This window comes from Nostoc sp. (genome assembly GCF_036917275.1).
Taxonomy (GTDB): Bacteria; Cyanobacteriota; Cyanobacteriia; order Cyanobacteriales; family Nostocaceae; genus Nostoc.
This window is the reverse complement of record NZ_JBALDF010000008.1, coordinates 1-115,343: the sequence shown is the minus strand read 5'-3', so window position 1 is coordinate 115,343 and position 115,343 is coordinate 1. Positions and strand designations below refer to the sequence as shown.

Genomic DNA, 115,343 nt, shown 5'->3' with positions numbered 1-115,343 from the left:
GAAATTAATCTTCTCCTCAAACTCTAGCTTTTTGACCAATGCGACAAATTCATCCGTTTCAGCAGGTGGTTGATAGTCAGATGGCACTGGAATGATGGTTCCATTGTCTATTCCTTGTGCCAGCAGCAACCAAACATCTAATCTGGAATTGGCACTTAGAGCATTATAGGCTTGGCTAATATTGTTAGCTGCACCTTTAATAATGTCGCGTTGTCCTTGCAATTGCTCTTCAGGAGACAAGTCCAGAAATAGGTCAAACACCGCTTTAGCAGGAACTTCTATCCTTTCAGGAGGTGCAGGCTGTAGCTGCTCTTTAATATCCAGGTAACCGAACCAAAGTAGGCCTAGCTGAGTATCTACATCAAAGCGTTTAAAAACTTCTAAAGCTGGTTTTGTTTTTTCATCAGCTGTGTAAGTCATAATAAACTCCAACTAAATTAACGACTATTCTGAATTTCCTGAGTTATTTACTGAAAAAACTTGCTTTCAGTACCTTCATATAACTTAACGAACGAATAAAGATGGATAATCCTACTTAGGGTATGAATAGGATTTATTACATAAGACAGATAGAGATAACTCAAATTGCTAGTTACAAAAATACCTGCTTCAATGTATAGAAAACAGGACTTACGCAAAATCATGAAAAAACGAACCGCATTCGCGCAGCGTCTTGTAGAGAAGGACACAAAGGACACAAAGGACACAAAGGAATAAGGTTTCAGAGAGTTATTGCGTAAGTTCTACAAAAGCAAAGAGAAAAGCTAATACTTTACAACAGGTTTTAAATATTTAAACCACATCTATCTAGGGATACAGCATTACTATGTCCGTAGGGCGTGGTCTATTTACCTGAAAATAGCTGTAAGTAACGTTTGTGACTGTGAGGGTTTTGGTTATATCCAGACATGACCCCAATTTGAGAAGCTACTCTTCAAATCAGCCAAACCTTAGTGATAATGCCTAGAATTTAAAAGTGAACGATCGCTTGAAGGGATTCCTGATTATAATGCGATCGCGCGTTTGGAAAAACAAACCTAGATATTAAAACTTAAACTACTGCTACGGTAAGTTTATATCACCCTAAAACTTGCAGCCATGTCCGCCACCAAAGATTTTGAATTCCCAAATGATGTAATATTTCCTCTAGGGGATTTATATAGTGACGAACCACCTTTGGAAAGTGAACTACATCTACGCCAAATAATTCTGCTATTACAATCTTTGGAATTGTGGTGGCAAAATCGCAATGACTTTTATGCTGCGGGTAATCTCACAATTTACTACAGTCAACGCCAGCGGAGATCAGAAGAATTCCGGGGGCCAGATTTTTTTGTAGTGCTGGGATGTGAACGCAAAGTTCGTAAAAGTTGGGTTGTTTGGGAAGAAGACGGGAAATATCCCAACATAATTGTAGAGTTTCTCTCGGATTCTACAGCGGCAACTGACAAGGGTTTGAAAAAACAAATTTTTCAAGATATCTTTCGCACACCAGAATATTTTTGGTTCGATCCCAATAATTTAGAATTTGCTGGCTTTATCTTGATTGGCGGTACTTATGAACCGATAGAACCTAATCCTCAAGGATGGCTGTGGAGTCAGCAGTTAAATTTGTACTTGGGTGTTTATGAATATAAATTGCGCTATTTCACTGCGGAAGGAAATCTAATTCCCACACCTGAAGAAGTCGCCCAACAAGAACGACAACGGGCTGAACAAGAACGACAACGGGCTGAACAAGAAAAACAACGCGCCCAACAAGAACGACAACGGGCTGAACGCCTAGCAGCCAAATTGCGAGAACTAAACATTGACCCAGAAAATTTATAATGCCAGCCCTACAAGCATAATTACAAATAGAATCATTTATTCTCGACAACCTGTAAACCTGTTTTAGCTACTGATTTAATATCAACATTCTGATTGTTTAGCAGCACTACTATAGTGGTATTTTGATTCGGGAGATATGCAAGCAATGTTACGAAGCCATAGGCTGTACCACTATGCCCAATTGCTTTTGCTAAAGGAGATGAGAACCGTTCTACACCCAACCCATAGCTATAGCCTTCGCCAGTATCTTTAAATTTCAACATTTCTTTGATCATCTTCGAGGAAAGTAAGGTTTTTTTGGCAAATAACGCTTTAGCGAACTTGGCTAAATCCTCTGCTGTTGAAACCAATCCACCATCTCCTAAACCATTGCCATCATTAACTTTGGCGTAACTATCTAGCTTACCATCCTTATTGCGATCGCCATAACCTGTAGCTACTTCTCCAATTGTCGGTTCGCGCAATTCCGTGAAGGTATGTTTCAATCCTAATGGTTTTAAAATCTGATTGCGGATTGCTCGTGCAAGAGTTCCCTTAGTTATATTTTCAACAATCAGTTCCAAAAGAATGTAGTTACAATCAGTATAAATAAATTTTTCTCCGGGATTTGCCTGCGGTTGTTTTTGGTACATATATTGAATAGCTTCTCTAGCTGTCCAAGGCTGTGAGCGACTTCTTTTCGCAGTAGCTTGAATAAACTTTTTTGTGTCTAGGTATTCAGCAACACCACTGGTGTGGTTAAGCAGTTGACGAACTGTAATTTTATCGCTGTTGATAATATGAGGAGTGATGTCTCTTGGTAGGTAGGTTGCGATCGCCCGATTTAATTGTATCTTCCCTTGCTCCACTAATTTCAGCACAACCACCGCCATAAAAGTTTTACTCATACTGGCAATGGCAAAACCATCTGTGGGTTTCATCCGGGTTTTAGTTGACAAGTTATTGACACCAGATGCTCCTAACCAATAACCTTTTGGTGTACTAATATACATTACTGCACCTGGGATTTTCTGTTCTACAACTATCTCATTTAAAAGTGTCTGTAGTTGAGAACTTTTTCCTACGGTGGAGGTAGACATCACTTGTTTAGCAAGAGATTTTCCAATCAGGCTCTGACTAACGTTAGTACCCACTAAGTATCCTGCAAAACCAAGGGAAATCACAAAGACTATTGCAAATAAAATTTTGCGGAAAGCCAAAAATTTTAGATTCATTTTACTTCCAAATAGAAACCTAGCTGATCTAGTTCAACGACACAAAGTAGTTGATGAGCATCACTCTGACATCTGATATACAAATAGCATTACTTTGTTTCCAGATTAGTATCAAAATTTCAATTCACCAACTCTCATAAATATGACGCCAACTAAAAGCAAAACTAAAGCCACTGTTTGGGTAATGGAAAAAGGTCAAGTACGGTCTCGTTTAGATCATCTCACTACTGAGGAACCTTTAGAAATTCGTCTTGCCCCTTTCCACAAGACAGTAGCTATAACCATGCGGACACCAGGGGCAGATTTTGAACTAGCTGCTGGTTTTCTCTACAGTGAAGGAGTCGTTAGCCGCAGGGAAGATATCCGACGAATTAGCTACTGCGTAGATGAATTGGTAGATGGTGAGCAGCGGCATAACATCGTAAATGTAGAATTGCGGGATGGATTGATTCCAGACTTACAACCTTTGGAGCGTCATTTCTACACTAGTAGCGCCTGTGGGGTGTGTGGTAAAGCTAGCCTTGAGGCTTTGCGTCTGCGCGGATGTCCGGTGATTCCTCCTGGCCCAACGGTAACACCTGAGATCATTTACAGCCTACCAGACAAGCTCCGGGCTGCTCAAGGTATCTTTACTGCTACAGGGGGTTTACACGCTGCGGCTACCTTCGATTTTCAAGGACAACTGTTAAATCTGCGGGAGGATGTTGGGCGACACAATGCTTTGGATAAATTGATCGGTACAGCTTTGCTCAGTGACGATTTGCCTTTAAATAATTGTATTGTCCTGGTCAGCGGCCGCTCTAGTTTTGAGATTTTACAAAAGTCTACAACTGCTGGAGTTCCCATTGTCTGTTCTGTTTCTGCTCCCAGTAGTTTGGCGGTGTCTGTCGCCAAGGAATTCGGGATTACCTTAATTGGATTCCTGCGCGGAGAACGGTTCAATATTTATACTGGTTTACAAAGAATAAACGCTGCACAGGAACACAGATTTAATAAAGAGCAAATTTCGTAGAATGTGTTACTCCAGAGAGGACGACTTCTCTATGAAGATGCACTTAATTATTAAACGAACCGCCAAGTACGCCAAGTACGCCAAGACAGAAGGAGTAATCATTAAGTGCAAGCTGACGGAGAATTGGTATAAGTGGTTTGCTTGCGAGATTTCCGATGAGTGGACTAAGTTGAGAGAATTGGGTTTTGGCTGATCACAGCCAAATTAAGCGATCGCTTTCCTTGAGTGAGAATGATATCAACTGTGATATCATTGCCCCAGCCAAATCAAGCGATCGCTATTTGTGGGAAGGGCTTTGAGAGCATCTCGCCAACTGTACTACTACAGCATTTTGCATCTAAATGAAGTACATCCTTACCCCCCTTAATCCCCCCGATGTATTGGGGGGAAATTCCTAATCTAGTTCCCTCCCCTTTCTAAGGGGAGGGTTAGGGAGGGGTATTTTTGTACTTGATTACAGCAGTTTTCATGTATTTGAACCACATCTGTCGTAGGGGCGCAAGGCGTTGCGCCCCTACCGCGTGGTCTATTTACCTGAAAATAGCTGTAACTTGCAATCTGCTGTAAACCTGAAGCTTTGTACAAAAGGCTATATAGATAGACAGATTATAATTTTCTCCTAAGCGGTAACGAAAGGAATTAGGGACATCCACAACAGATGCAGATTTGCTCAAATCAGCTAGCTGGAGGAAAGATAAAATAATCTCCTAGTCTAGGAAGTGAGAGTCTTCTCAATACGTTGGTCGGGGATAAACCATATGATCGCAACTAAAACGTACAATGCACAGGCAAACCATGAATTCACAAAGGCAAGTGGAATTGCCAAAGCATAGAACACCACCGATATTTTTCCCTTGAAGTCTCCACCGACTGCGATCGCTAGAGCGGAATCCCTACCGTGGTGCAAAATGAGGGTGCGGGTAAGGATGAAGTAAGCGATCGCAGCCAACAATAATACCGTACCATAAAGGGCAACTGGCATTGCGGCAAAGTTATTCTCGCCCATCCAGCCAGTGACGAAAGGGATTAGCGACAACCAAAACAGCAAATGCAGGTTAGCCCAAAGGATACGCCCATTAACGTGCCGGACTGCCTGTAATAGATGATGGTGATTGTTCCAGTAAATACCGATATAAATAAAACTCAGTACATAGCTCAGAAGTACTGGGATCAGCGGACGCAGCGCCGCTAAATCGAACCCATGCGGCACTTTGATTTCCAGCACCATAATGGTGATGATGATGGCAATCACCCCATCGCTGAATGCTTCTAACCTCCCTTTTCCCATGTCCGCACTCCTTTTCTGTTTACTTGAGAGTCAGTTGTGACACTCTGACTTTATCGTACCAAGTAGCGGCTTTGCGAACGTTCTACTACCCTATGGGAAGCAGGAGCACCCCAATTTTGCTTAATTTTCCCTCTCCCAAACATGGGCTACGGTATACACACAAGTATGATCGGCATAGGTTTCAATTCTAGTTGTTTCGTGGGGTGCGTTATGGAGACGCCGAAATAACAAATGAGTACGCCGAAATAACAAATGCGTACGCCGAAATAACAAATGCGTACCCCGAAATAACAAATGCGTACGCCGAAATAACAAATGCGTACCCCGAAATAACAAATGCGTACCCCGAAATAACAAATGCGTACCCCGAAATAACAAATGCGTACCCCGAAATAACAAATGAGTTCGCCGAAATAACAAATGCGTACGCCGAAATAACAAATGAGTTCGCCGAAATAACAAATGCGTACGCCGAAATAACAAATGCGTTGGCGAGCAAGAACCGCAGGCATCGCCATGACGACTTGTGTATACACCGTAGCCCAAACATGGGAGAAGGGGTTAGGGAATGAGGGATATCAAGGTTTTTGTATTAGAGCTTGTTTGAAAAGTGGTTAACTGTGATTTTAATTGCGTTGTTACCCCCCTTAGTCCCCCCGATATATTGGGGGGAAACAAGAAAAATCCGGTTCCCTCCCCAATACATACGGGGAGGGTTAGGGAGGGGTAGAAAAATATTTGATATATCATTATGGACTTTTCAAACATCCTCTTAGGATGCTCCCCAACAGGAAGCCATGTTTAGCGTTTACGTAGCCCTCGCAATCATCTATTACAAGTAATTTGCCGGACATGGGATCAGTTGGTAAAAAAAATCTAAATATTTCACTGCGAAAATACTCTATGGGGGCATTGCATTTTGATACTGGGTAGAGCTTTAATAATAGGCTGACCCTTGAATTTTAGAAGGCTTGAGTGTAATGAAGACCCTCTCTGGATTGCTATTGGCACTCAGCTTCATGGTAGTAGCTTGCAGTCCGCCTCAGAATACGGCGGTGTCTCCCAGCCCTGAAGTAACAACCACTCCAGTTCCAGCAGGAGAGCAAAAGACACAAAATAAGCTTTTAGTTGTAACGACAGTTGCTCCTTTAACAAATATTGTCAGCAACATTGCAGGCGATCGCCTAGAAGTTAAAGGTATTATTCCAGAAGGAACCGATTCTCACACCTTTGAGCCTCGTCCTAGCGATGCCGATATTCTATCCAAAGCTAATTTGATCATCGCCAATGGGTTGCATTTAGAATCCCCAACCGAAAAACTAGCGATCGCCTCCAAGCTCAAAGAAACTAAAATCTTTGAACTAGGCAGTAAAACTATTACCCAAGACCAATGGCTTTTCGACTTCAGCTTTCCGAAAGAAAAAGGTGATCCCAATCCTCATCTGTGGGTAAACCCTAAGTATGCTGAGGCTTATGCCAAACTAGCCGCCGAACAATTAACCACTCTAGACCCTGCTGGCAAAGATTACTACGCTACCAATCTGAAAAATTATTTACAACGCCTAGATGCCCTAGACAAAGCAACACGGGAAATCGTCGCCAGTATTCCCGCTAAAAACCGTAAACTTTTGACCTACCACGATTCTTGGGCCTATTGGGCTAGAGAGTATGGTTTTCAAGTGATTGGTGCAATCCAACCTTCAGATTTCAAAGAACCTTCCGCTAAAGATGTAGCAAAGCTTATTGACCAAGTTCGGAAAGTAGGTGTCCCAGCAATTTTTGGTTCTGAGGTCTACCCCAGCAAGGTAGAAGAACAAATTGCCCGCGAAGCAAATGTAAAAACCGCTAACACCGCCGATGATGAGTTACCAGGTAAGGGGTCAGCCAATGCAATTGAAAATACTAATCCTGAGCATACCTATATTGGCATGATGGCTAACAATATGCGGATTATCGCCTCTAGCTTAGGGGGAAATTCTGATTTAGTGAAAAACTTAAATACTGCAAATGTCGTCGGTCCAACAGCAACTAAGTAGCATAGATAAAATAAGTGCATGGAACCGATACTTGAAGTTAGAAATTTGACTTGTGGCTACCAAACCCAGCCAGTTTTTACGGGTGTTAATTTGACACTTTACCCCGGTCAACTGACCGGCTTAGTGGGGCCTTCTGGCAGTGGTAAAAGCACTTTAATTAGAGCGATATTAGGGTTGGTGATTCCTTGGACTGGAGAGATTTGGTTTCGAGGAAAGCGCTTAAAGCCTGGATTAGCACCGCCTTTGGTAGGCTATGTGCCGCAAGTGGAAACAGTAGATTGGACTTTTCCAGTCACGGCTCTGGAAGTGGTAATGATGGGGCGTTACCAAAAACAGAAAATGCTGCCTTGGTCTTCAAAACGCGATCGCCTTGTTGCCAGCGAACTCCTAGAACGCGTTGGCGTTGCCCATGTTGCCCATCAACCTATTGGTAATCTATCCGGTGGTCAACAGCAAAGGGTTTTCATTGCCCGTGCTTTAGTAGGAGAGCCGGAAATCGTTCTTTTAGATGAACCTACCAGTAGTTCAGACTTGCACGTTCAACACGAACTTTTGCACCTATTAGCTGATTTGAATCAGCAAGGTTTGACAATTATCCTCTCCACCCATGACCTCAACTCAGTAGCCACTCATTTGCCTTGGGTAGTTTGTTTCAACCACGGTTTAATCTGCCAAGGTCAACCGATCGATGTCTTCACTCCCGCCAACCTTGAGCAGACTTTTGGTGGAGAAATGGTAGTTTTCTACCAACAAGACCGAATTTTAATCGCTAGTGGCGGTACTTCTCTACGCCATCAAATGCAAGATAATTTGCCCGACGCACTACGGCGATCTGACTCGAAGTCTGCTTAAGATAAATACTTAACGTTGCTGATTGACAAGCTCACACTCCTGGAGCAAAAGAAAAAAGACTAATTCATTCTCAAATTCAGCAATTCTAAATACTTTATATGGATTTTTTACTCACACCTTTTCATTATGAATTTTTTAGCCGTGCGATTTTAGTAGGCATGATGGCGGGGCTATTATGCGGCATTATGGGAGTTTATATTACAACTCGCAGGATGAGTTACATTGCCCACGGCTTATCTCATGCAATTTTAGGTGGAGCTGTGCTGAGTTATGTACTGGGCTTGAATTTTTACATTGGCTCTGGTATTTGGGGTTTTGCAGCTGCCTTGTTGATTCAATATCTGACTGGACGCAAAGTCTACTCAGATGCAGCAATTGGGATTGTGACAACTGCTAGCTTTGCTTTGGGAGTAGCTGTGATCAGCAGCTATCGGAAGTTTAGCCAAAACTTTGAAGCCGCTTTGTTTGGCAATGTATTGGGGGTTTCCCCTAATGATTTGTGGGTGGTGACTGGTGTGACGATCATCTTACTCAGTCTTGTTTTCTTGTTTTATCGCCCATTGCTGTTTTGGTGTTTTGACCGAGAAGTTGCTCAAGTTCACGGTGTACCCGTTTTTGCAATGGATACTCTATTTGCTTTGATGCTAGCAACTTTACTGGTGGCAACATTGAATGTGTTGGGGGTGACACTGATTATTTCAGCAGTGGTAATTCCAGCATCAATTGCCCGATTAGTGAGCGATCGCTTTGGTTATCTGATGATTATTTCTGGCATTCTAGGAGCAGCAATTTCCTTTGTGGGGATTTACCTCAGTTACTACCTCGATATCGCCTCTGGAGCCAGTGTAGTGCTGCTTTCAACCGCCATATTTGCCTGTGTGTTGCTCAGTATGAGTCTGCAAGCCCGACACAAACGCCGTTTCTCTGCTTTTTTTACAAAACACGAACGGTAAGATTTTTAAGAGGACTGAAGGGATGATCGGAACTTTTCAAGACAAAAAACACAGAGGAACAGAAGTAGAGAAATTAGCTAATTTTGCACTGCGAAGGTAGTAATTCAATCTTGGAGTTATCACAGATTAACTGCGACTAAAAAATATAGCAGCTAGGACAATTAAACCTAAAAGTGCTAAAGGAACCCAGAGATTAGGGATATCTGACAAACTCATACCATTTTGGATTTTAGATTTTAGATTTAAATCCTTAAGCCGATGCCACGTTTAGCGAATTCTTCAACAGTTTTTTGTGAAAATTCATGAGTAGCGATCGCTTGCAACATTGCCAATGGTAAAGTCAAATGATCCGCTCCAGCTTGCAATGAAGCGGCTGCTTCTTCGGGAGATTTGATACTAGCTGCCAAGATTTCAGTATCACTGCCTTGGAGTACCCTAGCCATATCTCGGATTAAGGCAATACCATCACCTAACAACCGCGTAGCGCGATTTACATAAGCTATGGCAATTTTAGCACCTGCTTCCCGTGCTACTGCTGCCTGTGCTGCACTGTAAATCGCTGTCACTGAACAGGTAATTTCTGGTGATAGACTCGCCACCACTTCAAAACCTAACGGTGTTGCAGGAATCTTTAAAATTGTTTGCGAACCAATAATCTCGAAAGCTTTTCTACCTTCAGCTAACATTCCAGCTTTATCAGATGCCACAAGTTGATAGTATAAAGGGCCATTCGTCAAGGAAACCAATTTTTTGAGTGTAGTTTCTGGTGGGATATCGCTTTGAGCCAACAACGTGGGATTTGTTGTAATGCCTTTCACCCATCCCCAAAGCTTAACAACTTCAGCTTCAGATGCGATCGCCGAGTCTAGATAAATTGCCATAATTTCTCCCGATCAATTCCCCGATATTATTATGCAATAGCTGCACGTGATTAGTCCCAAGTTACAACAGTTTTTAATTGGATAGAACACAGGTGGAAGCATCCCAGTTTTTTGCCAAGAGGGAAAAAATCAGTCAGGATTAAAGAGAAGGGGCAACTTGGTATGAGATATCGTCCTGGCACGCCCGCTACTGGAAGTAACTAGCTACTCCTCAATCCATTACAAAAAATTCACAATCCCCAGACGCAAGACTTCTCGCGTAAAGTCACAGGAATACCCGATAGTTGCATCAGCAAGGAACTTGCCAGCTAAACACTCTTTTGTCACCCCATAGCCCCCAAGAATTTCAACTGCTGTTTGTGCGTTTTTAATTGCAACATCCACTGCAAAAGTCTTGGCGGCTGGTGCTTTGACTGTGGCGGCAAGTTGAGGATAAGTTTCTGCTGTACGGGCAGCATCCCATACTACCAGTCGTGCAGCCTGGGTGTTAATCATCATATCTGCTAATTTTAAAGCCACTGCCTGATGTTCGATAATCGGACGACCCCAACTAACTCTTTGCTTGGCATAATTCAAAGCATACTCATAAGCAGCACGAGCCAAACCAACATAAGAAGCTGCCAGTCCAATAGCTACTTCTGGAACCAACATCAGTAGTTTTCCTGCTTCCCCTTCTTGTCCAATCAGATTTTGTGGAGGGACTAGGACGTTATCCAGGCAAATCTCAGCATGATGGGAGGCTTTCCAACCAATCATCTGTGTCTTTTTGCCAAACTTAATCCCAGGTGTATCTGTTGGAACGTAAAAGATAGACAAACTTTCGCGCAATGGTTTATCTATGGCTGTACGGGCAATGATGAAGTAGGCATCCGCAATTCCAGCATTTGTGACTAACGAGGATTTTGTTCCATTGAGAATGTATCCATTGCCCTCACGTGCTGCAAAGGTCTTCATCCCAATATTGGGATCTGGGAGCGGGCAGAACAAATCAGAGGTGGCGACATTAGATTCACTCTCTGCGGCACTGAATAGATGTGGTTTTCCTGATTTGACAAAAGATAATATTCGTTCTTGCTGTTCTTGGGTTGCAACTCTGCTGACAAACAGTGACATCGCTGCGGTGAGATTAAAGTAACTACAAGCAATGCTGACATCAACAGCGCCTATTTCTTCTAACACTACAGCTAAGTCTATACACTTTCCACCCACACCTCCTAGCTCTTTTGGAACCATCAAGGATGTGAATCCCAATTCAGCCCCCTTATAGAACACCTGTTTGCAGAAATCCCAAGGTTCCATCTCTAGATTGTTAGACTCTTCAATTATTTGAACAATAGGCCCAATTTTGTTTTGAGCAAAGTCACGCGCAAGTGACTGCAACATCTGCTGTTCTTGAGTGAGGCTAAAGTCAATCATTTTTTATTTTTTGTTTATTCTTACAGCGCAAATATACAGCTTTCTTTGATGTCCGAAAACCTTATAGTTAGTATCAAAATGTCGCTTTTATAACCGTATTTTCATTTCTAGCCTTTGTATATAAATAGAAAAATTCTTTGTCTATAGTAGTTTTAGAATATCCACACTCTTTCAACAAGTAAGCACAAAAGAAAGAAAAGTCAAAAATAGCTATAAAAAAGTCAATTGAGTTTCCAATTTTAGGTGGAGTTTTGGCGGGTAGGGTCGCCCGATGGCTGCAAAAACCAGATATTTAATACTACTCACAATTTCACTGAGGTGGCGGCGTCATATTCCAATACGGAATCATCGGTATATGGACGGACATGAGATAACTTGTCATGCATCGCCACATACAGATATTTTGACCCAGCTTTCAGGGATAATTCTTCTTATACAGCAGCCTACACGGAGAACTTAATATGACATCTCCAGAAACGGTTACATGGCTACAAGAACGGACGAGTTTAGGAATTCTCTCGCCTGAAGTGTTAAATGCGATCGCTCAAGTAATTGAAGAACAAGTAGTGAGTGCCGAAACTGACTTAGTTAGCGAAGGCACTCCTTCAGAAGCCCTTTATATTCTTGTCGAAGGTCAACTTGAAAGCAATAGTACCAATGAAACCAACCCAGCTTTAGCTTGTGGATTCCTCCCTGGAGCAGTGATTGAACTCCAAGAATTGCTGTTGGATGAATTAAGTCCATTCACAATTACTACGGTAACTGAATGTCACTTGTGGGTTGTACCTGCTGCTAAATTTCGGGAATTAGTCACCCAATACCCCGACATTGCTCTGGCTTTTTCCCGCCAATTGGCTCAAGAATTAGCTCAGGTGACATCTGCACTTGGCTATGAACAAGAACGATCAGTAGCTTTGCGACCATATTTAGTCACCAAAGCACAACGCGGAATTATCGGTACAAGTCGCTATGCTGTGCGGTTGCGGGAGCAAATTCGAGGAGCGGCTGCTGACCGCAAATCAGTGGATATTTTCGGAGAACCGGGGTTAGAAAAAGACAATATAGCAGCTCTAATCCACTTTGGTTCTCCAAAACGGCGAGAACCAATTATTAAAGTAAATTGTGGTATTCTCCAAACGAGCGGTGCAGATTTATTCGGTCGCGCAGGCGGTAAACCAGGACTGTTGGAATGGTTGGGAGAAGGGACTCTAGTTCTCAACAACATCCAAGAATTGCCCGAAGAATTATTACCTCCCGTGACGCAGTTGCTCAAAACTGGCACATATACCCCCGTGGCTCGTTCGGGAGAAGCAGCACCTGAACCTCGCCCCAGTACAGCCAGAATTCTGATTGTTTCAGAAAAAACTCAGCCGACAATTGAACGTTGTGTTGGTCACATTATTAAAGTACCACCGCTCCGGGTGCGGAAAACCGATGTTCAGGCACAGGTTGAATATTATACTAGTCTATACATTCGAGCTAGAGGCGTTCCGAAACCGCATATTACCCCAGAAGCTTTGCGTCGCCTCCAGTCCTATGATTTTCCTGGCAACCTCAAAGAATTGAAAAATCTGGTAGAAAGGGCGATCGTGCAAGCGGAGGGGGCGAATGAATTAACAGAAGAAATTTTCTGGCCAGCCGAAACTAAGAAAAAACGATTTCGGGTGAATCTGTTAAATGCCTATCCGCGTTTACGGCGGTTTTTACGTAGTCCCTGGTGGCCCGATCGCATTAACTATGGTTTCACTGCAACGGCTTTTGCGATTATTATTGCAGTGTTATTTATTGGCCCGCAAACCCGCGATCGCAATTTCGTATTAAATTTCTTTTGGGCTTGGTGGTGGCCTTTCTTCTTATTTCTCTTTCCCTTTTTGGGACGGATCTGGTGTTCTGTTTGTCCTTTCATGATTTACGGGGAAATTACCCAAAAGTTATCTCTCTGGCTGTGGCCTCGAAAACTCAAGCGTTGGCCCAGACAGGAAGCTGAGAAATGGGGTGGATGGTTCATGTTTGGTTTGTTCTCCCTAATTTTCTTATGGGAAGAACTCTGGCATTTAGAAAATACCGCCTACCTTAGCGCTTGTTTGCTGCTGTTAATTACCGCTGGGGCAATGATTTTCTCTGCTCTTTTTGAGCGGCGGTTTTGGTGTCGGTATCTCTGTCCCATCGGCGGGATGAATGGTTTATTTGCCAAACTTTCAATGACGGAACTCCGGGCACAGCAAGGTATTTGTTCTGCCAGTTGCACCACTTATCAGTGCTATAAAGGCGGGCCACAAAAGGGCGAAGGGATGGAAACCAATGGATGTCCCTTATACTCGCACCCAGCCCAGTTAGAAGATAACAGAGATTGCGTCCTGTGCATGACTTGCCTGAAAGCCTGTCCCCATCGTTCCGTTGAGTTCAACTTGCGTCCCCCTGGAATTGAACTGTGGACAACTCATGTACCCCGCACCTATGAAGTAGCATTATTGTTTTTGTTGTTGGGTGGGATATATCTGCATCGCCTGCCAGAATTGCAATCTTGGTTGGGGTTACAACTGGATTTAACTCAGTTTTGGCAGCACTTCGGATTATCGCTGCTAGTGTTAATTATCCCAGCGATTTTTACCTTTGCGGCCTACAAACTGATACAAATGTCTTACTGGTTAGCGAACTATATCGAAGCGGCAAAATCTAAAATCCAAAATCCAAAATCCAAAATCCAAAATTGGATGAAGCCTCGATCATTTGTAGAGCTTGCCTATGGCTACCTACCATTAGTCTTGGGGGGAAACTTGGCTCACTATTTGCGTTTGGGCTTAGGAGAAGGTGGGCGGATTTTACCCGTGACCTTTGCTACTCTTGGTTTGAGTGGTGAACAATTGCCAATATTGGTTGCTCACCCGGCTGTGATTGCCTTTTTGCAAGGTGCAACGATAATTTTCTCAGTGTTGATGACTATGTTATTAACACAAAAGATTGCCAAGCAACCAGTGCGATCGCTCATGTTGCAACACCTAGCCGCGATCGCTTTGGGAGTTAGTATGTGGGCGATTATTGTGTTTTGAGTTTCACATCTATTCCACCAGGCGGTTTATAATCGCCTGGGCTAGGTGCAAAATGTGAGTTAAAAACATTCTTGCCTACGAAGGTGATAGAAAATACTCATATGATTTTTCGCTCATAGTGTAAGGATTACAGATAATGCAAGTTCTAAAAAGATCCATCAAACCACAAACCTATATATCGTTCCTCCACATCTACCAGACGACTTGGGGGACTGCTGGTGATATTTGTTTAATCCGTGAATCTGTAGCTAATGAAAGTACAGCGAAGTTTGTCGGGCACAAAATCGAATTAGTAGTGCCAAAACAGTTAGAGCGCGATCGCATTGCCAACTGTCCGATAATCAAAGTTGCAGGTAATGTCGGCGACGGACATCCTAAAGAGCATCCCTTGGAATGGGAGGCTTATGAAGGTGTAAATTCAGAAATAGCTGAAGCGGCTCTCAAACCTTGGGGCTTCAAGTTAATTGAACTATAATATGGCAAACTGACAAGCTCAACTCGCTTTCGTTCTTCTGAAACTATTTTTTCCCTTAGCGCCATCAGACATTGGCTCAAATGGAAAAATTCATTTAATAGACATAGGAGTGAAATTAATTATGCGTTGCCCGAAATCCTTGGTAGGCATAATTCATAAATTGTATCTACGTCATTTTCACTCCTACGTCTAATGTACTAAACCAAGTTTCTAAATCCGCGATCGCTTGAAAATCCAACAATGCTTCACCGAGATTTTCTAATTGTTCTAAAGAGAGAGTTTCAATTCGGTCTAGCACCTCTTGGGGTAATTCTCCCACCCGTCGAGTAAGCTGACGGAGAATCAGCAATTGCCCTTCTGCTTTTCGTCCTTCTTCCCGTCCGCGTTGTTCGCCGCGTTGTTCACCTTCAGCGAGAATTTCTTGATAAATCACTGACTCGCGCATCATACCCTCCCGAAATAATTGTCGAATCAAGTCTTGATTGTATTTTAATCCCGCTAAGATTTGGGTGTAAGCAGAAATTTCTGGTCGTTGTCTTGGCTCAAGTTGATTAACTTTGACCACAACTTGTTGCAACAATGCTTGGGGTTGCGTGGTTGCTGCCAGGGGTGCTAATGGTAATAAAGCTGGGTTATTGAGGAATAGTTCGGGATTTTCTTCCCATAAGCGAATCACGCGATATTCATGACGGGTAGTTTCGACACAGAAGACAGTTTCAATTACTGTTTCTGCTGCGGGAGGAAGTAATAATACGACAACTTGTGTTATTGGCAGACGATACAGAGGCAGCCAAACCCTACGTCAAAGATATCGCTGAAATCCTCAAGAATCAAACTGTCGATCCCTCTGTTCGTTCCAGTGCAGCTTATGCATTGGGAAATCTGGGGGAGGCAGCCAAACCCTACGTCAAAGATATCGCTGAAATCCTCAAGAATCAAACCGTCGATCCCTTTGTTCGTTCCAGTGCAGCACAGGCATTGGGAAATCTGGGGGAGGCAGCCAAACCCTACGTCAAAGATATCGCTGAAATCCTCAAGAATCAAACCGTCGATCCCTCTGTTCGTTCCAGTGCAGCACAGGCATTGGGAAATCTGAGGGAAGCTGCCAAACCCTACGTCAAAGACATTTTCGACTTCCTCAAAGATAAAACCGTTGACTCAGGTGCTCGTTTCGGTGCAACAGAGGCGTTAGTAAATCTAGGGGAAGCTGCCAAACCCTTTTCGCGGTGTCTACTTTTTGCTAGTAAACTTACTGCCTTTAGATGCTGCCAAAGAACTGAAAGAAAAATTAGTTCAATACGCCGCCGATACCAAAGACCATACTGTGAGTGATACCTTCGTGCAACTGTTGCGCCCAAGGGTGTAATTCGTAATATTTTGGTTACGCTCAATACAAGTTTGTAATTCGTAATTAAGAAAGAAACTTCTAGGCTAAGGGTAAATTGTTTATTTAATAAAAATCTGACTTTTCACGTCATTCGCGGTGTCTAGATCCCCGACTTCTTCAAGAAGTCGGGGATTTAACTTTTCACGAATGATTTAGGACTGCTATATAGAAAAGCTTACGCTAAACCTAATCCCTGAGCAAGCTTTCTTACTAGGGAATGGAAGCGAGGTTTTCTAGATAAGAGTAAAAAGTCAGATATTGGAATCAGCGGAAAAAGAGATTGTGTCTGTCCTACCGCCAATTAGAATCAATGCTCAGTTCACCTGGAACCAAGCTTAATAAATGAAGGTGGAGGGATTAACCACGACCCCAGTCACGATCGTGTTGATAGCGGTTGTTATTATCACGATTGTTTCGAATGTTATTATAGCGCTCATAGCGGCGGTAATTTTCGCGCTCATAGCGGCGATTATTGTCACGCTCATGGCGGCGATAATTTTCGCGCTCATGGCGGCGGTAATTTTCGCGCTCATAGCGATCATTATTGTCACGCTCATGGCGGCGATAATTTTCGCGCTCATAGCGATCGTTATTGTCACGAATGTTGAGAAGATCGTTCTCACGTTCATAATCATCATTTCTGTGGTGACGACTCTGACGTTCGTAGTAACCATCATCGTTGTGTTGATAGCCGTAGTTATCTAACCCAGCAAGATAATCCACTCGTGTATTAGCATCAGCTTTTGGAGAAATACCCAAAGCTGATGCAGATGCTATCAAGCCTGCGAGCAAAATAGAGGTAAAGCGGTTCATGATGTCAGTCAAAAATTGTTGATAGTAATTTATGCAAGTCCAGTCTGTTCAAATCCAGTCTGTTTAGGAAGAGCAGATTCCATAAGTGTTTGAATCGATCCTATCAATTTTGAATAACTCAAAAAGTTTTCTTGGGTGCGGTGATTGAGAAAGGTTTTGTTGTCTGTGATACTTTCTGACTTTCCAGATGCAGTGAAAAGTTAAAATTAAAATGAGTCTTTGAACTGGATAAATCCACCTCTGAACTCCGTCAACGAGTCTTTGAACTGGATGAATCCACCTTTGAACTCCGTCAACGAGTCTTTGATACTCGTGAATGAGTCTTTGAACTCCGTTGACGAGTCTTTGATACTCGTGAATGAGTCTTTGAACTTCCGTTAACGAGTCTTTGAACTCCATTAATGAGCCTTGGGGAGACAGCTACGCTTTGGTAGGGTGGGGTTCTTGGGGTTTAATAAGTAATCAAGCAGACATGATTTAAGAGGTTTGATTATGGAAAACCGTCCCTCTCCGACTTCCAAAGGCACAGACTTGAAATTAGTTCAAGCCAGGGAGAGGTTTGTGGAACTGACGTCAGATTACAGCAGTTTTCATGTATTTGAACCACATCTGTCGTAAGGGCACAGCATTGCTGTGCCCCTACCACGTGGTCTATTAGACCTCTTGCAAAAATCCTTGAATCACCCCTCCCCAACCCTCCCCGGATGTATTGGGGAGGGCGCAAGATTTCAAGTTTTCCCCCTTATAAAGGGGGGATTAAGAGAGGTCTATTTACCTGAAAAAGCTGTAAATATATTACAAAACGCACACCAATTGTGATTAGTGTGCGTCTGCGGTTAGATTTTAGAAATTCTCGAACTTAGCGATCGCATCCTTCATCTTATCTATCACCTCATCTACAGGGATGACTCCCAATTCCCCAGAAGCACGGGTACGGATACTCAAGGTGTTAGTTTCCACTTCCTTAGCCCCCACCACTGCCATCACGGGTATTTTTTCTTTCTCTGCATTGCGAATTTGTTTACCCAAGCGATCGCCACTAGTATCAACTTCTGCACGGATGCCCAATGCACGCATCTTCGCCACCACATCTTTAGCAAAGTCTACCTGTATATCACCCACTGGCAGTAATCTAGCTTGCACTGGCGCTAACCACAAAGGAAAATCACCTGCATATTCTTCAATTAAAATCCCAATCAACCGTTCCAGTGAACCAAAAGGCGCACGGTGAATCATCACTGGACGTTTGCGAACCCCATCTTCAGCAACGTATTCCAACTCAAAGCGTTCGGGCAAATTGTAATCTACCTGCACAGTTCCTAATTGCCACTCTCGATCTAGGGCATCACTAAAGATAAAGTCAAGTTTTGGCCCATAAAAAGCCGCTTCTCCAATCCCTTCAAAGTGTTCCATCCCCAAAGTTTCAACTGCACGGCGAATTGCACCTTCGGCTTTGTCCCAAACTTCATCTGAACCGATGTACTTATCACTAGCAGGATCGCGGAAACTCAATCTAGCTTTAAAGTTTTTCAGTTGCAGACTATTGAACACTGACAAAATCAAATCTACCACATTGAGGAATTCGCTATCTAGCTGTTCTGGGGTAACAAACAAGTGAGAATCATCCACAGTAAAACCGCGCACCCGCGTTAAACCGCCTAATTCCCCTGATTGTTCGTAGCGGTAAACAGTACCAAATTCCGCCAGTCGCATCGGTAGTTCCCGATAAGAGCGTAACTCACTCTTATATATTTGGATATGGAAAGGGCAGTTCATCGGCTTCATAACGAAGCCCTGTTCCTGTGCGGCAGCTTCCTGATCATCTGCCATTAAGGGGAACATATCTTCTTTATATTTCTGCCAATGTCCAGAGGTTTTAAATAAATCTACTCTGGCAATGTGAGGTGTTACTACAGATAAATAACCCCGTTTTACCTGTTCTTGCTTGAGGAAGTCTTCTAAAGTACTCCGCAACAGAGTGCCTTTGGGTGTCCACAAAGGTAAACCCGGTCCTACTAAATCAGAAAATATAAATAATCCCAGTTCTTTCCCAAGTTTCCGGTGATCTCGCCGCAGCGCTTCTTCTTTGCGCCGCTTATATTCAGTGAGTTGTTCTGGACTTTCCCAAGCGGTGGCGTAGATGCGTTGCAGTTGGGCTTTAGTTTCATCCCCACGCCAATAAGCACCAGCAACGCTTTCTAGTTCAATTGCTTTCGGGTTTAATTCACTGGTATTTTCCAGATGAGGCCCCGCACATAAATCCCACCATTCATTCCCCAGATGGTAAATCGTGATTGGTTCTTCTTTAATATCTCCCAGGATTTCTAGCTTGTAAGGTTCCTTTATTTCCTGAATCCGGCGTTCGGCTTCTTCGCGGCTGACTTCTTCCCGACTAACTGCCAATTTGCGATTGATAATCTTCACCATCTCTTTCTTGATGGTTTTGAGATCATTTTCGCTAAATGGTTCTGGATTGTCGAAGTCATAGTAAAAACCGTTTTCAATCCAAGGGCCGATTGTAACTTGTGCCTTGGGAAACAGCTTTTGTACTGCCATTGCCATTACATGGGAAGCAGTGTGGCGAATCTTTTTTAAGTTGTCCGATTCGCTGGTACGCGGTAAATAAATTTTTTCAACTTGTTCTGACTGATTTGATGAATTTGGCGACATTGGCTGCTGAACCATTGGCGAAGTGATTACAAAAGGTGATTTATCTGAATCTGTAAGCTTATTCAACTATAACGACTTTGATTTTTGCCAGTTCGGCTTTCTCTTCCAACTACTGAATTAATTTCTGATCGGGGATGAAGATAAATTTTTGAGCGGTTAGCTGAGTGTCAAACTCAAAATTACAGGCGGTCGCTAAATTATCTGATGAATTGTAACTCGGTGTCAGCTATACCTATAAATGCCTCTCCAAAGGAAGTGTACAAACCCAATATCAAGACTATATAATAAATTATGTGTTCTTTGTTACATCTTTTCACATCTTTTGAATTATGAGAGAAATAATAAAAGTGTTAAGAAACATAAAGAACGTTAATATTAGTAAGCAAGTTGGAAATATAGTTCTCATTTATGTCAAACTCAAATGTACCAGGGCCTGAGTTGCTGAAAACGGTTTTAGAACCTCTGCTAGAAGATTTTCAGCATTGGTTCACGCGATCGCGGCATTTACTCGAAACTGAGCAACTATCATTTATGAGTGACCAAGAGCAATCTGACTTGCTCTTGCGGGTTAAACAAGCGCAAGACGAATTAAATACGGCGAAGATGCTATTTACTGCAACTGATAAACAAGTCGGGATTGATATGGCAACGATAATGCCTTGGCATCAACTAGTAACAGAATGCTGGAATGTGGCAATGCGCTTCCGTCAAGAGCGTGAAGTCTAAGCAGTAGATGCGAGCATTTGCTAAATTTTGGCAGACTATTTAGCGATGTCTAACGACAAAATGCTAGATCAGTCGTTAAAGAGATAGTACAAAAATCTTAACAATTTCTTAACATTATTTTTATTAACAAAATAATGTATCCTATGTTACCGTAAGTTGAATAACGGTTGACAAATAGCTCCATATAAATGTAAGCGCACGTAAAAGAGCGCGTTAAATACTTGTCCTAACTGTGAGTCACAGTATCGGCGAAGTAAAGCCTTACAAAATAAAGTTTTAAAAATTGTTGTCTTGGAGGAAAATCTAATGTTACACCTGCTTTACATTTTGGCTTTTACAATCCTTGCATTTATAGCTGTTGGCAACTTAATTCGTAACCTGATCATGTTCAGTTTTGATCGCGATCGAACTTACCCGCCGAATTCCTCAGCAATGAATAATCAAGGCAACTATGGTTATTATTCATCAAAAAAACAGTTTGTACCCCATCCAGAGTTATTAGATAGCGCGGGCAACTTAATTAAAGAGCCACTTTTGGTAATGCGTTCGATTAACGTTGAAGATGCGCGTCAACATCTCGATGCACTTTACGAAGCATCCCCAGGACATAAGAGAGAAAATTCAGAGGAAGCTTAAGAGGTTGTTTGAAAAGTCATAAAGTATACTTTAAAACCCCGCTTCTATTCCTCTCCTCTATAGGAAAAAAGGCTTTGAAACCCCCATTCCCTTGTAGAGAAGGCTTGAACGGGGGTTAAATTTCTGAGGTTTTGATGTTAATAACAATACTTTTCAAACATCCTTTAAGAGTTAGGAATTAGCAGTTTGGGTGTAAATAATTGTTGTTTTTACATCCTGAACCCAAATTTAAGCAGAAATTTATAACCATCTTTGAATTTGAGGCGATCGCATCGGTAAGCTGCGGAGTTAACATTGTGTTGTTCGCTTGACACAGGTTTAAGTTGCTATGAGTGACAAAGAAGCCGTTATTGAGTTAGTGAAACATTTACCCCACAATGTAACCCGACGATAAATTATTCATAAAATTGAGTTTATTGCAGCTATACGGGAAGGGTTTGACCAAATTGACCAAGGGCAAAGCATTCCAATTGAGTAGGTTGAGCAGATAATCGATGCATGAGCTACCAAGTAATTCTCTCGCCAAAAGCACTTTGAAATTTAGAAACTATCATCCATTACATCGCTTAGGACAATCTGAAGCAGCCAGGAAAATTGGTTAGGGGGATATTTAGAGAAAACGAAAGAACTAAGCCAGTTTGCATTTCAGGGTAAAAGGTTTCAGAATTTGATGAACTTAACATTTGCCAGTTAATCCTAAAGCCCTATTGCATTATTTATCGAATCTGAGGAAGACAAGAAACAGGTAAGTATTATAAGGTTCTAGCACGTACCAAGATTCAGCCTTGAATTGTAATTGTAAGCTTTTACAAAAAATAGTATTGACAACGTAAATACATCTTGCCTAGACTATGGGGTATGGATGTGTTTTTCGTGCTTAATGGTGTCACCTTCGTTTGGAACGAGGAGAAAGCTCAGATTAATCCCAGCAATCATGACGGCATAATATTTCAACAAGCCGTATAAGCTTTCTTCGATCCGTTTCTAATGGTGGTTGATGCCAGCCGTAATGATGAGCAGCGGGATGCTGTGATTGGTTTAGATAGACGATGGAATCTTCTGTACGTCGTCTACATTGAGCGTGAAAACGACATGATTAGGCTCATCTCGGCTCGGAAAGCGACGCGCAAGGAACGTGAATACTATGAAAGCTGAAGTTTTAAAAAAGCGACTCGATAAAAGTCGTCCAATGACGACAATTACAATTCGCATTCCCGAAGATGTGATTGAGGATTTGAAGCGAGTAGCACCATTATTAGGGTTTTCTGGTTACCAGCCATTAATTCGTGCTTACATCGGACAAGGACTCCGAGCTGATCTTGAGCGACTTGAGGGTGATACTGTTTCAACATTAATTGCGAGCTTGAAACGGCATGGTGTGAGTGATGAGATAATTTGTGAAGCACTCAGCGAAGCGACTGGGCGAGACAGCAACAGTTAGTGACGGCAGCAAGAGAAAAGCTAAATCCAGCTGAGTAGCGGTAATTATCTGATTGTGTTCGAGATTACTAGCATAGAATAACCTGTGATTTATTATTTAGAAGTGCATTGATCAGATTTGAGTTCATAGTAGATGGACCACCAGTATCACAACAAGCTCGTAAACGCGGTAAGGGCAATCGGCTTCAAGATTGGAAAAAGACAGTGCGACAAGAGGCTGAAAAATATTGGTCTTCGGAACAAAAAACAGCTACTGGGTTGGTTATGCTCCAGATAACCTATTTCTATGATTCTGTTCAAATAGATATAGACAATATAGTGAAGCCTATTCAAGATGCAATTATCGGATTAGCCTACGTTGATGATGAGCAAGTAAGCGACCTCCTAGTTAGAAAGAGGAATTTGTCAGGTAACTTTAGAATAGAAGACATGACCTCGACATTGGCGGAAGGCTTGGCTCGTGGCAATGAGTTCTTACATATTGTCGTAATTGATGCTCCTAATCAGGAGGTACTTACTTGATGGCAACTTCAACCGCAAACTTAGAAAGAGAGCGATTACTTAAACTAGCAGAGGAGTATCGTGAAAAGGGTTACGAAGTTTTTTTTCATCCAAATATAGAAGACTTGCCTGAATTTCTTAATAACTATCGCCCCGACATGATAGTACGTAAAGGAGAAGAAAATGTAGTTATTGAAGTCAAGTCACGCTCCTCACTTAACTCTTCTTCTAATCAATACTTAGGTAATTTAGCTAAAGCGGTAGAAAAATATCCTGGGTGGAGATTTGAATTAGTAATGACCAACCCAGAGGATATAATGTATTCTCTGAAAGCAGAGGGTTCTCTTCAAGAACATGAAATAGAATCACAGTTGCAAGTAGCAAGGCAACTTACAACGCAACATCCAAAATCAGCTATCCTATATTCCTGGTCTTTGGTAGAAGCAACTTTGAGACTTATTGCCCAAAAGGAAGAGCTAAGTTTACAAAGATTTGATCCACTGTACTTAGTGAAGCAATTAGCAATTGAAGGTATAATTTCAAAATCTAAGTATCAGTTACTAATGAATGCACTCCTATTACGTAATTCTATTGCTCATGGCTTCAAAACTACAGAACTTACGCAAAATTCTGTATATGAATTGATCGAGCTTACAGAGCAGTTCTTAAGAACTCTACACACTGGCAATGAAGCAGATTAACACTACGTTGGTTGGAGTGGATGGTATGACAGACATACTGCTGAATTTCAGGTGATGCTTAAAGCGATGTCTACGACGGGCTACGCCTACGCACTAAGCATAAAATAGGGAGTGGTGAATTACCCACTCCCTACTCTTTCTAAGCTTCAATAACTACCCGAAGATTGCCCCGTTTTCTGGCAACGCGACAAGCAGTCGTAGTCCCAGAACGCTCGAATTCTAAATCCAGGATGGTGGGGCCGACTCGCAAATTATGAAAGGACAGGCGATTAATCGATTCTGGTAAAGCAGGGTCGATTATTCGCAAGCAGTTATTTTGAGCGTCAGGCACCAAGTTGACCATCATTTGCAGCAGTTGGAAGATACTACCAGTAGCCCAAGCTTGGGGAGTACAGGCAACTGGATACTGCACAGGGGCATTATCACCGTTCCGTTCGTAGCCGCAGAAAAGTTCTGGAGGACGTTGGTAAGGCTGCCGACTAGTCATGTCGAATAAACCTTGGAAAAGTTCTAGAGCTTGATCGATAAGACCCAGCGATCGCAATCCCATTGCAATCAGAGCGTTATCATGGGGCCAAACTGAACCAATGTGATAGCCCATTGGATTGTAAGCAGGTGACAAACTACTCAGGGTACGAATGCCCCAACCATTAAACATATCTGGTGCCCGCAAGCGTTCTGCTACACTATAGGCTTTTTCGGGTGTGAAGAGACCTAAATGTAGACAATGGCCAGGATTTGAGGTAATACTGTCTACTGGCTTGCCATCTCCATCCAAAGCTAAAGCGCAGAAATCTTGGTCTTCCACCCAAAAATCTTGATTAAAACGAACCTTAAGACTTCTAGCTTCTTCTTGCCAACGATCTGCCAAATCAAGCCGCTTCTTCATCCTAGCTATTTCTGCTAGGCGCATTTTTGCAGCATAGACATAAGCTTGCACCTCACAAAGGGCAATTGGCCCATTGGCTAATTCTCCCTTGTGGTCTACAATACAGTCGCCAGAATCTTTCCAACCTTGGTTAACAAGACCGCGTTTGGATTTACGGAAGTAACTGAGGTAGCTGGTTTGTTTGGTATTGCGATCGATCCACTCCATTGCTGCTAGAGCATTTGGCCAAAGTTGCTCTAAGAGTTCTTGATCGTGAGTCCAAGCATAATGTTCGGCATACAGCATCAGCCATAGCGGAGTGGCATCAACTGTACCGTAATAAGGTGTATGGGGAATTTCTTGACAACGAGCCATTTCTCCCAAACGCAACTCGTGCAAAATCTTACCCGGTTCTTCTTCGCGCCATTCGTCGTCGATTTGACCTTGATATGTCGCCAGTAGGATCAGGGTTTCCTTGGCGATTTGCGAGTTTAACATTAGGGCTTGGGAAGCTGTAATCAGCGAATCCCGTCCAAATAGTGTAGAAAACCACGGCACTCCAGCAGAAACAGTCTTATGCTTACCAAAAGACTGGCGCAACAAATACATATCTTGTTCAGCCCGCTCAATCACTCGATTGAAGGTATTCTTATCTGAGCTAATGCGTGTAATTTGCTGTACCCAGTTTTGCTTCTCCATAAACTCAGCAGCTTTCGCCTGTCCTAAGGTGAAGGCAGCGCTTACAGTTGAACTGGACTGGTTGTTTTTCAACATATTCACTCGGTAGCCCAGCTTTTGAGTTTCGTGAGAAGCCAACTCTAGCTGCCAAACCGCAGTGTAACCCTTGAAATAGTTTGGTTGCCGCTGCTGAAATAGAATACGGGATTCCATCACCGACCCATCCAGACCTTGATAGGCGAGTGTTAAAGATTCTTCTCTAAAAGATGGTGGCTCTTTGGGTATAGGCAAAACGCCATCGACGGGAGAAAATGTTCCTTCTTCAGCCGTCGGTTCCGCTAGACGTAAAAGCCTACCTCGTTTTTCTCTGTCATAGCCCCGGACTTCAAATAAATCAAGAAAATCTGCATCAAAGCTGATGCTTAGTTCAAAACTGACGGTAGTTGTACTGTAGTTAGATATCTCTATTTCTTCAAATAGTGCCCCATTCAGCACGATTTCCCGGCGAATTCCTACAGTGTCGGCTTTGAGGCGTTCATCGATTCTAGGGTTGGTACACAAAACTGAGAGTGAAAACCCTTTCTCAGCAGTACTACTGAGGAGTATAGGCGATCGCCCTTCAATTTGCAACTCCAAGCGATTGAGAAATCTTGTATCACAACAAAACAGTCCCATGCTGGGATTGCCATCGTTGAGGGAACAGCCAGAAATGTTCCCGATAGTATCTGTTACAAAAAATAAATCATCATCTTTTACCGTCAGTGTCGGTTGTGGCCTTTGACTCACAACACAAGGCCACTCCGGGATTGGTAATTGTTCGGCAGGAATAAAAGTTTTTCCATCCAGGAAAATTTTTTCCGGGGTCAATAGCGTATCCGGTGTCATTAGTCAAAGTTCCGTGTACAGGTCTAGATTTTTGTGGTCTTCCGAGTAGAGGTCGCTGACACTCACAACTTCCGAAAAAATCCGCTCTCTAAAACTCGTTTGAGCTATTCTAGCCAAAGTAATCCTTACATACTGTTGACAAAATAGCAGCGCTCAAATCCATATAAGCAAATCTTGAGAAATTTCTATTTTATAAGTCTAAAGTCAAGAGTGAAAACTGAGGATTTTGAGATAATTCATTAGTCATTCAACTTTCTCAAGACACAAGACATATAGTATACTCAGCAAAAAGGCGAAATTTACAGTTTTTATTAGATGTAGAGAGCATTCGTTCCCTACCATTATACAATTTTGTCTTATATCTCTTTGGTATTTGATTAAACAAATTTATGATAAATAATTAATTGATTAAATTTAATCACTAATTATCGATTAAATTATGGGAATGTAGCAGTAATGATTTTTGGGTAAGAAAATTTCTTTAGTGAGCATAAATACAATGTAGGTAAAGTCGCATGGACTATCAATCAATGAGCAGTGGTTAGTAGTAATTAATTATTTGGTACTTAGTGCTGAAAGATTTTACCTGTACAAGCATATGCAAAGCTAGTCGAAAATGTATATTGGGCGTAGTAGCCGATGATTTTAAATATCTTTTTAACCTGATCCTACTGCCTGAAGGCGTGGGATTTCAGGGTCATTGGATGATTGGGCATTGGAAAAAACCATGCCCTATGCTCCAAGTCGAGCGGTTGATTCCACCCCTTGAAGAGATGGACTAGAAGCCGACTTTCTGTAAATGAAACTGTACGCGCCCCTGCTAGTTAGTAACAAAGTGTTGCGTTTACCTTGGTGAAAAGTGCTTTTTAGCGTTCTTTACATATTGCAACTAGTCTATTTAACTTGAAAGCCCCTTGTAATTTGTACAATGCAGCTGTGACGTGGATCTTGTTGAGATTGGGCGTTAAACGATAATTCATGAGCATTTCAACTTCTGTGCTGAGTGATCTGCTAAAGTCCCTACCCTACTTGCGGTCCCAGCTATATTTCAAGGCTTCATTAACGGCGCTCTCCCACGCGATGGAAGATCAAGTTTTGGCTGGGACTTTAGCCCAACCCCTTGTAATTGCTAGTTTCCAGCGAGAGCGATTCTACCGCCAAGAAGCTCATCGCTATCAGCGACTAGCCTTACGAAGTAATCAAGTATACGTATTATCTGCTCCAGAAACTGATTTTACCAATTTTACCGATAGTTCAGAACACTACGAAAGGGTAGCTTTTGAGCCAAATGATGGCTTAAGTCAAGAGTGGCATTTGATAGTGATTGCCGACAATTACGCGACTTGTCTGGTTTGCCGGGAAAGCCTTGGTTCTATTGCCAAAAACAAGCAACTACCGGAACTAAGCCCGAATCTGGATATAGACGCAGCGCGAAGATTTGAGGGGATTTGGACATCGGAAAGGGGAGTTAGCCTCAAAGCAGCCGAATTGCTCTTAGACAGGATTTTGGTTTACAGACCAGAATTGGCAAGTAAAATTGAGGAGGGATGCCAAAGGTTTGGGATCAAAGAGCCGCGAAGCTACTCTGGAGCAGAACAGATCAACGAATATGCTTGTGATATCGATACTGATCCCTTTGTGCAGCGCTTACTAACTTATTTGCAAGCTAGTCAGTACAAATTGCACAAAGCCTACCGTTCAATTGCTGCTCAAGCACGTAAAGAACGATTAGTCAATACGATTAGCACTGCCATTCGGCGATCGCTCGATCCTCACGAAGTTCTCCAGGTGGCGGCACAAGAATTAGGACAACACTTAGAAGCTTGTCGCTGTCTAATTTACCGCGCTCAAGCCACAGATAGCCAAGCCATAATGGAACACGAGTTTTTGACTCCTGGTGTTTTATCTGTTCGTGGGCAAACCTGGGAGTTACAGAAAAATTCTCTCTTTCAGGACATAGTAGAACTTGGCGAAGGTGTTTGTGTAAGCGATACGCTGATTGACCCTCGTGTTACCGACTCACCGGGACTTTCCTTGATTGCCAAAAAGTTTGCCATTCGTTCTTGGCTGATGGAACCAGTATTTTATCAGGGGCGATTATTGGGCATCGTGGAGTTGCACTACTGCCGAATGCCACCGCACGAGTGCCAACCTGGGGAATTAGATTTGGTAAAAGCGATCGCAACCCAAGTGGGAGCAGCTCTCATCCAAGCGGAAGCTTACGCCAACCTAGAAGAACTTAACCAGCAGCTAGAAGCCCTAGACCGCACCCGCAGCAACCTCATAGCCATTACTGGACATGAACTGCGTACCCCCCTATCCACAATTCAAGTGTGCCTGGAAAGTCTCGCTAGTGAGCCGGATATGCCCTTGGAATTGCAGCAGGTCATGCTCAACACTGCTCTTTCCGACTCGGAACGGATGCGAAAACTGGTACAAGATTTCCTCACACTTTCCAACTTAGAAAGCGGTCGGGTGGAATGGCATCCAGAATCCCTCAGTTTACAAGAGTGTGTAGACTTATCACTTAGCCGCAATCGCACGCGTTCCTCAACGGAAAAGCCGCCCAAAATCAAAACTCAAATTGCCCAAAACTTACCTTTGGTTAGAGCTGATGGTGATTGGCTAGTAGAGGTACTGGCTAAACTCATAGACAATGCTTATAAATTTACACCACCCCAAGGAGAAATCACTATTAAAGCAGTTCAGAATAGCCATCAAATGGTCGAGGTGACTGTAGCTGACACTGGACGCGGTATTGAACCGAATCGTTTAGAAGTCGTTTTTGACCGCTTCTATCAAGAAGAGGGAGCGCTACGCCGCACCACTGGCGGAACTGGACTTGGTTTAGCAATTTGCCGTCAAATTGTTAATGGCTGGGCTGGGGAAATTTGGGCAGAGTCAACTGGGAAAGACCAGGGTAGTCAGTTTCACTTCACCATACCGATTGTTCAGAGTAGCCATGAGGAAAAGCGGGCTAAAGTCAAGAGTAAATAGTATTGGGCATGGGTCATTGATTTTTGACTAATCACAAATGACTAAAAGACTAAAAACTGTTACAGTCTATGACGCGATCGCAATATGATCCTGGTTGCGGTGTTAGGATTCCCTAAAAACGTTGAGAGAATACTTTATGGCAGAGACACTCTCTGGACAAACCCCGCTATTCGGTGGCAGCACCGGTGGCTTGCTCAGTAAAGCAGCAGTGGAAGAAAAGTACGCTATCACTTGGACTAGCCCGAAAGAGCAAGTTTTTGAATTGCCTACAGGTGGTGCTGCTATTATGCGGAAAGGTGAAAACCTGCTGTATATAGCTCGTAAAGAATATGGCATCTTTTTGGGCGGTCAACAACTCCGGAAACTCAAAATTACAGATTATAAAGTTTACCGGATTTTACCCAACGGAGAAACCACTTTACTTCACCCAGCTGATGGTGTCTTCCCTGAGAAGGTGAACGCAGGTCGTGACAAGGTACGTTATGTAGACCGCCGTATCGGACAAAACCCCAGTCCCGCTAAACTTAAGTTCAGCGGTGTTTATACCTACGATGCTCCATAACTAGCTGTTAGTAGCTAATGGGTAATTAGTAATGGGTAATTGGTAAGAAAAATAATTACCCATTACCCATTACCAATTACCAATTACCTTTGAAAAATAATCATGTTTCCAGATTTCTCCCAGTTTTGCACCTTAGCGCAACAAGGCAACTTTGTCCCGGTATATCAAGAATGGGTGGCAGACCTAGATACGCCCGTATCTGCTTGGTATAAAGTCTGTGCAGGTCAGCCCTATAGCTTTTTGTTGGAATCGATAGAAGGCGGAGAAAAACTAGGACGTTATAGTTTAGTGGGCTGTGATCCGGTTTGGGTTTTGCAAGCAAGGGGCGATCGCACGACACAGACAAACCGCGATGGTTCGCAGGTCGTTTTTGCAGGCGACCCTTTTACAGCTTTAGCCGAATGTTTAGCACCTTATAACCCAGTTAAGTTACCACAGCTACCGCCAGGAATTGGCGGGTTATTTGGGTTTTGGGGCTATGAATTAATTCGCTGGATTGAGCCGCGCGTGCCAATTTATCCACCAGATGAGCGAAATATCCCTGATGGGTTGTGGATGCAGGTAGACCACCTATTGATTTTTGACCAGGTAAAGCGGAAAATTTGGGCGATCGCTTATGCTGATTTACGTGACCCCAAAGTAGATTTAAAAGCAGCATATCAACAAGCTAGCGATCGCGTCACCCAAATGCTCGAAAAGCTATCTTTACCTTTATCGCCGCAAAAAACCAGATTGGAATGGAAACCGCCTGGAAGTAGGGGAGTAGAGGAGCAAGGGAGCAGGGGAGCAGAGGAATACACCAGCAACTTCACCCGCCCAGATTTTTGTGCTAGTGTCCAAAAAGCAAAAGAACATATTAAAGCAGGCGATATCTTCCAAGTAGTAATTTCCCAGCGATTATCAACACCATACATAGGCGACCCCTTTGCCCTTTATCGCTCCCTACGTCAGATAAATCCTTCGCCTTACATGGCTTACTTTAACTTTCAAGATTGGCAAATCATCGGTTCTAGTCCCGAAGTGATGGTGAAAGCTGAAACTGATCCACATGGTGGAGTGATAGCAACGGTACGTCCGATTGCAGGAACGCGTCCACGAGGTAAAACCATCAATGAAGATGCAGCCTTCGCTAAGGATTTACTCGAAGATCCTAAAGAAATTGCCGAACATGTAATGCTTGTTGATTTAGGGCGGAATGATTTGGGGCGTGTTTGTGAAAGTGGTAGCGTCAAAGTTGACGAATTAATGGTAGTTGAGCGCTACTCCCATGTGATGCACATTGTTAGCAATGTTGTGGGTAAATTAGCACTTGATAAAACAGCATGGGATTTACTGAAAGCTTCCTTCCCAGCAGGTACGGTAAGCGGCGCACCCAAGATTAGGGCGATGGAAATTATCCACGAGTTAGAGTCTAGTCGTCGCGGTGTTTATTCCGGTGTGTATGGATATTACGATTTTGAAGGACAATTAAATACTGCGATCGCAATTCGCACAATGGTAGTGCATGATAATACGGTGAGTGTACAAGCCGGTGCAGGTTTGGTGGCTGATTCTGAGCCAGAGAAAGAATACGAAGAGACGCTGAATAAAGCTAGAGGTCTATTAGAGGCGATTCGTTGTTTGCGTTGAACTGGGGACTAGTACACTGTGGCGTCAGTTTGCCTACCTTTAACCAGTTGCTCAAGCTCGAATGATACTAGGATAAATGATCGCTATTTCAAAAATTAAGCGAGCTAATAAGAGTTAGCCCACAAAAATATAGAATAATCCCATAGATAGGTGTGCTGAACTGCATATTATTACTTTGCTAGATAGTTAGACCGCAGCAATGTTTTGATTTCAAGGAAATGAACTTTCAATTGTTGCACAACGACTCAAAGAGACTGATCACAACGTTTTTGGTTTGACTAGAAGTGAAGCATCTGCACAAAAGCTCAAAGCGCTTGAGATGGAGCCAGTTTTAAGAAGTTTACAAGACAGAGAAAAACTGAAGATAGCCGCACGCTCTTGTGATGGAGTCATTCATACCGCATACACTGGTTTATCCTCCTTGTCTTTCGGTCATCCCCTCAAACATGAGCGGTCTAACTCTTATCTATGCAAATATTCTTTGTTAGGACTTACGCAATAACTCTCTGAAACCTTACCTTATTCCTTTGTGTCCTTTGCGTCCTTTGCGGTTCGTTCCTCATATAGTTTGGCGCATCTTCATACAGAATTGGTATAAGCGTTTATATTCAGAGCGACAGTGGTTACTATAGTGACAACTGGTAAGCTACTTTCTTCCAGTCCAAGATTACCTATTTTTTATGACAAACACTATTTCAATTACCGATTCCCTGGTTCCTAATCCTGTACCGAAACCAGCAATCATTCGATTAAAAAACATTTTCAAGATTTATGGTAGTGGCGAAACAGAAGTACGAGCGTTGAATGATGTCAACCTAATTGTGGAACAGGGCGAATATTGTGCAATCATGGGACCTTCAGGTTCTGGTAAATCCACAGCCATGAATATTATCGGTTGTTTAGACCGTCCCACAGGCGGACATTATTACTTAGATAACCTTGATGTAGCTCAAATGGACGATCGCTCATTGGCACACATCCGTAATAAAAAACTGGGGTTTGTGTTCCAACAATTCCACCTATTGTCCCAATTAACAGCATTAGAAAATGTGATGTTGCCGATGGTGTATGCTAATGTCAACCCAAAAGAAAGAAGCGATCGCGCAACAGTTGCACTGACAAGAGTCGGTTTGGCAAATCGCCTCAACAACAAACCAACTCAGCTATCTGGTGGACAACAACAACGAGTAGCGATCGCCCGAGCGATCGTTAACCGTCCTGTGGTACTCTTAGCCGATGAACCTACTGGCGCCCTTGATACGCGCACAACCCAAGAAGTATTGGACATCTTTGGCGAACTCAACGCCAGTGGAATCACTGTTGTCATGGTAACCCATGAGCCAGAAGTTGCCCGTCAAACTCAGCGCATCGTTTGGTTCCGTGATGGTGAAGTAGTACACTCCAATCTCACACCATCTGACTTGAATCAGCTTGCTGTGTCATAAATTTTTAATTTGTTGACTGCAACATTTCTCAAATTCTGTGCTGCAATGGTGAAGCCTATTTGATTTTTAAGAATTGAAAACCACAGATCCCCGACTTCTCTAATAAGTCGCGGATCTTGTTTTTCCCGGTTATGGATATGGATTTAGTCTAATTACAAACTTGATGTTTTGCCAGTTTCTGCTTGCGTTGCGATCGGCTTAACATCCGTGTAACCCACTTCACCAGCTATTGTCCGAAACACCGACATTTGTTCTTCAAATTCTAATCCTTCAATTTGGGAAACCAAATCATTAATTTCTTTAGCTGGCTGGTAGGTGCTTGGCAAATCAACTACCGTATCCCCCATAGCTACCGCCCAAGCATACCAAACTAACAGTTGGTTGTTTTCTTTGATCGCCCCATAAGCACGAGAATATTCTGTATCTTTGCGGTTAACTATATCCCGCATGATATCTAGTTGTTGCTCATCTGATAACTCAAAATAGTCTCCTAGCAGAAGTGGTGCTAAGTCTGGTTCGGCAGCAGCAGGAGCAGCTGGGGTGATCGAGTCACCCATTTTTTTATAAACCAAATAGAACCAGGCTAATTTTGCATCAGTATCTAAGGCATTAAACGCATCCACCAAGTTTTGAGTTTCATTGCTTTGGGCTTGAGAAATATTTTTATCGTAACTTGCAGTCATAAATTTGTTTCCAAAGAAATTTTACCCGCCGAACTAAGGCTTACCAAAGTTTGAGCATCAAATTCTACTACCGATAGAAAGATTTAAAATAATTTAAAATTGCAGTTTTAATCTACCTTTTAATAGAGGTAAAAGTCTCCCGCAAGAAGCAATGAAGCAACACATTACTTTGCTACAATCGCTACAGTAATAAAAAATTTACCTAAGGTTTTAATTATGCCTGATGAAGAAGTGAAGCCCAATTTGAATGAAGCTTCCACCCAGGATGCACAATTAGCTGCCGAAAGTATAGCTAGTGGTGAAGAAAAAGCGCCAACGGTGGATTTTGATAAGGATTATGCAACTGCACAACAATTCAGCGTTAGTGATGTAGATCGTACAGGTGAAGGTGCAGCAGCAGCCGAAGCAGCCACTGCACCTCAATATCAAACCTCTAAACCCCAACAGACAACAACTCAAGCGCAGTCAACTGGTAATCCTGATGATTTTCTAGAGTTAGCCAAGGAAGTTGGGAATTATAATAATGAGAGTGTAAGTAATGTCAGTGATGATCTATTACAACAAGCTTTGGAAAAGGGTGAACGGAAAAATTAAGTTTTCCTGATATCTTGCTATTTTGTCAGGTGGGCAATGTCACAAATATTAAAATTTAAGTTTTCGGCATTGGTAGATATTGCCCTCTTTACTGTTTTGGTCAATCGCCAATAGTTAAGATTTTTACTATCGACTTTTGATTATTAATTAATTAGCGACTATTCATGACTTCAAGTAGTTCGCTAGGTCTTTGAATTAAATAATCTGGATTTTGCTTGGCTAGTATTTCCGGTGAGTTAAAACCCCAAGTCACTGCAATTACTTGGATATTTGCTTTTCTTGATGCTTCTATATCTCTGGTTTCATCTCCGACATAAATAACTTCTTCAGGTTTTAGTTGATTTTGCCTCAATACATTATTGATTATGGTTGTTTTGCCAAAAATTGTAATTCCTGAGTAGATAAAATCAAAGAGGTGATTTAAATCATTAATTGTCAGGAATTGCGTAACATTATCTTTAGAATTAGAAGTGATAATGCCCAGTTTATATCCTTGATTTTGGAGTTCCATTAATGCTTCTTTAATTCCCGGAATGGGCTTTAATTCTGGGATTTTGTTTTTTAATTCCCCTTTAACTTTTTTGACCAGAAAAGGAATTTTAAATAGAGAAACTCCTGAGTACTTAATAATTTCCCTAGATGTTAAGTTTTTAAGGAGGGCTAATTGCTCTGGACTTATGTGTCTATAACCAAAGTCTATAGCTAGACGATTAGCAATACTAACAAGGGCATCTACTGTATCAGCAATAGTGCCATCAAAATCAAAAATAATTACTTTCGGGGTCATTCTTTCGCCTGGATGCGTCAAGATTAGCTAGGGCGTTGCGTCGTAACATTTCTGGCTTAATCCGCCGCAAGGCAGATGCTGGAAATCGTTTATCCCACTCCTGATCTGAGATTTGGGCTAATTCTAGCAGTTGGGGAGCAATATTCACTGGATTTGGCTGAAAGTCTTCAATATCAGTTGTGTTGGCAAAACGTTGATTCCAAGGACAAACATCTTGACAAATATCACAACCAGCAACCCAGCCTTGCAAATGAGGTGTGAGTGTCTGTGGCAATTCCTCTGCCCGATTTTCAATCGTATGATAAGCAATGCAGCGATTAGCATCCACGACAAAAGGCTGAGTAATTGCACCCGTAGGACAAGCCTGAAGACAACGAGTACAGCTACCGCAGTGTTCTGTATGCGGGCGATCGCTCTCTAATTCCAAACTTGTCAACACTTCTCCCAAAAATACCCAAGAGCCAAATTCCGGTGTAATCACATTACCATTTTTGGCAATCCAACCAATTCCGGCAAGTTGAGCCAACACTTTCTCTTGCACCGGGCCAGTGTCTGCATAATAACGAGTTCGTACACCTTGATCAAGTGATTCTAGCCATGTAGATAGTTGCTTGAGTTTTTTATGCATTACCTTGTGATAATCCCTTCCCCAACCATAACGGGAAATTTTGGCGTATTCCTCGCCTTGGGGACGTTGATGTGCTGTATAGTAATTCAGCGCCACACACACTAGCGATCGCGCTTCTGGCATGACTAAGCGGATATCCTGACGTTTTGGGTTAGCCATCCATTCCATATCGGCGTGATAACCCAGTTCAATCCATGCTTGTAACCTCTGCGCTTCTGTGGCATCTACCCTATCGACAGCAGCAATTCCAACTTTGTGAAAGCCCAACTCGCTGGCTCTCTCTTTTACTACACTACTGCTTGTTACGGAATACTGATTCATTTTTTTATTTGGATTTTGCCTCATTAAAGGCATATAAATCATACATTACGTAGTCAATACCTTTTATTAAGATTTGTTGCTTTTTCTACATATAAATTTTATTATATCCTGGTAACTAATTATTCAGAAGATGCTATTTGAGATTGGTCTGAGCAAAACTTCTATCGTGAGAAAGATTTGTATATGTATGGCAATCTATCTCAATAGCGGCTTTCTTTTTACCGATTTTTGTATTTAAATTAATATTTAGCTAGGATATACAGGTAATTTTATGACTTCTGCTGAATCTATATCGCCAGCGCATTTGAAAGAAAAATTCCAGATTGAGGGAATTACAGAAGCAAGTGTACTGCGTTATTTTGAAACCTTAAATGCAGGAGAATTTGAGGAAACTGCTGCCTTATTTGCGGTAGATGGTGTGATGCGTCCACCATTTGAATCTGATATTGTGGGGACAGATGCGATCGCAGCCTACTTAAAACAAGAAGGCCAAAACATTAAAGCTTATCCCAACGCAGGAATAGCTGAGACTTTAGAAAATGGTGATATCCAAGTTCAGATAACAGGCAAAGCACAAACCTCATGGTGTAGTGTGAATGTCTTGTGGCTATTTATCCTCAATCAACAACGGCAAATTTTCTATACTAGAATCAAACTTTTAGCTTCTCCCCAAGAGTTACTTTCTTTACGTCGTTAAAATTAGTAAATAAGTATAATTACTTAGAAACGTGTGCTTATACCCAAAACAAAATCTCGCCATTGAAAATTCGTATATCAGATTACTAGAAAAATAGTAAGTTTTGTCAATTAAACTAATTCAGGTAAAGTAGCTTCTAACTTGAGACAGTTGGCACCATTAATCTGCAACTGATAATCTACCTTATCCATGAGACGATTCATAATTAGCCAACCATAACCACCTTCTTGTTTTTCCATAGGATTTGGAGCGTAGTAGTTAGACATATCAAAGCCTTCGCCGTAGTCCCAAATTTCTAAGGCAAGATCCCGATCTTTGACTTCCAAACGCAATAAAATCGGTAAATTTGGTTTGTCCTTGTGAGCATGACGGACTGCATTTGAGTAGGCTTCCACCAAAGCCAGTCTCAAACGACTTGATTGCCGCGACCAATCCACAGAATCTCCTAACTGGATTTTCAAACATCCCAGCAACCAGTTTTCGACAATATTCAGAAAATTCAAGTCACTTGGTACATGAAGCTCACTTTTCATTACTTACAAAATCTCCAGCGAAAGTATAGTTTGATCGTCTTCTTGAACGTGGTTATCTGCCTGGATGCGAGCTAGTAAATGGTTAAGAGAAAGTGGTTGTTGCTCTTGTTGTAACAGTTGCCAAAGACCATCTTGATTGAGCATAGAACGATTAACTGACTCAACGCCAGACCCAGTTTCTACTGCTAAATAAAAATCATTTGATACCATTGCTTCTGTAATTCCATCGCTGGCTAGTAACAATGTGTCTCCAGCAGCGAGAACCAAGCGACCAGACTGTGCCTGCCACTTGGGCAAGATCCCTAAAGGAACGCTACGGACTTTCAGGTAATTGGGATTGTCGGCTAAAGCGCCTTGGCGTGACCATAACAGTGGGTAGATATGACCGGCATTAGTGTAGACAAGTTCCTTAGTGGTAGGGGTATAACAGGCTAACACAAGAGTGATGAAATAATTGTTGCTGATTAAATCTTCACTGAGAGCGTGGTTGAGGTTTTGCATAACCACATTCGGCTCGGCTGGTGCTTCTTGAGATAATTCCCGGCGCAAAACTGAAATAATACTAGCCATAAATAAAGCAGCTGGGACGCCTTTGCCAGAGACATCACCCACTGCTAACCACAAATCACCTTTGGGATGAACAAAAACTTCAAAAAAATCGCCTCCTACTTCTCGCGCCGGGTAACAGCAGGCTTGCACCTTCACACCTTTGATGTCGGGTAAACTTTGGCGTAGCAAGTTGTATTGAATTTTGCGAGCTACTTCCAACTCATTATGAATCTGCTGTTGCTTTTCTTGGAGACGCTGGTAGAGTTTTGCTTGAGAGAGGGCTAAGGCTGCTTGTTCGGCAACACCTGCAATCAGTTGGATGTCTTCGTCTTGCCAGAAGCGATCGCCTCCACATTGGTGCAGGGCCAGCACAGCCAACAAATGCTGCTGGTAGCTAAGTGGCACAACCAGGTGGTGACAGGGGTTGCCGTCGTATATTTCTTGAGCAAGTTGATAATGACGGGTTTCCAGTACTTTTTCAATTAAAGGACTGGGATCGAAGAAGGAATCTGATCCACGCGATTGAGGATCGCGGTATAAGAACTGGTCTTGTGTCAGGCGATCGCCCTCTACTGGTCTGAGCAAGCAACTGGTAGCTTCAAATCTTTGTCCAATAGTTGCTACAATTTTTTGCAGCATACTGTCGTAGTCTAAAGATTCCCGAATTGCCGTTGTTACCGCATTAAATAAAGATTCTCGCCGTAGGGACCGACGCAACTCTTGCGTGCGCTTCTTAACTAGGCGATATGTATCAGCGGCTTGCTCAACTAATGCCCTGAGTTTATCTGGATTCCAGGGTTTGGTAATGTACTTGAAGACCTGACCAGAATTGATCGCATCCACTAAATCTTCGACATCAGTAAAACCAGTTAATAAAATCCGAATCGTGTCCGGAAAGTGCTCTACAGTGCGACTAAAAAATTCCGTACCACTTATTTCTGGCATTCTTTGGTCAGAAATAATCACCGCCATTTCGCCAAATTGATCCAAGATTTCCAGAGCACCAAAGGCATGATTGGCTTTATATACTTGATAATCTCGCCTAAAAGTGCGGTAAAGTAAATCTAAGTTATCTGGCTCATCATCTACCACCATGAGCTTAAGTTTGTCTAACCCGATCTCAGCCATATTTGACTTTAGTTTTCACATATTTGAATAGCGAGATAGTGTGATGTTTATCCCACCTGATAAATAACAGAAAATCAGAGAAGCCATTCACTTTGAAATAACTTTCTCAAAGTTGTGAGTTTCTCTTGATCATCCTCAATTGGTCTACACCAAAATTAACTTTATCCAACTAACCCAGAACGCAAGGCGCGGACTGCTGCTTGGGTACGGTCATCGGCACATAGCTTATTCAAAATATTGCGAACGTGAGTTTTAACAGTCCCAACAGTGATATAAAGTCTTTCCGCAATTACTGCATTACTACAACCTTCGACAATCAACTGTAACACTTCTAACTCCCTTTCTGTCAGGCTGTAAGGTTGAATTCCTTCCAGATTCTCGACATCATCAGCGTTAGAGGCAATAGTTTTGATATCCACAAAAGCTGATTCCAACTTTTGAGGATTTTGTTGCGCTTGTTGTAATACAATTCGAGCGATCGCTGGATCGATCCAGGCGTTGCCATTGTAAGTTACTCGTATTGCTTCCAGCAAATTATCGAATTTGATATCTTTCATACAATAAGAGTCTGCACCAGCAGCAAAAGCTGCCAACACAGCTTCTTTGTTATCCCGCAGCGTCAAAATTAACACCTTGGTCACTAGCTGCTGCCCATTAGCAGTAGATTTTACCTCCCGTGTCAGCTCAATGCCATCCTTATCTGGTAAACCAATATCTACAATGGCAATATCTGGTTGTACCATTTTTAACATTTTTAGTCCCTCAGCAGCATTGGCAGCTTCACCTACAACTTCAATTTCATCCTTTTGCAGTAATGCTGTCCGAATACCCACACGAGTTAGATCATGATCTTCAATCAGAGCGATACGAATTTTACTCATAGCCAACTTCAGCCCGTTACATTACCTTAACCGTAAAGTCGAGTTTCGTGACATACTCCCACACTAACTGCTAGCAGTATAGTGGGGGCTTCTGTTCCCGGAACCAGAGTTGAGAGTTGAGCGTTTTATACTGAGTGAATATTACACCTTAACAATAAAATTTGGACTGATTCAGCCCAACTACAAGCGCCCAAAACTAATTAGTTTAATTATGCTTTCTATTGTTGCAGGGCAAGGGGGAATCTCTCCTGCCTAAGTTCTAATATAAAAAATTTGATAAACTTAACATTCAAGGAAATCTGGTGTGAGAATTACTCAAGAATAGGCTATGTCTAACGGCAATCAAGTATTTTCAGTGTTGGGAATACCAGTTCATGTAATGGCTAACTATCCAGGCTGGTTGTTAGAATGCCTGCACGCAGGCAGAGGAACTCATGTAGTAACGCTCAATGCAGAAATGATTATGCAGGCAGAGCGAAATCATTTCTTAGCTCAGGTGATTAAAAATGCTGAATTAGTGATTCCAGATGGAGCCGGGGTTGTTCTGTATTTGCGGTGGCTGTTATGGCAAAAAGTGCAGCGTTTTCCAGGGATTGAACTAGCAGAAAAACTTTTGCAAGAACTTGGACAACAGAAAACAGGGGCAAAGGTATTTTTCTATGGAGCAGCGCCTGGAGTCGCCTCAATTGCGGCAGATTTTTGGCAGCAGCAAATTCCAGATTTGAGTATAATAGGCACTCACTCAGGCTACCATTCCCCAGAAGAAGAAGCACAATTGCAACAAACTCTTGCTCAATTGCAGCCACAAGTTATTTTTGTCGGTTTGGGAGTGCCACGTCAAGAGTTATGGATTGCCGAAAACCGCCATTTGTGTCCTCAAGCAATTTGGATTGGCGTCGGTGGCAGTTTTGATATTTGGTCAGGAACTAAAACTCGCGCTCCCGCCTGGTTAGGAAATAATAATTTGGAATGGTTATATCGGCTTTATCAAGAACCTTGGCGCTGGCGGCGGATGTTGGCTTTGCCAGCGTTTGCTGTGAAAGCGTTTGTTTATCGTTTGACAGCAAGGGGTGCAATTAGTTGAGAGTGGTGAGTGTTATTACTTAGTTAATATTAAAGTCTTTAAAAAATTTTAAATTTTCTTTGTTGAATTTTAAATTCCCAGGCGAAACCTGGGAATCCTTATTTTGAGAGGAATGTCACATCTAAGCCGACGAACTGTTTGGTTGTGGGTATGAGGAAAATTTAACAATGCCAGTATTAACAACTCAAGTTAAAACACACAAATCCGTTCATAGAGAGGACAGTGAAACTCAACAGCACGGTAGTAATACTACTGCAAAGGTACAATTGCAATCTGTAACCAAGACTTATACTAACGGCACTCACGCCTTGTTGAATGCGAACCTTGAGGTAAAAAAGGGAGAATTTCTGTTTATCACCGGACCAAGTGGTTCAGGTAAATCAACGCTCTTGAAACTGCTGTATGGCGAGGAGTTGCCCACACAGGGAGAAGTAATTGTTGACAAATGTAATGTAGCAGGTTTACGGGGCGATCGCTTGTCATTATTGCGGCGACGGATTGGCATTGTGTTTCAAGACTACAAATTGATTAGCCAACGAACAGTAGCGGAAAATGTAACTTTTGTGCTGCAAGCTCAAGGGTATACCCGGAAAGAAATTCAACGACGCCTAGAACCAACTTTGAAACTGGTGGGTTTGCTGAGTAAAGCTGACTGCTTTCCAGATCAACTGTCTGGGGGAGAGCAACAGCGAGTGAGTATTGCCAGAGCGATCGTTGGGACACCACCGCTGCTGTTGGCGGATGAGCCTACTGGAAATCTCGATCCAGATAATTCCTGGCAAGTGATCCAGATTCTCCAGAAGTTAAATTCCTTTGGGGCTACAGTAATTGTTACTACCCACGATGAACAGTTGGTGCGGCGATGCAATCATCGGGTAGTGCAAGTTCACAATGGACGGCTGTCTCGAAAATAAGCATTGGGTATGGGGCAAATAACTAATAAACGTGGTGCTTGACTTTTGCTGATACGGGTACGAAAGTTGTTGCTGTTTTGGGTGCTAGGACTTGTAGGCGATGGTCTCCGACCAACCGGAGGCGATCGCAGGCTTGTAAACTCTTAAAAGCTGCCTCTCGGATCACAACTTCCTCCTCTCGACTGAGTAGGAGTTGTAAGCATTCGACAACATCTTGCTGCACTGAAGAATCAACTCGCTTACGGCTGATGATTTTAGTTAGTTGACGTAGGGCAATCAACCGCTTCAATGGATCTTTTTCTGTTAAATTCACCAACAACTGATCGAGGTGGTCTTCTTCTCGATTTTCATAGAAGTTGACAATTTGCCATACCAATAAAATTAAAGTTAACAGGGTTCCCACGCCTTGCACAATAGCACCAGCAGCAATCCAGGGGCTGTGAGAGTCAACCCAAATTGCAGCTGCCATGTAAGTGCTGACAGTAGCAATACCACCACTGACGACTGCTAAGGCTAACCGACGATTTGAACTGTTTAAGAACTTACGGATCTTAGACCAGTGCAATTGCCAGTCCCAATCCTGCATTGAGTAAACCAATACCATTATCCCAACGCCGATTAAGAGAGCCAATAGCAGTTTCCAGTTCCACAACAACATGGCAACAACAATTGTCAGAAACCCAAGAAAGCCTCCAGGCCCAGAGAAGCGCTTAAATGTTTGCTGCTTTGTAGCTCCTTTTGTCTTGAACTTTGTCAGCGACCAGTTCCAGATGGGGATCTGGTTGATCAATTGCTGCCAAGAAGACGAAGCCTGTGCCACAGTGTTTACCTACTTGATTACAAAATTACCTATTGTATAAGTTTTACTAGGGATGAAGAAAGGGTGAAGCCCCAAACCACAAGATGCCCGGTTTTCATGGACGGATAGTAGACTAGTACAGGACGGCGGAAATCAAGATAACATTTTAAATGCCTTAGAGCAAGGGCGTAAGGCTTTTTAAATTTTGAATGCGTGAATTTAAAGACAAAAACGAAAGTTCTCAAGGGTGAATTGACCATCAAAAGCACAGAAGGTAACGCTGTAGATGTTATTCACAGTTATGGATAATCAGGTATTGGGAGAAATTGCCGAGTCTAAATTGGCAAGATTAGCGCTTGGTAGTGCAGTTTGATCGAGGAGTTGGCGATCGCGATCGTCGGCGGAAAGCACTAGCCGTTGCGAACTAGTGACAGCGTTAACCGAGTTGAGGGAGGGTCTATTCTGTTATTTATGCTAATAATCACTACATTCAACAAAAAATACTTATGTTTCAACCAATAGGATTTGAACAACGCTCCATAAATACCTCACTAGGTAGAATGGTATATTATACTGGCGCTGGGTCACCTTGGCAGGACAATGTAACTGCCAAAGATGATCGGGAAACTTTGGTGTTCCTACACGGCTTTGGTGGTGGATCTTCTGCTTATGAGTGGTCGAAAGTTTATCCGGCTTTTGCCGCCCAATATCGAGTCATTGCGCCAGATTTGATCGGTTGGGGTAGGTCTGAGCATCCAGCACGGAGTTATAAAATTGAAGATTATTTGACCACTATTCGGGAGTTTTTTGAGCAGACTTGTACTGAACCAGTAACAGCGATCGCTTCTTCGTTGACCGCAGGATTTACAATTCGAGTAGCAGCAGCTCATCCAGATTTATTCAAGTCTTTAATTCTCACTACCCCCTCAGGACTTTCCGACTTTGGCGAAAACTACTCCAATAGTTTTTTTGCCCAGTTAGTCAGCGTTCCCCTTGTTGACCGTTTACTTTACAGCACTGGAATCGCCACCAGTGGGGGTATTCGCAGCTTCTTAGAGCAACGGCAATTTGCTCAGTCTAATCGAGTGTACCAAGAAATTGTAGATGCTTATTTACAATCTGCCCAACAGCCTAATGCTGAGTATGCAGCACTGTCCTTTGTCCGTGGCGATTTATGCTTTGATTTATCCCTTTACATTCAACAGTTAATCACTCCCACCGCCATTATTTGGGGACAAAGGTCAGAATTTACAGGCCCCTCAATTGGTCGCCGCCTTGCCGAAATTAATCCCCAAGCGATCCGATTTTTTCAACAGTTGGAAGATGTGGGTTTAACACCGCAGTTGGAATTACCAGCAGTAACAATTGGGTTAATTCGCAAATTTTTGCCTTTACTTAATTAATAGTTTGTTCAGTAATAAAAGCCCCATCTAATTTGCTACCTTTTAGGTTGTTTACTGATATAATCTCAACCATAATTGTGTAGCTACACTTTGGATTGTCGAGGCTTAATAAATTAAGGGCGTTATTGAATCATATTCTGATTTCGTAACGCCCTTAATTTTGGTTTAAATTTACTTACGTCATACTTATATCTACGGCAAAATATCTGACAATAAATATAAATAATTCAGTTACTATTAGTACTAATAAACCAAGTCGTGGGTTATTAATTATCGGGTTATTCTAATTAGGCGATCGCACACAATAAAATTTCGGTTATCTACAATGCAACCACGCCTGGAGGATAATCAAGTACTTAGTTAATCAGATATATTTTGGATTAAAAAAATACTACTTAAAAAGGCTTCTTAATTTTGTTGTTTAATTGGCCATCTGCGATCGCTATAGCCAAGCCAGTGCGTTGAGTAGCCAACACTGAACACGAGTGCGTCTACCTTATCTGATGACTGGCGTCCAGCTTTACCTACTTAAAGCAACTGGCGGATAAATTCTATTCGCCAGGGCTGGGCATATTTTTACACTCATTGAGATGCTACCAGGTAAAGTTCAAGACGAATGGTTTCATTATAGTATTCAAAATCACTACACTATCCAACCTGACTTGATAAATTGCTAATTACACAAATAAATAAAATAAGGCATAGCAAACTTATACTAGCAGGTAGATTATCTGATGACTATACCAGAGTCAATTAAAAAATTTATCACATGGATACAAGGCTTTGACCATCGGATTTTACAAAATGAAGATGATGTAAAAGAAAAGTTAATTTTGCCCATGTTTCACTATCTCTGCTATCCAGAGAAATGTCATCGTGAATACCCTTTAAAAATATCTAAGTCAGGAAAGTATGGCAAAAGTCCAGAAATTGCTCATATTTATTATACAACAGATAATATTGAGCAACAAAATACAGATACCTCACTGATTTTTATTGAAGCAATAGAACCGTATACAAATAAATTCCATGACGCTATTGAGCAAGCCAAATTTTATAGTATTCATTTTAATTCACTATTTTTTATAGTTACTAATGGATATCAAATAAAGGTTTTTAAACGCCTCCATTACCATAAAGAAGAGTCTATATTTGATTTAGATATAGATACATTTAAAAATATTGATATTGCCTCAAACTTTTATAATCAACTCAATTTTGATTTGGTTAAAAATATCGATAAAAATACACCCGGTATTTTAACTTATACTAAATATAACTTAATAGAAAGATTTATCAGACGCTATCCAGATTTACAGGATGTTTTAGAACAATGTGATTTTGAGCCTTCCACTAGGAGAGAAGGCTATCGCTTAATTGTTGTGAAAACGAAAGTAGCGATCGCATGTAATTTACCCAAAGCGTTTGCAGAGGGTAATTGTGAAATAGAGTTCAGCAGCATCATTTTAAGAGGTCTAAAAATTTACTTAAATCATCAAGATATTTTAGGTCAATTAATGACTGGATTGCACACCCAGCCAGATTGGGGATGTCGTCGGTTTTTTAAACAGTTAGATAAAAATACTTTTGAGGTATATTTAGGTCAAACAACTCTAATCTTATCAGAGTTAGAAACAGTAGATTTGTGTTTGTGTATTGATGGAGTTTGCCAACAATATAAAAATTTAATAATTGAATTTGAAAATACTTTAGAAACATGGAATTTTGAATTCGTAAAATTTTCCGAAAGTCGCGGTTTTATCCTTTTTTCTGTAAAACAAGAATTATGGGATTTAATGCAGCAGTTTGCTAATGAATTTGATTATACTAAAGGTAAGTCAGAATGGCATTTATTCCATAGAGAATATATATCAATTCGAGTCAGTCGAGGAATTCGCAATCATACATTTATCTTACCCCAAATTGATAATAATTTATATTTATTTCCTAATAATCAGATTAACATAATCTATGAACTAAATGATGTTAATTTGCAATCTTTTGAGACAGATAAATTAACCTTATTGCAGCAAGATATTGGAGTACTAGGAACCTGGACAGCTAGATATAGTAAACAGTGGTTATTAGAGAAATATATTCCAAAGGTTATTAATTATTATTCAGGAAAGTCTCAACTATCTGAAGCGGAATTGTTAGCTAAAATAACGAATTACACAAGTGACCGTACGTTAATTAGAGAAATTGATAATCTCAGAGATTTAGTACCTTATCTTCGCGACATCCAATCTTGGCTACATATATATGTAGAAAATATTCCTGCTTCGTTCTTGAAACCATATTACCAAGCCTATACAAATTTGGTGCGTAATACTGATTCGTCTATAATAGGTATAGACTATATTATCGGGAATTTGCATAAAATTGAGTGGAAAAATCCGCAAGAAGAAATTCCTCACAATTCCAGAGATGGGAAAAACTTAACTTTTAAACATGCTATGGATTGCTTAGATCAGCAAGTAGCAAGAATAAATAATTGTAAATACGAGAATAGTTTCAAGGCAGATTTAATAACTCGGACATTTATTTGGATTATACAAAATGGTAAAATCTCTTTCTCGCAAGCTCAATTAAATGCTGCTAAACAGGCTTTGCTACCACTTTGGGAACAAAGTCGCTTTGAAATGCGCCATGTGTATCCTAATCGATAAAGCTACATAATCTGCTGTAAATCCAACACAAATCCAGGTAGGACATTTTCTCCTGATAAACTAATAGGATTGTCTAATATCTCTACATCTTTACCTGGACGATAAATTTCTACTCGCTTGTTTTTCCGGTCAATTAACCAGCCTAATTGAGCGCCATTTTCGATATATTCCTGCATTTTATCCTGTAATTCTTTCAAGGAATCAGTACGAGAACGCAACTCTACTACAAAATCAGGGCAAATCGGGGCAAATTTTTCTTGTTGTTCTGGGGTTAAAGCATTCCAACGCTCAATTTTTACCCAAGAAGCATCGGGAGAACGTTCTGCACCATTAGGTAGGGTGAAGCCAGTTGAAGAATCAAAACCTTTGCCTAATTTAGTCTGTTTATTCCAAATTCCTAACTCAACAACCATATCAAAGTTACGATTGCCAGTATCACTACCTGTAGGTGGCATAATTAATAATTCCCCTGATGCAGTACGCTCAAATCGATAATCGCGGTTTTGCTGACACATCTGGAAAAATTGATCATCAGTTAAGTCTATTTTCAATTTGAGTGTAGAAGGTAAAGTGATTGTCGTGGCGTTCATAAGCTATTGTGAGCATCTTACTTCTAGTTTAGTGGTGTGTGAGGTGCGATCGCTGCTAGGAGATGATGGCGATCGCACATTACACAAATTGCAACAAAACGTAACGGATGAACATACATAGGTGTAGTATAAGTGATACGAATTGTGGCTTCATTGGTTTAACAGTGGTGCAAGGGCAAACAGAACTTTCCAAGACAGATTTGAGATTGAACAGTTTCAAATTTGAAATTACTGATATGAGTCAGCAAACAGGTGAATTGAGAAAGCAATATGCCTTTTTGCTTGCCCAAAACACCAACATGAGTGCGCGATCTACCGAAATTAGAAAGCAATCAGGCATTTTGAGAAAGCAATATACCTTTTTGCTTGCTGAATCTATCGAAATCAGAAAGCAATCAGGCATTTTAAGAAAGGAATATACCTTTTTGCTTGCTGAATCTACCGAAATCAGAAAGCAATCAGGCATTTTAAGAAAGCAATATGCCTTTTCGCTTGCTGAATCTACCGAAATCAGAAAGCAATCAGGCATTTTGAGAAAGCATTTGAACTAAATGCTTTCTCATTTAAGTATTTTGCTTATTGAATTCGATTTTATTTATTTTTTCGATGAAGTAACTAGTTATGGTGATCGGTTTGACGACAAGTCCAGAGTTTCGGAGTCTTCCGCTTTGCGTCTACGTCAAGCATTATGCTTCAATACTGCAAGCTAGCATCCTAAGTATTGTGGCTTCTTTGGTGCAATAGTGGCGATCGCCAAAAATGTGGCAATTAAAAGCAAGCTACGGGTTGGCAACGAACCCACAGATTAAAAAGATACGGGTAACGACATAAGGCTGAAGCCTGGGTAGAAAATTAAGTGCAACCTCACTTATAGTCCGTCTGCTGGCATTTGACCTGACAATGTGGTAAAAGTCACCCATTTAGGTGAAGACATACAGACATATAATACCTATTATGAAGTAAGATTAAGCAACATGAAGCTAATTATGCGTCTAGTTGTTAGTTTACTAATTAAAGATTTAATCCAAAAATTTTAACAACTCCGCATTCCTGCACTTGTCCTTTAATATACAGGCTACTCCCATAAAGCAAGATTTATAGGCTTCTAGATATGGCTACGCACATACAAATTCCTGATTTTGGCAAACTTAAGTATCCATTCCGCTGGCTGATGGGGCTGATAGCAGGGAGTGCCTTGGTTGTTGGTATCACAACCTACACCCTGGTAAATCAAGGGACAAAAGAAGACATTGCTCAATTAACTGTCCCAGTGGCAGCGAAAAACGTCACCTTGAGGATTACAGCTAGTGGTAAAATCGTGCCAGTTCAGAGCGTAAATATTAGTCCGAAGAACCCTGGAGTGCTATCGCAATTATATGTACAACAAGGCGATCGCATTCAACAAGGGCAAATTCTCGCTCGGATGGATAGTGCCAGCATTGAGGCTCAAAGAAGCCAGTACCGTGCTAATTTAGCCCAAAGTCAAGCACAACTAGCCGAAGCCGTTGCTGGTAGTCGTCCTCAAGAAATCGCTCAAGCAAAGGCGCGGTTAGCACAAGCTCAAGCCCAGCTAGCCGCAGCTAGGGCTGGTAATCGTCCCCAAGAAATTGCTCAATCTCAATCCCAAGTGGATGCGGCTCAAGCAAAGGCGAATTACACCAGTGGACAGGTAAAGCGTTATCAATACTTATACGAGCAGGGAGCAGAGAATAAACAATTACTCGATCAAGCCATCAGTGAAGACAAAAGTGCTAAAGCCAGTCTAGAAGAAGCTAAAAAACGATTCTCGTTAGTCCAAACTGGCACTCGCACTGAGGAAATCGACCAACGCCAAGCAGCTGTTACTGAAGCACGGGCTGCATTGGTACTGTTGCAAGATGGCACCCGTCCTGAGGAAGTTGTCCAGCGCCAAGCAGCTGTTGCGGCTGCTGAGGCTCAATTGAAGGGTGTGCAAGTGCAGTTAGAAGATACAATTATTCGCGCTCCTCTTTCGGGAATTGTGACGCAAAAGTATTCCGATCCAGGCGCGTTTGTCACACCCACAACTTCTGCTTCTGCTAGTGCGTCGGCAACTTCTAGTTCAATTGTCGCCGTAGCACGCGGTTTAGAAGTATTAGCTCAAGTTCCCGAAGCCGATCTTGGCAGAATTAAACAGGGACAGCAGGTGGAAATTGTCGCCGATGCTTATCCCGATCAAGTTTTTAAAGGTCATGTGCGCCTGATTGCTCCAGAAGCAGTGATAGAACAAGGTGTGACATCCTTCCAGGTGCGGGTTACTCTCGATACTGGCACAGATAAACTGCGTTCTGGCTTAAATGTCGATCTGACTTTTGTAGGCGATCGCGTTAATAATGCCTTGGTGTTACCAACGGTGTCAATCGTCACCGAAAAGGGTAAAACTGGCGTACTTGTACCAGATGCAAAAAATAAACCCCAGTTCCGCGAAATTACAGTTGGGGCACAAATCCAAGACCAAACTCAGATTTTAGAGGGAGTTAAAGAAGGCGATCGCATTTTTGTCAACCCACCCAAAGACTACAAAATCGAAAAGGCTAAGGAACAAAATAATAAATAATTCCCTTAGCAAGAATATATTGTTTCAACAGGTTAACGCATAGAAAACCTCTAATTACAAGATTTTTGAAACTTTAATTACGAATTAGGAACTTGTATTGAGCGCAGCCGAAATATTACGAATTACAAATTAGTATGAACCCCTTAGAAAGTCTTAAGATGGCGGGTAAAACCCTGCTGTCAAATAAGCTGCGTAGTGCCCTCACCATGCTGGGTATAGTTATTGGCAACGCCTCAGTGATTGCCATGATTGGCATTGGCGAAGGTGGGCAAAAGTACGTGAATAAACAGCTGGAGTCATTAGGGCCAAATGTGCTGTTTATCCTCCCGGGTAATCGAGAAACTCAGCGGATCTCCTTTGAAGTGCCAAAAACTCTCGTGTTGCAAGATGCCGAAGCGATCGCCTCTCAAGTACCAACTGTAGTAGGAGTTTCTCCCGAATTAAATACAAGACAAGTAATTACATACCGCAACAGAAACACTGATGTCAACATTATTGGCACAACTCCCAGTTTTCTGTCGGTGCGGGATTTTGAAACTGCTAAAGGTAGGTTTTTTAGCGAGGTAGACATCAAGCGAAGTAACCAAGTCGTTGTGCTAGGTGGAGACTTGGCAGAAAAACTATTCGGTAATAGTAACGCTATCGGTCAGCAATTGCGAGTTGGAAATACCAGCTTTCAAGTGATTGGGACGTTAATAGCCAAAGGTTCCAGCGTCGGAGCAGATTATGATAATGCTGCGGTAATACCGATTACAACCTCAGCAAACCGACTTGTGGGAAAGAATTCTCCTTATGGTATTGCTTTAGATTATCTCGTGGCTGCCGCTCGTGATTCAGAGAGTGTGGATGCAGCAGAATTTCAAATTACTAATTTGCTGCGCCTCCGGCACAAAATTAATGGTGAAGATGACTTTACTCTTCGCTCTCAAAAAGATGCTTTGCAAACTGTCGGTCAAATCACAGGTGCATTGACAATTATGTTAGCAGCGATCGCAAGTATATCGCTGTTTGTCGGCGGCATTGGCATCATGAATATTATGCTTGTCTCCGTCACCGAACGCACCCAAGAAATCGGATTGAGAAAAGCGATCGGCGCAACTGAGCAAGATATTTTGCTACAGTTTATCATTGAGGCAGTAATAGTTTCAGCAGCTGGCGGTTTAGTTGGGACTGCGGTTGGTGTCGGTGGCATTCTATTAGTGGCAGCCTTAACTCCCTTAGAAGCCGCACTTTCTCCAACAGCGATTATTATGGCAGTTGGTGTTTCTGGTGGTATTGGTTTATTCTTTGGCGTTGTTCCTGCACGTCGCGCTGCTAAACTCGACCCGATTGTGGCGTTAAGAAGTGCTTAGTGATGGGGATTAGACATCTCCAATTAAGGATGCGTTATCTGAAACCCTTGTAGAGACGTTACATGTAACGTCTCTATAAAAGTTTTTACTCCTATGTCTAAGGCGATCGCATTCCCCGATAACTAGCAACTTGGGTTACTAGTGTAAAATTAGTACATCGGAGCCAAAATTTTCCACCACAACTTCCTGTACTAGATTCCTAATCATGGAAACAAATTTCTCAAGGTCAAATGGTTTAAGTAAATATTCATCAAACTCTACATCTGGAATTTGGTCATGAGTACCTGTGGTAGATGTTGAAGTCACAATGATTGGGATACGGTTGCCATTGTCTGCTTTCATAGCATTCAATCTATTTAGCAATGTATAAATACTTTCACCTAAAAATCTAATTTCAGTGACAATGATGTTGGGCGTGAACCAATTCAGGATTTCTAAGGCTTCTTTTACCGAACCAGCGGTAATCACAGTTGCACTCAGGTCTGTGAGTAAAAACGTGTACAAATCTCTACTATCGCGATCGTTGTCTACAACGAGTACTTGTACACCTTTGAGTATCCCAACTCTCAAGCAAAAGCCATTGATTGAATTCATAACAAGACCTGCAATTAGGGATTCAAGTGCAAAGTGGGCTGAAAAATCTTTAGTCTTAAGTGTCAGCAGCAGGGTAGGCTCAGAGAAAACTACCAAAAGAAGGATTTTTGCAAGAAATTAAATGAAAAGTTCTCTTCTTCTAATATCACAAAGCGTTGTTTTATTTTCTCATTTATTTGATTGATTACGACACAAAACGTAATAATAGACCAATTTAGCAACCCAAAACCTAGTCTGAGTAAAATTTACTGAAATTGGTACTCCAATTCAGTCAGGGAGATGTCACAGACGATGGGTGGCGTGAAAATGTGATTTGGCTACTTTTACCGCAACGGGCAGTGCGGCACGCAATCGCCTTTTACTGATTATCTGTGTGTAACAAAATTCAAGTTTGATATCAAACACCCCTCAGTAAGAAAATCCATTGCCTTAAAACCTAGTGACATCTGCGGTTGTGCTGTCTTGTCGGGATGTTTAAGAGACAATGCTGAGATTGGCTGTTGTGAGGTTGTAGTCTAAATGCCTTTATTTGTACCAATATTTAGTGTATTTTTGCTCTTGTCCAACTGTTTATAAAGCGCCTCAATTTGCTTATAAGCTTTTTCAAGAGTTACTTTTCCAGCTATTTATAGGACTTACGCACACTCTACGAATTCTCGGCGCTCTTGGCACGGCAGTTGCTTCAAGTCGGCAGAGCCGCCCAACGCACTGCCTCGTCTTGGCGGTTCGATAAATTAAGCGAAGTTGGCAATTTTTGCGTAATATAGAATCGGAGCGTTGCATTTGTTGTTGTTGATAGCATATATCTCGTAACGTATAGCCCTCAAAAACTGTCATTGCAGAGGACATTGCTTCCTGCCAAATTTGCTGGATGAGAATATTCCCTATAGTTTGAGAGGCATCTATACACTGTTGTTGACTATTAACTCCTTCCAGACAATTCAGAATCTCCAACAGTGTGATTTGTTCTGGTGGGTTGCTCAGTAAATAACCCCCCTCGACTCCCCGCCGACTATAGACTAAACCAGAACGCCGTAGGAGCATCAAAATTTGCTCTAAATAATGCTCTGGTATTTGCTGAACAAATGCAATCTGTTCAATTGGCAATAATTTTCCCTGTTCGTGCTGTTTAGCTAGTTCTAGCAAAGCCAGCAAGGTATATCTAAATTTAGAAGAAATTTCCATCATTTTAGAGCAAACATTAGCTGCTCAAATACTGCAACCTGATATCCAAAAATTTTTGACAGTCTAGTTTTATCGAACTTCAAATAAAAAATCAAGTCTTTTCAGTCCTATTTCTATTTTCGTTCTGATCTTTGCTCAATCTCGCTCAGAAACTTAAGCTGTATATTAACTTCTCTCCCGCATTTCATCCTTACCCTCACCTGCTCGAAGCTATAAGAATATATTTCGGTAATTAATAGCAAGCCCAAATCTCTGTGGAGTACTAGAGAGCCAGAAAGGTGGTGGTTGAGAGCGGCCAATATGTCCATATATACTACCTGAAGTACAGGAAATAAGTACTTGATTTCAGCACTATCAGTTGGTATCGTTTGATTTCCCGAATGAGTTGATTAACTACGACACAAAACGTAGTCAAGACCATTTTTGCAACCTAACCCAATTTGAGGAATTAACCAACTAAATTATTGCCATTCCCTGTCTTCAAGTTCCTTGCTCGGCAACAATAAGGTGACTTCAATTTCCTGTCTGATAGCAGGCGTCACTTCACAATTGCTATGCAAGCAATCGAGTAGTAACTGATTGGCATCGTAGTAGTGTTGTAGCACTTGCTGTTGTTCATGGCTAAACTGCCACTGGTTGTTAATGTTGCGATAATTAATGATCGTTAAGTTTAACTTTTTAGACCAGGTTGAATAGTTCGTCTGCCACCATAGCTCAAACCGTTTTTGATTTTGATGAGAATTTGGAAATTGGTTAGAGAGTTGTTGCAGGGATTTATAGAGTCCAACATCCAAAACAATGCCCAGAATGCTCGATAAAGCATCTCCACAGGCGTGGATGTGGGCAAAGTCCTGGCTCCCATCAATTGCACAATCTACCAGCAGGTCATCTAATGCCGCATCCAGAAACATCCCTTGGTCGAGGCTGCTAGCTAGGGCAAAGTGAGGAGCTATGTGAGGAGTCCGACTCAAGGCAAGGTAAAATGCTCGAATTGTTGCATTTTTTTGTTCAGTGGCAATACTGCGGGATTTTTGGCTAGCCCACGTCAAAAACTCTTGTAAATAAGAGTCTTGGGCAACCAGTGTATCAATCTGTTTTTTCATCAACTGTACCAGAGAGTCTGCACTCCGAAGCATGGTAGCGGTTAACAAGAAGATTTCGCGCCAGTGTGGGTCGGTGATATGACTGACCAGACCTTCCAGAGCTTGCTCAAATGCCTGTAGGTTATGGCTGGCAACGATTTTTCTGGCTGTGAAATATTCTTGAAACGCCAGATAGGAGAAGGAAAAAATTCCCCGCGCCCGTTCTACCAGTAGCCCATGTTGAGCCTCGATCGCTTTCAGTACCGCTTCGCTTTCTATTTGCAGTTCCTCTGCATCCATTCGCACGTTGGTCAAATTCTGAATATACTCACTAATGTATTGCTCAACGAGGCGTTGCTCAAAAAAGTACTGACCTTTCTCAAATGTCGCTGCTGCAATCTGACTTAACAACTTGAGCTTTTGTGGTAATAAAAACCCTCGGTAAACATCATCCCGTTCAATACCTCTAACTTCATCCCATTTGCCCAATAGAAGATCCAGCCCTTGTTTATAAAATTCAGTCCGCTTAGTCGGAAATTTTTCTTGACCGTGGAACACCAAACAGGCAAGATGCAGAAATAGGGGTGTGATGACGAGTTGGCGAAATTGCCAGTTTTCAGGTAAGTTCAGCTTCTGAATAAACTCAATAGACTGCACCTGACCATCTTGAATATTCGTCTTGCTAAAGGCCACAAACCATTTTTCAGCAAAGGCTCGGATTTGTTCTGAGGTAAATGGCGCAATCTCAACATCAGTAAAGCCTCGGAGTCTAAGTCTTTGAGTTGCTGTTCGACAGCTTGCCACAAACTGATTTTTGTGATACCTATCTGAAAACCTCCGAATTTCGCTTAAGATAGGATTGCTCTGTTGGTTAAGAACTTCATCCATGCCATCAAGCAACAGTAAGACTCTGCCTGTATTAAGCAAGGTTTCTATGACTGACGGATCTGAAATTCTAGATGTGAGAAACTCCTGGTGGATGTATTTTAATAGGCTGAAGTTGGTGACTTTAGACTCTTCAGCAAAATTTCTCAGTGTGATGAAGATTGGAACTTGATTCGCCGCAAATGCACCTTGGTTACACTGAATAGCGAGATGTTGCAAAAAAGTAGTTTTACCTACCCCAGGTTTGCCTAACACCCTGAGCTTGTGGTAGGTTTCCACTGCCCGTATACCAGGTATTTGTTTTCGGTCAATCTCACCTAAGCCAAAGCGATCAAATTCTTCTGAATTAAACTTTTGTAGTTCCGATATATCTAACCACTGAAGGCTTTCAATTTCCTCCAAAATATTCACATCAATATATATGTCATCGATCGCAACAGGATGGCTGATATCCAATAACTGCAAAATACCACACTGATCTTGAATTTTGTCAAAGCGTTGCGATCGCACTTGTTGCACTAATATATCAATATCTAGGACAGGAGACTGGGTGTATTCTTCTAGTTCCAAGAATTCTGCCGGAGGATTAGTAGCAATCTCCCGCCAATTCAGTTCTAATACCAAACAAATTTCAATAAAAGTATGACGCTCAACCGGACGACCACTAAAAAACCGCCAAATTGGTTGTCTAGTCTTGAGGTTGATTTCCGCTGCTAGATTGTCTTGTGTCCACCACTTGCGAGCAAATGCTTTTTTAGCCTCTTGAATCCCGGTGAGTGATGCTTGGAGCGATCGCTTGACCATAGGACAACACCTTGAACGTCAAATCATGAACTTTAACTTTTATTAATATCTGCAACTTTATAGTTTTTTTGTATTAACACAATTTTACTCGCTTAAAGTTATACACAACACTGGAGTCTACTCTAAAAACTTTCAACTTTTGTGACAAAATTAAACATTATATACATTTCAATCTTTTGCCAATATATGAACTCAAACACTTATCTGTAATACCTAAGTAGATATTGAATGGTTACTTAACAGCTATTTGCTTGCTCATAAATTATAGTTGCATTAAATAAGCTTCTAGGTTACTGTAGTTTATTGTTGAGTGTTAGATGAGTAAGTTTGCTAATAGACACAGATGCGATCGCAAGCAAGTTTAACTAACGCTCTCCTAAGAAATACAAATGTTTCTTTACATCGATCACGAACGATTTTTATTTGATGAAAATAATACAAAAGGGCTAAAGTAGCTAGCATCATCAGATCAATCTCTAGCTGTTCCGGTTGCATTTTCTAAACTGGCATTTGCTGATTACAGTGGCTACAACGCCAATAAAGTCTTTTTAAACGCATATAGCGGAGTAAAGTGTTAGAACAGCAAAGGCAAGTATGCCTCTTGAGCATAACTGGATTGATTTCTGTAGATATAAAACCTTGACTGCAACCAATACTCAGATTAGTTAGATTCCTTAATAAAGATTCCATCTGAAAATCTTGAATTTTTAAAGCAATTTAACTGATGTTGTATTGACTCCTCAGAGGTTGTTTGAAAAGTGGTTAACTGTGATTTTAATCGAATTATTACCCCCCTTAATCCCCCCTTATAAAGGGGGGAAATAAGAAAATCCGGTTCCCTCCCCAATATATCGGTGAGGGTTAGGGTAGGGTAAAAAATATTTGATACATCAATCATGACTTTTAAAACATCCTCTCAGACCCATTTGCACAATAATCATATCGCTGTCTAAAGTATTTACTAACATATACTTAGACAAACGTAAGGTAGTGACTAGACCTCTTGCAAAAGTTAAAAAATCAGGAATGTCATTCTGAGCGGAACGCAGTCAAGAGAAAAATTTTAGTATTCTGTTTCACTCCGCTCAACATGACAATTTAAGCATTTATTTAAGAGGTCTACTATAAATAGTTTCAAGTCCACATACCTTATTAGCTATCTATACGTTTGTTGACCCAGGAATCAATAATGATGTAGATGACACCGTTATCATCAGCAGCATCGGGTTTTGAGGCTGTGAGTCATAATCAACATTGACATTATAGAAAGGGTCAGTTTTTAAACTTGAACCTTCAATCGACTTTATGGGCATCACCTTGCCAGAAACAATGTGATACGTCAGGAGTTGCTGGAGCTTATCAATATTCTTAAGCAATGTTTCTACAGTATCTGCTGGAAGCTTTGCAAAAGCTTCATTTGTGGATGCAGAGGCGATAAACGAGTCAACACCTTTGAGAGTATCTATCAGATTGGCAGCCTTGATTGCATCAACTAGGGTGCTAAAAGAACCAGCAGTAACGGCGGTATCAGTAGTATTAGCCATTTATTTGACTTGGTTTTATGATAGGTAATGATTTTTAGGATGACATCCTAGTGTTAGAAATCATGTTTGAGCAAGCGGTTGAGTAGTGTATAAGTTGTATAATCTGAGCTAAAAAATTGAAATAATTAAAATACAGCAGAATTTAGTAGGACTTACGCAAAAATCGCCCAAAAGCTTAATTTGTCGAACCGCCAAGACGAGGCAGTGCGTTGGGCGGCTCTGCCGACTTGAAGCAACTGCCGTGCCAAGAACGCCAAGAGTTCGTAGAGTGTGCGTAAGTCCTATTTAGGAGTCAATCAATTTTGGACTTTCCTGCGGAACGCTACGCGTAGCTTGCTTCCACGTTCGCGGAGCGTCTCGTAGAGAAGTGGTAGGGCTACGCTCAGTCGAACGATTTTGGATTGACTACTTCGGCTTTTTTCGGCTTCGGTTCCATCAAGGCAAGTCGCTCAGTGACTGACTCAGGCAAGATTGGGTATGGGGCAAGCCGAATAATAAAATTGAGAATTTTGGATTTGTTCCGCCCGCGTTAGCGTCTCTAAGAGTTATCCGGGGCGGGGCATGAACCAAAAAATCTTTTATTTAAAATTGTAAGTCCTGAATTACTACAGGCAGAGATCGTTGAAGCAGGAATCACGCGACTTTGAGTCGTGTGAGGTTCAATAAGTTATTTCACTTTTTCAAAACTAAATGGAAGGAATTTAAATATCCTGTAATAGTTTTAGCTAATGTCTTCTGCTGTTTTTTTGTAGTTATTGCCATTACTTGATATAGTCTTCCTTCGGCAACATACATTCTACTTTTAGTGATTTTCCCTCCAGAATTGATGTACTCAATTTCTTTGCCAGGATGATTATTGGAACTACGAATATTTCGTTGACTAATTAAATTACTTTTCGTAGTCTTTAAAGCCATATCCCGTGCATTATTAAGTAGAGCTTGGGGGTCAGCCATTTGACCGTAACTATAAGGAAAATCATTGTAAGCAACTAGATATGCTACTTGCTGTTTTGGTGGTTGAGCGACAAATATTTCTAAGGTAATTTCCCCCATGTAAGTTTTTTGCGATTGAGTATTTCTGTTGGGGCTTCCCGGCATCAGAATAGAAAAGCGCCCATCTGGAGCGGTGAATAACTTCCATTGTGGCTGTGTGGGTTGAGAAACGGTTGGTTTGATAACAGCCGCCGGAGGTTTGAGTTGACGTGCTTCCACCAGAATAGATCCACCACAGACAAAGGTGGCGGCGATTAATGGCAACAGACTTTTAACTGTCATATTTTTTGCCTTTCGAGATGCTGATATTACTGATGATGCTAGCTGTTATAACCCAGCAGCACGTAAAGCAGCACCAATTAGTCCCACTTGCGGGTTGAGGATAATATACACGGGTATTTCTTCAAGGAGACGGCGCATCCTGCCTTTTTGGGTGAAATTTAATAAGAAACTGCTGTCTTGGATTAAGGGCAGGATTTTGGGTGCAATTCCACCAGCGACGTATAAGCCACCGTAAGGTAAGAGTTTAAGGGCAAGATTTCCGGCTTCTGCACCATAAGCCTCTATAAATAATTGCAAAGTTTGTTCACAGAGGCGATCGCGTTTTTCTAGTGCAGCTGTACCAATGACAGCACCAGCATCAATTTTCTCTTCTTGTCCTGCTTGTTGTTCCCAAGTTCTGACGATTTGGGCGATGTCTGGTGATTCGTGGGCAACTTTGCGATCGCGCAAAAATTGGTAAATTGAGACAATTCCCATTCCCGAAACTACGCGTTCTACAGAAATGCGTTGGATATCATGTTTATTCAGCAGGTATTTTAACAATTGAAACTCGATCTCGTTTCGGGGAGCAAAATCAGTGTGTCCACCTTCTGAGGAGAAGACTTGATAGTTGTTTCCCTGCCTAATTAAAAATCCTTGTCCTAAGCCGGTACCAGCACCAATAATGGCAATCGGGGCTTCGGGTTGAGATTTGCCAACCTGCAATGTCAGCAAGTCTTGTTTTTGTAAACCTAAAATGCCATAGCCAACGGCGGCAAAGTCGTTAATCAAAGAAATTTGTGGGATACCCAATTCTTGTTCTAGACGTTCGGTATCCAAAAACCAGGCTAAATTGGTCAGCTTGGCAGTATTTTTGACAATGGGACCTGCGATCGCAAAACAAGCCTTTTGTGGTATAGCTGTATTAGCGTTAACCAAAAACTTCTGCACTATCGGTACTAAATCGGGAAAATCGCCACTGTGGAAGCTTTCCTGATAAATAGGATCTGAACTTGGTGAGTCTGATGTTTCAACCAATCGCAGAATAGTTTTCGTACCGCCGATGTCTCCTGCTAGTAACAAAGTCATAGAATTTATTCGTGAATTAATTACTTTTTTTGTAGGATATAGCCAATCTCGCAGAAGCCATGAACGCAAATCCCGATCAGAGATTTAAGCAAATCGAATAACTTCTTCTATGTGGGTTAAGTGGGAAGTATCTCCCTTTAGTTCTAATAACCATTCTGGATCTTCGCGTACCACTTTTACCAGGGAACATAAAGAAGCTTTAACTTCTGTTATGGCAATTTCCCCTACTAGCCCCATTGCTCCCCCCAACACTGATGCACCATGTGCTACTAGCAGGATATTTTCTGGGAGGAATTCAGTAGCTAAACATCTAGCAGTTTGTCCAGAACGTTCTCGCACTTTTTCGCGAGTTTCAGGATAATTGGCGGCGATGCGCGAAGTATAGCTGGTGTCAATCCTGGGGAATAACTCTGCTAATGCTGGAGTTGAGAGTCTTTCGGGTTCTTCTGTCATCCAAACTGGATTTAGCCATTCACTCAAGCCTGTTTCCAATTTGATCGATAAGTTAAGCACTTCTGCAACTGCGTTTGCCGTTTGTACGGTTCGCAGGAAAGGAGAAGCGAAAATATGGGAAATATTTTCTCTTCTAAATCGTTTAGCTAACTGTTGTGCCTGCACCATACCATCATCAGACAAAGGTGGATCGTAGCGTCGTTCGGCGGTGAGAAACCAATCAGGGTTTACAAAGTCGAGGCGGTTAGCGTGTCTTGCTATCCAGACTATTTGACTCATGGGTTTAATTATTCCGGTGAATAGAATTCGCCGCTAAACAAATATAGATATCTGCAAGGAGGGCTATAAATATTAATATATGATAAAAATTGTAATATTTTTTAATAATAATAGTTATGAGGAAAAATTATCATTCCTATCAATGTAGCTTTTATTAAAGCTTTTTTAGGTAACTATTTAAAGCAATATCGACTATAGTAATCTACTGAAATATTTAAGATTGCAATAGTGATACTTCGGCTATAGCCTTTTTCGCCATTTTTCTAAAGCTACCTCAACTAATAAAGCGTCATAATATCGAGTTAGCTGCTGAACAATATATCTATCTTCAGCATTTTTCAATTCCAATACAACTAACTGTTTATTTTCCCTCAATGCTAAAACATCACAAATTTGACCTTTAATATAATATTGTCGCTTTAGCGGAATTAATCCGAAAAGTTCCTTTAAATTCGCCCAGACGAAATCTTCTAAATCAGCTTCAGTCGCAAATTTCCAACTATTACCCCTCTTTATTAAATTCACGAAATCCATTATCTGACTCTGACTTCAGTAAATTACTACCTTTAGTATTCCCAAAGCCAGATATGAATTTATACAATTGTTTATAACTTCAACCATCCAAATAGTTGCCCTACAGTTAACTGAAAGCCGCTAACTAAATCTGGAACTGGTAATATTTCTTGTTCTTCTTGTAAAAGTTCAGGTTGCTGCTTTGGTGGATAGACTAAAACAGAACGCTCATCTGGATCAATCAGCCAACCGAAGCGACTACCATGCTTTAGACAATGTAAAATATTTCCGGTTACTTTAGTCTGGCTCTGATCTGGCGAAAGAATCTCAATTGTCCAGTCTGGATGTGTTTTGAAGACATTCACCACATCTCCACGTTCATCTATGGGAATCCGTTCCCAAGCAAACACAGCTACATCTGGCACAATTGAACGTCCGCCAAAAGTACATCGCAATTCTGGGAATGCAAGGGCAACTCTTTGAGGTTTAGCTACAGAATTGATATTACTGACTAGTTCACCTTGAAGAATACTATGTTTTCCCTGTGGCATTGGCTTTTGAATAATTTGACTGTTGATGTATTCTGAGCTAGGCTTCGTTTCTGGTAGTTTCAAAAATTCTTCTAAAGTTAAGGATTTAATTGGTGATTTTACCATACGCTTGTACCTCCCTAGTTTTCATTTAATTAATCACCCTAAATAAGCTTTTTTAACTTGCTCATTACTAATTAATTCTGATGCTGCGCCTGTTAAAGTTATAGAACCAGCTTCTAGAACATAACCGCGATCGGCAATTTGGAGAGCAAGATTAGCGTTTTGTTCAACTAACAGAATAGTAACGCCTGTAGCCCGGAGATTTTCAATAATAGAGAAGATTTCCCGGACGATCGCAGGTGCTAAACCTAAGCTAGGCTCGTCTAAAAGTAAGAGTTGTGGTTTACTCATTACAGCCCGAGCGATCGCTAACATTTGTTGTTCACCACCGCTAAGGGTTCCTGCTAGTTGATCACGTCTTTGTGACAATCGCGGAAATAGCTCAAATTGATGCTGAATATCTGCTTTTATCTCTGTTTTATTAGAACGAATATAAGCACCCAAAAGTAAGTTATCAAACACTGTTTGCCGTGCTAATACTCTGCGTCCTTCTGGACAGTGAGCAATACCAAGTTGTACAACTTCATGAGTTTGTCGGCGGGTAATATTATGTCCATTATAGATAATCACACCACTCTTAGGATTAACTATTTTAGATATGGTGCGGAGTGTAGTAGTTTTACCAGCACCATTAGCACCAATTAGAGTCACTACCTCACCTTTTTTAATAATTAAATTAATTTTTTTAAGAGCTTGAATACCGCCATAATTAACATCAAGTTCTTGAACTTCTAGAATTGTATAATTAGGTTTAATATCGGCGTTCATTGGCGGTTTATATCCAGAAATGTTGATTCAAAACCTAACATACATCAATCATACATTTACTCAAACAGTGCGCCGCCGATAGGGAAGCGTTAGTGAGTCTTGTCTGCGACACCCTCTTGCGTTCGAGCGTCATAGCCTGTTGTAGTCGGGAGCATCTCACCTTTGCAAATATACCTGGCGATTAAAAATCGCAGCTACGTAAACTTTCGTCCGCCTACGCAAACTCCAAGAATTTGAAACCCACAGAGGTAGGTAAAGTCTCATATAGCCAAGCCAGTGTGCCTTTGCGGTTCTCCGACTTGTACCCCTACTCAAAAGCAAGCTTGGCGCAGCGTCTCCCTTAGAAGAAGCAACTGACGCGCGAATTCTATTTGCCAAGACAGGCGTGTTTTTCCACTCATTGAGATGCTTCCGTTATAGTCATTGCTTCAACTTAAAAAATAACGTCAGAATACTGCAATCATTGTGATATACCATTAATTACTGATAAGCATATCAAGTGTCTTGTGACAAAAGCAGCAGATATTGGTAGCAAGCGACTAATTAATTTAGCTCCTGATGCATGGGTACAGTGGGTGACACAGCGTCCTGAAGTTGTGGCGAAAGAAATTCTCGGCTCTGAGTTTCAGTGGATTAGCCACGAAACAGATGTGTTGGTGAAGGCATACAGCACTACCCACGGGGATTTTTTGGTACTTAACGAACTACAATTGCGTTACACAGCCCAGATGCCTCTACGGATGAGAGTCAATGCTGCCTTAGCACAACAGCGCTACCGACTACCAACTTACCCAGTACTGATCAACATTTTACCGCCTCCATCCACCTTAACTATTGTCAATAGCTACGAGCAGGAATTTTTGGGATTACGTGCCATCCAAGATTATCACGTGATTAATTTGTGGGAAATCGATGCTGAGATAGTATTTCAGCAACCACTACCATCCTTGTTACCCTTTGTGCCAATCCTGCGAGGAGGAGGAGAGATAGCAGTTGTGCAACGCGCACTACAGGCGCTACGAGCAGATGCAGAGTTGAACGAGTTAGAATCATTGCTGGCATTTTTTGCTAGCTTTGTTTTAGACACGCCTTTAGTGGAAGAAATCATGAGGTGGGATATGGCAGTATTGCGAGAATCGCCTTGGTATCATGAAATTGAGCAAAGAGGTATTCAAGAGGGTGCGCGACGGCAGCTAATCCGCGTATTGGAACAACGCTTTGGTGAAATTTCCCATGAGGCAGAAATAAGGCTTGAGGGCAAGAATGTCGATCAATTAGAAACTTTAATGGATAGCGCGATCGCTGTAAGTTCTTTAGACGAATTTGTGAGTATTTTGTCTATTTGAGCAAACAGCGATCGCCTTTAGATTTTTCACAATTATTATCTGTCTAAATTATTCAAATCTTCAAGGGAATTTGCTTCACCAATTACCGTTACCCGGATGGTGTTAGCATCCAAATTTGTTACTGTTATTTCAGTAACTCCCGCAAGTGGTTTTTGCTCGCTCCATGCGTTTTTCTGTCAAGTAACCGAATACGGTAAAATACGGTAGTACTAAACGAGTCGCTGAAAAGCACGTTGAAGGGTGTGTAAGCCTTTTGTGGCTACCCGAATTCAATAAACGACTGCCCGAATTCAATAAACGCCTGCCCGAATTCAATAAACGCCTGCCCGAATTCAATAAACGACTGCCCGAATTCAATAAACGACTGCCCGAATTCAATAAACGACTGCCCGAATTCAATAAACGACTGTCCGAATTCAATAGACCTCTTGCAAAAATCCTTGAATTACCCCTCCCCAACCCTCCCCTTATAAAGGGGAGGGGGCAAGATTTCAAGTTTTCCCTTTTTATAAGCGGGGATAAAGGGGGTCTATTCGACTTATGCAAGAGGTCTAATATAGGAACTTCGCAAATTTGGTTTTATTAAACACGAAAGCGATCGCTTTGCCAACGCCTGCCGTAGGATGCCCAAAGGGCTGTAGGGCGATCGCAATCAGGCGGGCGCTTAAGCTGCCATCGCGTTTTGTTTGAAATTTGCCTGTTCACTGGTTGTTTGCGTCTTGTCAGCACTAGCACTAATGACGACTGATATCAAAGGAGGTGCTATCACAACAAGAGCAGTCTCTGCTTACTCCTGCTGTTCTTGAGTTGACTCTACAATGTCTCGATTTGTGGCAAAGCCGTTGAGGATTAATCCGCGAATAATTGATACCTCTTTGTCTAAGTTACGCGCATAATCTTCATATTTCATGTATGCTTTGTGCAAATTGTAACTTTTCATTTGTTGAGCCATTTGACGCGAAAATGTTACCTTTTCCTCTAAAGCTCGAACAGCCGACCACAAAGCATTTTCAATATTCTCAGTTTGTTCACTCAATAAGACATTGGCAGTAAAAGAATGCCCGGTATGGCAGCGAAATCGCAGCGGCTTCGAGTCCTTAATTTGCCAAATATTACCATGACATTGAGGACAAGTATAAGTCGTGCGAGTCCCAATCTCTTCTACATTCTCTAAAAACTCTTTAGTATTCATTTGCTGTAGAGCAATGTTTGACTCGATCTCCATTTCTTTTGGTATTGGATAAGCTTTTTCTTCTGCTACTGGTTCCTTAGTTAAACGGACTAGCAGGTTTGGGATTTCTGCTAATGTTAGGCAGTAATCGACCTCGACAAACTGTAATGCACTCTTTGCCATACTGGGGTATTGTGCCTCCTGTGGGTCTTGCACTATGGCAACTCCGCCCCGCTTTTTAACCGCTTGTAAACCGACTGTGCCATCATCCAGGTAGCCAGTGAGAATTACACCCACAACCCTGGGGCCATAAGTAATCGCGGCGGAACGAAATAACGCATCAATTGCGGGTCGAAATTTGTTCTCGTGAGGGCCACGCACCACCCGGAGATGTTCTTGGCTGACTAACAAATGATGATCTGGCGGAGCAATGTAAATGTGTCCTTTTTGAATTTTCTCACCATCCTTGGGGTGGGATGTGGAAAGAGAGCTTAGGCTTTCAAAAATCTCCGGCAGAAGACTGGGTTTGTCTGCTGCCAAGTGTTGAACGATCAACAAGACAGCATCAATGTCGGCAGGCAAAGCACTAATAATGGTACTCAGCGCTCTAAGTCCACCCGCTGAAGTTCCAATAACGATGATGTCGTGTCCAGGCATAAATTTCTTTGTTCACTGCTAGTCACACAAAAAAAATTTACCGCCGACAAATTTTCTTTGCTTGTGGATGGCATTGAGCCGTTAGTTATTCAATTAAGGTAGTAAACCTTAACTTACTGTTATGGTTTAAAATATGCAACTAGCAGAGGAATGAGTTTAATTAAATTTAACTACACCCAGCCGAACTAAGTATAAATAATTTTGTATACGTATTTATCAAACAGAATAGAGGCGTCAGTCGTCAGAATTCAGCAATGTTTTCTGTATGACTAGCGGATGAATAATCGGATTGAATCCCTGACTCATGAATTCTGACTTCTGAATTCTTCTTCAACCGTTCCTTTCTATGACTTCTAACTCACCTGCACCAGATAATTCAGATAAATTGAATACTTCTATTGCATCTGACCCAAGTCAACCCGATGCCCTTTTTCCTGTGGTCGGCATTGCTGCTTCAGCGGGTGGACTAGAAGCATTTACAGAGCTAATCAGCCACCTAACTACAGATACAGGTATGGCATTTGTGCTGATTCAGCATTTATCCCCGGACTACGAAAGCCTGCTGTCCGAAATTCTGGGTAGAGTGACGGAAATGGTTGTGTGTGAAGCGGAAGACCAGATGATCATCGAGCCAAACAAAATTTACGTCATTCCACCTAACGCTCAGATGACGCTAAACAATGGAATGCTGCATTTGGCTCCCCGCCAGAAAACTTTTGGAAAATATATGCCAGGAGATACGTTTTTCTATTCATTGGCAGCACAGCAGGGCAACAAAGCGATCGCTATCGTTCTATCGGGTACTGATGGAGACGGGGCGCAAGGACTCAAAGCTGTCAAGATTGCAGGAGGCGTCACCTTTGCTCAGTGCCAAAGCACGGCTAGATTTGAGAATATGCCGAATACTGCCGTTGCTACCGGAAACGTTGATTTTGTGCTGCCGCCTGAAGCCATTGCTGAAAAACTGGCAGAGCTTAGTCGTAGTCCCTTTTTGTTTCACCCAAAGCCGCTAACGGTGATCAAACAACCGCCTCAACCAGGTGATGCTTTGACCACCATTTTTTCGCTCCTGCGGACGACAACTGGCGTTGACTTTACCCTCTACAAACCGACAACACTGGATCGACGACTACAGCGACGGATGCTGTTGTACAAGTTACAAAACCTGGAAGACTATGCTCAGTACCTGCAAGCGCATCCTAATGAAGTGCAAGCGCTGTATGAAGAAATCCTGATCCACGTCACCAGTTTCTTCCGTGAGCCAGAAGCCTTTGAATATTTGAAAACCCACGTTTTTCCTAGCATTAGTCAAAAAAAATCAGCAGACAATCCGATTCGGATTTGGGTAGCGGGATGTTCAACGGGTGAAGAAGTTTATACGATTGCTATTTGCCTATTAGAGTTTTTTAGCGATCGCGCCAGCCTCCCTTTAATTCAGATATTTGCCACAGACATCAGCGAAGCTGCGATCAGCAAAGCTCGCTTAGGTTTTTATTTAGACGCTCAGTTACAAGGAATTTCACCGCAGCGCCGCAACCGCTTTTTTGTGCCATTGGCAAGCGGTGGCTATCAAGTTAGCAGCACTGTTCGCGAACTGTGCGTCTTTGCTCGGCATAATTTGGGGAGCGACCCGCCATTCTCGAATCTCGACTTGATTAGCTGTCGCAACGTGCTGATTTACTTATCAGATTCGTTGCAGGAATACATTATGTCCCTGTTTAACTACAGTCTCAACTTGAGTGGCTTTTTAATGTTGGGTAGTTCAGAAAGCGTCAAAAACTCTTCAGACCTGTTTAAGCCTGTCCACGAGACCTTCAAAATCTATGCAAGAAAATTGAGCTTGACCCGTCCTTTGTTTTCGTTCACGACCAGTTCTTACCGCACCATGAACGTTGAGCGGCAGCCAAGAACTAAAACCATCGCTGCTAATTTTGATTTAGCGCGAGAAGTCGAGCAAATAATCTCAAATCGCTACGCGCCTGTATCTGTCGTAATCGATGACCAAATGCAGATTTTGCAAGTGCGAGGAGACGCCGATCCCTACCTGAAGTTGGCTGCTGACACAACCAACTTAAATTTGCTGCTGATGGCAAGAGAAGGATTGACTGTTGCGCTGCAAACGGCAATTTATCAAGCCCAAACCCAAAACCTTTCAGTTCGACAAGAGCAAATTCGCATTGAAGCGGGTGAGCGCTCGACCCTGCTGAATCTGGAAGTGATTCCATTCAAACCCGCGACCGCTACGCCGAACCCTCTCTATTTCCTGCTGATTTTTGAAGCGGCTTTACCTGCGGTTCAACCAAGCTCCGCTACTGCTCAAAGCCAAGAATCAGAAAACGAAAGCTCAGACCGTGAAATTATTCAGCTACGGCAGGCGCTAGCAGCTGCGACGCAACGCGAATTCTCAGTTCAAGCGCATCTGCAAGTGGTGATTCAAGAACACAATTATCTCAACCAAAGCCTGCGAGTGGCAAACGAAGAAATTCTGTCGAGCAACGAGGAGTTGCAAAGCACAAATGAAGAACTCCAAACGGCTAAAGAAGAGATTCAAGCCACCAACGAAGAACTCTCTACGACCAACGACGAACTTCGCAACCGCAACTTGCGCCAAAACCGAGACAATAGCGATCTGAATAATTTTATTGACAGCATCAGTATTCCGATTCTCATACTGACCAATGATTTAATTATTTACCGCTTTACGCCCGCAGCCCAGCGACTCTTCAATTTTATCCTTGCCGATGTCGGGCGACCTTTTAGCGACCTCCGCACCAATTTTGACGTTCCCAACCTAGAATCGATGATATTAGAGGTGCTGGAGACACTTAATACCATTGAACAGGAGATTCAAACCCAAGCAGGCTATTGGTATACCCTCCGCATTCGCCCCTATCGCACGACAGAAAACCGGATTGATGGGGTGACAATGGTTTTCATGGATATTGACGCGCTTAAACGCCATACCGCCACTTTAGAGTTAGCTCGTCAGCAGGCAGAAACAGCTAACCGAGCCAAAGATGAATTCCTCTCGAACCTCTCACATGAACTCCGCAATCCCCTAAACATCATGCTGGGCTGGACACAAATGCTACGCACCCGCGGACTCGATCAAGCCAAGGTTACTAGTGCTTTAGAAATCATTGAGCGGAGTGCAAAAGCGCAATCTCAGTTAATTAATGATATTTTAGATACCTCTGGAATTGTCAACGGTAAGCTCAATCTCAGCACCCGTCCGCTCGATCTGCTTTTAGTAGTGGAAGCCGCGATCGAGACAGTGCAATTATCAGCCGAAGTAAAAAATATTCAAATCGTTTCAAACTTGAATTCTGAGATGATCGTCGGTGATGGCGATCGCTTACAGCAAGTCCTGTATAATCTTTTATCGAATGCGATCAAATTTACGCCCGAAGGTGGACAAGTCGAAATTAGCCTCGTGTCTGACAGAACTCACGCTCAAATTCAAGTCAGTGATACAGGACAAGGAATTTCGGCAGACTTGTTGCCGTATATTTTTGAGCGATTTCGTCAAGGAGATTCCAGCACCACGAAAGCGAAGCCAGGGCTGGGACTGGGGCTATCGATCGCGCAGTATTTGGTTGAACTGCATGGTGGCACGATTCAGGCAGACAGTCCAGGTTCAGGACAAGGAGCAACGTTCACCGTTAGGCTGCCAAAAAGGGGTCTACAAGGGGAGTTTACACTGTCGAGCGATTTAGAGCCGACTGCGTTAGAAGTCGCCCCAGATCGTTCGAGCGATCCTGTCCCCTCATTGTCGGGTTTGCAGATTTTAGCGGTTGACGATCAAGTCGATGCCCGTGACATAGTTAAATTTGTGCTGGAAGAGTACGGGGCCCAAGTGCTGACTGTGGCATCTGCAAGAGTTGCTTTAGCGGTTCTAAGTAAAAACCCCAGTCGGTACGATCTGCTAATTTGTGATCTGGGAATGCCAGAGTTAGATGGCTACTGGTTGATTCGGCAAGTGCGATCGCTCAGTGCAGAAGCCGGAGGGCAAATTCCAGCCATTGTGCTGACTGCCTATGTAAGTGAGTCAGAACAACAACTGAGCATTGAGGCTGGGTTTCAAATGCACGTTGCTAAACCTGTCGAGCCAGATCAATTAGCGTTGTTCGTTGCACACCTAGTAGGACGAGCTTAGATAATTGGCTCAATGATATAGCAAGGGACTGGGGACTGGGTGAAAAGCCTTTTTGTGTCTAAGTTTTATCATCTGTTAATGTCCTAACCACCTTGGCTGTTGCTATAGCAGGCGATCGCGTAGCGTCTCCAAAGGAGAATCGCACAACCCCATCACTAGCCGTTACCAAAATTGCGGATGAACAAAGCAGCTAAAAGCTTATTTAATAAATATTCTTTAGATGTAATACCACACTTCAAGTTACGATAAATCTCACTTCTTGAGAGCATCTACACCCCGATGGCAAAACCTGCCGATGTCAGTACCAAAAAATTAATCAGTCTTGCACCCGACAACTGGGTAAGATGGGTAACGCAAATTCCAAATCTCGTTGCTGGGGAAATTCTCACCAGTGAATTTCAGTGGATTAGCCGAGAAAGTGATGTATTAATCCGTGTCACAAGTCCCCAACACGGAGAATTTCTGGTTCTCAACGAATTGCAATTACGCTATCAATCCAAAATGCCACGTCGGATGCGTGCATACGCTGCACTTGCGGAAGAAAAATATAACTTACCAACATACCCCGTTCTCATCAACATTCTTAAAACTGGTAACAACCAAATACCCACAAGCTTTACATCAAATCTTGCAGGATTACGGGCAATACAAGATTATCGGGTAATTAACTTGTGGGAAGTCGATGTTAACATTGCTTTTGAACAACCTTTACCTTCCTTACTGCCGTTTGTACCTATTCTTAAAGGTGGTGAAAATGAATCTACTATTAGAGAAGCATTGCAAATTCTCCGTGCTGATGAACAACTGAATCAACTGGAAACAGTCTTAGCTTTTTTTGCTACGTTTGTTTTAGAGAGTGCCCTAATTCAAGAAATCATGAGGTGGGATATGACTGTATTACATGAGTCGCCTTGGTATCAGGAAATTTTACGCGAAGGAGAAGCACGCGGAGAAGCACGCGGGGAAGCACGCGGAGAAGCACGCGGAGAACTGCGAGGAATACTTTCTAGTATTGAAATTAATTTAGAGTTGAAATTCGGTGATAACGGGTTACAGTTAATGCCACAAATCAACCAAATTAATGATCTAGAGCGTTTGAAGACAATTTTACGGAACGTTGTAACTGCAAATAATATTGAGGAATTGCAACAGGTTTTGTAATTTGAGACAGATAGTCATTCATTGCCTAAATAAGCTTCAATTACAGCCGGATTATTTCTGACTACAGATGGTTCACCCAAAGCAATTAATTGACCGAAATCTAATACCGCAATGCGATCGCACAAACCCATAACCAAAGGTACATGGTGTTCAATCAGGATGATCGTCAAATTGAAGCGATCGCGCAGGCTGCGAATAAATGCACTGAGTTGCTGCTTTTCGTTGGGGTTCATCCCCGCCGCAGGTTCATCGAGAAGTAAGATTTGCGGTTTTAATGCTAAAGCACGGGCAATTTCTAGCCGACGCTGATCACCGTAGGCAAAGTTTTTAGCTTTTTCGTGGGCGCGATCGCTCAATCCCACCAAATCTAATAAATCTAAAGCTTTCTGCTTAGTTTTCAATTCTTCACTAGGCGCTGGTGGTAATCCCAAAACTCCTGTAATTATATTACTTTTAGTGTGTAAATGTCGGGCAATTATCACATTTTCTAATGCCGATAATTCCCCAAACAAGCGGATATTTTGGAAGGTACGGGCGATACCTAAAGCAGCAATTTTATGAGGACGCAGTTGGGAAATTTCTCCACCTTGATAAATTAATTGACCGCTAGAAGGTGGAATGAAGGCAGTAATCAAATTAAACAGTGTTGTTTTGCCAGCACCATTAGGGCCAATAAGTCCAAAAATCTCATATTTATTTACACTAAAAGATACATTATTAACTGCTATTAGACCACCAAAGCGGCGAGTCAATGCTCGTGCTTCTAAGACAATACTGCTGTTATCTGCTGGAATCCTATATGACATTTTTGCATATTATTATGAATAGTTCACTTTGGGATTTTGCGTCTTTGAAAAATATCTGGAGTAATTAGCCCTTGAGGGAAAAAGATTGTACCTATTACTATTAGTAAGCCAAAAATAATTAATCTCCCATCGCGCAAAAATTGTGCTAACCAATTAGGTAAACCACCAGTATCAGCTAGGCTTCGCAGAATCTCTGGTAAGGCTGTAAATACTATACCTCCGACTACCGGCCCTAAAAAAGTTCTCGAACCACCAATCAAAACAAAAGTTAAATATATAATACTGGCATCAAAAGTACCTTGACGAGCATTCCAGGTATTAAGAAAGTGGGCGCTAATTGCACCTACAACCCCTGCAAGTATAGCCCCTAGTGTAAACGCCAAAACTTTGTAATAAGTGGGATCAATTCCCATTGCACCCGCAGCTAATTCATCTTCACGGATAGCTATAAAAGCCCTTCCTACTCGGATGCGTTCTAAACGGTAAAGTAACACCATACTAATTAATAGTAAGGGCAAAACAATCCATAAATATTCAATTTGTGTTTGGAAAGGTTGAGGAATGCCAAAAATCCCGACAGCACCCCCTGTAATATCCAGATTGAGAGAGATTACACGCAGAACTTCTACAAAAGCAATAGTAGCGATCGCTAAATAAATTCCTCGTAATCTCAACGCTGGAATTCCTACTACTACACCCAATAAACCAGAAATTACCCCAGCGATTAACATCTCCAATAACAACAATGGAATGGGATATAAACTACTATTAGATGTCAAAATTTTTGTGGAGAGAATTGCTGCAATATATCCACCTAAAGCGTAAAATCCCGGACTAGCTAAAGATAATTGCCCTGTCATCAGCGGTAAGTAAAGCGATAACCCTAGTAGCGCCCCCAATACCATAGAGACAATTAGAGAACCGTAAGTAGCAAAAAAATCAGCCATTTTAAAACATTTTGATTAAGTTTAATCAAACTATCGTTTTTATCAACTATTAAGCTGTTAATATTTGCTCTGCTGTCAACGCAAGCTTAGGAAAAGTTCGTGACACAATCCGTTCTGAACCTCTAAACTGTGTGCATTGGTATTTTCCCTCAGCATCTAATAGAAAAACAAACACAGCCGGAACTTTTGGATTTCCCAAATATTCTCTTAGACCAATTGCCAAATAATCTACAATCCAATATTCTGTAATACCTAAACGTTGATATTCATCCAATTTATCAGTGTAGTCATCTTCCCAGTTAGTTGATGTTACCTCTATAGCTAACTGGATCGATTCTTCAAGTGCAGAATAAGCAGAACGATTTGAGCGCCATACATCTTTATCTATAACACTTACATCAAGCTTGCGCCCTTGCTCTATTCCATTGGCAGTTATAGTTTTAAAGACTACTGTGTTTTTTACCACGTAATTCAGATTTAGACGTTTAATTTCATCCTTGAAAGAGTCACCCATAAAGTCAGCAACATCATCATGATTTCTGGTTGCACGCACTTCTACAATTTCTCCATCCACAAGTTCATATAAACCTTCCTCTAGACACTGTTCTAAAAACTGATCAAAAGTTAATTTTTGTTTGGTGTATGTTTTCATAATGCTAGATCTCTTTAAACTTTCTGAATAAACCGCCGTCCCAGTAAACCTTGGGGTCTAACTAATAGCATGATAAACAAAATTCCAAAGGCTACTGCGTCTTTATATCCAGAGTATTCGGCAGGTACAAACGCCTCCACTAATCCAATTAACAAACCTCCCAACACTGCACCAGGAATACTACCCAAACCACCTAAGACAATTACTGCTAAACCCCGCAACCCAAAAGCAATGCCGAAATATGGCCCAGCAATACTAACACTAGAGGCGACTAAAGTTCCTGCTAATCCTGCTAAAAAACTGCTGATGAAGAATGTTAAGATGATAAAGCGATCGCTATTAATTCCTAACAAACTAGCTGTAGTTGCATCTTCTGCGATCGCCTGCATTGCCTTACCATATTTAGTTTGATTAATAAAATAGGTAAGAATTGCCACAATCACAACTGATACAGTAAAAATTACCACCTGAACACTGCGAATAGGAATTGGGTTTTCTGAACTACCAAAGTTAATAGCAGGCGGCAAATTTCCATAAGTATTTGCGGGGTATGTGTAACTTTCTGCGCCTACTAAATACTGGATTAAATTCACAATTACCACTGCTACTCCCAAGCTGGAAACAACAGTTAGTAAAGGGTCAGATCCCCGACGGCGCAAAGGTTGAAAAGCAACACGTTCCATCACTACCCCTACCAATCCCGCCAAGATACTTCCTAAAATCAAGGATATAGCAAATGGTAATTTTATCGGCAGGGCTGCATTAGCTAACAAGCCGTTAAATCCAAAGTTACCACCCATGAGTGCAAAAGTGAAGTATGCACCCAAGGTAAAAATTGCACCATGAGCTAAATTAATGATGCCCAAAATGGAATAAACTAAGGTATATCCTAAAGCAAAAATTGCATAGACACTGCCGATGGATAACCCATTTAATAATTGCTGCAAAAACAGATTGATATTCATGTAGCAACTATTTTAGAAATGTGAATTTACCCTGGCTTCCGTCTTTTGCCATCTTGATTTGGGCTACATAGAAATCTTTTTGCACAATTTCACCTATGGGAGTAAAACCAATTTCACCCAATGGTGTATTGTATTGTCCGACAAGTATCTGTTTGTTTAATTCTGTCCGCAATTCTGGTAGTTGTAATTTGTTGACTTTGCTCTTTTTATCTAAAGCTTGAAGTGCTTCGACATAAACCTGTACCGCTGTAAAAGCTTGGGCGCTAAATTGGGGTGGCTCTTTTTTGTATTCATCAGTATAGGCTTTGCGAAATGCCGCGTTAATTTCACCTGGATGTTCTGGACTGTAGGCTTGAGCAATCAACACACCATCACAAAGCGCCTTACAAACTGGCAATATATTCGATGTATTTAGACCATTTCCACCAACAATTAAGCCTTTATAACCCAGTTCGCGCAATTGTCGGACTAAATTACCACCATCAGCAGCCAAACCAGAAATGATGATCAAATCTGGTTTGAGATTAATTGCATTGGTAGCTTGGCTTTGAAAATCTGTATCACTGGTTTGGAACTTTTGTACTGTTGCCAATTCCAGCCCTTGATCCTTAACTGTTTGCTGAAAAATTTCCGTTTCTGACTTGCTATATGAATCATTTTGAGCATAAAAAACTGCGACTTTTTTAAGTTGGGGATTCTGCTTAAGTGCAGCTTTCACCGAATTAGGCGCGACAATGGAAACTGGTGCAGAAACACGGGCAACGTAATCACCAATTTCGGGAATGTTTTTAGCAGTATTTGATGGTCCAATAATTGGTACTTTTGCACGTTCGGCAATCGGATCAGCACTAAAAGCTTGCTGTGACAAAGTTGGGCCCACAATCCCAATAACTTTATCTTTGTTAATTAAAGTTTGAAAAGCGTTAATTGTCCCTGCTTCATCACCGCTAGTATCTTGAAACACTAATTTAATTGGAGTGCCATTAACACCACCTTTACTATTGAAATATTTCTCGGCAAGTTTAGCTCCAGCAACTTGCTCTTGACCAAGTAATGCCACATTGCTAGTTTGGGCAACGGCAATACCGATGGGAATTGCACTCGACAATGTACCCGTTGTCGCTGCCGTACTGGTTGCAGTGTTATTTGGGGTACTATTTGGACTATTATTTGGAGAATTTGTCACAGTGTTAGTGCCACTACCACAGCCAGTTAGTAGCAAAGCGCAAGTTGATAATAATGCTGTTGTCTGAGCGATCACGTTGTTCATCGTTAAATAATCATGTAGTTATTAGATATTCGGCAAAAGTTAATAGTAAATTTTATAATCTGCAAACAAAATGACGCAGATTTACACTTTTGCACGAATTCTATTAAATCATTCTTATTTGACCATGCAAAGCCAAATTTTCAAAGTGTTTGTCAATACAAATTATAATTAGCCGTGATTTTACCATGCTAGGTAAAACAAATTTTTACCTAAATTTTACCTAAAATTTACTTTGGTAGAGTTTAATTCAACCAGTGTTCATGCAACGGCTGATAATAGCAGTTCTATCGGACAAAGGTTCTGAGCTTTAACTGGATATATGTAAAGGTTTGTAACTAATTTTCATAGCTCTAGAACTGAGACTGAATCTAAAATAGGTGCGTAGTTTCATCGTACAATATCAGTCAAGCTGAAAGGAAAATTTAGGAATTACAACTTTGCAGCTGTCCAAATCTTTGCAACAAAACACGGAGCAGTATTTAAGGAGAAAGACATTAGATTTTTTGAAAAGGAAGTTTACAATTTTAGCAGGCACAACATCGGTAATTTTATCTTGCTTTGCCAGCCTCCCTTTGCCCTTCTTCGGTAATTTGAGATTGATTAAGTATTAGTCAGGTAAAACTTATTAAGTCCTTTTTTCACTACCAGCTAATCCCTTAGGTTCGTAGTGACGGCAAACGTTACATGGTCCGTCAGGATTGACAGCACAGCGGATATAGCCAGATCGGGCATTAAATTTGCAGCTGATGTCGCCAATCAGATAACCCACCCCTTCTAAATAATAGCGATCGCCTTCAACCGGTCTAATATTGTGCCGTCCCTGCACCATTGGAAAATTCATGGCTGCTTGCCTCATCCGTAAACGCGATCGCACAAAGTTTTTGCGGATCATCCACAGGGAAAACAGGGACGGTAAAAAACCAACGGCAATCACTAAAAGTGTCTTTAACACCTTTTTTTACCTCTTCTGTGCGCTGATTGATTATTCCTGATGTTGCACCTGGTTTTACGGAAGTGCAAATCATTAGGGCAGCTTTGCCTATTTGCCACCAACTGTGGCTGCAATTAGCAATGGCAGTAGGTATATAGCAATTTTGAAAAAGAAGTTCCTTCTGCCACTTCAATCAGCATAACTGTTAAATCTCATGGGTCAGATACAGTTGAATGTTGATAATTATTAAGATTTGTTGACTAATACCTTTTTAAGGAAGCGTTTTGTGTCAGCCTCAGCCCCACTCTTGTTTTTTCTGTGTCGCTGCAATGCTAATCTTTTTTTGGTTTGCTGACGAAGTTGCCGTGCTAGTAGCGTTGCTTCTCTTTCTGCTCGGAATAAATCAACTCTTCGCGTCGTCAGAATAAATGATTCGTCTGGCTTTCGTTTCACCCAAGGGACGCTAATTGACTGCCAAATAAAAATATTTTTGCATTTTAGAACTGGGTAACGTTTTTGAGTATTAAGTGTGTTGGCGATCGCTTTCAACTCTAATATCGCTGCTTCTAACTCTCCCGCCATCTGATTGATGCGTTCGACTTGTGCTAGAAAACGCTCCCGTTCACTGATGATTTTTTCATTTTGGGGTTGCAATGGCACTATAGCAGTAGTTATAGATGTAGGTTGCAACAGCGAAACTTTGAGCAAAATGGGCTTTTTGTCTGTGTCTTCGATTTTTTTCATACTACCTCAAGCAAGGCTAGCTGACTTTTAAGGCATTTTAGCAGTATTTTAGTATATTTGTACTACGTAATTTATCTAAAAGTTATTTAAAGAAGCCAGTATTACAGCTAAACTTTTTTTTAAAGCCAGGATTTTATTGTTGTGAAACAGCAAGAGGTAGAACGGAGAGGGCAAAAGCTGATAAACTTCGTCATGGAAAAATCAATTTAATAATTACTAAATCGGTTTTATTGAAAACAGTAATCTTGACGGGTGTAATCCACTAAAGAGCATTTAATCTGCATATATAAGGGCTACTGCTGACTAAAATTTAATTATTATAGAAAAAGGAATTACAGCTTATTCAGCCATTATTTGCCAGGAAAATTTAACTATTTTAAGCAAAGACGACCTTTTTTCTCTCGCTATAATCTCGATTTTTTGTTTATCAATAAAGAAAATTCTGAATTTATTGGAATTAGTCTTGTATACCTTAAGAAATAAAGCTTAGTTATTCCATTAGAAAGAAGCCAGTACAGCTCTTACTATCTAAAGTAAACTTAGGGATATTGAAAGAAATCTCTGAACAAGTGTTTAGTTGGATTTGTGTCTGCTTCTGGTTAAAAAAGACACTATTCATCACAAAGTAAAATTCAAAAAGAATAATCTTTCTTTTTACCTAGAGCGTATTAGCATTTTTTCGGAAAAATAGCCAAGTCTAGCTAAAACACGAGTGATGAAACAAAGGATTCGCCACAATACCCTTGATTTTCATTTAGGAATATTACTATGACCACACAGGAACAATTAGACCAATGGCATGAACTAGCACAACAGTTGCGTATCGACAGTATTCGCGCTACAACCGTTGCTGGTTCAGGTCATCCTACCTCGTCCATGTCAGCTGCTGATCTGATGGCGGTTTTACTCTCCAAATATCTCCGCTACGACTTTGATAATCCACATAATCCTAATAGCGATCACTTCCTTCTCTCTAAAGGACACGCTGCACCTCTACTTTATGCCATGTATAAAGCAGCGGGGGCAATTACTGATGAGGAGTTATTATCGCTACGGCAATTTGGCAGCCGTCTACAAGGACATCCCACGCCAGTTTTACCTTGGGTTGATGTGGCGACTGGCTCATTGGGACAAGGATTACCAATTGGTGTGGGGGTGGCTTTAGCAGGTAAATATCTAGATCAACTTCCATACCATGTCTGGGTATTGCTGGGTGATAGCGAAACAGCTGAGGGATCTGTATGGGAGGCTTTTGATCATGCCTCACACTCCAAACTAGACAATCTGATCGCCATTATCGATGTCAATCGACTAGGGCAACGCGGTGAGACTGAACTGGGTTGGAACACACAAGCCTATGCTGCGCGTGCTAGAGGCTTTGGCTGGCACGCAATTGAAATTGATGGTCACGACTTGACAGAGATTGACCAAGCCTTTACCACTGCTTTGAGCATCAACGATCGCCCCACGGTAATTATCGCCCGCACAAAGAAAGGCAAAGGTGTGGCTTCTGTAGAAGATATCGGTGGTTGGCATGGCAAAGCATTCAAACCTGACCAAGAGAAAGAGGCGATCGCAGAGTTAGGTGGTGAACGCCACATGATAATTCAAGTCAACAAACCCGAAGCACAAAGCCAACCTGCTACAACAGGCAATGCTCAACCCCTGCAACTTCCCACTTATGAAAAAGGTGCAAAGGTCGCAACACGTAAAGCATATGGTGACGCTTTAGTGGCATTGGGAGCCGCTCAACCAGATGTAGTTGTCCTTGATGGCGAGGTGAGTAATTCCACTTACGCCGAAGATTTTGCCAAAGCCTATCCTGAGCGCTACTTTGAGATGTACATTGCTGAACAACAACTGATCGCAGCAGCAGTGGGTTTGCAGGTGCGAAAATACAAACCCTTTGCTTCCAGCTTCGCAGCCTTCTTGAGTAGAGGTTACGATTTTATCCGGATGGCGGCTATCTCTCGTGCCAACATTAAATTAGTGGGTTCCCATGCTGGGATATCCATTGGTCAGGATGGCCCTTCACAGATGGCACTGGAGGACTTAGCAGCCTTCCGAGCGGTGTGGAGTAGTACTGTACTTTATCCCAGTGATGGCAATCAGACGGCTAAATTAGTGGGGCAAATGAGCGATCGCAATGGCATTGTCTACCTCCGTACCACCAGGGAAAGCACACCTGTTATCTATGGCTCTGATGAAGAATTCCCTATTGGTGGTAGCAAAGTAATCCGTAGCTCTGAGCGAGATCAAGCCACAGTGATTGCGGCTGGTATTACTTTACACGAAGCACTTAAGGCTAGCGATCGTTTACAAAACGAAGGGATCACGGTGCGGATCATAGATGCCTACTCCGTCAAACCCATTGATGTAGAAACACTTCATCAAGCTGCACGCGATACCAAGGGGAATTTAGTCGTGGTTGAAGACCACTGGATGGAAGGCGGACTAGGTGCGGCTGTGCTTGATGCCTTTGCTGGTACTAGTAGTATTCCTACTTACAATGGGCCTCAACTACGGCTAATTAAGTTGGCAGTGCTTGATATGCCAAGTTCCGGTACACCAGAAGAACTGCTCCATGCTGCCAAAATTGACGCCGATGCCATTGTTGAAGCGGTGAAATCGCAAGTCAGACAGCCAGTAGGGGTATAATACAATACGGTTAATTGAAGGATAATTGTAGGTTAGGTTGAACTAAGTGAAACCCAACAAATGCCCAAAAATGTTGGATTTCGTTCCTCAACCCAACCTACGCAATATATTTTTTGATTGATCTTGAGGCGAAATGGTAATGAAGCGGAAGATTTAAAAAATATTGGTAATCACAAGGTTTTTAAGGGAAGAACGTCTTAAGCCCCCTTTTAAAAGATTGACTTAAATCCACTGGTAGGATTAAATTTATCTGAATAACTGATTAATTTTATTTTGCAGTTTTTCGCGTAATTGTTGTGCCTGTCGATAAGCTACTGTTCGCTCTTTGTTTGAATAGTTGTACAATTCTGCTGGTTCCAAAGGCTGAATAAAGTAACGCAGACGAGTTCTCATTGCCCAAATTCCCATTGAAGGAAACAGAAGTAAGACAAACATCAAAGGCGAGAGAGGCAAGAATGGTAATTTGACTAGTCGTTGCAATTTCTCTAAATTAACAGCCCAAGGATGTAAAGATTCACTGCCGATGCAAACTACTGGGAGAATGGGAATCTGATAGCGATCGCTCAACTTAATAAAACTCACATCAAACTTTTCTAATTGATAGCGTCTTTTCCAACCTTTCAGAGGACCGCGAATACCTTCAGGTGCATATAAGAGAATTTTATCTTGGGCCATCGCTGCCTCAAAATAATCTAATTCGGCTCGCACACCACCCAAAACCTGTGACCATTTAGGTGGTAAGTACCAAATCACCCAAGGATGCTCAAATAATATTGGACTTGCTACGGGTTGTACCACCCATCCTCTAGCTTCACTTAATAAATAACCCAAAGTCAAAAAATCCCAAGGAAAACTCATCCCTGCGTGATTCATTGCCACAATCAATGGCCCTGTTTGCGGCAAGTTTTCGACTTGTTGCAATTCTCCCCGAAAATAGTATTTAACGATGGGGCTGAGAACTTCTTCACCAAAAGCTTGTTGATATTTGGGATCAAATTCACCAACTTCTTTTTGAGGTGAACGAAAACCAAGACGCAACCAACGACTTAGCAACGCTAGATAAAATCCGCCAGGAATTAAAAATAATCCATATTCCAGCCAATTCCAACCGGCTGAATCGGTGTGATAGTGTTGCCAATGGCGGTTGAATAAAATTAGCCAGCCTGGAGGATACCAAAGACAAAACCAATCAAACCAGCTAAATATATAGCCTTCACCTGGTGTATTTTCCAGTTGACTGTTGAGGAGGTTTTCGGAGTGTTGATTAATCAAAACAGTTAAAGTTCAGGCAAAAATTTTATTAAATGTACATTATAGCTTTATAATTTTGCCATTGGCAATCTTACTATATTTAAAATTAATTAGAGGTTTGGAAATATATTTCAGATTTGGTTACTAAAATTAACGATAATTTGGAAAAGTTTATATATGCAAACTATTAGAGAAAACTTATGTATCAAGGCTATCTATAGCAATCCTAAATAAAACGCGCAAAAACAAGATCCCCGACTTCGTAAAAGTTGTCGTGGATCTGCGGATTACAATTATCACAAATCAAATAGGATTGCTATATACCATTTTTAAATGATTCATAAACTTCTTTCCTTCTTCTTTTGGCGCTCTTGGAGACGCTGCGCGTACTCATAAGGGGATCTTGCTACAGGTAGTTTCTCGAAAAGTTGGCGGTTCGATAATTTTTACAACTAAAATAGGATTGCTATATATAAAATATTAAGTAGGGTACGAACCGTAACAATGTAATCCACTACCTATAATTTTTTGGCACTGTGTAATGTTTGAAACTCATCAAATCACTGAAAATAATACTATTTTATCTTCATACACCTGACAAAATTTAATGTTTATATAGATACTTTCTCCAGTTAACAGTAACCAATGAAGACTGAGAAATGATATCAGTATTTCGCCAAAAGATGAAATTGATAACGACTCATGACTGTTCAAATTCTTCCTCAAGTTCAAGACAAATGGCGAGACAACTGTCTTAATCTTCTTATTATGGAATTAGGAAAGCTATTAAAAATTTCAGATTTCATCCGTGAACTTCGGCAGCAACTCAATCTCTCCCAGGAAAAGTTTGCAGCTAAGTTGGGAGTTTCCCTGCGAACAGTCAATCGCTGGGAGAACGGATCTACAGTGCCTTCACAAATGGCACTAAAACTAATCGAAGAAATGTTACAGAAGATGGGCGAATCAGGCAAAAGATTACTGAACGAGTATCTCCTAATAGCACAGCGAGAGGACTCCTAAGATGATAGTGAAAGTACCAGAAAAGATTTTGATGATGCGCTCTTGGTTACTAAACTATAGTGTGATGATTCTGGCAGTCATAGCGGCGCTGCTGCTGACGCGACTGTTGGTGCCAGTCTTCGATCCGAGCGTATTTACATTATTTTATGCTGCTGTGGCAATCAGTGCCTGGTATGGCGGCATGGGACTTGGAGTAGTGGCGATCGCTGTATCTATTACAACTGTTGTTTATTTTTTGATCGAGCCAGTCTACTCCTTCGATTTCTTCAGCCTGAACGTCTTGGTACGATTAATCACATTCTCACTAGTATCCTTCTTAATTACTGCCCTCTCTTCAGAGTTACGAACTGCTAGACTTTCGGCAGAGACAAGTTTGAAATTGTTGCAAAATAGCGAAATGCGGTTTAGCCGACTAGCAGAATCCAACATCATTGGAGTCATCCTAACTGAGATAAAAAATGGCTCGATCATCGAAGCCAATGATGCTTTTCTGAAGATGGTAGGCTATACGCGAGAAGATTTGTCCGCTAACCAAATGAAATGGCGCGAGATCACCCCACCTGAGTATCTTCAATTGAGTGAGCGTACAGTAGAAGAACTTAGAACCACCGGAGTATGTAAGCCCTTTGAAAAGGAATACATCCGCAAAGATGGCGATCGCATTCCCGTTTTACTCGGTTCTGTACTTGTGGGAGATACTCAAGAAACAGTGATTGGCTTCGTTGTTGATTTGAGCGAACGCAAACAAGCAGAAGCGGCATTACAGCAAGCCAATCATCGGAATACACGCACTCTGGAAAACATGAGTGATGCATTTATTACTTTAGACCGGGACTGGCGAATCATCTACCAAAATGCCGAAGCAGAGCGAATTAACGGCAAACTCAGGACAGAGGTTATCGGTAAGTCGCACTGGGAGGAGTGGCCTGCATCAGTAGGCACTAATGTAGAACGTCAGTACCGATGGGCGATGGCAGAACAGATTCCCGTCCACTTCGAGCATCACTACTACTACCACTACCCGTCCAAGTATGACGTGTGGCTGGAGATTCACGTCTATCCTTGTGAGGATGGTCTTAACATTTTCTTCCGTGACATTAGCGATCGCAAGCAAGCACAGAAGGCAGTCCAAGCAAGTGATGAACGCCTCAAGAGTTTTGTCAAAGCGAATATAGTTGGCATTCTCTTTGGTGATGTGAATGGTGGCATCACTGAAGCCAATGACGAGTTCTTGCGAATTGTGGGCTATACCCAGGAAGATATCCAGGCTGGCAGACTATGCTGGACTGATATCACTCCCCCTGAGTACCAATATTTAGATGAACTGGCTATTGCCGAAGCAACAGCGAAGGGAACCTGTACTCCCTATGAGAAGGAATGCATTCGCAAGGATGGTTCGAGTGTCCCAGTTGTAGTTGGCTACTCCCTTTTAGGAAAATCTCGGCACAAATCAGTTGCATTCATTCTCGATATTAGTGATCTCAAACAAGTTAAAAAAGCGCTGAGTCAGAGTCAAGAGCAATTTCAAGCTTTTATGGACAATATTCCAGCCGCCGCATGGATAACGAATGCAGATGGGCGTGTACTTTACCTCAGTCCAACTTATCTGAGCACATTCGATTTAGCAACAAATAAGGCGATTAATAAAAATGTTTTTGACCTATACCCAGCCCAAATCGCTCAACCCCTGCTCGATAACATTAGAATGGTTGCCCAGACGAATCAGGTTGTTGAAACGATCGAGTCTGCCCCACGCACAGATGGCACCCTCGGCGAATTTTTAGTATATAAATTTCCCATTGCAGATGCATCTGGGCAACGCTTGGTAGGAGGGGTTGCAGTTGATATCACCGAACGTGAACGCGCCCTTCGTGAACGCCAGCTTGCTGAACTTGCCTTGCAAGAGCGCAGTGAACGACTGAAACTGCTTTCTGAAACAACCAGCGATTTGCTTTCAACTGAGCGCCCCTTGGATCTAATGAACAGCTTGTTCAGCAAACTCTCGGCGCAGATGGATTTGCATTTTTACTTCCACTATCTAATCGATACACATGAAAATAAGCAGAAATTTCGGTTAGTAGCTTGTAACGGCATTACTGATGAAGTATTTAAAACGATTGAATACCTGGAATTTAATCAAGGGATGTGCGGACTAGTGGCGCAAGAACGCCATCAAATTGTCGTCAATGATGTGCTGCACTCTAGCCATCCAAATGCCCAAATCCTTCATCCTTTTGGAATCACAGCCTATGCCGGTCAACCGTTAATTGCTCAGGGAAAGCTGCTTGGTGTCCTCTCCTTTGCCAGCCGCACCCGTACCCACTTCACTTCTGGGGAAATTGCCCTATTACAAGCAACCTCCGATCAGGTGGCGGTTGCTCTGGAACGCGCTCAGTTGATGGCTTCGTTACAGCAGCAAAAAGAGCAGTTAGTCCAAGCTAACCGGATAAAAGATGAATTTTTGGCGGTTCTTTCCCACGAACTTCGCACGCCGCTAAACCCGATTTTGGGATGGTCGAAGTTACTGCAAACTAAAAAGTATGATCAAGCAACCACCACTCGCGCCCTGGAAACAATTGAGCGCAATGCCAAGCTTCAAACTCAACTAATTGAAGATTTGCTGGATGTCTCTCGAATTTTGCAAGGTAAACTCAGCTTGAATATTGCTCCTGTGAATCTGGAAAGTGCGATCGCCGCAGCAATAGAAACTGTACGTTTAGCGGCTGAAGCCAAATCGATTCAGATTAACGCTGTCCTTGAACCAGACATCGGTCAAGTAACTGGTGATTCCGGTCGCTTGCAGCAAGTTATCTGGAATCTACTTTCCAATGCTATTAAGTTTACACCCCAAGGTGGACAGGTAGAAATCAGTTTACAGTCACTTGGTTCTCAGGCTCAACTTCGAGTTAGTGATACAGGTAAGGGAATTAGCCCAGATTTTTTACCTTATGTATTTGACTACTTCCGACAAGCTGATGGTGCAACTACCAGGAAATTCGGGGGACTGGGATTAGGATTAGCTATTGTTCGTCACATTGTAGAGCTACATGGCGGCACAGTTCAGGCAGAAAGCTTGGGTGAAGAACAGGGAGCAACCTTTACAGTCATGCTACCACTGCTCAAGATTTATCTAAATAGCCACGAGAGTGAGCAACAACCTGATGATTCGCCTGATCTAAATGGGGTAAAAGTTCTGCTTGTGGATGATGAGCGTGATACGCGAGAGTTAATTGCTTTCATTTTGGAGCAATCAGGCGCGGTAGTAATGCAGGCCGCATCGGCTGTGGAAGCATTACGAGTCATGCCTCAGTTCCAGCCAAATCTGCTATTAAGCGACATTGGAATGCCGGAAGTAGACGGCTATATGCTGATGCGTCAAATCAGAGCCATGTTACCAGAGATGGGAGGGACAATTCCAGCGATCGCTCTCACAGCTTACGCAGCTGAGGTTGATTATCAACAAGCAATTGCCGCCGGATTTGAGCAGCATATCACCAAACCAGTAGAGCCAGCTAAATTAATTCGAGCGATCGCAAACCTGATTTATAGTTGTAGCAATCTGCGTTAGATCCGTAACTTCTTTGAGAAGTCATTAAAATAAAGGTGCCAATTCCTTCCACTAAAGCCTCTCGCCAGCAATATGCCAGCAGCAAAATCTGTAAACTTGACTTTATGCTTCTTCCAGGCAGCTCAACACCTTTTAAGTCAAACTGCTGTAACTTAGGAACGTGGATTAAATAAAATGCAAAAGTTCATCCTCTATCTTGCTTCCCTCTCCTTTATAAGGAGAGGGATTGAGGGTGAGGTAAGTCGGGGACATAAATTGTATGTTATTTAATTCTTATTCCTTAATGCATTAGATCGCAAACAAGATAGTTTTTACCGTCCTGTTTCACCTATCTGATCTGCATCGTCTGCTACTCCATTGCGAAAGCGTACTTCTAACCCGTGTTCTGGGTCCCAGTCACACTCAGCTAGCAACTCAAAGGTAGGAATATGCCGGTCATACTCAACGTGGGGCGGCACATAGATATATGAGAAAGTGACCTCATCCCAGACCTGAATGGGATTAGCCAGCAGCGGCATTGACTCATCTCCAATCATCTCACGATATACATCATAATTTTGCAGCACCAGAGGAGCAGTGATGCGTAACACATCGGGTGGCAAGGCTAGAGCTTGCCGAATAGCTTCACGCTGAGGCGATGAAAGTTCCCCAATCTGCCCCTGTTCAAAATCTACACAAATCGGTACACGGCGATCGCCCAAAACAGCACATTGTGCTAAAGTCCAGTGGTTATCTTCCATTCTCATCTCTCCAAACTCAGCATCGTAGTAACTCGTTGGGGGTTTCATCATTTTCAGGTACTGCCTTTATTCATCAAAATTATGAAAAAATTTTGATTCGTAGATCGCATAATATTCAAATGCTAAGAAACTTTGCTTCAAGATAGGAGAAGCTAGTTCTTCTACAGATATTTCTTTTAAAGCAGCAGCTTTAATTAGAGATTATTGAGTTTCTTGACTGATGTAAATATTAGTACCAATCATTTTTAACTCTATCTACTTTTTTAGATGATATCAAACATCATCAACCAAAATTTTAGTCATGTAATGTTGGGTTTACTTTCTCGAATCAACTAACGAGATTGGCGATCGCCTCTGAAGCAGAGACTACGTTTTCAGGCTGATAGCGGATGCCAGCTTGCTTAAAGCGATGTAAAGCTTCACCCAAGCGATCGCAATCTGCAATTAAACTAATCCGTACATACCCTTCACCTGCAACCCCAAAGGCATTACCTGGGGTAAGAACAACACCAGTTTGCTGCAACACGTTCAGGGCAAAATCTGTGGAACCAACGCCAACGGGACACTTCATCCAAAGATACATCGTCGCCTTAGTTTTGGGAATATCCCAACCCAACTCTCCTAATCCTTGAATCAGGAAATCGCGACGGGTACGGTAGCGTTGTTGTACCTCGTGCAAATACACATCTGGCAGTTGTAAAGCTGTTTCGGCTGCTGTTTGTAATGCTGCAAAAATCCCGTAATCCAAATTAGTTTTCAGCGTCCGTAAACCTTGAATTACATGGCGATTACCCACCACAAATCCAACGCGCCAACCAGCCATATTGTAAGTTTTAGATAAGGTGTGAAATTCCACACCAATATCTTTTGCACCGGGAATTTCTAGCAAGCTAGTAGGTTGATAACCATCAAAAGCTAACTCGGCATAACACAAGTCATGCACCAGCAGAATTTCATATTTGCGGGCGAAAGCGACGATTTCTTCAAAAAATTCGCGGGGGGCTGTGGCAGCAGTAGGATTGCTGGGATAGTTGAAATAGAGAATTTTGGCTTGTTTAGCAACCTCGTCAGGAATCGCAGCTAAATCGATTAACCAGTCATTCTCTGGTTTGAGAATCAAACTGTGGATTTTCCCCCCTGCGATCGCCGGGCCCCGAAAATGGGCGGGATAAGCTGGGGAAGGAACTAAAACTAAATCGCCAGGATTAACGTAGGCGATCGCTAGATGGGTTAATCCTTCTTTAGAACCAAGTAGTGGTAAAGCTTCACTATCGGGATCGAGAACCACACCATAACGGCGATGATACCAGTTGGTGATCGCCCGGCGGAAACTAGCAGTCCCCTCAAAAGGAGGATAACCGTGATTGGCGGGATCTTTTAAAGCGGCGATCGCTGCTTCTACAACTGGTGCTGGCGTTGCACCATCGGGGTTTCCCATACCCAAATCAATTAAATCCAGCCCTTGTTCGCGTGCTTTAGCTTTTAGTTCATCTAAACGGGCAAATACATAAGGTGGCAGTTTTTGTATGCGTTCTGCTGGGACAATCCAATTTAAACTCATTCTTCAACCTCGTCACTGATTCCCTTGGGCGAAACTCGATTCATGTCTCTACTATCTATAGGTGCAGTGGTGGAAACCATTGCTGCCATCAACTGTTCTAGCGCGACTTTAAACGGTAGTCGATGGATGTCAGAATTAGGAACCAGAGCAATTTCAGCGGCTGTTTGCAACTCGCCTAATGTAATATTGCCCAATCCCAAATCGCTTAATTTTTGGGGTAGTCCAATTTCTGCATAGAACTTTAACAACTGTTGTCGTGCCGAAGCTGCTAGTTGATTGCCTTGTAGCATTTCTTCTAAACGCAGTTGCACCAAAATCCCAAAAGCAACTTTTTCGCCATGAATACTGCCATGTCCTGAAATATGAGTTAAACCATTATGCACGGCATGGGCAGCAACTGTGCGACACTGCGCCCCTCCAAGTCCCCCAACTACCCCGGCGAGTAAAACAGTGGCGTCTACAACTTCTCGCCAAACCTCACTACCTGGTTCTTTAATGGCGGCGGCTGACTTTTGCAAGAGAATATCTCGCAAAACTCGTGCTTGTTGCACCGCAGCAATAATTAAAGTGTCTTGCAAATGCCCACTGCTAACTGAGGCTTCATACCACTTAGCGATCGCATCACCAATTCCAGCTACTAAAGTCCGTTGTGGTGCAGTATTAATCAAGTCATAATCAAGTATCAGTAAATCGGGACAACGAGACAGCCCCACATCGTAGAGAAACGCCCCGTCTTTTGAATAAACATTTGACAAGGCACTCCAAGCTGCACAGGTAGCCGCTGATGTCGGAATTGTCACCACTGGCAACTGTAACTGCTGCGCGACTAATTTAGCTGTATCTAGGGCTTTACCGCCACCAACACCGATAATTACATCAGCTTTATGTTCTTTTGCCGTTTTCTGTAAAGATTTCAGGCTAGCTTCGCAGCAATCTGCACCATAAGAAGCTTGAGCAGTATGTAACTGTTGCGTTTCTAAAACTGGTTGCAAATTCTTTCGGCTAATGGCGAGAGTAGACTCACCTGCCACAATTAAGGGACGATTTCCCAAACAGGCGATCTCTGCTGCTGCTGCTTGCAACACCCCAGAACCACGGATTACTTTTGCTGGGGCAACTGTGAGCGTAAATAATGAACTAGAGGTTTGAGTAGACAAAGAACCTTGAGTAGAAAGTTGATTAGACATATAATCTAGTTTGCCAAAACCTTGATATTTCTTAATCTAATAGACTTACAGTCAAGTATGCTTGTTGCCACGCTGCTTTCAGAATGGCTACAAACAAAGCATCTGACTAAACTCAGTTTTAACCGATGTAATGAAAAATACAAAGTCTATCGTTAATTGGTTAAGCAATTTAACGACGTTGCTTGAATCTGTGATGTCCATTAGCCTAAAATTCCGAACTATCAAAGTTTTGAATAACCGTATAATTAATTAACATTACCACTCTCAGATTCTCAGGAAAAGTTATTGAGAACTGAATAATCTGTCGATGGTCATTCCAGCTATGGATAGGTGCGTGGCATACATCTATCTGTACGGCCCCACAGCCGATTCATTTGCCGCAAAGACTGTGAAAATCCCAACAATGGTAATGAGGATAATAACTGACAAATCACAACTCTCAGTACCCATTACTTACACGTTGATTGACCTTTTCTTACAGTGGAATCACGGAAGTGTGAATATCTTAATCTAAAAATAACTATTAATGTATCAGTAAATACAAAATAAATTTTGTTATTCTGATAATAGGTAAATTATCTTGTCCTCTAGGAGGATCAGGGCTGAAGAAAAAATTGTACAATTTCCCCCTGCCCCTGCTCCTCTTAAGCAGTAGGTTTTGGCAATTGGGCGAATTTGTCTGTGTAAATTTCGACTGTGACTGGGGAATTTTGATGCGAAACGAGCGATCGCTTCACCTCACCCAAGTAAACTGGTACAGAAGCCCCTTGTTCTGGGTGGATAATGGTACGGGCGCGAACTGTCAACTTGTCGTCTTCGCGTGTACCTGAGCGGCCATAAGAGAAGAGATTACTAGCTGCTTGACGTAAAGTTGCTTCTAATTGTGTGGGTGTAATTTGGGGTGATGTGGCAATCACCGCTTGTGTTGACCCATTGTCATAAACTAAAGTGTACCGGACTGCTCCGGGAATCACAGTCCGACTCAAGGGGACTATTGAGAGTGCAAATAAACCAGCTGTCAGCACCAGCATAAAGCCAGTCGTACCCACCAGGCGAAAGCGGATGCCCCATTTGAGAATAAAAGCCAAAACTGTTAAGGCAGCAAATATTAAGGTAGCTATGCCTGACCATTGGGTGTACTGAAGAAAGTTAGCTGTTGTGAGCATAAGGTTGGTTATTGGAGGCGTCTTTTTTTTGTTACCGACACACCCATTTTACCGAGAGCTTACACCAAAAAGGTTATTGCAATCCGGTTCAGTTAGAGAAAGTTAAGTAAGTAGGCGTGAATAATTAAAGGTTTATAGTAAGCGGCTTTAGCTTTTATAATAGGGCTGGAGCCGCTTACTATCACCCAATTTAATTAATTTTAGATTGCGTAATATTGTTTGATTTATTCTTGCGCGCTTACTTATTTGTTTCAGTGGTTGTTGGTCATTTGTTGTTCTCCGTCTGCCTCACTTCTCCAACCTTGGCAATCTTCAGAACAGTATTGGTTCACCAGAGACGATAGGGGAATTTTTAGATGTCTGCAACTTAGTTTGAACACTATCAATGATTGCCAGCCAATCAGCATCTCTGTTCCATTCAGAGCGAATCCTGGTTTTAATTTCAGTTCAGATATATACCCAGTTAGCCCTGTTTTGTGGACAGGAATAGTTTGATCATTATTGATATTGATATCGTAGTTATACCACAAGTAAGATTCCCCATTTAATTCCCCGCTACATGTAAATAAATAGGTTATGACGAGTTACAAAGACCTAGTTTAATTTCAGTAATCATGTTTTATTTTCCTTGATTAAAGATAAAATTTTTCAGATATTGCGTTAAATTAAATATTTTTTAAATAATAAAATAGTAAATATACAAAAGGGCATCTACAAGAGATGCCCGTCATGCAGGAAAACCGCAAAGGATTGTCCCTACACCTTCCCAACAATCAGCAACAGCGACTAATACCTAATTAGTCACTCTCACAGTCACAGACGTGAATATAGTAATCTTATTAATTTAAAACTCTAAACGTCCCCAGTGCATACACGGAAATTGATGGCAATTTTAAGTTACTGAGCACTATTTCATAACTGACTAATTTGAATGAGATGCAAACCTATCTTCTTTGTTATAACGATGTATTACTCCACAAATGGCAGCCAAAATTAACCATGAAAGCGCATTCAAACGAATATCGAAGAGGGTTACATCTACTGTATTAAATAAAACCCACGCAACAAAAGCCAGAAGATAACTGAAAAATATCAGTCTGTCTTCTGTATTTATATATTTTAACTTTCGCAATAATTGAACGCCTGTAATCAAAATCCAAGCGAGTAAGCTACAAAATAAAAAAGTACTGGGAAAACCAGTTTCAGCAGATAACATCAAAAAAAAGTTATGGGGATGACCCAAGGGAATCTGCATCTCGGCTTTGTAGAGTCTACTAAAACTCCGTAACCCCCAGCCAGTCCAAGGATGTTCCTGAGCTAAAGACCAGGCAAACTCCCACTGAGTTTTTCGCATTAAAGCGACTGGCCTATCTGGATACATATCGTCATTTAACCTTGCCCAAAAGAAAGCAGGAACGTACTGACGAAAAAATTGAGCGATTGGTGAGGGAGCAAAAGCTGCTAAAACCACACTAGAGACGATCGCAGCAACGGTACCTACAAGAATGCGCCAACCTTGGTAAAGTGCATAAGCTAAACAGGCGAAAATAGCGATCGTCCACCCATTGCGCGAACTGGTAAAAACCAAAGCAATAAAATTTGTAATCGTTGCCACGGTTAAAAAGAGAAAGGGGACTGGGGACTGGGAACTGAAGACTGAATTCTTCCCAATACCCAATCTTCGATACCTAATCCCCAATCGCCATTGTTCGAGCCACAACCCTAAGCCCAAGATGAAAACTATCGCTAGATAAGCAGCGAAGGTGTTAGCGTGCAAGAAGAGTGAGGCTATGCGACCTGGTGGATTTCCTCCTGGTCTGATCGTCCAAGCTAAGACAATCCACAAAATCTCGAACTTCAAACTCCAGCCTAAAAATAACTGTCCCAAACCGATAATTACCACTGGCATGGAACCGATCACCAAAATCCAAGCCATTTGCCGCAATTGGGCAAATGTTTGAATCAGAGTGCTATGGGCAGCGAAAACTAAAAAGAATGGTAATAAATTAAATAAGCCGAGGAAAGCTGCGGTCTTGTCATCGGCAAACCCAGCACTTATGACCAGCAACAGACTCAAAAGGGCAAATCCCCGGTTGAGGGGGCGGCGACTAATTTTCTGGTATTGTTTCAGTAAAGTTATTAATGATACAACAACTATAGTCACAGCCCCCAATAAAGGACTCAATGGAAAGATTAACAGTGCCCATAGAGAATAGTTCCAGCAAGATTGCCAACGAGACTTGAAATAGTAAAAAGCTTTGTTCAAGCTGGCTCCCAATATTCCTCACGAGTAAGGCGAATTTGAGCTAAGGCAAAGATGGTAGGGATGATCCGACCATAGTTAGTGGCGATCGCTCTCCACCCTAAATCCGCAAAAAACCAAGCCCACATCATTGGCCCAATCACAGCAAACATACTACGGGTTGCCCCATAACGAGCTGCACTCACAGTCATACCCCGTCGAGCCATTTGCATAGTTACATAGCTTTGGAATTGGGTTGTAGCTGCTTCTGAACCTGTAATTACCGCTTGTTTGGCTACTTCATAGGTAGCAAAGTGGATGGCAAATTGCCGGGCAATTTGCTTAAGTACAAGTGGCTGGAGCATGGAAGTAACCGCTAATGCACTACCGCCTTTGAAAAGTAACCCCAAGGGGTCACGTTGCAATAAAAGTGGTAGCGGTTGTTTTAATTCTGATTTGAACAACTGATGCTGCACCCGTACAGTCAATTTTTGCTTTTCCTGTTCAGGTAATTTTTTCCACACCTGTCCTAGCAGATGCAAAAATACTTCTGCTTCTAAATCAATAGTTGCCAGCTGATTAGAATAGGAAATTTTTAAATACTTACATACTTGAACTAACGCTTGCCGGTAAGTTACCTGCCCTGTGCGTCCTCGTAATACTGTCATCCCATCTGCCGCCAAAAAGCGAAAGCGACCCTCTAGTGCGTCTAACCAAGCTTTACGGTCTTGGCTTTGTACTTCGATGGGTTCGGGTGTGTGTACATAGTCTAGGGGATTGAACTTACGACTAAATAGAATTGCCGTTAAGTCTTGCAATTCTTCTTCGGTCGCTAACTCTAGCGCCGCCCTCATTTCATCCAATTTCCCTTCCTCCCTTCCGTGCAGCTTTCTGTACCTTATTCTACTATTAGCTTTCAGCAGTCATTAGTAGTAATTTTGTCCTTTGATAATAACCAATAACTAATGACCAATGACTAATAACCAATTATCAAGGACTATTGACTCATGACTGATATTGCAGTGATTGGTGCCGGAATAGCTGGTTTAGTTTGCGCCCAGCAGTTAAGTCAAGCTGGATATTCGGTGCTAGTGGTGGAAAAGTCCCGTGGCTTGGGAGGAAGACTGGCTACACGCCGCTTGCATGGAACTTGGGCGGATCATGGGGCTTGTTACCTGAAGCCAAAAACCGCAGTCCGCATTATATTGCACCTGAGGGAATGAGTGCGATCGCTAAATCTCTCGCCCCAGGTTTAGAAATATTACTGAATCAGCGTGTCATTGCTATTACTGCTTTCTGGATTAGCTGCGGCTGATGAAATTAATCATCAATTGCATCATCTACTTTTAGATAATGTGAACTTTTTAAACGTTTTTACCTGATTCTTTCATCTGTCGCTAGACTGATTTTGCACTTTAGTAAGTTGTTATTTTTATGACTTATTAAACGAACGTGCAACAAATAAGTTTTTTAGATGAAACAGTAAATTTTACAGCACACCTGAAAAAGTGATGTAAATTACCAAAAAGCTTAACTTCATTAAAAAGTTGTTCCTAATTCAAGTTTTTTTATTACGTTCAAAGGACATTCCCAGGATATGAGAAAAATAACTGCTCTAATGCTAAGTATTTCCGTGACTGTCGGCGTCGGAGCGTTAACGCCCAAAGTCACTAATGCCCAATTATTTTACCCACCAGCAAGTGATCGCCATTCATTAATGGTAATCGGTCAAGGGATGGTCAGAGTGCCAGCAGATACAGCAGATATTGAATTGATATTCAGTAGCGGAAGTAGCAATAATAACTTAGAAACGCAACCGTCATCTTTAGGGTCAGTCCGCCGCATATCCTCACCAATTCTACTCTTAAATTACAAAACAGTAGCAGAATCTTTACCAAGCAAAAAATCACTAACTAAAGCAACTCTCCAGCCTATAGTTAATAGCTTAGTTGCCAAAGGGATTAGTGCTGATAAAATTCAAGTGCAACTTAACACTAATTCCAGTGAAAATAACGGCAAGATATTAGTTAAACTGGAAAAACCAACACGCGATCGCGTCCAGGAAATTGTTGCTACAGCGAACAAGTCCACGAGCGAAATTGAAAATCTTTCTGTCAAGAGTGTGGGCGTTGAGTACACAGTCAATGACTGTCAAGCTTTGCAGAGTTCAGTTTACCAATCAGCTATGAAAGACGCTCAAAGTCGTGCTCAGGCTTTAGCAAGTGCTATAAGTGTTAAACTTGGGACTCCTTCTGTAGCAGAGCCATTTTACACATTATTTTATCCCTCATGTAGTTCCAAAACTGGAGTTACTTTACCGTCTTTTGCAGGTTTTTTATTATCACCGACTTATAATCCAGATGCAGCCGCAGAAGTAGAGATGAAAAAGGATATTTTTGTGACATATATAATCAAATAAACATTTATATTTGGTGCATAGACGCGCAGCGCCTTGTCGTCAGACATCGCACTTTGCTTTAGTCAAGATAGGAGTGCGATCGCTTAACTACTTTACCTTGTATATAAATAGGACTTACGCACACTCTACGATTCTTGGCGTTCTTGGCGTCTTGGCGGTTCGATAAATTAAGCTTTTTGGCAATTTTTGCGTAAGTCCTAATAAATACTTACTCTCATGAGTCAGTTAAGAAAATATCAATAAGTTAACTGTATAAATCTAAAAAATGTCAATCGTATGCCTAAAAACCGAGTCAAGATGAGTAATTTTTAAACTTCAATAATGAAAAAACTCCAGAAATATTTGTGACAAATCTGGAGCCAGGAAAGATACGCATTTACCTATATCAAATTTTCACCGTGATAGCATCCTACGTCATCAGGGTATACACCCAAATAAAGCTAAGGATGTCTGAGGTGTGCTTCTCGTTCACACATCTTTTCCGTTGGAAGTAACGTAAAACAGCCCTAGTTTATTTGAGGCTGCTTTGCGAGAGTTGTTTGGTAGGAGGGGTACATCAACAGTGATGCCGTGTGTTAAATATAAATAATTCAGTATGTATCCCTATTCAGCCGTGTTCTGGCATATCCGGATGATTCAGAAAATTTTGATCGCTTTTTCCAAAAAGAAACTCCAGACGCCCTTAAGGCATTCTGGAGCAGTAACAGGTTTCTAACATCAATTAATTTTTACCTATGCGATCGCCAGATGTCGTTGGGGTATATACTCAAATGTATTTTATTATGTCTAATCATCCGCCAATTGAACAGCAGGTTACTTTCTTTTATACCCATGATCTTGATGCATCCACAGAATTCTACCAACAAAAGCTGGGCTTGGAATTGTGGCTTGATCAAGGAACCTGTCGAATTTATACTGTTAGTGGCTCTGGATATTTGGGATTGTGTCAAGCAACCATAACATCAGATCCTCCCGCCGACAAGCAATCAAGTGTCATTTTTACCTTGGTAACACAGCAGGTGGATGAGTGGTTTGAATATCTCAAAGAACGTGGCGTCAAATTTGAAAAGCCACCTACACTAAATGAAAAGTACAACATTTACCACTGCTTTTTCCGTGATCCCAGTGGTTATTTGATTGAAATTCAACGTTTTGAGACTAACTACAAAAAAAAGACATAACTAAATAAGTTATGTCTAAACATTCAATTTACAGAGCAGGATTTGTACAGGTTAGAACTTTTTAATTTACTGGCATACATGATAGAGATTAATGTTGTATAACCATCATCGATAGCCATGTACCTTTTGTTCTATCGATTTATCGGGATGAGGCACGGGATTTATGCAGCCACCAAGAAATCTTTACATTTAATTTACAATTGGTGCATAGGCGTAGCCAGCACAACTCTCAGAGACGCTCTTGCTAGCAAAATCTCCGTAGAGGGGTACGGCAAAGGCTACTTCGATTACTTTGGCTCCATTGAGCGTACCCCTACGGGGAAGCAAGCTACGCGTAGCGTCTCGTAGAGAAGCCGAGACGCTCAGTACAAGTCAGTGACCACCGTAGGCATCGCTTTTGACTTTTATATAATAATTCTTCCCCTACCTCACGGCAGTTGCTACAAGGCTCTTGAGCCGCGCAATGCACTGCTTTCCCCTGCTTCCCCTTACCACTTCAATGGATTGTCACAAAAGGTAGGATACAGTCATTGCCGCCAGTATATCCTGTGATTTTGCCAACACTACTTATTACAGTATCCTCTTTGCCAATTGTGCTATTTCTATAGTTATTATTTTTAAAGTATCGATGTTTAATCTATCGGTTCACTGAATATTCTTTTAGGGTAACTGCATGACAGCCGAAAAATTCACATGGCTACGCACCAAATTACAACTTAAAGGTTCGGTGATGAGAGCAATTTACAAACATATTTTATGGTGCGGAGCTTTCGGATTTTTGATTTCTATACTTGACCATTTTGAGATGCCTGTCTCCCAACCTATTTTAGGAAGTGTCATTCCTAGTATTGTTTTAGGTTTGTTACTTGTATTTCGCACAAATACTGCTTATGAGCGATTTTGGGAAGGCAGAAAATGCTGGGGATCTTTAGTAAATAACATCCGAAATCTGGCCCGGCAGATTTGGGTATCAATTGATGAAATATCACCAGAAGATAAAGACAATAAAATTACAGCATTAAATTTATTGGTAGCTTTTGCTGTGACAACCAAATTACATTTGCGGGGAGAAGCAGTGAATAGCGAGTTAGAAGATTTAATGCCATCTACTAAGTATATAAAACTGAAGATTATGAATAATCCCCCCATAGAGGTTGCCTTTTGGATAGGAGATTATTTACAGGAGCAGTACCATCGCAATTGCCTTAATAGCTACCAGTTAACATCTATGCAAGAATTATTAAATAATCTGGTTGATAATTTAGGGGCTTGTGAACGGATTTTAAAAACACCTATGCCATTAGCTTATGCCATTCATCTTAAGCAATTATTATTATTGTATTGTTTCCTATTACCTTTTCAAATAGTAGATAGTTTGGGTTGGTGGACAGGTTTAATTGCTGCTTTGGTTGGTTTTACAGTATTTGGCATTGAAGCCATCGGCTTGGAGATAGAAAACCCCTTTGGTTATGACCCTAACGACTTACCTCTAGATACGATTTGCGACACAATGAAACGCAATATTGACGATTTAATTACTCTGACTCCAAATGCGCGATCGCATTCAGGTAATTTGACTTATGATAAAAGTTGAAATTGGGAAAAATTTCCAAGGCTTGGTTATAGCTTTGGGCGGTACACCCAAGCCTTGGCAATGTGCGATCGCATTTTAGCGGTTAATCATCCCACTACAGCGACAATTCGAGAAAATTTAGTAATTCTGCAACCTCAGTCTACTCCCCGTACTATTTGGAAACGTCGGTTAGATTAGTTTGTTCAAATCTTGTTAAGGATGTTTACGACGAGCTATGACGCTCGTGACGCTCGATGACTCGCTAACGCTACGTTATCGCCCTTGGCGTCTCCCTTTGGGAGAAGACTCGCTAACGCTTCTCTACGAAACGCTCTTGCTAGCAAGATCCCCGTAGGGGTACGCTATCGGTGTCGCAATTTTGCAGTATCTACTGTAGCGATCGCTTAAACAAATCTTAACTTTTATCTTTCGATGATTTTACTATCTTCGATCGCTTTTCTCGCTGAGTGCGATCGCCCTACTGCGACTCTTAGAGGATGTTTGAAAAGTCATGATTGATGTATCAAATATTTTTACCCCACCCTAACCCTCTCCTTTCTAAGGGGAGGGAACTAGATTTCCGGTCTCCCCCCTTGACAAGGGGGGATTAAGGGGGGTGATTTTAATCACAGCTAACCACTTTTCAAACAACCTCTTAAATATCCCTGATTTAATCCTGGCATATCTCAACGAACTCAACCGCGATCGTTTGGAAACTAAACTAGATAATCGCACTGTCTAAAGGAATGCCAAGGTTAAAGCTTGGCTAATATTTTTTCTGTTTATTTTACGCAATACAGAGCAGGAATTATTGACGAGCTAAGTATATACGCAATATAATTATTGTAGTATAACCTAGCGATAGAGTTAATTAAAATAATTTACCCATAGAATAAAGATAAGCAATATCAAAGATAATTTGGATGAAACAAATGAACACCAAAATTATTGCTTTGTTGGGAATTACGGCAGCCTTTGCAAGCTTAGGAAGTCAGGTGTACGCCCAGTCACCGACATCAAGCTCAAATTTAGAACAATACAGATTAACTGGTGATTCTCTAGTTGGAATTGATAATAGAACAGCCCAAGATGACTTTGGAAGGTTTTTTGAGCAAACTAATCCAGCAAGCATCTCCAACAATAATAGAAGAGGCAATAAAACTCCAGTCAAAATCCAGTTTAATGAATCATTATCATTACCAGACACTTCTGTTTTCTTAACACCTGCTCAGTCTGGGAGTGACAATGATGGATTGGAAGTACAGTTAGATATCGATAGAAAATAATCAGGCATCAAGGTTGACGCTGTAATTTTTAGTGGAGATACCCTACGAGTGTAGACGCCTTTTTCAGCTTCTAGTCAGTAGTCCATGTGCAGGGCGCACCTTCAGAATGGAACAAAGCTAGTACACACATTGTGGCGAAAGACTCGCCACAGACCCAACCATGCCCTGAAAGCCGTATCGGAATGTCGAGGCGATGTAAGGTGTTATGGTGTTATACAGAATTATTCGGCTTAATCCACCCCCTGCGGGATATTATGCGGAAGTGTTCTGCATAAAAATTGTTAAGCCCTACTGCATGTCTTTCACCACACCTCTTATGCCAGATAAATCTGCACCAGAAATTGAACTGATACACGCGGCGTACGCTGCCTTCAACGCGCGAGATATTGACGCCGCCCTCGCCACAACGACTCCTGACGTGGCTTGGCCGAAAGCGTTTAAAGGCGGTTATGTCCAAGGACATCAAGCAGTCCGCGCTTACTGGACGGAGCAATGGTCCGAGATCAATCCGCACGTGGAGCCGGTTGCCTTTCACCCGGAGGATTCCGGGCGGATCTTAGTCGATGTGCATCAGGTCGTGCGCGACCTAGCTGGAACAGTTCTTTCCGATGAGCACGTTGGTCATCGTTATACCATTGAGCATGGCTTGATTCAAACCATGGAAATCTGTCCACCTCCATTCTCGGGCCACTGAGCCTAACAAGGCGCTACACTGATGGATGGTAGCTGGATTGACGCCTTGCTGTACTAGAGTTAGAGCGAATATTTATGTTTAAATAAAAACAGTTTTGTTAGGAAGCATCGTCAACACAACGGCGGTTTTTATTGCTCATCCCACCTTTTATCAAGATTCGCGGAAAACCCCATCCGTCTATACGGTGGGGATGGATAGCGGTCTACGGAGCTTTGCTCCGTAGACAATCATTCTTTGCCACCTGACTGCCCTTTAATATAATCTTTAACTATTTCCAATGGCGCTCCACCACATGAAACCACACATTTAGAATCGTGCCATAGTTTAACTTTTTCACCCCAGTAAAATTTACCTATCTCTGACTTATATTGTTGTCTTAAAATCCTGCTGGAAGCAGATTTAAGCGAAGCCATTAAATCAGAAATATTGTTGTCTGGGTGTAGGTTAATAAGCAAATGAACATGATCCGGTTCTCCGTTGAACTCCTCAAGGATGCACTGATTAGCGGTTAATACCCGCACAAAAATAGGCTCCATATCTGCAAGCATCGCTTCTGTAAAAACTAACCTACGAAACTTGGTCACGAAAACTATGTGTAAATGAATATCAAAAACTACGTGCGCTCCTTTTCTTAAAAAGTTCTGCGCCGGGAGACCCGGACGCACAGACTTTTCGCTCCTCAAACTATCTCTACTCACTTCGAGTCAAGCCTATAATCGATGATATAGTGCTAAGAGTAACACGATTACATGATTCGACTGATGCTATATGGCTGTCAACAAATACTATTAAATCCTGACAATGATCTTCGTGCAATCTTAGAGTTTTTGTGTTGTGAAGCAACAAAGCTCTCTAACTGTGGAACGTACTATGGCCGTCAACTTTACTTTAAAACAGGTAGAATCCCTAGCAAATTTGATTTAAATAATGAGCTTGCTGATAATATTCATTTTGCAGCGATGTACTCTCAAGCAGCACAACAATGCTTGATGAGTGTAGCAGAGTCATTTAAATCATTCGTGGGGTTGCTTAAGGGAATAAAAAATGGGACTGTAAGGCAAAGTGAGCCACCGGGGAGTATCCCCGTGGTCACTTTCGCGCGAAGCTCGTGGGACGGAATCTTCCGCCCCACAGACTTCGCGCGAAATCCCAAGCTTCCAGGATATCGAGATGGTGGATTAAGCTTGGTAACATATCCGGCTCAAGCTATAAAGCTAAAGCCACAAGGTTTGCGGTTTCCATTGGGTAGCAAAGTAAAAACATGGTTTGGAATAGCCGAATTTTACTTGCCTATGCCATCTAACCTTGATTACAAGCAAATTAGAGAATATCGAATTCTTCCTAAAAATGGTGAATTATATTTAGAGCTTGTTTACAAACTTCCGACTATCCAAGCTGATGTGGATTTCAATAAATGTCTTGGCATTGACCCAGGACTCAATAACTGGTTAACTTGTGTAAGCAATGTTGGTACATCTTTAATTGTGGATGGTTTGCACCTCAAGAGTTTGAATCAATGGTATAACAAACGAATATCCGTTCTAAAGGAAAACCAGCCTCAAGGTTTCTGGTCTAAGCAATTAGCTCTCATTACCGAAAAACGAAATAGACAAGTTAGAGATGCTGTCAATAAAGCTGCTCGACTGATTTTAAATCACTGCCTTGAAAATAAAATAGGAACAATCGTTTTTGGGTGGAATGAAGGTCAGCGCCAAAATATCAATCTTGGCAGCAAGACTAATCAAAAGTTTGTTCAGATTCCTACTGCTAGGTTGAAAGATAGAATCTCTCAACTTTGTCAACTGTACGGATTGAAGTTTGAAGAAACGGAAGAAAGCTACACCAGCAAGGCGAGTTTTTTGGACTCGGATTTGCTGCCTACATTCGGCGAAAAACCCGAAGGGTGGCAAGAGTCTGGTAAGCGAGTTAAGCGTGGTTTGTACGTTTGTGCAAATGGTACAAAAATAAATAGTGACGCCAACGGCGCGGCGAATATTTTAAGAAAGGTAGCGGTGAAGCTTGGGCTAGACCTAAGTAGAATCAGTAGCGGCGACTTGATAGCGCCTTTAAGAATCCGTTTCTGGATTTCTTAAGAATCCCCATCCGCCTATGCGGTGGGGAGTATCAAACAAGTATAAAGTGTTGCACCTTACGAAATCCGCCTTCCTGAGTCGATAATTCTTCAATCATTTTGCAGTAGAATTAATCGTCTAGATAGAGGAGGGCTTTGAGATGACTCGTGTCATCATTGTGCGCCACGGTCAAAGCGGTTATAACACCGAACGGCGTATTCAGGGGCGCACTGATGCGTCAACATTAACCGAAAAAGGTCGTAACGATGCAAGTATTGTTGGCAAAGCCCTCAGCAATATTTTATTTAATGCGATTTACAGCAGTCCGCTGCAACGAGCGAAACACACAGCAGATATTATTCATAGTGAGTTAGCTACTCATCGTGAACAGTCTGCTGTACTCCAAGTTTCTGATTTACTGCTGGAAATCGACTTGCCTTTATGGGAAGCGCTGCTGAGTGCCGAAGTCAAGCAGAAGTTTGCCGAAGACTACCGCACTTGGCATCAACGCCCCGACGAACTGCGGATGCTGCTGAATGATGCACAAGGAACAAGAGAACATTTTCCTGTTCTGGCTTTATACGAACAAGCACGGCAGTTTTGGCAAGAAATTTTGTCGTCCCACCATCAAGGCGAAACTATTCTCATAGTGGGGCATAACGGCATTAATCGCGCCCTAATTAGCACAGCGCTATCCATCCCTGCAAGTCGCTACCATTCAATACAGCAATCTAACTGTGGCATCACCGTACTAAATTTTGCTGGGGGATTGGGGGAACCAGTCCAGCTAGAATCCTTAAATCAGACGCAACATACTGGCGAAAGTCTGCCCTCATTGCGACCGGATCATCAAGGAGTAAGGTTGTTATTGGTGCGTCACGGCGAAACCGACTGGAATCGCCAAACCAGGTTTCAAGGACAAATTGATGTCCCCCTCAACGATAACGGTAGACAACAGTCGCAAAAAGCAGGCGCATTTCTCCAAGAGGTAGCGATTGATTTTGCCGTTAGTAGCTCAATGCTGCGCCCTAAAGAAACAGCAGAGATTATTTTAAAACATCATCCTAATCTAAAGTTAGAATTGCAAGATGATTTAAGAGAAATCAGCCACGGACTCTGGGAAGGAAAATTAGAAGCAGAGATAGAGCAAGAGTTTCCGGGAGAGTTGCAACGTTGGCGGTTAGTGCCGGCCCAAGTGCAAATGCCTGAAGGGGAAAATTTGCAACAGGTGTGGGAACGCAGCGTAGCAGCTTGGGAATCAATTGTGCAAGCAGCATTAACTAATCAATTTAAAACTGTATTAGTAGTAGCTCATGACGCTACTAATAAAACCTTGCTTTGTCACATTCTGGGTTTATCGCTGGAAAATTTCTGGAATTTTCGCCAGGGTAATGGCGCAGTCAGTGTTATCGACTACCCTTCTGGAATCGATGGTTTACCAGTACTGCAAGCGATGAACATCACTACTCACTTGGGTGGAGGGGTACTAGATAAAACAGCAGCTGGGGCATTGTAAAAAAGTGCTGAGTGAAGAGACGCGATTAATCGCGTCTGTTCAGGAATGAGGAGTTGGAAGTGAGGAATAAAGTTAGAAGCAATTACTGAGGAACAAATAACTTATAGCGCTTCTTGGTTAAGTTCAATATAGACCTAACAAGAACAGCCCCAACTTTTGTAGCGTTGGGGAGTAAGATTGAAAGCCTTAAAATCATAGTTTTGTCGGGTGTGTTATTGCTGAGGGTAGGGCATCATCTCAGATATTCGGTGCGTTAGGACTAGTGTCCATAACGCACCCTATCAGATTAAAGCCAATGTGGATAAGGGTATGTACACGGTAGCCTAAAAGGGGAGAGGAATGGAAGTGAGGTTAGAGTGTATTGCATATAAACAAGAACCGCTATATAACTCATAACTAAAAACTTTTATGACTGAACTGCTGCAACAAGTACGAATAATCGACCCAGTTTCTGAAATCGACGAACTCTTTGATGTGTTGATTGCTGATGGTTATATCCAAGCAGTGGCTTCGCACATTACTGAAATCAATTCTGATACTCAAATTAGAGATTGTCAGGGATTAGTTCTCGGGCCTGGGTTAGTAGATTTGTACAGCCACTCTGGTGAACCAGGGTTTGAAGAACGGGAAACCCTGTTATCTCTTTTACAAGCTGCTGCGGCTGGTGGCTTTACCAGAGTTAGCATTTTACCCGATACATCCCCAGTTATTGATAACCCTGCGCTTGTAGCACAGTTGCAGCAAAAAAGACGTAAAGAGGTGAGGGAGAAGGAGAAAATTAATTTGGCTCCCCCTGCTTCTCCTCTCCCCCTACTTCATCTCTGGGGTGCTATCACCCTAAATATTGCTGGGAAGCAAATGACAGAATTGGCAGATTTAGCGTCTGCTGGAGTTGTTGGTTTTAGCGATGGTAAGCCCTTAGAAAATTTGGCGCTGCTGCGGGGAGTGTTAGAGTATGTCCAGCCGTTGGGTAAACCAGTAGCATTTTGGCCTAGCGATCGCCAATTAGCAGCAAATGGTGTAATCAGAGAAGGGCCAGATGCTCTGCGTTTCGGTTTACCCCCAATCCCTGCCAGCGCTGAAACTACTGCGATCGCAGCAATGCTTGAATTGGTTGCAGCCATCGGTACACCAGTCCATATCATGCGTGTCTCTACATCTCGCAGCGTGGAATTAATCGCCTCAGCCAAGGCTGCTGGTTTACCCATCACCGCCAGCACCACTTGGATGCACCTTTTACTTGATACAAAAGCAGTTAAGAGTTATAATACCAGCTTGCATTTAGACCCGCCTTTAGGTAATCTGCATGATGTGGCGGCGTTGCGTGCGGGGGTACGTGCAGGTGTGATAGATGCGATCGCTATTGACCACACACCCTACAGCTACGAAGAAAAAGTTCAAGCCTTTGCCGAAGCACCTCCAGGGGCAATTGGTTTCGAGTTAGCATTACCCTTGCTATGGCAATATCTCGTTGAAACTGAGGAATTTACAGCTTTAGAATTATGGCGGGCATTGAGTAGCAGTCCAGCGGAGTGTTTGGGGCAGAAAGTCAGTGCGATCGTACCTGATCAAGCAGCGGAACTTACTTTATTTGATCCCCAACAAACCTGGAAAGTCGAACGGAAAAGTCTTTATACACTTTCACAAAATACACCTTGGTTAGGACAACAGTTGAAGGGTCATGTTGTGCAAACTTGGTGTTAAAAAATGTAAAAAACTTTTTCGATAAAGTCATCTATACTCGCACTTTGTAATCCATCAAAAAGCAGTTCCGCATGATCTGGTTTTAGTGGTTATAAACAGAGTCATTGAGACTACATTTGTAACCGATGCAATCTTTACAGGAGCAGACTTAGAGCAGGTACTTGGGTTGCGTCGCTAAGGCGCGTTGGCGCAGCCCGCCGTAGGCATCGCTACTGATTAAACGCTTACATCTAAGTCTGACTCCAATTCATTCCCAATTCTGACGGCTGACACCTTTCTTCTTTTTTGTTAAACTTCTCTATCACCTGTATGTGAAGAAGTTAACGTCAATAGATAGCCGTCCGGCCCAGTCAAGGTAAATGAACTGTGGATTCTACCTGGTTCGATTTCAGAAACAGTCAGTCCCCACTTCCTAAAAGTATCTCTGGTGGTAGAAACATCATCTACCATCAGATCAAAAGGCGCATTCATTCCAGGAGCGATCGCTTCTGAAGTTGTTCTCAAAACTAAGTGCGTTCCTCCCCGTAATTCTAAAACAGCTAATTGTTCTGATTGGGTGATTAGCCGCAGCCCTATCTTAATAAAAAAATCGCTAGCCTCCGGTACATTACTCACATATAATCTCACATGACCAATCGCCACTGGGGGACGGATATCCTTTTCTTTTGCAATAGTTTCTGGTAGTGACATAGCTTTAATCCAAAAATATTTAGTTACCGTTCAACTCTGTTGATTTTAGTAGGTTTGCCATCTCCCAAATCAGCTTGGTCAAATTCGGCAGTTTTGGGCAAATTTATCTCAACCTTTAAGAAAGTATCTTCTACTTTAGCATTTTGCAATTGTGGCAACTCCATCAGCTTTTACCTAGTAAAACTTGTCATCAAATCTAATCATTTCTTCATCAAGAAAATTTACTATTCCCAAACGCAAATTAGCGGATTTTTTCAACTGCTTAAAATTAGTATTGCCATCAAAAAGTTATCCCTAGAGGGCTAATTTTAGATGTTTAAAATAGGATATTTGATAACTAATTTTACTAAGTTTTTTCTAACATAATTATAGCCAATAATACAGCTATGGCTAAAATATTTATCTATAAATAACCCTTGAGCTTCATCAGATAAAACAGATAAAATTTATTAATTCTGAATTTTCTCATACTGTACACCAGAATCCATAGACGCCTAAAGGGCGATTTTTCATAGAGGAAGGCAGGAGGTTAAGAGCGACTAGCTTAGAACACAGCAATAGATGCAACCATTCATGAAACAAATCTTTTCCCAAGTTGCTTGATTATTTTGGCTGTCTGTGATACCTTTCTTTTTACATCCTACAAAATACTATAAGCCTATTGAGTTGCCGTAGTTTCTGAAATTTCGTTAACTTAGTTACAGGATTTGCAGTTAAGAAGAAATAGTTAATCTATCGAGTTTATCTATTGCAGGCAGTACATTGCGAACTAACGAACTAAAAATTAATCTCTAAGCCAGGGCAACCTTATGAGCAAAATACGTGCTGTGATTGTTGATCCCAATGTGCCGGGGCGTTTGGCACTGAGTGAAGTGACTGCACCAAAGCCTGCTCCAGATGAAGCTTTAGTGCGGGTAGCGGCAATTTCCCTGAATCGGGGAGAGGTGAAACGTTCAACTTCTGCTGAGGCTGGTTGGCAGCCTGGTTGGGACTTGGCAGGTGTAGTGGAAACCCCGGCTGCCGATGGTTCAGGTCCTCCCCAAGGGGCGCGTGTAGTTGGCTTTCGCCGTGCCGGTGCTTGGGCAGAACTTGTGTCTGTTCCCACCAACGCCTTAGCAGAACTGCCGCCATCGGTATCCTTTGCTCAAGCTGCCACACTGCCTGTAGCAGGTTTAACCGCTTATCATGCTGTGCTTAAAGGCGGTTCGCTGTTAGGTCGCCCAGTTCTGGTTACAGGTGCATCAGGAGGTGTTGGTTACTTTGCTATCCAATTGGCGCGGCTGTCAGGGGCGCACGTCGTGGCACACATTCGGCAAGCTGGCTATGAGACTCTGGTCAAGGAAGCAGGGGCACAATCGGTGGTGATTAGCGAAGACCTCTCACCTGCAAGCGAGTATGGCCCCTATCATCTAATTATAGAGTCAGTGGGTGGTAAGACTTTGGGGGTAGCCCTTAGCTTACTGGCACAGGATGGAAAAACTGTGCTGTATGGAGTATCCGGGGGAGCAGAAGTGACATTCAACGCTGGCCAATTCTTTGGAACTGGTAGCGTCAGCCTATATGGTTTACGTCTTTTCGATGAATTGAGATTTGAATCAGCCGCAGTCGGTCTAAAACGGCTTTTGAATTTAGTAGAAGCAGGTCAGTTGCGTCCTCACATTGATTTAGAAGCTTCTTGGACACAAATAGCTGATGTAGCGCAACAACTACTCGACAGGCGTTTTCCTGGCAAGGCTGTATTGCACATTTCCAATTGAGGATTACGAATTATGCTGACTTTTGCTTCAAATTAGATCAGCTTGTAGCGGCTAGTAATCTCAAGATAGATCGCCCATCTTGGATATCCACAATACAGGCTTTCAATCGGCAATATTATTGGTTGGCAAGTAAATTACATTTTTGAGCGTAACTGTGTATGAGTTTAGAGCTAAAACTATCAGGTAAAACAGCGATCGTTACTGGAGGAAGTGCGGGAATTGGTTTAGCCACCGCCAAAGCACTATATAGTGAGGGTGTGAATGTAGCGATGTCTACGACGGGCTACGCCTACGCAGCCCGCAATCAAGAAAGACTAGAAAATGCAGTCGCTGACATCCAGTCTCTATCAACCTCAGGGGCGAAAGTGATTGCTATCAGTGCCGACCTTACAAAAGCAGAGGATGTTGAGAAAGTTGTTTCAACAACATTGGCCCAGTTTGGTCAGATTGATATTTTGATTAATAATGCTGGGTCAGCCCGTGCTGGGTCTTTCCTTGAATCGACTGATGATTTATTTTTGGATGCTTGGAATTTAAAATTATTAGGCTACATTCGCCTAGTTAGAGCCGTTGTCCCCCATCAAAAAAATCGGGGTGATGGGCGGATTGTCAATATAGTTGGCGGTGCAGGACGGACACCTCGTCCTAACTTCCTAGCTGGTGGTACAAGCAATGCAGCTCTGCTCAACTTCACAAAGGGCATTTCTAAAGAGTTAGCTGAGTACAAGATTCGCATTAATGCCATATCGCCCGGTGCTACAGCTACCGAGCGTGCCGAGACTTTAGCCCAGCAGAACGCCCAAGCGCAAGGGATCACCGTCGAGCAAGTGAAGGCACAAAATATCCAAAGTATTCCTTTAAAAAGAATCGCCCAGCCAGAAGAAATTGCCGCGTTGGCGTTATTTTTGGTGTCTGATCTAGCTGCATCGATTACAGGAACAGAGATTATCGTTGATGGCGGATCTACCCCTGGTGTTTAGCAGCTTAAAGAAGTCATTCAATTTTAGATGTTGAATTTTGGATTTTGGATTGAAGGAAAAATCTAAAATCCAAAATTGAATGACTGCCGACTACCTAAATAAAAACATTAGCCTTTGCAAGGTGACTTGTAAAATCTCTTTTTTCTCTCTGCACCCTCCGCGTCTCTGCGGTTAAAAAATCTTTTATTTAACCACAGAGGCAAAGAGTTGCCAGTGCGCCCTTGCGGTTCCCCGACTTGTTCGCTTTTAGCGTTCCCGCTCTTTAGCAACTGGCGCAACACAGAGTTAAGAGGTTAAAGAGGAGTTTTTTGATCTAAATTTTCACCCACCTTAAAAGGGCTAGTCCTAAACATAAACTTCTTGGAGATAAAAAACATGGGTTCTCAATACTTTGACATCAAACCAGTTGCAGGACGTATCGGTGCTGAAATCATCGGTGTTAATCTGAGTTCTAACCTCAGCGATGACATCATTAGCGATATTCGCAAGACTCTAGTCAAATACAAAGTGATCTTTTTCCGTGATCAGCAACAACTTGATGCTGCTGGACAAGTCGCCTTCGCTCGTCGTTTCGGTGAAGTCACTACAGCCCACCCCACTGTACCAGCGCTGCCAGAAAATCCAGAAATCTTAGACCTGAATTATGGCCGCACTACTTCCCGCGCCAATAGCTGGCATACCGATGTGACATTCGTAGACCGTCCTCCTCTCGGCTCTATCTTACGAGCGCTTGACATTCCCCCGACTGGTGGCGACACAATCTGGGCAAACTCTGTAACTGCCTACCAAGATTTACCTACCCATCTGCGTAATCTCGCAGACCAACTTTGGGCAGTACACAGCAACAAATTCGACTATGCAACTGCATTTGACCTACCTGAAGATGCCAAGGCTTACCGGGCTGTCTTCACCTCGACTGTATACGAAACTCTGCACCCAGTTGTACGCGTCCATCCCGAATCTGGGGAGCGGGGGCTATTCATCGGCGGATTTGTGCGTCAGTTCCGTGGCTTATCAACAACTGAATCAGATGACATTCTGCGGCTGTTACAAGCTTACATCACACGTCCTGAGAACACAGTCCGGTGGCGTTGGCAAGTTGGTGACGTAGCCTTTTGGGATAACCGAGCTACTCAACATTATGCGATCGCAGATTACGGCGACCAGCCCCGCCACGTTCAACGAGTGACAATTGTCGGCGATCTCCCAGTCGGCATCGATGGTAAACAAAGTGAAGCTATCAAGGGAGATGCTTCTGGGTACAATCGGCGTGAGGCAGTGACTGCATAATACTTGAGCATGGGGAATAGGGGATGAGTCTTTGATACTCGCCGACGAGTCTTTGATACTCGTGAACGAGTCTTTGATACTCGCCGACGAGTCTTTGATACTCGCCGACAAGTCTTTGATACTCGTGAATGAGTCTTTGATACTCGCTGACGAGTCTTTGATACTCGTGAACGAGTCTTTGATACTCGTGAACGAGTCTTTGATACTCGTGAACGAGTCTTTGATACTCGCCGACGAGTGTTTGATACTCGCTGACGAGTCTTTGATACTCGTGAACGAGTCTTTGAACTCCGTTAATGAGTCTTTCAACTCCACTCCCCTGCCTTCTTTCCCTGCTCCCCACTCCCCTTTGCTGGCACAGAGGGCTGAACGAGGCAAGTTTGACATGGTTTTCCTCGCAGATGGTTTCGCTATATGAGATAGAAATTCTGATTGAATAAGTGGCAGTGTTTTTGAAGCGACGGCTTTGATTTCCTCAAACTTCATCTGATTTGTTAAGTTTTAACAATATAATCAGGTCGTCTCTAGGGAAACTTTTTATAGTGTTGGGCATCCTAACGGTTCTACTATCCTCCTTTGTTTTAACGTTTCACAACGTTACTGTCCGAGTTTTGTTTTCAGAACATCTCGTACTTGGTTTATTTTTACTCGGTGGATACGTTAAACCGGATTTGCAGAATTCATTCTTGCTGATGTTCATGCGAATGCTGCTTGTAGTTCCCCTCATGGCATCTCTATCATTCAAGCTATATCCATCTGCTCTTAAAGAATTAAAAGACTTATTTAATCGCGATGCCTCCGGCGCACTACATGAACGCAGGGATATTCTAATCCAAGCCCTTGGCTGTGGGGTACTGATGTTTGTGTATATTGCCTCACTCTACATTGCTATTGGCTTGATTCCCACAGGCATTGCTTTGACCCTGTTCTTCACCTATCCCGTATTTACAGCGCTGCTGTCTTGGAGGTTTTTTGGCGATCGCCCCACATTGTTCCGTTGGCTAGTGATCGGTATTATTCTAGTGGGAAGCGCTCTCACCATTCCCCAATCTTCTGCCACCTACAGCAGTCATACTATTGCGATCGGCATTTTCGCTAGTGTTAGTGCTGGGATCGTTTACGCCTTTTATTGCATCATTGCTCAAAAATGTTTGGAAAAATTCCATCCAGTTCCCTTTACCTGGATCAGTTTTGCCTGTACTCTATTTCTCTCCGGTGTTAGCTTACTATTCTGGCCAGCTAAAAGCGCCCAACTTGACTGGACACCTTTATGGATTGGCAGCATATTTTCGGGTCTAATCAGCTTTATTGGACACACTCTAAACAATGTAGGAATTCGGATGGTTGGCGCATCTACCGCCTCTATAATTGGCTCTAGCAGTCCAGCATTGACGGCACTAGTTGCATGGGTAACGATTAGCGAAACTTTAAACGTGATTCAAAGTATGGGGATTGGTGTTGTCACATTGGGGATTGCGTTACTTAGTGCCGAAGGTTTTGTTAAATCGCTCAAAAATAGGAGTTAAATTGTGATCAAGCTGGGGACTGGAGAGCGGGGATTGGAGCTTTTAGAATATTTTATGTAATACCAATTATCCAAAATAAAGCTACAGATGCTCTCCTGTAAATCCAGAACAAATCTGACTTTGTTAATTACGAATTTGTATAAGATATGCCTTCCTCCGCTGTCCTTTTTGATTTAGATGGGACTTTGACTGATCCTAAACTTGGGATCACTCGATGTATTCAGTACGCTCTATCTGAACTCGGTTATAAACCACCGGATGCTGATGAATTGCATTGGTGTATTGGCCCACCACTGAAAGACAGCTTTTCGCAGTTATTGAAGACCTTAGATGGCACAGTAATTGAACAGGCTATTTCACTGTATCGCCGTCGCTTTGCCACCATTGGATTATTTGAAAACTCCCTTTATCCTCAGATTCCAGAAATTTTAAAAGCCATTCGTTTTGCTGGTTATAAAACTTTTGTCGCGACTTCCAAACCATACATTTATGCTATGCGGATTATTGAATATTTTGGTTTATCGTTGCTTTTTGATGGTGTTTATAGTAGTGAGCTTGATGGAACGCGAAGCGTTAAAGGCGACTTAATTCACCATATTTTATTAACAGAAAAACTTTTAACTTCCACTGTGGTAATGGTAGGCGATAACTTCGTTAAGCTTTCCTGCGGAACGCTGCGCGAACGCTAACGCTCACATGACATCATTGGAGCCAAGCACCATCACATTGCTTCAATTGGCGTTACCTATGGCTATGGAACTGAGGAGGAATTGAAAGCTCATGGTGCTGACTTGATTGCCCATTCCCCAAGTGATATTCTCAAATTAATAATTCATAAATAATGCCACCATCTTTAACACTGTTCCATAGTTTACTTCTCTTTAGTACCGCTTTCATTGCAGGCGGATTAAACGCTGTCGCGGGTGGTGGAAGCTTTATCACCTTTCCAACTCTTATCTTTACGGGTGTATCCCCGATCGCAGCTAACGCCACGAATAATACTGCGATTTGGGTGGCTGCTCTAGCAAGTGCTGGAGCATATCGTCAAGATTTAAACATCGAGCGGCGAGATTTTTTACTTTTATGTGGTGTCAGTTTAGTTGGTGGTGTAATTGGCTCCGTAGCTTTGTTATATACATCGCCAGATGTGTTTAAAAAGCTTATTCCCTATCTGTTGCTGCTAGCAACGCTGGTGTTTACCTTTGGCGAACCGTTCAAAAAGTGGTTACAGCGTCAAAACCAGAAGTCATCGCCTGAATCTGTACCCTTATTTAATTTGGTACTGGCTCAATTAGCGATCGCAATTTATGGCGGTTTCTTCGGCGCAGGTTTAGGGATTTTAATGCTGGCAACTCTCACATTTTTAGGTATCAAAAGTATTCACACAATAAATGCTTTTAAGACATTTTTAGGGAGTTGTATTAATGGAATTGCGATCGTTCCTTTTATTTTTGCAGGTGTGATTGCTTGGCATCAAGCTATTTTGATGGCAGTAGGTGGCTCTCTTGGTGGTTATTTAAGCGCCCATTATGCTCGTAAACTTGAACCGCACTTAATTCGGAAATTTGTCATGATTATTGCCTTCAGCATGACTGCCTACTTTTTTATTCACGGTTAAGCACTTAGAACTACTGAGGGGTGATGTATGGAAGCATCAACAAAATCGCAGGTCATGCTTCGTGCTTTTGGTTCCATAAATTTTCGCCTGTACTATGCAGATCAGGCAATTTCTCTGATTGGTACGTCAATGACTCAAGTGGCTACTAGATAGCAATACTGTCATCCTTGGTGCAAGTATTTGTATTACAGGCTCAATTTTATTTACAGCATTTTGCATCTAAATGAAGTACATCCTTACCCCCCTTAATCCCCCCGATGTATTGGGGGGAAATTCCCAATCTAGTTCCCTCCCCAATCTATCGGGGAGGGTTAGGGAGGGGTATTTTTGTACTTCATTAACTTGCAATCTGCTGTATATAGCAAATCTCCACCTTCCGCGATCTGGTTCGTTTAAATCTACGTACTGAAGAAACTTAAAAGAAAAATAGCTCTGGCTATTTAAAAGAGTGCATAATCAGCCATAACATCAAAAATTGGTAACAACAATGACTACTATAAATGACCCTGCTGTTTTAGCTGAAGTAACCGATTTGTACCTCAAGTATGAAGAAGCCCTTTCTAATAACAATTTGGAGGTGATGGATAGCTTATTTTGGGATGCGCCCGAAGTAGTGCGGTTTGGCATCACAGAAAACCTCTATGGTGGCGATGAAGTTCGTAACTTTCGTCAGAATCGACCAAACCCAAAAATAGAGCGAGAAATCTCGAATCTCAAGGTTGCAGCCTTTGGGAAAGATGCCGCAACAGCAACTTTAGAATTTCGCCGGATTATCAATGGTGTAGAGCGTTTCGGGCGACAAAGCCAGACTTGGTACAGGTTTACCGAAGGCTGGAAGGTAGTTTCAGCCCATGTTTCATTATTGCCAGTGTGAATTTTAAAACTATGACTAGCATTACCGAAATTGCCCCAGATATCTATCGCATCTCAACCTATGACCCAAAAATAGATATGCAATTCATCCAGTTTTTAGTGAAGGATGAACAACCATTATTATTTCATACGGGTCTAAAGGGGATGTTTCCAATAGTACATAATGCAGTGGCAAAGATTATTGACCCATCACAAATTCGCTGGATTAGCTTTAGCCATTTTGAAGCTGATGAATGTGGATCGCTAAATGAATGGCTGTCCATTGCGCCAAATGCTCAGACAGTTTGTAGCCCCATAGTAGCCTTTGTGAGTGTAGATGATTTTGCAATTCGTCCATCCAAAATTATGCAACACGCTGAAGTTTTAAACACTGGTAAATATAGTTTTCAGTTTCACCATACACCACAAGTTCCTCATGGTTGGGATGCAGGATTATTCTTGGAAACTACTCATAAAACCTTGTTTTGCTCAGACCTTTTCCACCAGTTTGGAGATGTGGAAGCAATAACTGAGTCTGATGTGATTGAACGGTTCCGTCAAACAATTGTCAATTATGAAGCAAGTCCTTTTCCCAATTACATCCCATATACAACACATAGCAATCGCATTCTCCAGGAATTAGCAGATCTCAAGCCGCGTACACTGGCGACAATGCATGGTTCAACGTTTGTGGGAGATGGTGAACGTGCATTGCAGGATCTAGCAGTTGTGCTGCGAGAAGTTTTGGTGAAGGAGTAGACATGACAACTTATCCCGTCGCCTCTAGTCCATCATTACTGTAGCAGGCCGAATCTCTAGCTGCACAACTTGATGCCAAAACTCCAACTGGTATGTAATGATTGTGTCGCACGGCACTGTCATGAGGCTGTTTATTGCTGCTTTTTCTGGCAGGAGTTTGAGCATCCAATGGCTATAGTACTAGTACACCACGGCGTAAATATAGCAACCATTTAAAAGCCCTAAAAAGCCCATTCCATAATACTTTTGAATGAGTGACTTTTGAATGATTGACTTCCACCTTGCGGTACTAGCTTTACCAAATTTAAAATTACTATAAACAATTACTGTAAAAAGCAAATAATAAATAGAGATTTCAATATAGTACATTCATTTGATTGGATTGTATTAAAATCTAGGCATATAGTAAAAGATAGATGGATTTTAGTGCGAACTGATATTTGTAAAATGCCTAATGGAACAATAGTTGACCCCTATTATGTTCTGGAATATCCAACGTGGGTAAATGTTGTAGCTTTAACAAAAAATCAAGAGATTGTATTAGTAAATCAATATCGCCACGGTCTGAAAAAAACGGTTTTAGAATTGCCTAGCGGTGCTGTAGAGGTAGAAGATATTTCGCCACTAGCAGCAACAAAACGCGAACTATTGGAAGAAGGGACTTCCAAGAAATAAATTACTCAACAAAAACCAAGAGTCTAAATTTAAATAATAATGATAATCATTATTTGAGGGGGAAGAGGTGGTTGCCGACGGCAACCGCCTCTTCCCCCTCAAGTATCAATAAAAAACTTTGCACTCTGTAGCAAATTTCAGGTGCATAATCATAATTAGTATGGATAATTTTATTTTGGTAGCCTAAAATTTTTAGGAATCTTGGTTTAAATTAAGTGACTCCACAACAAATATCAATAAACCACTTACCGAGATTGGGAAATTTTTCATGTGTTGAATTGGTAAGACGGTCGATTTGCTGTTCAATTTCATCCATA

General features: G+C 42.0%; 102 protein-coding genes and 5 pseudogenes (1 of these 107 running past the window's edge). 57 read left to right on the top strand and 50 right to left on the bottom strand.

Going from position 1 to position 115,343, the window contains the following annotated elements:
• On the bottom strand, nt 1-420 hold the 5' portion of the coding sequence (locus V7K35_RS03425) for an orange carotenoid protein N-terminal domain-containing protein (RefSeq protein ID WP_335076411.1). The gene continues 30 nt to the left of window position 1, outside the view; only the first 420 of its 450 coding nucleotides appear in the window; the start codon lies at nt 418-420; its stop codon lies beyond the left edge, outside the window.
• Nucleotides 421-1,098: 678 nt separating this feature from the next.
• On the opposite strand from V7K35_RS03425, the gene V7K35_RS03420 reads away from it, so the two are divergent.
• Nucleotides 1,099-1,830 carry a Uma2 family endonuclease gene (locus V7K35_RS03420; protein ID WP_335076409.1) on the top strand — a complete coding sequence of 244 codons (732 nt, stop codon included), beginning with the start codon at nt 1,099-1,101 and terminating at the stop codon, nt 1,828-1,830.
• Nucleotides 1,831-1,862: 32 nt separating this feature from the next.
• Here V7K35_RS03420 and V7K35_RS03415 read toward each other — a convergent pair whose 3' ends face one another.
• A complete protein-coding gene (locus V7K35_RS03415) occupies nt 1,863-3,044 on the bottom strand; it encodes a serine hydrolase domain-containing protein (RefSeq protein ID WP_335076407.1) in 1,182 nt (393 codons plus the stop codon).
• 142 nt (nt 3,045-3,186) lie between these two features.
• Between V7K35_RS03415 and fdhD the strand changes: the two genes are divergently transcribed.
• Both fdhD and V7K35_RS03405 read left to right on the top strand, forming a co-directional pair.
• Entirely contained in the window at nt 3,187-4,056 is an 870-nt protein-coding gene (gene fdhD / locus V7K35_RS03410) for a formate dehydrogenase accessory sulfurtransferase FdhD (protein ID WP_335076405.1), read from the top strand.
• Between the two features lie 31 nt (nt 4,057-4,087).
• On the top strand, nt 4,088-4,249 hold the full coding sequence (locus V7K35_RS03405) for a hypothetical protein (RefSeq protein ID WP_335076403.1): 162 nt from the start codon (nt 4,088-4,090) through the stop codon (nt 4,247-4,249).
• A 519-nt stretch (nt 4,250-4,768) separates the two neighbouring features.
• Here the strand turns inward: V7K35_RS03405 and V7K35_RS03400 are convergent.
• Nucleotides 4,769-5,344 carry a TMEM175 family protein gene (locus V7K35_RS03400; protein WP_335076401.1) on the bottom strand — a complete coding sequence of 192 codons (576 nt, stop codon included), beginning with the start codon at nt 5,342-5,344 and terminating at the stop codon, nt 4,769-4,771.
• Nucleotides 5,345-5,547: 203 nt separating this feature from the next.
• On the opposite strand from V7K35_RS03400, the gene V7K35_RS03395 reads away from it, so the two are divergent.
• The 4 genes from V7K35_RS03395 to V7K35_RS03380 all read left to right on the top strand — a co-directional run bounded on the left by V7K35_RS03395 (nt 5,548) and on the right by V7K35_RS03380 (nt 9,185).
• Nucleotides 5,548-5,916, top strand: coding sequence for a hypothetical protein (locus V7K35_RS03395; RefSeq protein ID WP_335076399.1), 369 nt, complete (start codon nt 5,548-5,550; stop codon nt 5,914-5,916).
• A gap of 408 nt (nt 5,917-6,324) precedes the next feature.
• Nucleotides 6,325-7,380, top strand: coding sequence for a metal ABC transporter substrate-binding protein (locus V7K35_RS03390; RefSeq protein ID WP_335076397.1), 1,056 nt, complete (start codon nt 6,325-6,327; stop codon nt 7,378-7,380).
• 18 nt (nt 7,381-7,398) lie between these two features.
• Nucleotides 7,399-8,232, top strand: coding sequence for a metal ABC transporter ATP-binding protein (locus V7K35_RS03385; RefSeq protein WP_335076395.1), 834 nt, complete (start codon nt 7,399-7,401; stop codon nt 8,230-8,232).
• A gap of 98 nt (nt 8,233-8,330) precedes the next feature.
• The gene (locus V7K35_RS03380) at nt 8,331-9,185 is read left to right on the top strand and encodes a metal ABC transporter permease (RefSeq protein WP_335076393.1); all 855 of its coding nucleotides are present in this window, start codon (nt 8,331-8,333) and stop codon (nt 9,183-9,185) included.
• A 242-nt stretch (nt 9,186-9,427) separates the two neighbouring features.
• Here V7K35_RS03380 and V7K35_RS03375 read toward each other — a convergent pair whose 3' ends face one another.
• Both V7K35_RS03375 and V7K35_RS03370 read right to left on the bottom strand, forming a co-directional pair.
• A complete protein-coding gene (locus V7K35_RS03375) occupies nt 9,428-10,066 on the bottom strand; it encodes a transaldolase family protein (RefSeq protein WP_335076391.1) in 639 nt (212 codons plus the stop codon).
• A 219-nt stretch (nt 10,067-10,285) separates the two neighbouring features.
• Nucleotides 10,286-11,482, bottom strand: coding sequence for an acyl-CoA dehydrogenase family protein (locus V7K35_RS03370; protein ID WP_335076389.1), 1,197 nt, complete (start codon nt 11,480-11,482; stop codon nt 10,286-10,288).
• A gap of 461 nt (nt 11,483-11,943) precedes the next feature.
• On the opposite strand from V7K35_RS03370, the gene V7K35_RS03365 reads away from it, so the two are divergent.
• Both V7K35_RS03365 and V7K35_RS03360 read left to right on the top strand, forming a co-directional pair.
• A complete protein-coding gene (locus V7K35_RS03365) occupies nt 11,944-14,532 on the top strand; it encodes a cyclic nucleotide-binding domain-containing protein (protein WP_335076387.1) in 2,589 nt (862 codons plus the stop codon).
• Nucleotides 14,533-14,668: 136 nt separating this feature from the next.
• A complete protein-coding gene (locus V7K35_RS03360; protein WP_334794288.1) occupies nt 14,669-15,007 on the top strand; it encodes a hypothetical protein in 339 nt (112 codons plus the stop codon).
• 166 nt (nt 15,008-15,173) lie between these two features.
• Here V7K35_RS03360 and V7K35_RS03355 read toward each other — a convergent pair.
• Nucleotides 15,174-15,791, bottom strand: a pseudogene (locus tag V7K35_RS03355) (Rpn family recombination-promoting nuclease/putative transposase); the annotation flags it as partial.
• Here V7K35_RS03355 and V7K35_RS03350 point away from each other — a divergent pair.
• Nucleotides 15,770-16,339 carry a HEAT repeat domain-containing protein gene (locus V7K35_RS03350; protein WP_335076385.1) on the top strand — a complete coding sequence of 190 codons (570 nt, stop codon included), beginning with the start codon at nt 15,770-15,772 and terminating at the stop codon, nt 16,337-16,339. The pseudogene V7K35_RS03355 and the gene V7K35_RS03350 overlap by 22 nt on opposite strands.
• A 412-nt stretch (nt 16,340-16,751) precedes the next feature.
• Here the strand turns inward: V7K35_RS03350 and V7K35_RS03345 are convergent, their stop codons facing one another.
• The gene (locus tag V7K35_RS03345) at nt 16,752-17,186 is read right to left on the bottom strand and encodes a hypothetical protein (protein WP_335076383.1); all 435 of its coding nucleotides are present in this window, start codon (nt 17,184-17,186) and stop codon (nt 16,752-16,754) included.
• Between the two features lie 240 nt (nt 17,187-17,426).
• On the opposite strand from V7K35_RS03345, the gene V7K35_RS03340 reads away from it, so the two are divergent.
• Nucleotides 17,427-17,588 carry a hypothetical protein gene (locus V7K35_RS03340; RefSeq protein ID WP_335076381.1) on the top strand — a complete coding sequence of 54 codons (162 nt, stop codon included), beginning with the start codon at nt 17,427-17,429 and terminating at the stop codon, nt 17,586-17,588.
• Between the two features lie 462 nt (nt 17,589-18,050).
• Here the strand turns inward: V7K35_RS03340 and thrS are convergent, their stop codons facing one another.
• Nucleotides 18,051-19,892 (bottom strand): threonine--tRNA ligase, encoded by a 1,842-nt coding sequence (thrS, locus tag V7K35_RS03335; RefSeq protein WP_335076423.1) that lies wholly within the window; start codon nt 19,890-19,892, stop codon nt 18,051-18,053.
• Nucleotides 19,893-20,285: 393 nt separating this feature from the next.
• On the opposite strand from thrS, the gene V7K35_RS03330 reads away from it, so the two are divergent.
• The 6 genes and pseudogenes from V7K35_RS03330 (at nt 20,286) to V7K35_RS03305 (ending at nt 23,881) form a co-directional block, all read left to right on the top strand.
• Nucleotides 20,286-20,603: a DUF2605 domain-containing protein gene (locus tag V7K35_RS03330; protein ID WP_335076379.1), complete on the top strand. Its 318-nt coding sequence runs from the start codon at nt 20,286-20,288 to the stop codon at nt 20,601-20,603.
• A gap of 306 nt (nt 20,604-20,909) precedes the next feature.
• On the top strand, nt 20,910-21,239 hold the full coding sequence (locus V7K35_RS03325; protein ID WP_334794149.1) for a DUF2973 domain-containing protein: 330 nt from the start codon (nt 20,910-20,912) through the stop codon (nt 21,237-21,239).
• Nucleotides 21,240-22,217: 978 nt separating this feature from the next.
• A pseudogene (locus V7K35_RS03320) lies at nt 22,218-22,394 on the top strand (BrnT family toxin); the annotation flags it as partial.
• A complete protein-coding gene (locus V7K35_RS03315; RefSeq protein ID WP_335076377.1) occupies nt 22,384-22,680 on the top strand; it encodes a hypothetical protein in 297 nt (98 codons plus the stop codon). The pseudogene V7K35_RS03320 and the gene V7K35_RS03315, both read left to right, overlap by 11 nt.
• 107 nt (nt 22,681-22,787) lie before the next feature.
• Complete coding sequence (locus tag V7K35_RS03310; RefSeq protein ID WP_335076375.1) at nt 22,788-23,201, top strand: RusA family crossover junction endodeoxyribonuclease; 414 nt, start codon at nt 22,788-22,790, stop codon at nt 23,199-23,201.
• Nucleotides 23,201-23,881: a hypothetical protein gene (locus V7K35_RS03305; protein WP_335076373.1), complete on the top strand. Its 681-nt coding sequence runs from the start codon at nt 23,201-23,203 to the stop codon at nt 23,879-23,881. Before V7K35_RS03310 ends, V7K35_RS03305 begins: the two co-directional genes overlap by 1 nt.
• Nucleotides 23,882-24,020: 139 nt before the next feature.
• Here V7K35_RS03305 and V7K35_RS03300 read toward each other — a convergent pair whose 3' ends face one another.
• Nucleotides 24,021-26,312: an amylo-alpha-1,6-glucosidase gene (locus tag V7K35_RS03300; RefSeq protein ID WP_335076371.1), complete on the bottom strand. Its 2,292-nt coding sequence runs from the start codon at nt 26,310-26,312 to the stop codon at nt 24,021-24,023.
• A gap of 978 nt (nt 26,313-27,290) precedes the next feature.
• On the opposite strand from V7K35_RS03300, the gene V7K35_RS03295 reads away from it, so the two are divergent.
• The 4 genes from V7K35_RS03295 to V7K35_RS03280 all read left to right on the top strand — a co-directional run bounded on the left by V7K35_RS03295 (nt 27,291) and on the right by V7K35_RS03280 (nt 32,945).
• Nucleotides 27,291-29,309 carry a DICT sensory domain-containing protein gene (locus V7K35_RS03295; protein ID WP_335076369.1) on the top strand — a complete coding sequence of 673 codons (2,019 nt, stop codon included), beginning with the start codon at nt 27,291-27,293 and terminating at the stop codon, nt 29,307-29,309.
• Nucleotides 29,310-29,445: 136 nt separating this feature from the next.
• Nucleotides 29,446-29,871: a photosystem I reaction center subunit II PsaD gene (locus V7K35_RS03290; protein WP_334794145.1), complete on the top strand. Its 426-nt coding sequence runs from the start codon at nt 29,446-29,448 to the stop codon at nt 29,869-29,871.
• Between the two features lie 99 nt (nt 29,872-29,970).
• Nucleotides 29,971-31,500 (top strand): anthranilate synthase component I, encoded by a 1,530-nt coding sequence (gene trpE / locus V7K35_RS03285; protein WP_335076421.1) that lies wholly within the window; start codon nt 29,971-29,973, stop codon nt 31,498-31,500.
• A 680-nt stretch (nt 31,501-32,180) separates the two neighbouring features.
• Nucleotides 32,181-32,945 (top strand): ABC transporter ATP-binding protein, encoded by a 765-nt coding sequence (locus tag V7K35_RS03280; protein ID WP_335076367.1) that lies wholly within the window; start codon nt 32,181-32,183, stop codon nt 32,943-32,945.
• Between the two features lie 152 nt (nt 32,946-33,097).
• On the opposite strand, the gene V7K35_RS03275 is transcribed toward V7K35_RS03280, so the two are convergent.
• Entirely contained in the window at nt 33,098-33,628 is a 531-nt protein-coding gene (locus tag V7K35_RS03275) for an orange carotenoid protein N-terminal domain-containing protein (RefSeq protein ID WP_335076365.1), read from the bottom strand.
• 216 nt (nt 33,629-33,844) lie between these two features.
• Here V7K35_RS03275 and V7K35_RS03270 point away from each other — a divergent pair, with 216 nt between their 5' ends.
• Nucleotides 33,845-34,222 (top strand): hypothetical protein, encoded by a 378-nt coding sequence (locus tag V7K35_RS03270; RefSeq protein WP_335076363.1) that lies wholly within the window; start codon nt 33,845-33,847, stop codon nt 34,220-34,222.
• 151 nt (nt 34,223-34,373) lie between these two features.
• Here V7K35_RS03270 and V7K35_RS03265 read toward each other — a convergent pair whose 3' ends face one another.
• Both V7K35_RS03265 and queG read right to left on the bottom strand, forming a co-directional pair.
• On the bottom strand, nt 34,374-35,009 hold the full coding sequence (locus V7K35_RS03265) for an HAD-IA family hydrolase (RefSeq protein ID WP_334792888.1): 636 nt from the start codon (nt 35,007-35,009) through the stop codon (nt 34,374-34,376).
• A complete protein-coding gene (gene queG / locus V7K35_RS03260; protein WP_335076361.1) occupies nt 34,984-35,958 on the bottom strand; it encodes a tRNA epoxyqueuosine(34) reductase QueG in 975 nt (324 codons plus the stop codon). Before queG ends, V7K35_RS03265 begins: the two co-directional genes overlap by 26 nt.
• 271 nt (nt 35,959-36,229) lie before the next feature.
• Between queG and V7K35_RS03255 the strand changes: the two genes are divergently transcribed.
• Nucleotides 36,230-36,655: a ketosteroid isomerase family protein gene (locus tag V7K35_RS03255; protein ID WP_335076359.1), complete on the top strand. Its 426-nt coding sequence runs from the start codon at nt 36,230-36,232 to the stop codon at nt 36,653-36,655.
• A gap of 110 nt (nt 36,656-36,765) precedes the next feature.
• Here V7K35_RS03255 and V7K35_RS03250 read toward each other — a convergent pair whose 3' ends face one another.
• The 3 genes from V7K35_RS03250 to V7K35_RS03240 all read right to left on the bottom strand — a co-directional run bounded on the left by V7K35_RS03250 (nt 36,766) and on the right by V7K35_RS03240 (nt 39,746).
• Entirely contained in the window at nt 36,766-37,188 is a 423-nt protein-coding gene (locus tag V7K35_RS03250) for an ATP-binding protein (protein WP_335076357.1), read from the bottom strand.
• A gap of 3 nt (nt 37,189-37,191) precedes the next feature.
• A complete protein-coding gene (locus V7K35_RS03245; protein WP_335076355.1) occupies nt 37,192-38,865 on the bottom strand; it encodes a SpoIIE family protein phosphatase in 1,674 nt (557 codons plus the stop codon).
• 161 nt (nt 38,866-39,026) lie between these two features.
• Nucleotides 39,027-39,746 carry a response regulator transcription factor gene (locus V7K35_RS03240; RefSeq protein WP_335076353.1) on the bottom strand — a complete coding sequence of 240 codons (720 nt, stop codon included), beginning with the start codon at nt 39,744-39,746 and terminating at the stop codon, nt 39,027-39,029.
• 328 nt (nt 39,747-40,074) lie between these two features.
• Here V7K35_RS03240 and V7K35_RS03235 point away from each other — a divergent pair, with 328 nt between their 5' ends.
• Together V7K35_RS03235 and ftsE are read left to right on the top strand one after the other, a co-directional pair.
• Nucleotides 40,075-40,830, top strand: coding sequence for a WecB/TagA/CpsF family glycosyltransferase (locus V7K35_RS03235; protein ID WP_335076351.1), 756 nt, complete (start codon nt 40,075-40,077; stop codon nt 40,828-40,830).
• 167 nt (nt 40,831-40,997) lie between these two features.
• Entirely contained in the window at nt 40,998-41,744 is a 747-nt protein-coding gene (gene ftsE, locus V7K35_RS03230; protein ID WP_335076349.1) for a cell division ATP-binding protein FtsE, read from the top strand.
• 22 nt (nt 41,745-41,766) lie between these two features.
• Here the strand turns inward: ftsE and V7K35_RS03225 are convergent, their stop codons facing one another.
• Both V7K35_RS03225 and V7K35_RS03220 read right to left on the bottom strand, forming a co-directional pair.
• Complete coding sequence (locus tag V7K35_RS03225; protein WP_335076347.1) at nt 41,767-42,564, bottom strand: armadillo-type fold-containing protein; 798 nt, start codon at nt 42,562-42,564, stop codon at nt 41,767-41,769.
• 198 nt (nt 42,565-42,762) lie between these two features.
• A pseudogene (locus V7K35_RS03220) lies at nt 42,763-42,990 on the bottom strand (hypothetical protein); the annotation flags it as partial.
• Between the two features lie 59 nt (nt 42,991-43,049).
• Here V7K35_RS03220 and V7K35_RS03215 point away from each other — a divergent pair.
• On the top strand, nt 43,050-43,946 hold the full coding sequence (locus V7K35_RS03215; protein ID WP_335076345.1) for an alpha/beta fold hydrolase: 897 nt from the start codon (nt 43,050-43,052) through the stop codon (nt 43,944-43,946).
• Between the two features lie 734 nt (nt 43,947-44,680).
• Nucleotides 44,681-46,615 carry a hypothetical protein gene (locus V7K35_RS03210; protein WP_335076343.1) on the top strand — a complete coding sequence of 645 codons (1,935 nt, stop codon included), beginning with the start codon at nt 44,681-44,683 and terminating at the stop codon, nt 46,613-46,615.
• Nucleotides 46,616-46,617: 2 nt separating this feature from the next.
• Here V7K35_RS03210 and V7K35_RS03205 read toward each other — a convergent pair whose 3' ends face one another.
• A complete protein-coding gene (locus V7K35_RS03205; RefSeq protein WP_335076341.1) occupies nt 46,618-47,205 on the bottom strand; it encodes a Uma2 family endonuclease in 588 nt (195 codons plus the stop codon).
• Between V7K35_RS03205 and V7K35_RS03200 the strand changes: the two genes are divergently transcribed.
• The 4 genes from V7K35_RS03200 to V7K35_RS03185 all read left to right on the top strand — a co-directional run bounded on the left by V7K35_RS03200 (nt 47,195) and on the right by V7K35_RS03185 (nt 51,132).
• Nucleotides 47,195-47,326, top strand: a complete 132-nt coding sequence (locus V7K35_RS03200; protein WP_335076339.1) for a hypothetical protein — start codon at nt 47,195-47,197, stop codon at nt 47,324-47,326. The two genes, V7K35_RS03205 and V7K35_RS03200, sit on opposite strands and share 11 nt — an antisense overlap.
• Nucleotides 47,327-47,441: 115 nt before the next feature.
• Complete coding sequence (locus V7K35_RS03195) at nt 47,442-47,756, top strand: hypothetical protein (RefSeq protein WP_335076337.1); 315 nt, start codon at nt 47,442-47,444, stop codon at nt 47,754-47,756.
• Between the two features lie 560 nt (nt 47,757-48,316).
• The gene (locus V7K35_RS03190; protein WP_335076335.1) at nt 48,317-49,780 is read left to right on the top strand and encodes an efflux RND transporter periplasmic adaptor subunit; all 1,464 of its coding nucleotides are present in this window, start codon (nt 48,317-48,319) and stop codon (nt 49,778-49,780) included.
• Nucleotides 49,781-49,914: 134 nt separating this feature from the next.
• Nucleotides 49,915-51,132, top strand: a complete 1,218-nt coding sequence (locus tag V7K35_RS03185) for an ABC transporter permease (RefSeq protein WP_335076333.1) — start codon at nt 49,915-49,917, stop codon at nt 51,130-51,132.
• Between the two features lie 138 nt (nt 51,133-51,270).
• Here V7K35_RS03185 and V7K35_RS03180 read toward each other — a convergent pair whose 3' ends face one another.
• From V7K35_RS03180 to V7K35_RS03135, 11 genes and pseudogenes are all read right to left on the bottom strand, one after another.
• The gene (locus tag V7K35_RS03180; protein ID WP_335076331.1) at nt 51,271-51,726 is read right to left on the bottom strand and encodes a response regulator; all 456 of its coding nucleotides are present in this window, start codon (nt 51,724-51,726) and stop codon (nt 51,271-51,273) included.
• Between the two features lie 515 nt (nt 51,727-52,241).
• Nucleotides 52,242-52,313 (bottom strand): hypothetical protein, encoded by a 72-nt coding sequence (locus V7K35_RS29590; protein ID WP_442939677.1) that lies wholly within the window; start codon nt 52,311-52,313, stop codon nt 52,242-52,244.
• Nucleotides 52,314-52,329: 16 nt separating this feature from the next.
• Complete coding sequence (locus V7K35_RS03175) at nt 52,330-52,914, bottom strand: RrF2 family transcriptional regulator (RefSeq protein ID WP_335076329.1); 585 nt, start codon at nt 52,912-52,914, stop codon at nt 52,330-52,332.
• Nucleotides 52,915-53,372: 458 nt separating this feature from the next.
• Nucleotides 53,373-55,682 carry an NACHT domain-containing protein gene (locus V7K35_RS03170; RefSeq protein ID WP_335076327.1) on the bottom strand — a complete coding sequence of 770 codons (2,310 nt, stop codon included), beginning with the start codon at nt 55,680-55,682 and terminating at the stop codon, nt 53,373-53,375.
• A gap of 1,152 nt (nt 55,683-56,834) precedes the next feature.
• Nucleotides 56,835-57,226 (bottom strand): annotated as a pseudogene (locus V7K35_RS03165) (fasciclin domain-containing protein).
• 672 nt (nt 57,227-57,898) lie between these two features.
• Entirely contained in the window at nt 57,899-58,501 is a 603-nt protein-coding gene (locus tag V7K35_RS03160) for a hypothetical protein (RefSeq protein WP_335076325.1), read from the bottom strand.
• 45 nt (nt 58,502-58,546) lie between these two features.
• Nucleotides 58,547-59,569: a glucokinase gene (locus V7K35_RS03155; protein ID WP_335076323.1), complete on the bottom strand. Its 1,023-nt coding sequence runs from the start codon at nt 59,567-59,569 to the stop codon at nt 58,547-58,549.
• Nucleotides 59,570-59,653: 84 nt separating this feature from the next.
• The gene (locus tag V7K35_RS03150) at nt 59,654-60,301 is read right to left on the bottom strand and encodes a histidine phosphatase family protein (protein WP_335076321.1); all 648 of its coding nucleotides are present in this window, start codon (nt 60,299-60,301) and stop codon (nt 59,654-59,656) included.
• Between the two features lie 240 nt (nt 60,302-60,541).
• The gene (locus V7K35_RS03145; protein WP_335076319.1) at nt 60,542-60,826 is read right to left on the bottom strand and encodes an endonuclease NucS domain-containing protein; all 285 of its coding nucleotides are present in this window, start codon (nt 60,824-60,826) and stop codon (nt 60,542-60,544) included.
• An 80-nt stretch (nt 60,827-60,906) separates the two neighbouring features.
• Nucleotides 60,907-61,470, bottom strand: a complete 564-nt coding sequence (locus V7K35_RS03140; protein ID WP_335076317.1) for a Uma2 family endonuclease — start codon at nt 61,468-61,470, stop codon at nt 60,907-60,909.
• Nucleotides 61,471-61,503: 33 nt separating this feature from the next.
• Complete coding sequence (locus V7K35_RS03135; protein WP_335076316.1) at nt 61,504-62,235, bottom strand: ABC transporter ATP-binding protein; 732 nt, start codon at nt 62,233-62,235, stop codon at nt 61,504-61,506.
• 506 nt (nt 62,236-62,741) lie between these two features.
• On the opposite strand from V7K35_RS03135, the gene V7K35_RS03130 reads away from it, so the two are divergent.
• Nucleotides 62,742-63,581, top strand: coding sequence for an Rpn family recombination-promoting nuclease/putative transposase (locus V7K35_RS03130; RefSeq protein ID WP_335076314.1), 840 nt, complete (start codon nt 62,742-62,744; stop codon nt 63,579-63,581).
• Between the two features lie 582 nt (nt 63,582-64,163).
• On the opposite strand, the gene V7K35_RS03125 is transcribed toward V7K35_RS03130, so the two are convergent.
• Entirely contained in the window at nt 64,164-64,286 is a 123-nt protein-coding gene (locus V7K35_RS03125) for a hypothetical protein (RefSeq protein ID WP_335076312.1), read from the bottom strand.
• An 82-nt stretch (nt 64,287-64,368) separates the two neighbouring features.
• Nucleotides 64,369-65,409, bottom strand: coding sequence for a chemotaxis protein CheB (locus V7K35_RS03120; RefSeq protein WP_335076310.1), 1,041 nt, complete (start codon nt 65,407-65,409; stop codon nt 64,369-64,371).
• Between the two features lie 346 nt (nt 65,410-65,755).
• Between V7K35_RS03120 and V7K35_RS03115 the strand changes: the two genes are divergently transcribed.
• Entirely contained in the window at nt 65,756-69,565 is a 3,810-nt protein-coding gene (locus V7K35_RS03115; protein WP_335076308.1) for a CheR family methyltransferase, read from the top strand.
• 279 nt (nt 69,566-69,844) lie between these two features.
• Nucleotides 69,845-70,726: an Rpn family recombination-promoting nuclease/putative transposase gene (locus V7K35_RS03110; protein WP_335076307.1), complete on the top strand. Its 882-nt coding sequence runs from the start codon at nt 69,845-69,847 to the stop codon at nt 70,724-70,726.
• Between the two features lie 14 nt (nt 70,727-70,740).
• Here V7K35_RS03110 and V7K35_RS03105 read toward each other — a convergent pair whose 3' ends face one another.
• The 7 genes from V7K35_RS03105 to V7K35_RS03075 all read right to left on the bottom strand — a co-directional run bounded on the left by V7K35_RS03105 (nt 70,741) and on the right by V7K35_RS03075 (nt 77,041).
• Entirely contained in the window at nt 70,741-71,532 is a 792-nt protein-coding gene (locus tag V7K35_RS03105; protein WP_335076305.1) for an ABC transporter ATP-binding protein, read from the bottom strand.
• A gap of 23 nt (nt 71,533-71,555) precedes the next feature.
• Nucleotides 71,556-72,479: a branched-chain amino acid ABC transporter permease gene (locus V7K35_RS03100; protein WP_335076303.1), complete on the bottom strand. Its 924-nt coding sequence runs from the start codon at nt 72,477-72,479 to the stop codon at nt 71,556-71,558.
• 49 nt (nt 72,480-72,528) lie between these two features.
• On the bottom strand, nt 72,529-73,131 hold the full coding sequence (locus V7K35_RS03095) for a Uma2 family endonuclease (RefSeq protein ID WP_335076301.1): 603 nt from the start codon (nt 73,129-73,131) through the stop codon (nt 72,529-72,531).
• 14 nt (nt 73,132-73,145) lie between these two features.
• A complete protein-coding gene (locus tag V7K35_RS03090; RefSeq protein WP_335076299.1) occupies nt 73,146-74,096 on the bottom strand; it encodes a branched-chain amino acid ABC transporter permease in 951 nt (316 codons plus the stop codon).
• A 7-nt stretch (nt 74,097-74,103) separates the two neighbouring features.
• Nucleotides 74,104-75,366, bottom strand: a complete 1,263-nt coding sequence (locus V7K35_RS03085; RefSeq protein WP_335076297.1) for an ABC transporter substrate-binding protein — start codon at nt 75,364-75,366, stop codon at nt 74,104-74,106.
• A gap of 625 nt (nt 75,367-75,991) precedes the next feature.
• Nucleotides 75,992-76,318 (bottom strand): DUF6464 family protein, encoded by a 327-nt coding sequence (locus V7K35_RS03080; protein ID WP_335028199.1) that lies wholly within the window; start codon nt 76,316-76,318, stop codon nt 75,992-75,994.
• A gap of 225 nt (nt 76,319-76,543) precedes the next feature.
• Nucleotides 76,544-77,041, bottom strand: a complete 498-nt coding sequence (locus V7K35_RS03075) for a hypothetical protein (RefSeq protein ID WP_335076295.1) — start codon at nt 77,039-77,041, stop codon at nt 76,544-76,546.
• A 768-nt stretch (nt 77,042-77,809) separates the two neighbouring features.
• On the opposite strand from V7K35_RS03075, the gene V7K35_RS03070 reads away from it, so the two are divergent.
• Nucleotides 77,810-79,699, top strand: a complete 1,890-nt coding sequence (locus tag V7K35_RS03070) for a transketolase (RefSeq protein ID WP_335076293.1) — start codon at nt 77,810-77,812, stop codon at nt 79,697-79,699.
• Between the two features lie 246 nt (nt 79,700-79,945).
• Here the strand turns inward: V7K35_RS03070 and V7K35_RS03065 are convergent, their stop codons facing one another.
• Nucleotides 79,946-80,971, bottom strand: a complete 1,026-nt coding sequence (locus V7K35_RS03065) for a 1-acyl-sn-glycerol-3-phosphate acyltransferase (RefSeq protein ID WP_335076291.1) — start codon at nt 80,969-80,971, stop codon at nt 79,946-79,948.
• A 681-nt stretch (nt 80,972-81,652) separates the two neighbouring features.
• On the opposite strand from V7K35_RS03065, the gene V7K35_RS03060 reads away from it, so the two are divergent.
• On the top strand, nt 81,653-81,970 hold the full coding sequence (locus tag V7K35_RS03060; protein ID WP_334798163.1) for a helix-turn-helix domain-containing protein: 318 nt from the start codon (nt 81,653-81,655) through the stop codon (nt 81,968-81,970).
• 1 nt (nt 81,971) lies between these two features.
• Nucleotides 81,972-85,538, top strand: coding sequence for a hybrid sensor histidine kinase/response regulator (locus V7K35_RS03055; RefSeq protein ID WP_335076289.1), 3,567 nt, complete (start codon nt 81,972-81,974; stop codon nt 85,536-85,538).
• A gap of 311 nt (nt 85,539-85,849) precedes the next feature.
• Here the strand turns inward: V7K35_RS03055 and V7K35_RS03050 are convergent, their stop codons facing one another.
• From V7K35_RS03050 to V7K35_RS03020, 7 genes are all read right to left on the bottom strand, one after another.
• Nucleotides 85,850-86,329 carry a DUF6985 domain-containing protein gene (locus V7K35_RS03050; RefSeq protein WP_335076287.1) on the bottom strand — a complete coding sequence of 160 codons (480 nt, stop codon included), beginning with the start codon at nt 86,327-86,329 and terminating at the stop codon, nt 85,850-85,852.
• 277 nt (nt 86,330-86,606) lie between these two features.
• Nucleotides 86,607-87,839 carry an aspartate aminotransferase gene (locus V7K35_RS03045; RefSeq protein ID WP_335076285.1) on the bottom strand — a complete coding sequence of 411 codons (1,233 nt, stop codon included), beginning with the start codon at nt 87,837-87,839 and terminating at the stop codon, nt 86,607-86,609.
• On the bottom strand, nt 87,836-89,026 hold the full coding sequence (locus tag V7K35_RS03040) for an iron-containing alcohol dehydrogenase family protein (protein ID WP_335076283.1): 1,191 nt from the start codon (nt 89,024-89,026) through the stop codon (nt 87,836-87,838). The genes V7K35_RS03045 and V7K35_RS03040 overlap by 4 nt, the downstream gene beginning before the upstream one ends.
• A gap of 644 nt (nt 89,027-89,670) precedes the next feature.
• Nucleotides 89,671-90,192 carry a Ycf51 family protein gene (locus V7K35_RS03035; protein ID WP_335076281.1) on the bottom strand — a complete coding sequence of 174 codons (522 nt, stop codon included), beginning with the start codon at nt 90,190-90,192 and terminating at the stop codon, nt 89,671-89,673.
• A gap of 251 nt (nt 90,193-90,443) precedes the next feature.
• A complete protein-coding gene (locus tag V7K35_RS03030) occupies nt 90,444-90,722 on the bottom strand; it encodes a hypothetical protein (protein WP_335076279.1) in 279 nt (92 codons plus the stop codon).
• Between the two features lie 392 nt (nt 90,723-91,114).
• A complete protein-coding gene (locus V7K35_RS03025; protein ID WP_335076419.1) occupies nt 91,115-92,473 on the bottom strand; it encodes an O-antigen ligase family protein in 1,359 nt (452 codons plus the stop codon).
• Nucleotides 92,455-93,297, bottom strand: a complete 843-nt coding sequence (locus tag V7K35_RS03020; RefSeq protein ID WP_334723018.1) for a YaaW family protein — start codon at nt 93,295-93,297, stop codon at nt 92,455-92,457. Before V7K35_RS03020 ends, V7K35_RS03025 begins: the two co-directional genes overlap by 19 nt.
• A gap of 144 nt (nt 93,298-93,441) precedes the next feature.
• Between V7K35_RS03020 and V7K35_RS03015 the strand changes: the two are divergent.
• The 7 genes and pseudogenes from V7K35_RS03015 to V7K35_RS02985 form a co-directional block, all read left to right on the top strand.
• Nucleotides 93,442-93,722: pseudogene (locus tag V7K35_RS03015) on the top strand (FAD-dependent oxidoreductase); the annotation flags it as partial.
• Nucleotides 93,723-94,052: 330 nt separating this feature from the next.
• On the top strand, nt 94,053-94,853 hold the full coding sequence (locus tag V7K35_RS03010; RefSeq protein ID WP_335076277.1) for an SIMPL domain-containing protein: 801 nt from the start codon (nt 94,053-94,055) through the stop codon (nt 94,851-94,853).
• A 782-nt stretch (nt 94,854-95,635) separates the two neighbouring features.
• Nucleotides 95,636-96,034 (top strand): VOC family protein, encoded by a 399-nt coding sequence (locus V7K35_RS03005; RefSeq protein ID WP_335076275.1) that lies wholly within the window; start codon nt 95,636-95,638, stop codon nt 96,032-96,034.
• A 673-nt stretch (nt 96,035-96,707) separates the two neighbouring features.
• Nucleotides 96,708-97,628 (top strand): bestrophin family protein, encoded by a 921-nt coding sequence (locus tag V7K35_RS03000; RefSeq protein ID WP_335076273.1) that lies wholly within the window; start codon nt 96,708-96,710, stop codon nt 97,626-97,628.
• A 595-nt stretch (nt 97,629-98,223) separates the two neighbouring features.
• Nucleotides 98,224-98,349 carry a hypothetical protein gene (locus tag V7K35_RS02995; protein ID WP_335076271.1) on the top strand — a complete coding sequence of 42 codons (126 nt, stop codon included), beginning with the start codon at nt 98,224-98,226 and terminating at the stop codon, nt 98,347-98,349.
• Nucleotides 98,350-98,539: 190 nt separating this feature from the next.
• Nucleotides 98,540-98,893 (top strand): hypothetical protein, encoded by a 354-nt coding sequence (locus V7K35_RS02990; protein ID WP_334723025.1) that lies wholly within the window; start codon nt 98,540-98,542, stop codon nt 98,891-98,893.
• Between the two features lie 316 nt (nt 98,894-99,209).
• The gene (locus tag V7K35_RS02985) at nt 99,210-99,587 is read left to right on the top strand and encodes a nuclear transport factor 2 family protein (RefSeq protein WP_335076269.1); all 378 of its coding nucleotides are present in this window, start codon (nt 99,210-99,212) and stop codon (nt 99,585-99,587) included.
• Nucleotides 99,588-99,814: 227 nt separating this feature from the next.
• Here V7K35_RS02985 and tnpA read toward each other — a convergent pair whose 3' ends face one another.
• Entirely contained in the window at nt 99,815-100,252 is a 438-nt protein-coding gene (gene tnpA / locus V7K35_RS02980; protein ID WP_335076267.1) for an IS200/IS605 family transposase, read from the bottom strand.
• 84 nt (nt 100,253-100,336) lie between these two features.
• On the opposite strand from tnpA, the gene V7K35_RS02975 reads away from it, so the two are divergent.
• From V7K35_RS02975 to V7K35_RS02965, 3 genes are all read left to right on the top strand, one after another.
• A complete protein-coding gene (locus V7K35_RS02975) occupies nt 100,337-101,680 on the top strand; it encodes an RNA-guided endonuclease InsQ/TnpB family protein (RefSeq protein ID WP_335076265.1) in 1,344 nt (447 codons plus the stop codon).
• Between the two features lie 139 nt (nt 101,681-101,819).
• On the top strand, nt 101,820-103,175 hold the full coding sequence (locus V7K35_RS02970) for a histidine phosphatase family protein (protein WP_334794830.1): 1,356 nt from the start codon (nt 101,820-101,822) through the stop codon (nt 103,173-103,175).
• Nucleotides 103,176-103,583: 408 nt separating this feature from the next.
• Nucleotides 103,584-104,879 carry a dihydroorotase gene (locus tag V7K35_RS02965; RefSeq protein ID WP_335076263.1) on the top strand — a complete coding sequence of 432 codons (1,296 nt, stop codon included), beginning with the start codon at nt 103,584-103,586 and terminating at the stop codon, nt 104,877-104,879.
• A gap of 288 nt (nt 104,880-105,167) precedes the next feature.
• On the opposite strand, the gene V7K35_RS02960 is transcribed toward V7K35_RS02965, so the two are convergent.
• Both V7K35_RS02960 and V7K35_RS02955 read right to left on the bottom strand, forming a co-directional pair.
• Nucleotides 105,168-105,569 (bottom strand): VOC family protein, encoded by a 402-nt coding sequence (locus V7K35_RS02960; protein ID WP_335076261.1) that lies wholly within the window; start codon nt 105,567-105,569, stop codon nt 105,168-105,170.
• Nucleotides 105,570-105,592: 23 nt separating this feature from the next.
• Nucleotides 105,593-105,733, bottom strand: coding sequence for a hypothetical protein (locus tag V7K35_RS02955; RefSeq protein WP_335076259.1), 141 nt, complete (start codon nt 105,731-105,733; stop codon nt 105,593-105,595).
• Between the two features lie 645 nt (nt 105,734-106,378).
• Between V7K35_RS02955 and V7K35_RS02950 the strand changes: the two genes are divergently transcribed.
• The 9 genes from V7K35_RS02950 to V7K35_RS02910 all read left to right on the top strand — a co-directional run bounded on the left by V7K35_RS02950 (nt 106,379) and on the right by V7K35_RS02910 (nt 114,351).
• Nucleotides 106,379-107,326, top strand: coding sequence for a zinc-binding dehydrogenase (locus V7K35_RS02950; protein WP_335076257.1), 948 nt, complete (start codon nt 106,379-106,381; stop codon nt 107,324-107,326).
• 158 nt (nt 107,327-107,484) lie between these two features.
• Nucleotides 107,485-108,306, top strand: a complete 822-nt coding sequence (locus V7K35_RS02945; protein WP_335076255.1) for an SDR family oxidoreductase — start codon at nt 107,485-107,487, stop codon at nt 108,304-108,306.
• Between the two features lie 375 nt (nt 108,307-108,681).
• Complete coding sequence (locus tag V7K35_RS02940; RefSeq protein ID WP_335076253.1) at nt 108,682-109,596, top strand: TauD/TfdA dioxygenase family protein; 915 nt, start codon at nt 108,682-108,684, stop codon at nt 109,594-109,596.
• A 31-nt stretch (nt 109,597-109,627) separates the two neighbouring features.
• Nucleotides 109,628-110,014 carry a hypothetical protein gene (locus V7K35_RS02935; protein ID WP_335076251.1) on the top strand — a complete coding sequence of 129 codons (387 nt, stop codon included), beginning with the start codon at nt 109,628-109,630 and terminating at the stop codon, nt 110,012-110,014.
• A 193-nt stretch (nt 110,015-110,207) separates the two neighbouring features.
• Entirely contained in the window at nt 110,208-111,122 is a 915-nt protein-coding gene (locus tag V7K35_RS02930; RefSeq protein ID WP_335076249.1) for a DMT family transporter, read from the top strand.
• Between the two features lie 146 nt (nt 111,123-111,268).
• The gene (locus tag V7K35_RS02925) at nt 111,269-111,811 is read left to right on the top strand and encodes an HAD hydrolase-like protein (protein WP_335076247.1); all 543 of its coding nucleotides are present in this window, start codon (nt 111,269-111,271) and stop codon (nt 111,809-111,811) included.
• 152 nt (nt 111,812-111,963) lie between these two features.
• Nucleotides 111,964-112,740, top strand: a complete 777-nt coding sequence (locus tag V7K35_RS02920) for a sulfite exporter TauE/SafE family protein (protein WP_335076245.1) — start codon at nt 111,964-111,966, stop codon at nt 112,738-112,740.
• A 487-nt stretch (nt 112,741-113,227) separates the two neighbouring features.
• A complete protein-coding gene (gene hpxZ, locus V7K35_RS02915) occupies nt 113,228-113,614 on the top strand; it encodes an oxalurate catabolism protein HpxZ (RefSeq protein WP_335076243.1) in 387 nt (128 codons plus the stop codon).
• Between the two features lie 11 nt (nt 113,615-113,625).
• Entirely contained in the window at nt 113,626-114,351 is a 726-nt protein-coding gene (locus V7K35_RS02910; protein WP_335076241.1) for a hypothetical protein, read from the top strand.
• A gap of 24 nt (nt 114,352-114,375) precedes the next feature.
• Here the strand turns inward: V7K35_RS02910 and V7K35_RS02905 are convergent, their stop codons facing one another.
• On the bottom strand, nt 114,376-114,516 hold the full coding sequence (locus tag V7K35_RS02905; protein ID WP_335076239.1) for a hypothetical protein: 141 nt from the start codon (nt 114,514-114,516) through the stop codon (nt 114,376-114,378).
• Between the two features lie 282 nt (nt 114,517-114,798).
• Between V7K35_RS02905 and V7K35_RS02900 the strand changes: the two genes are divergently transcribed.
• A complete protein-coding gene (locus V7K35_RS02900) occupies nt 114,799-115,026 on the top strand; it encodes an NUDIX hydrolase (RefSeq protein WP_335076237.1) in 228 nt (75 codons plus the stop codon).
• Nucleotides 115,027-115,343 lie beyond the last annotated feature (317 nt).

Excerpts from the sequence above, each read along its gene's own strand:
- V7K35_RS02900 (WP_335076237.1), top strand. The coding sequence starts at position 114,799 with ATGCCTAATGGAACAATAGTTGACCCCTATTATGTTCTGGAATATCCA.
- V7K35_RS03405 (WP_335076403.1), top strand. The coding sequence starts at position 4,088 with ATGAAGATGCACTTAATTATTAAACGAACCGCCAAGTACGCCAAGTAC.
- V7K35_RS03265 (WP_334792888.1), bottom strand. The coding sequence starts at position 35,009 with ATGACCCCGAAAGTAATTATTTTTGATTTTGATGGCACTATTGCTGAT.
- V7K35_RS03150 (WP_335076321.1), bottom strand. The coding sequence starts at position 60,301 with ATGAGTCAAATAGTCTGGATAGCAAGACACGCTAACCGCCTCGACTTT.
- V7K35_RS02920 (WP_335076245.1), top strand. The coding sequence starts at position 111,964 with ATGCCACCATCTTTAACACTGTTCCATAGTTTACTTCTCTTTAGTACC.
- V7K35_RS03160 (WP_335076325.1), bottom strand. The coding sequence starts at position 58,501 with ATGACAGTTAAAAGTCTGTTGCCATTAATCGCCGCCACCTTTGTCTGT.
- V7K35_RS03245 (WP_335076355.1), bottom strand. The coding sequence starts at position 38,865 with ATGGCTGAGATCGGGTTAGACAAACTTAAGCTCATGGTGGTAGATGAT.
- V7K35_RS03185 (WP_335076333.1), top strand. The coding sequence starts at position 49,915 with ATGAACCCCTTAGAAAGTCTTAAGATGGCGGGTAAAACCCTGCTGTCA.
- V7K35_RS03045 (WP_335076285.1), bottom strand. The coding sequence starts at position 87,839 with ATGAGTTTAAATTGGATTGTCCCAGCAGAACGCATACAAAAACTGCCA.
- V7K35_RS03090 (WP_335076299.1), bottom strand. The coding sequence starts at position 74,096 with ATGAATATCAATCTGTTTTTGCAGCAATTATTAAATGGGTTATCCATC.
- V7K35_RS03330 (WP_335076379.1), top strand. The coding sequence starts at position 20,286 with ATGTCAAACTCAAATGTACCAGGGCCTGAGTTGCTGAAAACGGTTTTA.
- V7K35_RS03375 (WP_335076391.1), bottom strand. The coding sequence starts at position 10,066 with ATGGCAATTTATCTAGACTCGGCGATCGCATCTGAAGCTGAAGTTGTT.
- V7K35_RS03215 (WP_335076345.1), top strand. The coding sequence starts at position 43,050 with ATGTTTCAACCAATAGGATTTGAACAACGCTCCATAAATACCTCACTA.
- V7K35_RS03255 (WP_335076359.1), top strand. The coding sequence starts at position 36,230 with ATGACTTCTGCTGAATCTATATCGCCAGCGCATTTGAAAGAAAAATTC.
- V7K35_RS03175 (WP_335076329.1), bottom strand. The coding sequence starts at position 52,914 with ATGATGGAAATTTCTTCTAAATTTAGATATACCTTGCTGGCTTTGCTA.
- V7K35_RS02970 (WP_334794830.1), top strand. The coding sequence starts at position 101,820 with ATGACTCGTGTCATCATTGTGCGCCACGGTCAAAGCGGTTATAACACC.
- V7K35_RS03120 (WP_335076310.1), bottom strand. The coding sequence starts at position 65,409 with ATGCCTGGACACGACATCATCGTTATTGGAACTTCAGCGGGTGGACTT.
- fdhD (WP_335076405.1), top strand. The coding sequence starts at position 3,187 with ATGACGCCAACTAAAAGCAAAACTAAAGCCACTGTTTGGGTAATGGAA.
- V7K35_RS03040 (WP_335076283.1), bottom strand. The coding sequence starts at position 89,026 with ATGTCTAATCAACTTTCTACTCAAGGTTCTTTGTCTACTCAAACCTCT.
- V7K35_RS02990 (WP_334723025.1), top strand. The coding sequence starts at position 98,540 with ATGAACACCAAAATTATTGCTTTGTTGGGAATTACGGCAGCCTTTGCA.
- V7K35_RS03275 (WP_335076365.1), bottom strand. The coding sequence starts at position 33,628 with ATGACTGCAAGTTACGATAAAAATATTTCTCAAGCCCAAAGCAATGAA.
- V7K35_RS03205 (WP_335076341.1), bottom strand. The coding sequence starts at position 47,205 with ATGAACGCCACGACAATCACTTTACCTTCTACACTCAAATTGAAAATA.
- V7K35_RS03010 (WP_335076277.1), top strand. The coding sequence starts at position 94,053 with ATGCTAAGTATTTCCGTGACTGTCGGCGTCGGAGCGTTAACGCCCAAA.
- V7K35_RS03400 (WP_335076401.1), bottom strand. The coding sequence starts at position 5,344 with ATGGGAAAAGGGAGGTTAGAAGCATTCAGCGATGGGGTGATTGCCATC.
- V7K35_RS03280 (WP_335076367.1), top strand. The coding sequence starts at position 32,181 with ATGACAAACACTATTTCAATTACCGATTCCCTGGTTCCTAATCCTGTA.
- V7K35_RS03415 (WP_335076407.1), bottom strand. The coding sequence starts at position 3,044 with ATGAATCTAAAATTTTTGGCTTTCCGCAAAATTTTATTTGCAATAGTC.
- V7K35_RS03380 (WP_335076393.1), top strand. The coding sequence starts at position 8,331 with ATGGATTTTTTACTCACACCTTTTCATTATGAATTTTTTAGCCGTGCG.
- V7K35_RS03390 (WP_335076397.1), top strand. The coding sequence starts at position 6,325 with ATGAAGACCCTCTCTGGATTGCTATTGGCACTCAGCTTCATGGTAGTA.
- V7K35_RS03235 (WP_335076351.1), top strand. The coding sequence starts at position 40,075 with ATGTCTAACGGCAATCAAGTATTTTCAGTGTTGGGAATACCAGTTCAT.
- queG (WP_335076361.1), bottom strand. The coding sequence starts at position 35,958 with ATGAATCAGTATTCCGTAACAAGCAGTAGTGTAGTAAAAGAGAGAGCC.
- V7K35_RS02925 (WP_335076247.1), top strand. The coding sequence starts at position 111,269 with ATGCCTTCCTCCGCTGTCCTTTTTGATTTAGATGGGACTTTGACTGAT.
- V7K35_RS02950 (WP_335076257.1), top strand. The coding sequence starts at position 106,379 with ATGAGCAAAATACGTGCTGTGATTGTTGATCCCAATGTGCCGGGGCGT.
- V7K35_RS03180 (WP_335076331.1), bottom strand. The coding sequence starts at position 51,726 with ATGAATTCAATCAATGGCTTTTGCTTGAGAGTTGGGATACTCAAAGGT.
- V7K35_RS03420 (WP_335076409.1), top strand. The coding sequence starts at position 1,099 with ATGTCCGCCACCAAAGATTTTGAATTCCCAAATGATGTAATATTTCCT.
- V7K35_RS02955 (WP_335076259.1), bottom strand. The coding sequence starts at position 105,733 with ATGGAGTTGCCACAATTGCAAAATGCTAAAGTAGAAGATACTTTCTTA.
- V7K35_RS02905 (WP_335076239.1), bottom strand. The coding sequence starts at position 114,516 with ATGCTCAAACTCCTGCCAGAAAAAGCAGCAATAAACAGCCTCATGACA.
- V7K35_RS03170 (WP_335076327.1), bottom strand. The coding sequence starts at position 55,682 with ATGGTCAAGCGATCGCTCCAAGCATCACTCACCGGGATTCAAGAGGCT.
- V7K35_RS03005 (WP_335076275.1), top strand. The coding sequence starts at position 95,636 with ATGTCTAATCATCCGCCAATTGAACAGCAGGTTACTTTCTTTTATACC.
- V7K35_RS03360 (WP_334794288.1), top strand. The coding sequence starts at position 14,669 with ATGCAAGTTCTAAAAAGATCCATCAAACCACAAACCTATATATCGTTC.
- V7K35_RS02910 (WP_335076241.1), top strand. The coding sequence starts at position 113,626 with ATGACTAGCATTACCGAAATTGCCCCAGATATCTATCGCATCTCAACC.
- V7K35_RS03250 (WP_335076357.1), bottom strand. The coding sequence starts at position 37,188 with ATGAAAAGTGAGCTTCATGTACCAAGTGACTTGAATTTTCTGAATATT.
- V7K35_RS03070 (WP_335076293.1), top strand. The coding sequence starts at position 77,810 with ATGACCACACAGGAACAATTAGACCAATGGCATGAACTAGCACAACAG.
- V7K35_RS02975 (WP_335076265.1), top strand. The coding sequence starts at position 100,337 with ATGATTCGACTGATGCTATATGGCTGTCAACAAATACTATTAAATCCT.
- V7K35_RS03365 (WP_335076387.1), top strand. The coding sequence starts at position 11,944 with ATGACATCTCCAGAAACGGTTACATGGCTACAAGAACGGACGAGTTTA.
- V7K35_RS02940 (WP_335076253.1), top strand. The coding sequence starts at position 108,682 with ATGGGTTCTCAATACTTTGACATCAAACCAGTTGCAGGACGTATCGGT.
- V7K35_RS02945 (WP_335076255.1), top strand. The coding sequence starts at position 107,485 with ATGAGTTTAGAGCTAAAACTATCAGGTAAAACAGCGATCGTTACTGGA.
- V7K35_RS03035 (WP_335076281.1), bottom strand. The coding sequence starts at position 90,192 with ATGCTCACAACAGCTAACTTTCTTCAGTACACCCAATGGTCAGGCATA.
- V7K35_RS03295 (WP_335076369.1), top strand. The coding sequence starts at position 27,291 with ATGAGCATTTCAACTTCTGTGCTGAGTGATCTGCTAAAGTCCCTACCC.
- V7K35_RS03095 (WP_335076301.1), bottom strand. The coding sequence starts at position 73,131 with ATGAAAACATACACCAAACAAAAATTAACTTTTGATCAGTTTTTAGAA.
- V7K35_RS03100 (WP_335076303.1), bottom strand. The coding sequence starts at position 72,479 with ATGGCTGATTTTTTTGCTACTTACGGTTCTCTAATTGTCTCTATGGTA.
- ftsE (WP_335076349.1), top strand. The coding sequence starts at position 40,998 with ATGCCAGTATTAACAACTCAAGTTAAAACACACAAATCCGTTCATAGA.
- V7K35_RS03305 (WP_335076373.1), top strand. The coding sequence starts at position 23,201 with ATGGCAACTTCAACCGCAAACTTAGAAAGAGAGCGATTACTTAAACTA.
- V7K35_RS03300 (WP_335076371.1), bottom strand. The coding sequence starts at position 26,312 with ATGACACCGGATACGCTATTGACCCCGGAAAAAATTTTCCTGGATGGA.
- thrS (WP_335076423.1), bottom strand. The coding sequence starts at position 19,892 with ATGGTTCAGCAGCCAATGTCGCCAAATTCATCAAATCAGTCAGAACAA.
- V7K35_RS03115 (WP_335076308.1), top strand. The coding sequence starts at position 65,756 with ATGACTTCTAACTCACCTGCACCAGATAATTCAGATAAATTGAATACT.
- V7K35_RS03370 (WP_335076389.1), bottom strand. The coding sequence starts at position 11,482 with ATGATTGACTTTAGCCTCACTCAAGAACAGCAGATGTTGCAGTCACTT.
- V7K35_RS03270 (WP_335076363.1), top strand. The coding sequence starts at position 33,845 with ATGCCTGATGAAGAAGTGAAGCCCAATTTGAATGAAGCTTCCACCCAG.
- V7K35_RS03240 (WP_335076353.1), bottom strand. The coding sequence starts at position 39,746 with ATGAGTAAAATTCGTATCGCTCTGATTGAAGATCATGATCTAACTCGT.
- V7K35_RS03325 (WP_334794149.1), top strand. The coding sequence starts at position 20,910 with ATGTTACACCTGCTTTACATTTTGGCTTTTACAATCCTTGCATTTATA.
- V7K35_RS03195 (WP_335076337.1), top strand. The coding sequence starts at position 47,442 with ATGAGTCAGCAAACAGGTGAATTGAGAAAGCAATATGCCTTTTTGCTT.
- V7K35_RS03190 (WP_335076335.1), top strand. The coding sequence starts at position 48,317 with ATGGCTACGCACATACAAATTCCTGATTTTGGCAAACTTAAGTATCCA.
- V7K35_RS03290 (WP_334794145.1), top strand. The coding sequence starts at position 29,446 with ATGGCAGAGACACTCTCTGGACAAACCCCGCTATTCGGTGGCAGCACC.
- V7K35_RS03385 (WP_335076395.1), top strand. The coding sequence starts at position 7,399 with ATGGAACCGATACTTGAAGTTAGAAATTTGACTTGTGGCTACCAAACC.
- V7K35_RS03210 (WP_335076343.1), top strand. The coding sequence starts at position 44,681 with ATGACTATACCAGAGTCAATTAAAAAATTTATCACATGGATACAAGGC.
- V7K35_RS03000 (WP_335076273.1), top strand. The coding sequence starts at position 96,708 with ATGACAGCCGAAAAATTCACATGGCTACGCACCAAATTACAACTTAAA.
- V7K35_RS03085 (WP_335076297.1), bottom strand. The coding sequence starts at position 75,366 with ATGAACAACGTGATCGCTCAGACAACAGCATTATTATCAACTTGCGCT.
- V7K35_RS02985 (WP_335076269.1), top strand. The coding sequence starts at position 99,210 with ATGCCAGATAAATCTGCACCAGAAATTGAACTGATACACGCGGCGTAC.
- V7K35_RS03055 (WP_335076289.1), top strand. The coding sequence starts at position 81,972 with ATGATAGTGAAAGTACCAGAAAAGATTTTGATGATGCGCTCTTGGTTA.
- V7K35_RS03315 (WP_335076377.1), top strand. The coding sequence starts at position 22,384 with ATGAAAGCTGAAGTTTTAAAAAAGCGACTCGATAAAAGTCGTCCAATG.
- V7K35_RS02965 (WP_335076263.1), top strand. The coding sequence starts at position 103,584 with ATGACTGAACTGCTGCAACAAGTACGAATAATCGACCCAGTTTCTGAA.
- V7K35_RS03155 (WP_335076323.1), bottom strand. The coding sequence starts at position 59,569 with ATGACTTTGTTACTAGCAGGAGACATCGGCGGTACGAAAACTATTCTG.
- V7K35_RS03050 (WP_335076287.1), bottom strand. The coding sequence starts at position 86,329 with ATGATGAAACCCCCAACGAGTTACTACGATGCTGAGTTTGGAGAGATG.
- V7K35_RS03060 (WP_334798163.1), top strand. The coding sequence starts at position 81,653 with ATGACTGTTCAAATTCTTCCTCAAGTTCAAGACAAATGGCGAGACAAC.
- V7K35_RS03075 (WP_335076295.1), bottom strand. The coding sequence starts at position 77,041 with ATGAAAAAAATCGAAGACACAGACAAAAAGCCCATTTTGCTCAAAGTT.
- V7K35_RS02960 (WP_335076261.1), bottom strand. The coding sequence starts at position 105,569 with ATGTCACTACCAGAAACTATTGCAAAAGAAAAGGATATCCGTCCCCCA.
- V7K35_RS03140 (WP_335076317.1), bottom strand. The coding sequence starts at position 61,470 with ATGGTAAAATCACCAATTAAATCCTTAACTTTAGAAGAATTTTTGAAA.
- hpxZ (WP_335076243.1), top strand. The coding sequence starts at position 113,228 with ATGACTACTATAAATGACCCTGCTGTTTTAGCTGAAGTAACCGATTTG.
- V7K35_RS03135 (WP_335076316.1), bottom strand. The coding sequence starts at position 62,235 with ATGAACGCCGATATTAAACCTAATTATACAATTCTAGAAGTTCAAGAA.
- V7K35_RS03110 (WP_335076307.1), top strand. The coding sequence starts at position 69,845 with ATGGCAAAACCTGCCGATGTCAGTACCAAAAAATTAATCAGTCTTGCA.
- V7K35_RS03105 (WP_335076305.1), bottom strand. The coding sequence starts at position 71,532 with ATGTCATATAGGATTCCAGCAGATAACAGCAGTATTGTCTTAGAAGCA.